The organism is Hirschia litorea (assembly GCF_042665075.1).
GTDB lineage: Bacteria > Pseudomonadota > Alphaproteobacteria > Caulobacterales > Hyphomonadaceae > Hirschia > Hirschia litorea.
The window spans coordinates 565,318-680,660 of record NZ_JBHTBR010000002.1 but is presented as its reverse complement, the minus strand read 5'-3'; the positions used below and the strand labels follow the sequence as shown (position 1 = coordinate 680,660).

At 44.1% G+C, this 115,343-nt stretch carries 94 protein-coding genes and 1 tRNA gene (2 of these 95 only partly in view); 54 read left to right on the top strand and 41 right to left on the bottom strand.

All coding sequences use genetic code 11. From position 1 onward, the window contains the following. Positions 1–1,792: the 3' portion of a TonB-dependent receptor gene (locus ACFQS8_RS03220; protein ID WP_382165650.1), read on the top strand. It extends 536 nt beyond the left edge of the window; only the last 1,792 of its 2,328 coding nucleotides appear in the window; its start codon lies beyond the left edge, outside the window; it ends in the stop codon at positions 1,790–1,792. A 44-nt stretch (positions 1,793–1,836) separates the two neighbouring features. Here the strand turns inward: ACFQS8_RS03220 and ACFQS8_RS03215 are convergent, their stop codons facing one another. Next, positions 1,837–2,535 (bottom strand): TetR/AcrR family transcriptional regulator, encoded by a 699-nt coding sequence (locus ACFQS8_RS03215; protein ID WP_382165648.1) that lies wholly within the window; start codon positions 2,533–2,535, stop codon positions 1,837–1,839. Between the two features lie 122 nt (positions 2,536–2,657). Between ACFQS8_RS03215 and ACFQS8_RS03210 the strand changes: the two genes are divergently transcribed. Both ACFQS8_RS03210 and ACFQS8_RS03205 read left to right on the top strand, forming a co-directional pair. Continuing rightward, positions 2,658–3,518 (top strand): alpha/beta fold hydrolase, encoded by an 861-nt coding sequence (locus ACFQS8_RS03210; RefSeq protein ID WP_382165646.1) that lies wholly within the window; start codon positions 2,658–2,660, stop codon positions 3,516–3,518. Between the two features lie 2 nt (positions 3,519–3,520). Then, entirely contained in the window at positions 3,521–4,822 is a 1,302-nt protein-coding gene (locus ACFQS8_RS03205; protein WP_382165644.1) for a spinster family MFS transporter, read from the top strand. A 53-nt stretch (positions 4,823–4,875) separates the two neighbouring features. Here the strand turns inward: ACFQS8_RS03205 and ACFQS8_RS03200 are convergent, their stop codons facing one another. The 5 genes from ACFQS8_RS03200 to ACFQS8_RS03180 are packed head-to-tail and all read right to left on the bottom strand — an operon-like array spanning position 4,876 to position 10,807. Next, the gene (locus ACFQS8_RS03200) at positions 4,876–5,718 is read right to left on the bottom strand and encodes an HpcH/HpaI aldolase/citrate lyase family protein (RefSeq protein WP_382165642.1); all 843 of its coding nucleotides are present in this window, start codon (positions 5,716–5,718) and stop codon (positions 4,876–4,878) included. Beyond that, complete coding sequence (locus ACFQS8_RS03195) at positions 5,715–6,167, bottom strand: MaoC family dehydratase (protein ID WP_382165640.1); 453 nt, start codon at positions 6,165–6,167, stop codon at positions 5,715–5,717. The genes ACFQS8_RS03200 and ACFQS8_RS03195 overlap by 4 nt, the downstream gene beginning before the upstream one ends. A 2-nt stretch (positions 6,168–6,169) precedes the next feature. Then, positions 6,170–8,053, bottom strand: a complete 1,884-nt coding sequence (locus tag ACFQS8_RS03190) for an acetyl/propionyl/methylcrotonyl-CoA carboxylase subunit alpha (protein WP_382165638.1) — start codon at positions 8,051–8,053, stop codon at positions 6,170–6,172. 4 nt (positions 8,054–8,057) lie between these two features. After that, complete coding sequence (locus ACFQS8_RS03185) at positions 8,058–9,659, bottom strand: carboxyl transferase domain-containing protein (RefSeq protein WP_382165636.1); 1,602 nt, start codon at positions 9,657–9,659, stop codon at positions 8,058–8,060. Next, positions 9,656–10,807, bottom strand: coding sequence for an isovaleryl-CoA dehydrogenase (locus ACFQS8_RS03180; RefSeq protein WP_382165634.1), 1,152 nt, complete (start codon positions 10,805–10,807; stop codon positions 9,656–9,658). The genes ACFQS8_RS03185 and ACFQS8_RS03180 overlap by 4 nt, the downstream gene beginning before the upstream one ends. A 116-nt stretch (positions 10,808–10,923) precedes the next feature. Here ACFQS8_RS03180 and ACFQS8_RS03175 point away from each other — a divergent pair, with 116 nt between their 5' ends. The 8 genes from ACFQS8_RS03175 to cobA all read left to right on the top strand — a co-directional run bounded on the left by ACFQS8_RS03175 (position 10,924) and on the right by cobA (position 22,911). Then, a complete protein-coding gene (locus tag ACFQS8_RS03175) occupies positions 10,924–11,820 on the top strand; it encodes a LysR family transcriptional regulator (protein WP_382165632.1) in 897 nt (298 codons plus the stop codon). A 505-nt stretch (positions 11,821–12,325) separates the two neighbouring features. After that, positions 12,326–13,624 carry a CmpA/NrtA family ABC transporter substrate-binding protein gene (locus ACFQS8_RS03170; protein WP_382166578.1) on the top strand — a complete coding sequence of 433 codons (1,299 nt, stop codon included), beginning with the start codon at positions 12,326–12,328 and terminating at the stop codon, positions 13,622–13,624. Positions 13,625–13,735: 111 nt separating this feature from the next. Further along, a complete protein-coding gene (locus tag ACFQS8_RS03165; protein ID WP_382165630.1) occupies positions 13,736–14,848 on the top strand; it encodes an ABC transporter permease in 1,113 nt (370 codons plus the stop codon). Positions 14,849–14,862: 14 nt separating this feature from the next. Next, on the top strand, positions 14,863–16,584 hold the full coding sequence (locus ACFQS8_RS03160; RefSeq protein ID WP_382165628.1) for an ABC transporter ATP-binding protein: 1,722 nt from the start codon (positions 14,863–14,865) through the stop codon (positions 16,582–16,584). 66 nt (positions 16,585–16,650) lie between these two features. Then, positions 16,651–19,092: a nitrite reductase large subunit NirB gene (gene nirB, locus ACFQS8_RS03155; protein ID WP_382165626.1), complete on the top strand. Its 2,442-nt coding sequence runs from the start codon at positions 16,651–16,653 to the stop codon at positions 19,090–19,092. A gap of 5 nt (positions 19,093–19,097) precedes the next feature. Beyond that, positions 19,098–19,430: a nitrite reductase small subunit NirD gene (gene nirD / locus ACFQS8_RS03150; protein WP_382165624.1), complete on the top strand. Its 333-nt coding sequence runs from the start codon at positions 19,098–19,100 to the stop codon at positions 19,428–19,430. Between the two features lie 8 nt (positions 19,431–19,438). After that, the gene (locus tag ACFQS8_RS03145) at positions 19,439–22,153 is read left to right on the top strand and encodes a nitrate reductase (protein ID WP_382165622.1); all 2,715 of its coding nucleotides are present in this window, start codon (positions 19,439–19,441) and stop codon (positions 22,151–22,153) included. Beyond that, complete coding sequence (cobA, locus tag ACFQS8_RS03140) at positions 22,150–22,911, top strand: uroporphyrinogen-III C-methyltransferase (protein WP_382165620.1); 762 nt, start codon at positions 22,150–22,152, stop codon at positions 22,909–22,911. Before ACFQS8_RS03145 ends, cobA begins: the two co-directional genes overlap by 4 nt. A gap of 112 nt (positions 22,912–23,023) precedes the next feature. Here cobA and ACFQS8_RS03135 read toward each other — a convergent pair whose 3' ends face one another. From ACFQS8_RS03135 to ACFQS8_RS03125, 3 genes are read right to left on the bottom strand one after another with little or no spacing between them, the layout of a single operon-like run. Next, positions 23,024–24,289, bottom strand: coding sequence for a CmpA/NrtA family ABC transporter substrate-binding protein (locus tag ACFQS8_RS03135; protein ID WP_382165618.1), 1,266 nt, complete (start codon positions 24,287–24,289; stop codon positions 23,024–23,026). 18 nt (positions 24,290–24,307) lie between these two features. Beyond that, a complete protein-coding gene (locus ACFQS8_RS03130) occupies positions 24,308–24,955 on the bottom strand; it encodes an ANTAR domain-containing response regulator (RefSeq protein ID WP_382165617.1) in 648 nt (215 codons plus the stop codon). After that, on the bottom strand, positions 24,939–26,177 hold the full coding sequence (locus tag ACFQS8_RS03125; protein WP_382165615.1) for a hypothetical protein: 1,239 nt from the start codon (positions 26,175–26,177) through the stop codon (positions 24,939–24,941). The genes ACFQS8_RS03130 and ACFQS8_RS03125 overlap by 17 nt, the downstream gene beginning before the upstream one ends. 511 nt (positions 26,178–26,688) lie before the next feature. On the opposite strand from ACFQS8_RS03125, the gene ACFQS8_RS03120 reads away from it, so the two are divergent. From ACFQS8_RS03120 to ACFQS8_RS03090, 7 genes are all read left to right on the top strand, one after another. Continuing rightward, positions 26,689–27,609 carry a hypothetical protein gene (locus ACFQS8_RS03120; protein WP_382165613.1) on the top strand — a complete coding sequence of 307 codons (921 nt, stop codon included), beginning with the start codon at positions 26,689–26,691 and terminating at the stop codon, positions 27,607–27,609. Next, positions 27,606–28,778, top strand: coding sequence for a GNAT family N-acetyltransferase (locus tag ACFQS8_RS03115; RefSeq protein WP_382165611.1), 1,173 nt, complete (start codon positions 27,606–27,608; stop codon positions 28,776–28,778). The genes ACFQS8_RS03120 and ACFQS8_RS03115 overlap by 4 nt, the downstream gene beginning before the upstream one ends. A 57-nt stretch (positions 28,779–28,835) precedes the next feature. Further along, on the top strand, positions 28,836–29,387 hold the full coding sequence (locus tag ACFQS8_RS03110; protein WP_382165609.1) for a pseudouridine synthase: 552 nt from the start codon (positions 28,836–28,838) through the stop codon (positions 29,385–29,387). 86 nt (positions 29,388–29,473) lie between these two features. Next, positions 29,474–30,166 carry a nitroreductase family protein gene (locus ACFQS8_RS03105; RefSeq protein ID WP_382165607.1) on the top strand — a complete coding sequence of 231 codons (693 nt, stop codon included), beginning with the start codon at positions 29,474–29,476 and terminating at the stop codon, positions 30,164–30,166. A gap of 223 nt (positions 30,167–30,389) precedes the next feature. After that, positions 30,390–32,834, top strand: a complete 2,445-nt coding sequence (locus ACFQS8_RS03100; protein ID WP_382165605.1) for a GAF domain-containing protein — start codon at positions 30,390–30,392, stop codon at positions 32,832–32,834. A 20-nt stretch (positions 32,835–32,854) separates the two neighbouring features. Continuing rightward, entirely contained in the window at positions 32,855–33,271 is a 417-nt protein-coding gene (locus ACFQS8_RS03095) for a response regulator (RefSeq protein WP_382165603.1), read from the top strand. 59 nt (positions 33,272–33,330) lie between these two features. Beyond that, positions 33,331–33,729, top strand: a complete 399-nt coding sequence (locus ACFQS8_RS03090) for a response regulator (protein WP_382165601.1) — start codon at positions 33,331–33,333, stop codon at positions 33,727–33,729. Between the two features lie 47 nt (positions 33,730–33,776). Here the strand turns inward: ACFQS8_RS03090 and ACFQS8_RS03085 are convergent, their stop codons facing one another. Both ACFQS8_RS03085 and ACFQS8_RS03080 read right to left on the bottom strand, forming a co-directional pair. Then, positions 33,777–35,987, bottom strand: coding sequence for a Tex family protein (locus ACFQS8_RS03085; RefSeq protein ID WP_382165599.1), 2,211 nt, complete (start codon positions 35,985–35,987; stop codon positions 33,777–33,779). A gap of 221 nt (positions 35,988–36,208) precedes the next feature. Next, the gene (locus ACFQS8_RS03080) at positions 36,209–38,083 is read right to left on the bottom strand and encodes a DUF885 domain-containing protein (protein WP_382165598.1); all 1,875 of its coding nucleotides are present in this window, start codon (positions 38,081–38,083) and stop codon (positions 36,209–36,211) included. A gap of 511 nt (positions 38,084–38,594) precedes the next feature. Between ACFQS8_RS03080 and ACFQS8_RS03075 the strand changes: the two genes are divergently transcribed. The 10 genes from ACFQS8_RS03075 (at position 38,595) to ACFQS8_RS03030 (ending at position 52,058) form a co-directional block, all read left to right on the top strand. Next, a complete protein-coding gene (locus ACFQS8_RS03075) occupies positions 38,595–40,088 on the top strand; it encodes a CoA-acylating methylmalonate-semialdehyde dehydrogenase (RefSeq protein ID WP_382166577.1) in 1,494 nt (497 codons plus the stop codon). A 6-nt stretch (positions 40,089–40,094) separates the two neighbouring features. Further along, the gene (locus ACFQS8_RS03070) at positions 40,095–40,871 is read left to right on the top strand and encodes an enoyl-CoA hydratase-related protein (RefSeq protein ID WP_382165596.1); all 777 of its coding nucleotides are present in this window, start codon (positions 40,095–40,097) and stop codon (positions 40,869–40,871) included. A gap of 21 nt (positions 40,872–40,892) precedes the next feature. Next, the gene (locus tag ACFQS8_RS03065) at positions 40,893–42,041 is read left to right on the top strand and encodes an isobutyryl-CoA dehydrogenase (RefSeq protein WP_382165594.1); all 1,149 of its coding nucleotides are present in this window, start codon (positions 40,893–40,895) and stop codon (positions 42,039–42,041) included. 43 nt (positions 42,042–42,084) lie between these two features. Beyond that, positions 42,085–42,978 (top strand): 3-hydroxyisobutyrate dehydrogenase, encoded by an 894-nt coding sequence (gene mmsB, locus ACFQS8_RS03060; protein WP_382165592.1) that lies wholly within the window; start codon positions 42,085–42,087, stop codon positions 42,976–42,978. 255 nt (positions 42,979–43,233) lie between these two features. Next, positions 43,234–44,466, top strand: a complete 1,233-nt coding sequence (locus ACFQS8_RS03055; protein ID WP_382165589.1) for a thiamine pyrophosphate-dependent enzyme — start codon at positions 43,234–43,236, stop codon at positions 44,464–44,466. 1 nt (position 44,467) lies between these two features. Then, on the top strand, positions 44,468–45,481 hold the full coding sequence (locus ACFQS8_RS03050; RefSeq protein ID WP_382165588.1) for an alpha-ketoacid dehydrogenase subunit beta: 1,014 nt from the start codon (positions 44,468–44,470) through the stop codon (positions 45,479–45,481). 1 nt (position 45,482) lies between these two features. After that, positions 45,483–46,766 (top strand): dihydrolipoamide acetyltransferase family protein, encoded by a 1,284-nt coding sequence (locus ACFQS8_RS03045; protein ID WP_382165586.1) that lies wholly within the window; start codon positions 45,483–45,485, stop codon positions 46,764–46,766. A gap of 3 nt (positions 46,767–46,769) precedes the next feature. After that, the gene (gene lpdA / locus ACFQS8_RS03040) at positions 46,770–48,161 is read left to right on the top strand and encodes a dihydrolipoyl dehydrogenase (RefSeq protein ID WP_382165584.1); all 1,392 of its coding nucleotides are present in this window, start codon (positions 46,770–46,772) and stop codon (positions 48,159–48,161) included. Positions 48,162–48,279: 118 nt separating this feature from the next. Next, complete coding sequence (locus ACFQS8_RS03035; RefSeq protein ID WP_382165582.1) at positions 48,280–50,460, top strand: FdhF/YdeP family oxidoreductase; 2,181 nt, start codon at positions 48,280–48,282, stop codon at positions 50,458–50,460. 80 nt (positions 50,461–50,540) lie between these two features. Continuing rightward, positions 50,541–52,058 (top strand): amidohydrolase family protein, encoded by a 1,518-nt coding sequence (locus ACFQS8_RS03030; RefSeq protein ID WP_382165580.1) that lies wholly within the window; start codon positions 50,541–50,543, stop codon positions 52,056–52,058. On the opposite strand, the gene ACFQS8_RS03025 is transcribed toward ACFQS8_RS03030, so the two are convergent. Further along, complete coding sequence (locus ACFQS8_RS03025; RefSeq protein ID WP_382165578.1) at positions 52,059–52,952, bottom strand: 3'-5' exonuclease; 894 nt, start codon at positions 52,950–52,952, stop codon at positions 52,059–52,061. Between the two features lie 78 nt (positions 52,953–53,030). Beyond that, positions 53,031–53,486: an Lrp/AsnC family transcriptional regulator gene (locus ACFQS8_RS03020; protein WP_382165576.1), complete on the bottom strand. Its 456-nt coding sequence runs from the start codon at positions 53,484–53,486 to the stop codon at positions 53,031–53,033. Between the two features lie 117 nt (positions 53,487–53,603). Between ACFQS8_RS03020 and ACFQS8_RS03015 the strand changes: the two genes are divergently transcribed. Genes ACFQS8_RS03015 through ACFQS8_RS03005 form a run of 3 tightly spaced genes read left to right on the top strand, consistent with a single transcriptional unit; the run spans position 53,604 to position 58,047 of the window. Further along, the gene (locus tag ACFQS8_RS03015) at positions 53,604–54,785 is read left to right on the top strand and encodes a methionine gamma-lyase (RefSeq protein WP_382165574.1); all 1,182 of its coding nucleotides are present in this window, start codon (positions 53,604–53,606) and stop codon (positions 54,783–54,785) included. 38 nt (positions 54,786–54,823) lie between these two features. After that, positions 54,824–57,190, top strand: coding sequence for a transketolase (locus tag ACFQS8_RS03010; protein WP_382165572.1), 2,367 nt, complete (start codon positions 54,824–54,826; stop codon positions 57,188–57,190). 53 nt (positions 57,191–57,243) lie between these two features. Then, on the top strand, positions 57,244–58,047 hold the full coding sequence (locus ACFQS8_RS03005) for a UDP-2,3-diacylglucosamine diphosphatase (RefSeq protein ID WP_382165570.1): 804 nt from the start codon (positions 57,244–57,246) through the stop codon (positions 58,045–58,047). A 14-nt stretch (positions 58,048–58,061) separates the two neighbouring features. On the opposite strand, the gene ACFQS8_RS03000 is transcribed toward ACFQS8_RS03005, so the two are convergent. Further along, a complete protein-coding gene (locus ACFQS8_RS03000; RefSeq protein ID WP_382165568.1) occupies positions 58,062–59,543 on the bottom strand; it encodes a cobyric acid synthase in 1,482 nt (493 codons plus the stop codon). A 454-nt stretch (positions 59,544–59,997) separates the two neighbouring features. On the opposite strand from ACFQS8_RS03000, the gene ACFQS8_RS02995 reads away from it, so the two are divergent. Continuing rightward, positions 59,998–61,098: a helix-turn-helix transcriptional regulator gene (locus ACFQS8_RS02995; protein WP_382165567.1), complete on the top strand. Its 1,101-nt coding sequence runs from the start codon at positions 59,998–60,000 to the stop codon at positions 61,096–61,098. A gap of 18 nt (positions 61,099–61,116) precedes the next feature. Here the strand turns inward: ACFQS8_RS02995 and ACFQS8_RS02990 are convergent, their stop codons facing one another. Further along, positions 61,117–61,551 (bottom strand): molybdenum cofactor biosynthesis protein MoaE, encoded by a 435-nt coding sequence (locus ACFQS8_RS02990; protein WP_382166576.1) that lies wholly within the window; start codon positions 61,549–61,551, stop codon positions 61,117–61,119. Between the two features lie 26 nt (positions 61,552–61,577). After that, positions 61,578–61,820 (bottom strand): MoaD/ThiS family protein, encoded by a 243-nt coding sequence (locus tag ACFQS8_RS02985; protein WP_382165565.1) that lies wholly within the window; start codon positions 61,818–61,820, stop codon positions 61,578–61,580. 176 nt (positions 61,821–61,996) lie between these two features. Between ACFQS8_RS02985 and ACFQS8_RS02980 the strand changes: the two genes are divergently transcribed. Both ACFQS8_RS02980 and ACFQS8_RS02975 read left to right on the top strand, forming a co-directional pair. Then, the gene (locus tag ACFQS8_RS02980) at positions 61,997–62,296 is read left to right on the top strand and encodes a hypothetical protein (protein ID WP_382165563.1); all 300 of its coding nucleotides are present in this window, start codon (positions 61,997–61,999) and stop codon (positions 62,294–62,296) included. A 54-nt stretch (positions 62,297–62,350) separates the two neighbouring features. Continuing rightward, complete coding sequence (locus ACFQS8_RS02975; protein ID WP_382165562.1) at positions 62,351–64,519, top strand: TonB-dependent receptor domain-containing protein; 2,169 nt, start codon at positions 62,351–62,353, stop codon at positions 64,517–64,519. Between the two features lie 53 nt (positions 64,520–64,572). Here ACFQS8_RS02975 and putA read toward each other — a convergent pair whose 3' ends face one another. Beyond that, complete coding sequence (gene putA, locus ACFQS8_RS02970) at positions 64,573–68,277, bottom strand: bifunctional proline dehydrogenase/L-glutamate gamma-semialdehyde dehydrogenase PutA (RefSeq protein ID WP_382165560.1); 3,705 nt, start codon at positions 68,275–68,277, stop codon at positions 64,573–64,575. 140 nt (positions 68,278–68,417) lie between these two features. Here putA and ACFQS8_RS02965 point away from each other — a divergent pair, with 140 nt between their 5' ends. Next, on the top strand, positions 68,418–68,903 hold the full coding sequence (locus ACFQS8_RS02965) for an Lrp/AsnC ligand binding domain-containing protein (RefSeq protein ID WP_382165558.1): 486 nt from the start codon (positions 68,418–68,420) through the stop codon (positions 68,901–68,903). A 13-nt stretch (positions 68,904–68,916) separates the two neighbouring features. Here the strand turns inward: ACFQS8_RS02965 and ACFQS8_RS02960 are convergent, their stop codons facing one another. Together ACFQS8_RS02960 and ACFQS8_RS02955 are read right to left on the bottom strand one after the other, a co-directional pair. After that, positions 68,917–69,762 carry a class II aldolase/adducin family protein gene (locus ACFQS8_RS02960; RefSeq protein WP_382165556.1) on the bottom strand — a complete coding sequence of 282 codons (846 nt, stop codon included), beginning with the start codon at positions 69,760–69,762 and terminating at the stop codon, positions 68,917–68,919. An 80-nt stretch (positions 69,763–69,842) separates the two neighbouring features. Then, a complete protein-coding gene (locus ACFQS8_RS02955; RefSeq protein ID WP_382165554.1) occupies positions 69,843–70,751 on the bottom strand; it encodes a LysR family transcriptional regulator in 909 nt (302 codons plus the stop codon). Between the two features lie 100 nt (positions 70,752–70,851). Between ACFQS8_RS02955 and ACFQS8_RS02950 the strand changes: the two genes are divergently transcribed. The 8 genes from ACFQS8_RS02950 to ACFQS8_RS02915 all read left to right on the top strand — a co-directional run bounded on the left by ACFQS8_RS02950 (position 70,852) and on the right by ACFQS8_RS02915 (position 80,127). Then, a complete protein-coding gene (locus ACFQS8_RS02950) occupies positions 70,852–71,442 on the top strand; it encodes an FMN-dependent NADH-azoreductase (RefSeq protein WP_382165553.1) in 591 nt (196 codons plus the stop codon). Positions 71,443–71,457: 15 nt separating this feature from the next. After that, positions 71,458–72,201 carry a pirin family protein gene (locus tag ACFQS8_RS02945; protein WP_382165551.1) on the top strand — a complete coding sequence of 248 codons (744 nt, stop codon included), beginning with the start codon at positions 71,458–71,460 and terminating at the stop codon, positions 72,199–72,201. 183 nt (positions 72,202–72,384) lie between these two features. Then, positions 72,385–73,875, top strand: coding sequence for a family 16 glycosylhydrolase (locus ACFQS8_RS02940; RefSeq protein ID WP_382166575.1), 1,491 nt, complete (start codon positions 72,385–72,387; stop codon positions 73,873–73,875). 184 nt (positions 73,876–74,059) lie between these two features. Next, positions 74,060–75,031 (top strand): formylglycine-generating enzyme family protein, encoded by a 972-nt coding sequence (locus ACFQS8_RS02935; protein WP_382165549.1) that lies wholly within the window; start codon positions 74,060–74,062, stop codon positions 75,029–75,031. Between the two features lie 417 nt (positions 75,032–75,448). Beyond that, on the top strand, positions 75,449–78,061 hold the full coding sequence (locus ACFQS8_RS02930; RefSeq protein ID WP_382165547.1) for an ATP-binding protein: 2,613 nt from the start codon (positions 75,449–75,451) through the stop codon (positions 78,059–78,061). Beyond that, entirely contained in the window at positions 78,058–78,513 is a 456-nt protein-coding gene (locus ACFQS8_RS02925; RefSeq protein WP_382165545.1) for a response regulator, read from the top strand. Before ACFQS8_RS02930 ends, ACFQS8_RS02925 begins: the two co-directional genes overlap by 4 nt. A 14-nt stretch (positions 78,514–78,527) precedes the next feature. Further along, on the top strand, positions 78,528–79,283 hold the full coding sequence (locus ACFQS8_RS02920) for a sensor histidine kinase (protein ID WP_382165543.1): 756 nt from the start codon (positions 78,528–78,530) through the stop codon (positions 79,281–79,283). 64 nt (positions 79,284–79,347) lie between these two features. Next, complete coding sequence (locus ACFQS8_RS02915; RefSeq protein WP_382165542.1) at positions 79,348–80,127, top strand: NAD-dependent epimerase/dehydratase family protein; 780 nt, start codon at positions 79,348–79,350, stop codon at positions 80,125–80,127. A 121-nt stretch (positions 80,128–80,248) separates the two neighbouring features. Here ACFQS8_RS02915 and ACFQS8_RS02910 read toward each other — a convergent pair whose 3' ends face one another. From ACFQS8_RS02910 to ACFQS8_RS02885, 6 genes are all read right to left on the bottom strand, one after another. Next, complete coding sequence (locus ACFQS8_RS02910; protein WP_382165540.1) at positions 80,249–81,067, bottom strand: MBL fold metallo-hydrolase; 819 nt, start codon at positions 81,065–81,067, stop codon at positions 80,249–80,251. After that, a complete protein-coding gene (locus ACFQS8_RS02905) occupies positions 81,064–81,846 on the bottom strand; it encodes a TatD family hydrolase (protein ID WP_382165538.1) in 783 nt (260 codons plus the stop codon). Before ACFQS8_RS02905 ends, ACFQS8_RS02910 begins: the two co-directional genes overlap by 4 nt. Beyond that, positions 81,843–82,820, bottom strand: coding sequence for a DNA polymerase III subunit delta' (locus tag ACFQS8_RS02900; protein ID WP_382165536.1), 978 nt, complete (start codon positions 82,818–82,820; stop codon positions 81,843–81,845). Before ACFQS8_RS02900 ends, ACFQS8_RS02905 begins: the two co-directional genes overlap by 4 nt. Beyond that, the gene (gene tmk, locus ACFQS8_RS02895; RefSeq protein WP_382165534.1) at positions 82,817–83,461 is read right to left on the bottom strand and encodes a dTMP kinase; all 645 of its coding nucleotides are present in this window, start codon (positions 83,459–83,461) and stop codon (positions 82,817–82,819) included. Before tmk ends, ACFQS8_RS02900 begins: the two co-directional genes overlap by 4 nt. A gap of 6 nt (positions 83,462–83,467) precedes the next feature. Next, positions 83,468–84,610 carry a D-alanyl-D-alanine carboxypeptidase family protein gene (locus ACFQS8_RS02890; protein ID WP_382165532.1) on the bottom strand — a complete coding sequence of 381 codons (1,143 nt, stop codon included), beginning with the start codon at positions 84,608–84,610 and terminating at the stop codon, positions 83,468–83,470. A 155-nt stretch (positions 84,611–84,765) separates the two neighbouring features. Then, a complete protein-coding gene (locus ACFQS8_RS02885; protein ID WP_382165530.1) occupies positions 84,766–86,055 on the bottom strand; it encodes a septal ring lytic transglycosylase RlpA family protein in 1,290 nt (429 codons plus the stop codon). Positions 86,056–86,397: 342 nt separating this feature from the next. Here ACFQS8_RS02885 and ACFQS8_RS02880 point away from each other — a divergent pair. Next, positions 86,398–86,487, top strand: a tRNA-Ser gene (locus ACFQS8_RS02880). 550 nt (positions 86,488–87,037) lie between these two features. Here the strand turns inward: ACFQS8_RS02880 and ACFQS8_RS02875 are convergent. The 5 genes from ACFQS8_RS02875 to ACFQS8_RS02855 form a co-directional block, all read right to left on the bottom strand. Then, positions 87,038–87,382 (bottom strand): response regulator, encoded by a 345-nt coding sequence (locus tag ACFQS8_RS02875; protein ID WP_382165528.1) that lies wholly within the window; start codon positions 87,380–87,382, stop codon positions 87,038–87,040. A 66-nt stretch (positions 87,383–87,448) separates the two neighbouring features. Beyond that, positions 87,449–88,477, bottom strand: coding sequence for a phytanoyl-CoA dioxygenase family protein (locus ACFQS8_RS02870; RefSeq protein WP_382165527.1), 1,029 nt, complete (start codon positions 88,475–88,477; stop codon positions 87,449–87,451). A 5-nt stretch (positions 88,478–88,482) separates the two neighbouring features. Beyond that, entirely contained in the window at positions 88,483–89,154 is a 672-nt protein-coding gene (locus tag ACFQS8_RS02865) for an acyl-homoserine-lactone synthase (RefSeq protein ID WP_382165525.1), read from the bottom strand. A 79-nt stretch (positions 89,155–89,233) separates the two neighbouring features. Next, positions 89,234–89,956, bottom strand: coding sequence for a helix-turn-helix transcriptional regulator (locus ACFQS8_RS02860; RefSeq protein WP_382165523.1), 723 nt, complete (start codon positions 89,954–89,956; stop codon positions 89,234–89,236). A 210-nt stretch (positions 89,957–90,166) separates the two neighbouring features. Further along, positions 90,167–91,714, bottom strand: coding sequence for an adenosine deaminase (locus tag ACFQS8_RS02855; RefSeq protein ID WP_382165521.1), 1,548 nt, complete (start codon positions 91,712–91,714; stop codon positions 90,167–90,169). A 278-nt stretch (positions 91,715–91,992) separates the two neighbouring features. Here ACFQS8_RS02855 and modA point away from each other — a divergent pair, with 278 nt between their 5' ends. From modA to mazG, 4 genes are all read left to right on the top strand, one after another. Beyond that, positions 91,993–92,751 carry a molybdate ABC transporter substrate-binding protein gene (modA, locus tag ACFQS8_RS02850; RefSeq protein ID WP_382165519.1) on the top strand — a complete coding sequence of 253 codons (759 nt, stop codon included), beginning with the start codon at positions 91,993–91,995 and terminating at the stop codon, positions 92,749–92,751. Positions 92,752–92,763: 12 nt separating this feature from the next. Next, positions 92,764–93,438: a molybdate ABC transporter permease subunit gene (modB, locus tag ACFQS8_RS02845; protein WP_382165517.1), complete on the top strand. Its 675-nt coding sequence runs from the start codon at positions 92,764–92,766 to the stop codon at positions 93,436–93,438. 4 nt (positions 93,439–93,442) lie between these two features. Further along, the gene (gene modC / locus ACFQS8_RS02840; RefSeq protein WP_382165515.1) at positions 93,443–94,546 is read left to right on the top strand and encodes a molybdenum ABC transporter ATP-binding protein; all 1,104 of its coding nucleotides are present in this window, start codon (positions 93,443–93,445) and stop codon (positions 94,544–94,546) included. Between the two features lie 65 nt (positions 94,547–94,611). Beyond that, positions 94,612–95,436: a nucleoside triphosphate pyrophosphohydrolase gene (mazG, locus tag ACFQS8_RS02835; protein WP_382165514.1), complete on the top strand. Its 825-nt coding sequence runs from the start codon at positions 94,612–94,614 to the stop codon at positions 95,434–95,436. Position 95,437: 1 nt separating this feature from the next. Here the strand turns inward: mazG and hflX are convergent, their stop codons facing one another. From hflX to dusB, 9 genes are all read right to left on the bottom strand, one after another. Beyond that, positions 95,438–96,790, bottom strand: coding sequence for a GTPase HflX (gene hflX / locus ACFQS8_RS02830; protein ID WP_382165512.1), 1,353 nt, complete (start codon positions 96,788–96,790; stop codon positions 95,438–95,440). Then, a complete protein-coding gene (gene hfq, locus ACFQS8_RS02825) occupies positions 96,787–97,044 on the bottom strand; it encodes an RNA chaperone Hfq (protein ID WP_382165510.1) in 258 nt (85 codons plus the stop codon). Before hfq ends, hflX begins: the two co-directional genes overlap by 4 nt. A gap of 118 nt (positions 97,045–97,162) precedes the next feature. After that, positions 97,163–98,575: a TrkH family potassium uptake protein gene (locus ACFQS8_RS02820; RefSeq protein ID WP_382165508.1), complete on the bottom strand. Its 1,413-nt coding sequence runs from the start codon at positions 98,573–98,575 to the stop codon at positions 97,163–97,165. A gap of 17 nt (positions 98,576–98,592) precedes the next feature. Beyond that, complete coding sequence (gene trkA / locus ACFQS8_RS02815) at positions 98,593–100,017, bottom strand: Trk system potassium transporter TrkA (protein ID WP_382165504.1); 1,425 nt, start codon at positions 100,015–100,017, stop codon at positions 98,593–98,595. 24 nt (positions 100,018–100,041) lie between these two features. Further along, positions 100,042–101,415 carry a nitrogen assimilation response regulator NtrX gene (gene ntrX, locus ACFQS8_RS02810; protein WP_382165502.1) on the bottom strand — a complete coding sequence of 458 codons (1,374 nt, stop codon included), beginning with the start codon at positions 101,413–101,415 and terminating at the stop codon, positions 100,042–100,044. After that, the gene (locus ACFQS8_RS02805; protein ID WP_382165500.1) at positions 101,415–103,637 is read right to left on the bottom strand and encodes a sensor histidine kinase NtrY-like; all 2,223 of its coding nucleotides are present in this window, start codon (positions 103,635–103,637) and stop codon (positions 101,415–101,417) included. Before ACFQS8_RS02805 ends, ntrX begins: the two co-directional genes overlap by 1 nt. Before the next feature lie 124 nt (positions 103,638–103,761). Beyond that, positions 103,762–105,180 (bottom strand): sigma 54-interacting transcriptional regulator, encoded by a 1,419-nt coding sequence (locus ACFQS8_RS02800; protein WP_382165498.1) that lies wholly within the window; start codon positions 105,178–105,180, stop codon positions 103,762–103,764. 13 nt (positions 105,181–105,193) lie between these two features. Continuing rightward, positions 105,194–106,270, bottom strand: coding sequence for a two-component system sensor histidine kinase NtrB (locus ACFQS8_RS02795; protein WP_382165496.1), 1,077 nt, complete (start codon positions 106,268–106,270; stop codon positions 105,194–105,196). Continuing rightward, positions 106,267–107,280, bottom strand: coding sequence for a tRNA dihydrouridine synthase DusB (gene dusB / locus ACFQS8_RS02790; protein ID WP_382165495.1), 1,014 nt, complete (start codon positions 107,278–107,280; stop codon positions 106,267–106,269). Before dusB ends, ACFQS8_RS02795 begins: the two co-directional genes overlap by 4 nt. Before the next feature lie 113 nt (positions 107,281–107,393). Between dusB and ACFQS8_RS02785 the strand changes: the two genes are divergently transcribed. Then, the gene (locus ACFQS8_RS02785; protein WP_382165493.1) at positions 107,394–108,560 is read left to right on the top strand and encodes a bifunctional 2-C-methyl-D-erythritol 4-phosphate cytidylyltransferase/2-C-methyl-D-erythritol 2,4-cyclodiphosphate synthase; all 1,167 of its coding nucleotides are present in this window, start codon (positions 107,394–107,396) and stop codon (positions 108,558–108,560) included. 34 nt (positions 108,561–108,594) lie between these two features. Next, entirely contained in the window at positions 108,595–109,086 is a 492-nt protein-coding gene (locus tag ACFQS8_RS02780) for a CinA family protein (RefSeq protein WP_382165492.1), read from the top strand. Between the two features lie 12 nt (positions 109,087–109,098). Here ACFQS8_RS02780 and ACFQS8_RS02775 read toward each other — a convergent pair whose 3' ends face one another. Then, positions 109,099–109,542 (bottom strand): type II toxin-antitoxin system RatA family toxin, encoded by a 444-nt coding sequence (locus ACFQS8_RS02775; RefSeq protein WP_382165490.1) that lies wholly within the window; start codon positions 109,540–109,542, stop codon positions 109,099–109,101. A gap of 6 nt (positions 109,543–109,548) precedes the next feature. Beyond that, on the bottom strand, positions 109,549–110,520 hold the full coding sequence (gene lipA / locus ACFQS8_RS02770) for a lipoyl synthase (RefSeq protein ID WP_382165488.1): 972 nt from the start codon (positions 110,518–110,520) through the stop codon (positions 109,549–109,551). A 137-nt stretch (positions 110,521–110,657) separates the two neighbouring features. Between lipA and ACFQS8_RS02765 the strand changes: the two genes are divergently transcribed. The 4 genes from ACFQS8_RS02765 to ACFQS8_RS02750 all read left to right on the top strand — a co-directional run. Further along, complete coding sequence (locus ACFQS8_RS02765; RefSeq protein WP_382165487.1) at positions 110,658–112,235, top strand: AMP-binding protein; 1,578 nt, start codon at positions 110,658–110,660, stop codon at positions 112,233–112,235. A 650-nt stretch (positions 112,236–112,885) separates the two neighbouring features. After that, positions 112,886–114,463 carry a cytochrome-c oxidase, cbb3-type subunit I gene (ccoN, locus tag ACFQS8_RS02760; protein ID WP_382166574.1) on the top strand — a complete coding sequence of 526 codons (1,578 nt, stop codon included), beginning with the start codon at positions 112,886–112,888 and terminating at the stop codon, positions 114,461–114,463. 11 nt (positions 114,464–114,474) lie between these two features. Further along, the gene (gene ccoO, locus ACFQS8_RS02755; protein ID WP_382165486.1) at positions 114,475–115,233 is read left to right on the top strand and encodes a cytochrome-c oxidase, cbb3-type subunit II; all 759 of its coding nucleotides are present in this window, start codon (positions 114,475–114,477) and stop codon (positions 115,231–115,233) included. Between the two features lie 5 nt (positions 115,234–115,238). Next, on the top strand, positions 115,239–115,343 hold the 5' portion of the coding sequence (locus ACFQS8_RS02750) for a cbb3-type cytochrome c oxidase subunit 3 (RefSeq protein WP_382165484.1). The gene runs 63 nt beyond the window's last position; 105 of the gene's 168 nt are visible here — the first part of the coding sequence; the start codon lies at positions 115,239–115,241; its stop codon lies beyond the right edge, outside the window.

Sequence of the window (115,343 nt, the reverse complement as noted above, 5' to 3'; positions counted from 1 at the left end):
GAGTGCAGCTATCGGAACATACGATCAAGTCGAAGGGCTTATAAAAGGATCCGTCCCCATTACCGACTCCTTTCGCTTGGGTGCAGCCGTTACAAGTTTGCAGCGAGGCGGATTTGGAAAAAACGTAGTCACGGGTGAGGAGAATTATAACAAAGATGTCTTAGCGGGCCGTGTGTCGATGGAGCTCGATGCAACCAATTCGCTATCTTTCAAGCTTTCAGGTGATTACACAAAAGATGATTCTAAAGCTCGCCAAGGACACCGTTTGATACCAGGGCAACTTTCAGGCGCGCCGGTGTTGGGAGATGTATTTGATACGCGAGCAGGCTTAAATATTGTTCAACAAGAGGTGGAGGCCTATGGCGGCTCCTTTGTTACGACTTTCGATGTTAATGATGCCATATCTATTAAAAACATCTTAGCTTATCGGGAAGATGAAACAGTTTCACCGATAGATTTTGATAGTTTACAATCTGCTGACCTAGATGTTCCTGCAATTTATAAAAACGATCAACTGTCGAATGAATTGCAATTATCCTACACAGGTAACCGCCTCAATGGACTGGTTGGTATCTATTACCTTGATGCCAACTCATCGACGGTGTTTGATGTTTTGCTAGGAACTACAGGAACATTGCTGAACCTTCCGGGATTGAACGCGCAAACCTTTGGAGATGTAAGCACTAAGACCTGGGCAGCCTATGCAGACTTTAGCTATGACTTTACCGATCAGCTAACATTGACTGTTGGAGGGCGTTTTACCCATGACGAGCGAGCATCAACGGTTTTGCGTCGGACTTATTTGGGCGGTTTTTCTGAATCTTTTAATGGCAATGGGTTTGTTATTGCAACAACGTCAGACTTCAACGGCCAGAATGAATGGGATGAGTTCACGCCACGTATAGCTTTAAGTTATAAGCCAACACCTGATCACAATCTCTACGGATCTATATCAAAAGGTTTCAAAGGAGGAGGCTTCGATCCGCGAGGACAAACTTCAGCAGCACCTGATTTAAACCAAGATAGCATTGTTTCTGATGAAGAAATCTATGAGTTCATGTCCTTTGATCCTGAGTCTGTTAATAGCTTTGAAGTGGGACTTAAATCTACTTTTGGCGAAGGACGCGTAAACACCAACCTTGCTGCCTTTGTTATGGATTACACTGATGTGCAAATTCCAGGTTCAATAGGTGTGGATACTGACAATGATGGCGTCAATGACACTTTTACAGGCGTTACAACAAATGCCGGACAGGCAACAGTTTCAGGTATCGAATTTGAAGCTTTAGCAAATGTGGCCGAAGACATTTTCACGAGTGGTGATTTCTTCAATACGTCTGTGACAGTCGGTTACATAAACGCAGAATATGACGAGTACTTTGTCAATGAAATAGATGTCTCAAATGAGCGAGTGTTTCAGAATACTCCTGAGTGGAGCGCGAGCGGAGTATTTACATATAACACGCCTTTGGGAGGCGGTGACCTGAATGTAGCAAGTACCGTATCCTACAAAAGTGACTCCAGTCAGTTTGAATCGCCAAACCCATATTTGGACCAAGAAGCATTCACGCTTTATGATCTTAGCCTCGTTTGGACCGCGCCAGGAGATAAGTGGACGCTTGGATTGCACGGTAAAAATTTAACCGACGAACGATACAAAGTTGCCGGATACAATTTTGTGAATGTGAACGCTGACGGTACGTTTACACCGACATTGGGACTAGAAGGAACGCTAACAGCTTTCTATGGGAATCCAAGAACTGTAACTATGTCGTTAGGTTTCAAATATTAGTGAAACAAGAAGTCCTGAGGATAGCGGCCATTCTAAGTCGGACGCTATCCTTTTGACTTTATGATTTGGTTTTGTTTGTTGCAAGTTGCTTCAAAGCCAGCGACACAAAATTCCAAAATGGTTTCATACCCCAATTGGAGGTCTGTGGACTTAAGTTTGTTATGTGAGAGCGTATCTAAGCGGCCTGTCTGCGCAAAAGCGAGGGTTAGCGCACCGGATAAGCAGTGATAACTCCACAACATGTCCGCTTCTGAAGCATTTGGAAAAGTTGCTTTAATTTGTTCAAGGAAACGTTCAACCATCGGGTCGAAAAACTCTGACATTAATTTTCCTCCCCACTCGGAGGAGTTGTTCACATAAGCCACGAGCGCGTAGTATTCCCGCCAACCGGGTTTAGGAATATGCTTACCGGTGAGTACCGGTTTTAAGTAGGCTTCCATAATAGCCCGTACAGATGGAGGCGATGGTGACGCCGCTTCTACGGCTTTATCAAGGGCATCAAGTCTCCAATCGTTAAGGAGCTTTGCGCGGCGTTTGAAAACAGCTTCAAATACTTTTGGTTTGCGCCCAAAATAGTAATTGGGCAAGGCGAGGTCTACTTCTGCAAGCTTTGCTATTTCTCTTAAAGTGACGGCATCAAAGCCATTTTTAGAGAATAATATTTCAGCTGCATCAAGAATACGTTTGCGTCGATCGATCCGATCGCCACCTTTAGTTGAGTTTGATTGAGTCGCATTTACCATCAGGTGACAATAGGGATGAAGAAAGAAAAGTCTAGATTTATAGATGTTGCAAATGAGTATTGTGTCTAGGGCGTTTTCATGTTCAACATTTGTTGAAAAATATAAAGGTGAGGAAACAAAACATGAGTGGTGAAATTCGCTTTCAATCACGTGATGGTTTGAATCTATACGCGAAATCTTATGGTCCAGTAGACGCCGAACTTACCGTGCTCTGTTTGCATGGCTTAACGCGCAATCATAAAGATTTCGAGCCGTTGATTGAAAAACTATCTCCTAATCACCGTTATATTGGTTTGGATGTAAGGGGGCGTGGACAATCTGAGAGAGACCCAAATTCCAGCAATTATCGTCTCGACATTTATACCCAAGATATACAAGAACTTCTAAAAGTCCTGACTTACAAAAAGTTAGTTTTAATCGGCACCTCCATGGGGGGGCTTTTGTCGCTTATTCTTAGTCAAATATTGTCGGAAGAATTAGTCGGTGTAGTCTTGAATGATGTTGGACCCAAGTTGGAGAAAATAGGGCTAGATCGAATAGCCGGATATGTTGGAAGCTTTATAGAGCATGATAGTTGGGAGGATGCGGCATTAGCTGTACAAAAATCCCAGATATCGGCGTTTCCCGACTTCAAATTCGAGGACTGGTTAGCTTTCGCGAAACGAACTCATAGGAAATTGGAAAATGGCAAGATTGTTTTAGATTACGATCCTGCCATTGCTGAGAGTTTGAAAAATATTCAAATCGACGTGTCAGCTGAAATGCAGACATGGGCACTGTTCGCAGCAACCTATAAACGACCATTATTGGTAATTCGCGGTGAGATTTCTGACCTTTTCTCCAGTGATACCGCAGCCAAAATGGTGCACAGACATGGGAGAGCGACGATTGTTACAGTGCCTAATACTGGTCATGCGCCCATATTGGACGAGCCAATCTGTGTGAAATCAATAGAAAAATTTCTTAGAAAGCTGGAGGACTAATAATGAGCTCTCATGAAACTTCAGATGTCTCACAATCGTCCGGTGAAAAAATACAAGGACGTGCTTATATTTTGGGTTTGCTGACTTTGGTTTATACATTTAACCATGTAGATCGTCAGATTTTGGTAACTCTGCTTGAACCAATTAAGCAGGAACTCAATCTCAAAGACAGTCAGTTAGGCTTGCTAACGGGTCTAGCTTTTGCAGCATTTTATGCGACTTTAGGCATTCCAGTTGCTATGTGGGCTGACAGAGGAAATCGCCGTAACATTATTGCACTTGCGCTCGCAGTGTGGTCTGGGATGACTGCTGTTTCTGGGTTCGCACAGAATTTTTTGCATTTACTTGTTGCGCGCATGGGCGTGGGTATTGGTGAGGCGGGGGGAACTCCACCAGCGACGAGTATCATTGCTGATCTCTACCCGCCCAAACAGCGTGCTATGGCGTTGGGCATTTATACCTCTGGAATTGGTATCGGTATCATGATCGGATACGTGCTGGCTGCAATGGTATATGCTCAATATGGATGGCGGGTAGCCTTTTTTGTTGCGGGTGTACCCGGACTTTTGTTGGCGTTACTGGTGCGCTTTACAATTAAAGAGCCTAAGCGTGGCTTATCTGAAAAACGCGAAGAGCATGCAGAAGCGCCGAGTCTCTCTGAAACATTAAAGTTTATTGGGACACAGAAATCTCTTATGTGGTTGCTTGGCGGTTGTCTTATGATTTGTATATCCGCCAACGCCTATGTTGCGTTTATATCAAGCCACCTCCAACGCACTTATAATCTGTCAGTAATGGATGTAGCACTTCCATTGGGAGTAATGATTGGTGTTATAGGAAGCCTAGGCGCAATATTTTTAGGAAGTGTGTGTGATAAGCTCTCGACTAAAGACCTGCGCTGGCGGCCTTGGATGATCGGGATTTGTGCTGTTGTCGCTTTACCCTTTTCTTGGATGTTTTTAGGAGCGGAAAACGTTAATTTAGCTTATGCTTGGAATATCGTACCTAGCTTCATAGGTCTCATTTATGCGAGCATTGCATATACCTCATCGCAGGAGTTAGTACCGCTTCAAATGCGTTCATTCGCATCGGCATTTACATTGTTTTGTTTGACCTTGATTGGTATAGGTGGCGGGCCTTTAATCGCTGGCGGGCTTAGTGACTACTTTGCTTCTCAAGGCATTGCTGCACCACTTACTCAAGCATTGCGTTGTATTCTAATTTTCAATGCATTGAGTATTTTATGTTTTGTGTTTTCAGGACTTACTTATCGCGCAGACGTTGCGCGTGCGAGTATCAGTTAGGCATTGCACATAAGAACCCTCACTCTTGAATACCTTTGAAAGGGTGAGGGAATTTAATTTGTAGGTGCAAAGCGTGCGAGTAATTTTTGAGCTTGTATGAGGTGGGGTGCATCAACCATTTTCCCATTGATCTGTAATGCGCCAGCTTCAGGATCGTTTGAGAATGCGTCAACTATCATATTGGCATGCTGAATTTCTTCGGCAGTGGGCGTAAATGCTGCGTTGATAATGTCTGTTTGACTTGGATGTATTGCAAGCATTCCTGTAAATCCATCGCGGCGACTACGCGCAGCGTATGCGGCTAGGCCGTCTAGATTTTTAATGTCTACATATACAGTATCTATTGCTGCCGCGTCTGCTGCATGTGCAGCAAACAAAGACACGCTACGAAGCATCTCATAGGGAGGCGTGTAGCTGCCATCTTCATGCCTAGAAGTAGATGCTCCTATTGAGGCAGGCATGTCCTCAGCTCCCCATGTTAAGCCAATAAGGTGTTCAGCTACATCCCTATATGTGCCTAATTCAAACACAGATGCTGCTGTCTCTGTCGCTATAGGAATAGTAGGGATGACGTTCCCATTCAGAAGCTTTAACAGGCTGCGAATAGATTTTGCGCCCTCTGCTTTAGGAAGTATTATTCCATCTGGCGGTGAAATAATAAGTGCGGATACATCCTTTGCAGCCCACTGTGTCGTAAGTGGATTAATTCGAACAAAGATTGGTTTAGGGGAAGTTTTTTCTAAAAAAGAAGCTACTGCAATACGTGCTTCTTCCTTACGCGACGGGACAACGGAGTCTTCCATATCAAGTATAATGGCATCCGCAGAAGAATTGAGCGCCTTATCAAAACGATCTGGACGGTCTGCAGGAACAAACAGGAGTGATCTTAAAATCATGTGTTTGCTTTCTTTAGCAGCGCGGTACGCAAGCATTGGCAAACAAGCTGATCACGTTGGTTATACATTCGATGCGTGAACGTCACAATGCCGGCAGTAGGGCGTGATTTACTCTCTCGTAACTCAGTTACCTCAGTTTCACCGCGTAGTGTGTCCCCAATGAAAACAGGGTTTGGCATAATGACTTTATCATAGCCAAGATTTGCGATCAGGGTTCCTAAAGTCGTGTCACCTACAGAAATTCCGACCATTAACCCAAACGTAAAAATGCCATTTACAACGACTTGTCCAAACTCAGTGCCTTCAGCGTATTCTCTATCTAAATGTAAAGGCTGAGGATTATGTGTAAGCGTGGTTGTCATAATATTGTCAGTATCTGTCACAGTGCGACGAAGATCGTGTTTTATAATGTCGCCAATATTCCATTCGTCAAAATGTTTACCAGCCATGGTTAAGCCTCTTCACTTGAGTGAGCTTCTATTTCCAACAAAATCACGCCCTGCATAACATTTTGCCCAGCTTCAATGTTCACTGAAATTATCTTACCGTCAAAAGGTGCGTTCATTCCGTGCTCCATTTTCATGGCCTCAAGTGTGACAAGGGGTTGTCCTTTTGTCACCTCATCACCTTGTGCGACAGAAAGTGATAGAATTTTTCCCGGCATCGGGGATGTAATCTGACCATCTGATAAATCACCAGCACTCGATTTAGCTTTACCGCGCGGCAGAGACACAAGGTAGGGCCACCCTTGATCAATACAAAGAAGACCGCTTGAGACTTGCTCCCAATAAGGGCAGTCATCACAATTGGGGTCTACACTTATAGTGTGGGTCTCGCCATCAACGCTTATACGTATGGAGATGTCAGCTTGCGATCCATTCCTGAAACCGAATAGTCCATTCCATGGTCCGGCTTTATCTTCGTCACTTAGAAGAAGTGATATAGCCGTTAGTTTATCAACCTCTAAGGGAGGTTTTGTTGTAAGAGCTTCTAAATGTGAATCAATGAATCCGGTGGTATAGTCTCCCGCTTCAAATGCTTCATGGTTCAAAAGATTGCAAAGAAATCCAGCATTGTTAATCACAGGGTAGGTCGAAACGTTTTCACATGCTTCCGCAAGACTATGCATAGCTAATTCGCGGTTTTCTTCATGTACAATAAGCTTGGCGACCATTGGATCATAAAAAGGAGTGATTTCAGCTCCATCTTGAATCCCAGTATCGACACGCACACCATAAGGCATGTTTAACAGGTCAATTTTACCTATAGATGGTAAGAAACCGTTCGTGGGGTTCTCGGAATAAAGTCTAGCCTCCATAGCCCAACCGTTGATGCTTAACTCTTCTTGTTTAACAGGAATTGGCTCACCTGCAGCTACACGTATCTGCCATTCGACAAGATCAATGCCAGTGATCGCCTCTGTAACGGGATGTTCCACTTGCAAACGTGTGTTCATTTCCATGAACCAGATGCTATCGGCGTTTAAGTCACCAGAAGCGTCAGCAATAAATTCAATCGTTCCTGCGCCCTCATAGTCAACGGCTTTGGCCGCGAGTACTGCCGTTTCACAGATGCGAGCACGGGTGATTTCGTCCATGCCAAATGCGGGGGCTTCTTCAATAACCTTTTGATGGCGGCGTTGAAGTGTACAATCTCTTTCAAATAAATGGACAACATTTCCGTGTTTGTCTCCAAATATTTGCACTTCAATATGACGCGGAGCTGTAATCCATTTTTCCAATAATACGCGATCATCACCAAAGGAAGAAGAGGCTTCGCGTTGACATGATTTGAGAGATTCAGCGAAGTCCTTAGCATTGTCTACTTTGCGCATACCTTTACCGCCGCCGCCAGCTACAGCTTTGATAAGGACAGGGTATCCAATTGCTTTGGCTTCTTTTTCCAGACGCTTTACGGACTGATCCTCACCAAGATAACCAGGCGTGCAAGGAACGCCCGCTTTTTCCATAAGTGTTTTAGCAGCATCCTTTAAGCCCATCGCGCGAATGGATGAGGATTTAGGACCGATCCAAGTAATTCCTGCTGCTACAACTGCATCTGCGAACGCTGCGTTTTCAGATAAAAAACCATAACCCGGATGGATTGCGTCCGCGCCGGTTTGCTTAGCGGCAGCTATAATTTTTTCACCAATAAGATAGCTCTCCACAGCAGGAGAAGGCCCAATATGGACTGCTTCATCTGCTGATTGAGTATGAAGCGCATTGGCATCGGCATCGGAATATACAGCAACTGTAGCGATACCCATCTCTTGCGCAGTGCGAATGATGCGACATGCAATTTCGCCGCGATTGGCTATAAGTATTTTTTTTATCATGGCGCTACATCCTAAACATGCCAAATTGGGCATGATCTTTAATTGGAGCATTAAGTGTGGAGGCTAGAGCTAGGCCTACTGCATCACGTGTTTGGGCAGGGTCAATAATTCCATCATCCCACAATCGAGCAGAAGCAAAGTATGGACTTCCTTCAGCTTCATACTTGTCGCGAATAGGCTGCTTGAAAGCTTCTGCCTGTTCTGGCGTCCAGCTTGCGGCGTCACGGTTTACAGTTGCCATAACGCTTGCAGCTTGTTCTCCCGCCATGACGCTGATGCGGCTGTTTGGCCACGTAAATAGGTAGCGGGGTGAATAGGCGCGGCCACACATCCCGTAATTTCCTGCGCCAAAGCTACCGCCGATTAACACTGTAATTTTTGGCACTTGCGCGGTCGCAACGGCTGTTACCATTTTGGCACCGTGTTTCGCGATCCCTTCCGCTTCATACTTGCCTCCAACCATGAAGCCAGAAATGTTCTGCAAGAACAATAAAGGGATCTTCCGTTGGCAGGCTAACTCAATGAAGTGCGCGCCTTTTTGAGCGCTCTCTGAAAACAGCACGCCGTTATTGGCTAAAATTGCAACAGGCATTCCCCAAATGTGCGCAAAGCCACAAACGAGCGTTTCACCAAAGGTTGCTTTAAATTCGTGAAACTCGCTTCCATCGACAAGGCGGGCAATAATTTCACGCACATCATAGGGAGTTTTTAAATCTTCAGGGATGAGACCATAGATTTCATCCGCATCATATAATGGCGCTTTAACCTGCTTGATGTTCAATTCAGGTAATGTCTGAGGAGGAAGCGTTGAGATAATATCACGCACAATAGTTAGTGCGTGATCGTCATCATCTGCCACATGATCTACCAATCCTGACTTTCGACCGTGCGTATCCGCACCGCCCAGCTCTTCGGCGGTAATTTCTTCACCAGTAGCGGCTTTCACCAAAGGTGGACCTGCTAGAAAGATAGTGCCTTGGCCGCGCACGATGATAGATTCATCGCACATGGCAGGAACATAAGCACCGCCCGCAGTGCAACTCCCCATCACACAAGCAATTTGCGGAATACCCTTTGCCGACATATTTGCTTGATTAAAGAACACACGACCAAAATGGTCGCGGTCAGGGAAGACCTCACTTTGGTGCGGTAGGTTTGCACCACCTGAATCCACCAGATAAATACATGGTAAGTGATTTTCTTCTGCTATTTCTTGAGCACGCAGATGCTTTTTAGCGGTAAGCGGGAAGTAAGTTCCACCTTTCACAGTCGCATCATTTGCGACGATCATGACTTGGCGCCCACTTACACGACCAACACCGCATATGATACCGCCGCCAGGCACTTCATTGTCGTAAATATCATATGCTGCAAGTTGACTGAGTTCCAGAAAAGGAGAGCCAGCATCAAGAAGCTGTGTCACACGATTACGCGGCAGAAGTTTACCCCGTGCAACATGTTTATCGCGAGATTTTTGCGAGCCGCCAAGAGCTATTTTTGATATACGCTCTCTTAGTTCAGCGCTTAATTGTTTATTCGTCGCATGACGTTTTTTGAAAGCTTCAGAACCGAGATCTATTTTTGATTCTAGTGTTGGTGCGCTCATTGATTTAAAAGCTCCCGTGCGATGAGGAAACGGCGTATTTCGTTTGTACCCGCACCAATGTCATAGAGTTTTGCATCACGAAGTAGGCGCTCAACAGGCCATTCCTTCAAATAACCAGCGCCGCCTAATGTTTGAATGGCTTCGAGTGAGCATTTTACCGCGTTCTCACTCGCTAAAAGGATCGCACCTGCTGCATCAAAGCGCGTTGTTTGTCCGGCATCACAGGCACGTGCTACAGCATACACATAAGCGCGTGAGGAGTTGAGAGCGACATACATGTCTGCGATTTTCGCTTGGACAAGTTGGAAACTACCGATTGGTTTTCCAAATTGTTTGCGTTCTTTTACATAGGGAACACACACATCAAGACAGGCTTGGATTATTCCAATAGGTCCAGCGGCGAGAACGGCACGTTCATAGTCAAGCCCGCTCATAAGCACTTTAGCACCGCCATTAAGTTCGCCCATTATATTTTCTTCGGGAATAAAGCAGTCTTCAAAGACAAGCTCCGCAGTATCAGATCCGCGCATACCCATTTTGTCTAATTTCTTTGAAACAGAAAAACCCTTAAAGCCTTTTTCTACAATGAAAGTGGTTACACCATGGTTTTTGTTGTTGGGGTCTGTGCGGGCATAGACGACAAGTGTGTCAGCTTCGGGGGCGTTTGTTATCCAAAATTTAGTGCCGTTCAAAAGGAAACCGCCATCGACTTTTTCAGCTTTTGTGGTCATTCCCAAAACATCTGACCCCGCACCTGCTTCAGACATAGCGAGTGATCCGACATGTTCACCAGATATAAGCTTTGGGAGATATTTCTTTTTTTGATCAGGTGTCGCCCAGCGACGTAGTTGATTGATGCAAAGGTTTGAGTGCGCGCCGTAGGATAGACCAACTGATGCGGAGGCGCGAGAAATCTCTTCCATAGCGACGACGTGTTCAAGATATCCAAGTCCTAAACCACCATCTTCTTCAGAGACAGTAATTCCGTGAAGACCTAATTCTCCCATTTCAGTCCACAAGTGACGGGGGAATTTATTGTTCGCATCGACATCAGCCGCGATCGGCGCGATTCTATCATTTGAAAAACGACGACAAGTTTCGCGGATCATGTCTGCTGTTTCGCCTAATGCGAAATCTAGATTCATCATGGTGATTTTACTCCCGAGCATGGATAGGGCTTAATTTGCCTCTTTAGCCCAACGTTAGCATTTTTAGATGAATAGATAAAATTGAAATTAAACTATGCATGGTATAGATAGTATCTATGATTGATCGTTATCTCCTTCGTTATTTTCTTGCTGTTGTTGATCATGGAAATTTCTCCCGTGCGGCCGCTCACTTGAATGTCGCTCAACCAACTCTGTCGGTTGGGATTGGCAAATTGGAGAAGTCGTTAGAAGCCAAGTTATTTCATCGTGCTAATCGTCGTATTCATATTACTGATGCGGGTACGCAATTACTTGAATATGCGCGTCGGATCGAAAGTGATTTCAATCAAGCTGAACGCGCTGTTCGAGGATTGGAGCCCAAGCCCGTTTTCCGTTTTGGTGTGCTGACTAGTATTTCAGCAGCTATCATTTCTGACGCGATCGGGAATGCTAATAAAATAAAAGATGATGGGAATTCTAATGCTGATTATGGAAGCCGAGTTGAACTGATAGAGGGAAGTGAAAGGGAGCTTACCAATCAGCTCGCAAGAGGGCGCGTTGATGCAGCATTGACGCTGGTTGACCGAGGAGGTGAACGTTTTTTCGAAGAAAAGCTCTTTGAGGAAGGCTACTCCATCGCGATGTCAGAGCATCACGACCTTGTTGATCAAACCTCAATTCCTGGAGAAGCACTAGCCGATAACGTAATGATCGTAAGGCGCCATTGTGAGGCTCTATCTGAAACGAGCCGTCATTTTACCGAGAGAGGGGTGCGACCGTTTTTTGCATATCGCTCATCAAATGATGAGCGCGTTTTGGAAATGGTTAGAGCAGGATTGGGCGTTACAATAATGCCGGACAGTTATAGATGGTCTGGAGTTAAAATGCGTAAGCTAGCAGGATTTGAAATTGTTCGGTCTATCGGGTTGATATGGGCACCGCATGCAGAACATCTCTCCCAATCTTCTCCTTCTCTCGTATCGGTGCTCCGCAAGGCACTAAGCAAACAGTAAATTATAACTTACCGTTGTGGCCTTCAGGGCGCACGGGTGGTTCCCGCTCAATTTCTAGGCATTACTTTTTAAAGGTTGTGCATTTTTAGGGCGCAAAGCTCATATTCTAATGCGCTTATCATCACTCGTATTGAGAAAAATAAATTTTTCAAGCTAACGTTCAACCAAGCAATGATGACGTTGCCACATATGTCGCTGTCCGCCGAGGGACGCGATTCGTATCTCAAATTACAATCTAAGTAATTGTAATTATGTAGATTATCTCGAATTTCTGTTCAAATTTAAAAACTGCGTATTTGCCGCAAGTTTTATACCCCGGTTAGGAATACCCATGACAATTGTGTCTATAGAAACTGCTAGTTTAAATCCGTCTAAGCAATTTGGCATTCGTCGACTATGTGTAGGCATAGCATCATTCACAACACTGATATTAGCAGCTTGTAGTGGCGAAAAACCTGCCACAACAACTGAAGCATCACAAAATGCATTGGTCTCCACAGATTCAATGCTTCAGTTGGAAAAAACTGATCTTAAGCTTGGGTTTATCAAGCTCACCGATATGGCTCCGTTAGCTATTGCGTATGAAAAAGGCTTTTTTGAAGATGAGGGGCTGTACGTAACCATTGAGCCTCAAGCGAATTGGAAAGTTCTTCTTGATCGTGTGATTGATGGTGAATTGGACGGAGCTCACATGCTTGCCGGCCAGCCGATAGCGGCGACCATTGGTTATGGTACGAAAGCGGAGATCATTACACCTTTTTCAATGGACCTAAATGGTAATGGCATCACAGTGTCAAATGAAGTTTGGGCAGAAATGAAACCTCATATTCCGAAAATGGATGATGGCCGCCCCGTACACCCAATTAAAGCTGACTATCTAAAGCCAGTCGTTGAGAAGTTTAAGCAAGAGGGTAAGCCATTCAACATGGGGATGGTGTTTCCGGTATCGACCCATAATTACGAGCTAAGATATTGGTTAGCTTCCGGTGGGATACACCCAGGATATTATTCTCCAGACGATACATCTGGTAAAATTCAAGCGGACGCTTTCTTGTCAGTAACACCACCGCCCCAGATGCCTGCCACGTTAGATGCAGGGACTATTCACGGCTATTGCGTCGGGGAACCATGGAACCAGCAGGCGGTGTTCAAGGGCATAGGGGTTCCGGTAATTACTGACTATGAAATCTGGAAAGATAATCCCGAAAAAGTCTTTGGAATAACTAAAGAATTTGCCGAAGCTAACCCAAACACAACTCTTGCGCTGACAAAAGCACTCATCCGTGCAGCAATGTGGTTGGATGAAAATGAAAATGCCAATCGTGCAGAAGCTGTAGAGATTCTTTCTCGCTCCGAATACGTGGGTGCAGATGCAGATGTCATTGCAGCTTCTATGACAGGTACTTTCGAATACGAAAAAGGTGATAAACGGGAAGTCCCTGATTTTAATGTCTTCTTTCGCTACAATGCGACCTACCCATATTATTCAGATGCTGTTTGGTATTTGTCACAAATGCGTCGGTGGGGTCAAATTTCTGAAAGCAAGTCAGACGAGTGGTATGACGAGACTGCTAAAAGTGTCTACCGACCTGATATTTATTTAGAGGCTGCAAAGTTACTTGTTGAGAATGGACAAGCAAATGAAGCAGATTTTCCTTGGGAAACAGATGGTTACCGTCCTCCAGTCAATGAATTTATTGATGGGGTAACTTACGACGGTCGTACGCCGAATGCTTACCTTGAAAGTTTCGATATCGGCCTGAAAGGTACGCAACGCATCGAAGCCTCCAAGGTCATCGAATAGTGAATGCAGACTAAGATTTAACATGCGGGTAAGGCAAATTCAGTTTTGCCATACCCGCAAATTCCAAAATTCACCAGTTCTGCTGAACGGTAATACAACGGATTTGACACTATGAGTCTTGCTCAACCTATTGAAAAGAAATTAGATATTTCTAATGAAGGTGCGCCAAGCGCGGCTGAATTAAAAGAGGCCCGCAAAGAACGTATATTCACTGGCATCAATAAAGCTTCGAAATTTCTTGACGCGATCGGCTTATCTTGGATTACGCCAATCCTTATGATTGCGGCTGGTGATAATCCAAGGGAGCAGGGAAAAGCGCTCTGGATGCGTTTGGGTATTCCAATTCTAGCGTTGCTGATTTTTATGTTTGCTTGGGCGCAGTTGGCACCCACAGTTAAAACGTCTTTGGGGGCTATTCCTGGGCCGTCTCAAGTATGGGAACAGGCGCAAGTTCTTCATAAAGATCATGTGGCAGAAAAACTAAAGGCAGATGCTTTCTACGCTCGTCAGGATACGCGCAACGAGGCTTTAGTAGCAGCTGGTCGAGGTTCAGAGGTACGAGATCGAATTTATACGGGAAAGCAGACCTATTATCAGCAGATATGGACAAGCTTAAAAACAGTATTTTTCGGATTTATTCTCGCGACTATTATAGCTGCACCTCTTGGAATTATTATGGGTATGTCTCCTGCGATGAGTGCTGCATTTAACCCAATAATTCAAATATTTAAACCTGTTTCTCCATTGGCGTGGCTACCTATTGTAACAATGGTTGTATCTGCGACAGTGGCGACAGACGGCAATATGTCCAAGTCATTTTTGACTTCAGCTATTACGGTAACCTTGTGTTCGTTATGGCCAACTTTGATCAATACAGCTGTGGGTGTTGCATCTATCGACAAAGACCTTGTGAACGTAGGTAAGGTTTTGAAATTGGATGCATGGACCAAAGTAACAAAGCTTGTGCTTCCATCTGCATTGCCGCTGATCTTTACAGGTATGCGCTTGTCTCTTGGTGTAGGCTGGATGGTGTTGATCGCCGCAGAAATGCTGGCTCAGAACCCTGGTCTTGGAAAATTCGTCTGGGATGAATTCCAAAATGGGTCATCTCAATCCCTAGCGAAGATCATGGTTGCAGTGCTGACGATCGGTATTATCGGGTTCATTCTCGACCGCTTCATGGCCGCGCTTCAAACGATGTTCACTCACTCAACTAACCGCTAATATTGGAGGCTGTTATGGCGATACTTTCGCTTAAAAATGTATCCAAATGGTATGGTGATGTACCTGATCGTGCAGAGATACTTAAAGATGTGAATCTAGAAGTGGCCGACTCTGAATTTGTTGCCATTCTAGGGTTTTCAGGATCGGGAAAAACTACACTGATCAATTTGATCGCTGGGCTCGAATTTCCTGATGCCGGCGAGGTTTTTAGTAAAGGCGAGAAAGTGGAAGGGCCAGCCCCTGATCGCGGGCTTGTTTTTCAAAGCTATTCATTAATGCCGTGGATGACAGTCAAAGAAAATGTCGCCTTGGCTGTGGATACTGTTTTTAAATCAGAATCCAAAAAACAACGTGAAGAACGCACTTTACGTTATGTTGAAATGGTAGGGCTTGGGCACGCCACTGACCGCAAACCATCCGAGCTTTCTGGTGGTATGCGCCAACGTGTGTCTGTGGCGCGTGCATTAGCAATGAGTCCAGACATTTTGCTGCTTGATGAGCCTTTATCTGCTTTGGATGCGCTAACGCGTTCAAAACTTCAGGACGAGATCACAGAGATTTGGGATCAGGAAAAAAAGACTGTTGTTCTCATCACCAATGATGTGGATGAGGCAATATTGCTAGCAGATCGGATAATTCCGCTAAACCCAGGACCGAATGCATCACTTGGACCTGATTTCCTCGTTGATATTCCGCGTCCGCGTGACCGCACCAAAATGAATGAAAGCGCAGAGTTTAAAAAGCTTCGCAAAGATGTCACAGCCTATCTTATGGGCGTGGGCGCAGCTTCCAAAACAGAAGGTGAAGAACCGCCTTTACCAAATGTTGTGCCGATAACTCAGAAACCACCAAAGGTATATGAAGACGCTTCCAAAACGTCTGGATTACATGAAGATAGATACCTAGAGTTTTCTCAAGTCTGTAAGGTGTATCCTACCCCTAAAGGACCGCTAACAGTTGTTGATGGATTTGATACTCTGGTGAAGAAGGGTGAGTTTATTTCCATTATAGGCCACTCAGGGTGTGGAAAATCAACAGTACTGACAATGGCAGCTGGTCTAAATGATGTATCCAAAGGCGGTATCATTCTTGACCATAAAGAGGTTGCATCTGCCGGACCAGATAGGGCGGTTGTGTTTCAATCTCCATCTTTATTTCCATGGCTGACTGCCAAACAGAATGTCGCTATCGGAGTTGATAAAGTTTACCCAGATGCAAGTCAGGCTGAACGTGAGCAGGTTGTCGAATATTATCTCTATAGAGTCGGACTAAAAGACTCGATGAACAAGCTGGCTCAGGACTTGTCAAACGGTATGAAGCAGCGCGTGGGTATTGCGCGAGCATTCGCACTTAGTCCCAAACTGCTCTTACTTGATGAGCCGTTTGGCATGCTCGACAGTTTGACTCGCTGGGAGCTTCAAGAAGTTCTGATGGATGTCTGGCAGAAGACCAAAGTGACCGCCATGTGTGTTACGCATGATGTGGATGAAGCCATTCTGCTTGGTGATCGTGTGATCATGATGACGAATGGTCCCAATGCCCGTATCGGTCTGGATATGCGTGTGGATATTGAACGTCCTCGTACACGTAAGGCGTTGCTTGAACACCCAGATTATTACGACTATCGCCAGCGCGTTCTCCAGTTCCTCGAAGATTATGAAGGCGGCGCAAACCCGACGCCCCCAGCTGATGAATCAGAGCCGGATGTTAAAAAGGAGAAAGAGGATGCAGCGTAAAATCATGTTCTCATATCTCGATAAAAAACATTCAGTTAACTCGAATATTGAGACAGGAGCGTTTCAATGAAACCTAGACTTGTCGTTATAGGGAATGGCATGGCCCCAGGCCGTGCACTTGAAACCCTTTTTGAAGCTGCGCCGGACGCATACGAAGTTATTATCTTCAATGCAGAACCGCGCGTGAATTATAACCGCATTATGCTCTCTCCAGTCCTCTCCGGTGAGCAGAGTTTTGATGATATCATTATTCATGGTGATGGCTGGTATGAAGAGCATAATATAACGCTTCATCGCGGTGCCCGTGTGACGCAAATTGACCGTGAAGCTAAAACCGTCACCTCAGCAGCTGGCATAACCGAAAGCTATGACAAACTGATAATTGCGACCGGATCTAACCCGTTCATTATTCCATGTCCGGGACATAAGCTTCACGGCGTTTTGGCGTATCGCGACCTTGATGATGTTGAGAAAATGATTGAGTTTTCCAACAAAGAAAATTCAAGCGCTGTTGTCATCGGGGGCGGGTTGCTCGGGCTAGAAGCTGCGGCAGGCCTTAGAATGCAAGGCATGGACGTGACTGTGTTGCACCTCATGCCAACATTGATGGAACGTCAGCTTGATCCGTCCGCAGGATATCTTCTTGAGAAAGAATTATCTTCTCGCGGCATCAAAATCATGACGAAAGCCAACACAAAAGAGATTGTTGGAACAGATTGTGTTGAAGCGGTGCTACTCGAAGATGGCACGAAACTAAAAGCCGATATGGTCGTCATGGCTGTAGGTATTCGTCCAAGTGTTGATTTGGCCAAAGAGGCAGGGCTAGATACTGGGCGCGGAATTCTAGTTTCTTCAAATATGCAGACTTCTGATCCAGACATCTATTCAGTTGGCGAGTGCGTCGAATTCGAAGGCAATGTGTATGGACTTGTCGCGCCGCTATATGAGCAAGCGCGTGTTTTAGGCATGCATTTGGCCGGTGAGGCTGATCATGCATTTTCCCACTCTGAAACTTCGACAAAACTGAAGGTAACAGGTGTTGACCTTTTCTCTGCAGGTGATTTTGCCGAAGGCGAAAATCGCGAAGAAATTGTTTTCCGCGATGCTGCTCGCGGTATTTATAAACGTTTAGTTCTTGAAGAAGATCGCCTTATCGGGGCCGTGCTTTACGGTGAAACCTCAGATGGTGCATGGTTCTTCCAGAAGATTAAAGAAAGTGCGGTTATAGCACCTGAAGAACGTGAAAATCTTATCTTTGGTCAAAGCTTTTCGGGAGCAGCACCGCTGGACCCCATGGAGGCCGTTGCAGCCTTGCCGGATGATGCAGAAATCTGTGGCTGTAACGGCGTATCAAAGGGAAAAATTATTTCTGCTATAGATAAGGAAGAACTTACTGATATTGCAGGTGTGCGAGCTTGCACAAAGGCATCTTCGTCTTGTGGAACTTGTACGGGTCTTGTTGAAAAATTACTTGCATGGAAACTAGGGGATGCGTTCGAAGCGAATGCGGTGCCTACAGTATGTAGCTGTACTGACTTAAGTAACGACGATGTGCGTCGTTTGATAATTTCAAAAGAACTGAAATCAATACCAGCTGTTATGCAAGAGCTGGGTTGGAAAACTTCTTGCGGATGTGCAAAATGTCGCCCTGCGCTGAATTATTACCTCGTCTCATCTTGGCCGGGTGAATATGTTGATGATGCGCAATCACGTTTCATTAATGAACGTGTACATGCCAATATTCAGAAAGACGGAACATATTCTGTTATTCCACGAATGTGGGGCGGCATGACTACATCCAATGAGCTACGCGCTATCGCAGATGTAGTCGATAAATTCCAAATCCCAGCAGTGAAAGTCACTGGGGGACAACGCATAGATATGCTGGGTGTCAAAAAGGATGATCTACCAGCGGTTTGGGATGATCTGAACAAAGCGGGAATGGTGTCTGGGCATGCATATGCCAAAGGCCTTAGAACTGTCAAAACGTGCGTGGGTACAGACTGGTGTCGTGTGGGCACTCAGGATTCGACAGGCTTGGGAATCAAGCTTGAACGCATGATGTGGGGATCATGGACACCTCATAAAATCAAAGTAGGTGTATCGGGTTGTCCGAGAAATTGCGCTGAGGCAACGTGTAAAGATATTGGCGTTATTTGTGTGGATTCTGGTTATGAGCTTCATTATGCCGGTGCCGCCGGTATGCATATTCAAGGCACTGTAATACTTGCAAAGCTACAAACTGAAGAAGAAGTTTTGGAGTATTCCGCTGCTCTACTGCAACTTTATAGAGAGCAGGCATGGTATCTGGATCGCATTTACAAATGGGCTGAGCGGGTTGGTCTCGAAAAAGTAAAAGAACAAATCGTAGATGACGAGGAAAACCGAAAAGCCCTCTACGCACGTTTCTTATATTCTCAAAAATTCGCTCAAATTGATCCATGGAAGGAGCGCGCCAGCGAAGGCGTATCGTCTCATGAATTTAAAGCGTTGGAACCAGCGGAGTAATGAAGATGGACGGCGATATTATTGCGACAAAGTGGATTGATGTATGCGCTCTTGAAGAAATACCAGTAAGAGGAGCACGGCGCATGAAATGGAAAGGGCTTGAATTGGGTCTTTTTCGAACATCAGCGCACGAAGTTTATGCCATAGACAATGAATGTCCTCATAAAAAAGGGCCTCTTAGTGAGGGCATAGTGCACGACACGGGCGTAACTTGTCCTCTTCACAATTTTGTAATTGATCTTCCAACAGGCTTGGCAAGAGGTGCTGATGAGGGGTGCGTTAAAACATTTGCAGTTGAAGTTAAAGATGGGCGCGTGCTTGTTGAAGTAGGAGCATAGAGAAAGGTATGCCCTTAGAAGAAAGCCTTGCCTCAAAACTAACTGGAACGCGTACAACTTGTCCTTATTGTGGGGTCGGTTGCGGCGTAATTGCAAATCCGTCAGATGATGGTCAAGCCGCTGACATTCAAGGCGATCCAGAACACCCCTCTAACTTTGGTAAACTTTGTTCAAAGGGAAGCGCGTTGGGGGAAACACTTACACTTGAAGAGAGGCTTTTAGAACCAGAATTAGAAGGCTCTAAAACAGATTGGAACTCAGCACTAGATAGAGTGGCAGGTAAGTTTCTTCAGACCATTGCAGAACATGGGCCAGACAGCGTCGCGTTTTATGTGTCGGGGCAATTGCTTACTGAAGATTATTACGTAGCGAACAAGCTTATGAAAGGCTTTATAGGCTCTTCAAATATAGACACCAATTCTCGCTTGTGCATGGCGTCTTCGGTTGCTGGTCATAAAAGAGCTTTTGGAACGGATACTGTTCCAGGGTGTTATGAAGATTTGGAATTGGCTGACCTAGTTGTACTTATCGGTTCTAACTTCGCTTGGTGCCATCCAGTTTTGCATCAGCGCTTATTGGCTGCAAAAATTGAACGGGGAACCAAGATTGTTGTTGTTGATCCACGAGATACGGCGACCACAGATGCAGCAGATCTTCATTTGAAAATTAAAGTTGGAGGAGATGTTGCCCTTTTTAATGCGCTATTTGCTTATCTCGCCAATTCCAACGCTTACAATGATACGTTTGTAACGGACCATACAAATGGACTTGGGAGTGCATTGGAAGTTGCTTCCAGTTTTTCAATGGATGAAGTCGTGGAAGCTACTGGTCTTACCATTGAAAATATAGAGACTTTTTTTGAATGGTATGAAGAAACATCGAGAACTTTAAGTATATATTCTCAAGGTGTAAATCAGTCTAGTTCAGGTACAAATAAAGTAAACGCAATTATCAATTGCCATTTGATTACTGGCCGCATTGGTCGACCGGGTATGGGCCCATTTTCTATTACTGGACAACCTAATGCAATGGGAGGAAGGGAAGTCGGTGGACTAGCTAATCAGCTTGCCGTGCATATGGATTTTGAACCAGAGAGTTTGGATAGGGTAAAGCGTTTTTGGAAAGCTCCAAACCTTACTCGAGGTCCAGGTTTGAAAGCCGTAGATATGTTTGATGCTGTCCATGAAGGTAAAATAAAAGCGCTCTGGATAATGGCTACAAACCCAGCTGTTTCGATGCCAAACGCTGCCAAAGTTAGGGATGCTATAGAGAAATGTCCATTTGTAGTAGTCTCTGACATTGTGGAGAATAGCGATACTTTGACATTGGCCGACGTGAAATTACCTGCAACAGGTTGGGGAGAAAAATCGGGAACGGTTACAAACTCAGAACGGCGAATATCGAGACAACGTAGTTTTTTGAAACCACCTGGCAACACCAAGCACGATTGGGAGATCATTTGTGAAGTAGCACAGCGAATGGGGTTTAATGGATTTAGTTTTCAGAACCCATCAGAAATATTTCGTGAATACGCGCAGATGTCGACGTTTGAGAACAACCAATCCCGAGATTTTGATATTGGAAAGTTTAGCGAAGTTTCGTCTTCCGAATATGATCAAATAAAACCTTTTCAATGGCCGAAGACTGGGAATGCGGAACAGGACACATCTGCCAAAAGGTTTTTTGCAAATGGACAGTTCTTTACGATTGATAAGAGGGCGAATTTTGTTCCGACCCCAGTACGTTCGGCTATAAACCTAATTGATACAGAATTTGACCTCGTTCTGAACACTGGCCGTATCAGAGATCAATGGCATACCATGACTCGAACAGGAAAAACTCAACGCTTGTCGACCCATATTGGTGAGCCTTACGTTGAAATCAACCCAAAGGATGCTCTGAGACTAAATCTCAAAGATGCAGATGTCGCTGTTGTCAGCAGTAAATGGGGGAAGGCTTACCTAAGGGCGATTGTTACTGATCGTGTATCTCAAGGAAATGTTTTTTCTCCGATACATTGGACACGCAGGTATGCATCTAGGGCTTGTATAGATGAAGTAACCAGTCCAGCTCATGATCCGACCTCTGGTCAACCCGAGCTTAAATACACACCTGTAAACATTCGTAAAATGGAGTTGGAATGGTGGGCCTATATTGGGACTATGAAGGAAATAGAGCCTTCACAATTATCTGGCGCTGTTTACTGGGCGATATCGCGCCGTGGTGACGGTTGGGCCGTTGAGTTAGCGGGAGATACTAGCACTGGTGATTTATCCCATTATTTGAAGTCTTTAACATCAAAATTTCCTGACAGCGAAATTATATCATTTGAAAATTCAGTGAGCAAAGAGTTTCGGTATTCTGAGTTTAATTCAAACCAACTGCAAGCAGCTGTTTTTGCTTCGTTTAATGGTCCAGTAGAAGCTGACCGTACATGGATTGGTCAAAATATAGGTAAAACACTCTCACAGGAAGAAAGACTGAGAGTGTTGGCTGGTCGACCTCCATCTGGCCAAGTTAGTGGTAAAATTGTGTGTTCCTGTATGGGGGTAGGATCAGGTGAAATACTACGGTCGATTCAAGCCGGCGCTAATACAGTAGCTAAAGTTGGTGAACAGACGTGCGCTGGGACGAACTGCGGTTCCTGTAAGCCGGAGATAGCGGCGATGATTAAAGTCCAATCCGAAGTTTCAACTAAAATGAATTTGGAAGCTGCAGAATGATGAAATCAAAAGGAAAATTAACCCTGATTGGGTGCGGTCCGGGGGCTGCAGATCTCCTCACGATGCGCGCAGTATCTCGTATACGGTCATCCGATATTGTATTGTATGATCGCTTAGTGAGTCAGGAAGTTTTGGAGCTAATACCAGAGAATATCGAGCGTGCTTATGTCGGTAAAAAGCCGGGTGATGGGGGCGTTCAACAAGGAGAATTAAATCAATTAATTCAAAGAAGTGTGCTTAAGGGATTGAAGGTCTCGCGTCTGAAGTCAGGTGACCCCATGATTTTCGGACGTGCTGCTGAAGAGATAGCAGCGGCAAGTATTGTAGGTGCTGAAGTGGAAATAGTGCCGGGAGTTACAGCAGCATTAGCTGCAGCTTCAGAAAGTGTTATCACAGTTACAGAACGTGCTGAATTACAGAGCTTTATTGTTACAACAGGTCGGGCTGCAGATGCTGATACTTCACCTGATTGGGCTAAGATTGTAAGACCGGGAGTGTGTGTGGCTTTTTACATGGGGGTAGCACAAGCATGGAAAATTCAATCAAATCTGATGATTGCGGGTGTACCAGCGGATGCGCCTGCTGATTGGATCGAGAATGCCGGTACAGATAAAATGCGGAATGTCAAAACTGTTCTGGGTCGGTTAGCGCATGATACAACGGAACAGAAGGTTCAAAATCCAGCGATTTTATTGATCCGATACCCTTATAGCCTTCAAAATGAAGCACGCCAAAAAGCAAGTATGGTATCCTTATGATATCAAGCATATAGTCGCCTGCTTTCGGAAAGGTTGAGGCGTTTAACACTTGAGATGGCTTCAAGGTTTCGGGGTTTTGCTATATTGCTTGGTGCCACCTTATGTAGACCTGTTATTCTACCTGAGCTGGCATTTTGGAAGTTTTGAACTCATCATCTGTTTGAAAATTAAGAATGTATTCTTCTGGCTGTTGAGGATCAAAAATACGTCCATCTATAAAATTATCTGCTCCCATCGCAATGGCTTGAGAAGCGCTATTTAATATCCATGCGTGGTGGTTTGAACCTTCAATTTTTTCATCAATTAAAGGGGTGGCTACGTTTAATTCCAATGCAGCTTGGCGATAAACATTTGGACGGAAAGCTAGACGTGCGATTTTATCAAAATCAATATTTGATGAAATTTGGTTCCAACGTACCATTTGCGTAAGAATCCATTTTGCTTGAGAGACCCATGGGAAATTAGCTGCATATCTGTGAAAGATATTGAAATCGGGCATATCTCTTCTTAAATTTCCACCCGTTTGACGGTTCTTTCCAGTAAGGGAGGAGAGAATATCTTGGAGTGGGGCATCTACATATTTTGAAGAGGATATTAATTGGGCGGCTTCCACTCTATTGTCTTGGTGGTCCAACCAGATGGATGCTTCCAGCAATGCTTTGATAAGGGATTGATGAATATCTTCATTGGCGTCCGCCCATTGGGATCTAACAGCGAGTACTTTTTCGATATGACCAGCCCAAATCTCTGAAGATGTGATTAGCGTATGACCAAGTCCTGCAAGAGCGGCGGCAGTGTTCCATGGTTCTCCTACACAGTAGCCGTCTATTTCTTTCGCACGCAAACTGTCCACCATTTGCGCTGGGGGCACAACAACAAGTTCGACATCTTCGTCTGGGTCAATCCCAGCAGCGGAAAGCCAATAGCGTAATTCATATGCATGCATTGAAAAGTGGTATACGTGAGCAAAGACAAGCTTTGGTTGGCCTGTAGCTTTCCGTATTTCGACGACGTGTTTAAGCCCCTTTGCTGATAATGGGCACTGCAGCATGGATTCGGGAGATATGCTTTGCATATGGCGCAGGAGGCTGTTGGATACAGTAATGGCATTGCCGTTTAAATTAAATGCAAAGCCAGTTGTGAATTGTCCAGGATAGGGACCTAGTCCGGCTGCAGATGCGACGACCATGGGCGACAACATATGTGCTGCATCGATCATTTTATGCGCTAAGCCATCTCGCATAGCAGCCCATGATTTGTAACGGATAAGATTTACATCCAAGCCATGCTTTTCAAAAAGACCATGTTCTTTGGCAACAGCGATCATTGCGCAATCGGAAAGGCGTGCAAACCCAATATTGATAGCTGGGGTGTTCATAACTGTTTTCCTTATAGCTCAATCATCAAGCAGGCTTAAAATAGCGATGATATTCTCAGCTACGTCTTTAAGCGGTGTGCCGCGTTCTTGAGACATGGTTCGCATGGCGGCATAGGCCTGATCTTCGGTCATGTCTCGCTTATGCATGAGCATGCCTTTGGCTTTTTCTATGACCTTCCGAGCGGCTAGGTCATCCTTTGTCTTTTTGAGTTCACACCTCAAATCGTTCATAACTTTGAAGCGAGCTATCGCGACATCAATAACAGGCTTTACACGTTTAGGCGTTAGGCCATCGACAACATAAGCACTTACGCCCGCATCAATGGCTTGTTGAAAACCCTGAGGATCTTCTTCTTCTACAAACATAACGATGGGTTTGGGGTTGTTCTGAACAACAGTTCTTAAACTCTCAATAGAATCCCTATCGGGTGAATAACAGTCCATGATTATAACGTCAGGTTTTATAACTGCGATCAGGTCTAAAAGCGCACGTCCATGAACTTTGCTCGCGGTATGTACGAGCGCAGATTCCGTTAATCCTTGTTCTACCAAGGTTGCACGCTTTGGATTGTCGTCGATGAGCAGTACCCGCAAGAGCGCAGGTGGCTGTTTAGCCATCTGCGCCTTTGCATTTTGAATTGCTGTATCTTTAGAATGCGAAGTCAATTGAGACCCATAATTTTGAAGTGTCAGTGGCAAAGTCATCTGCACTATAATTGGAGTATTTGAGTGTAAATTTGCTTTTGTTTACGCTGGCTGAGGCTACAATGTTAAATTCTGATCCATAGTCAGCGGCACCTGTGTCCGCAGAATAATCGTGGTAAAAACCAAGAATGTTGACACCCTTAAAAATGGCTAAATCACCAAATTTGTAACCGACTTTGGCATACAAATCTTCAATACCATTTGTTGGTGTTACTAAGAATTTATCGCTCCATCCTTGAAACTTGTGAAGCGTAGCGAATGGTGTGTTAAAAGCGCGTTGATCATCGCCGCCTAATACCTCATAGCCGCCGCCAAATACAAATCCGTTGACAGCATAAGCAGCGTCCACAAGATAATAATCGGCGGAATAGTCGAGGTTAGATGAACCGTAATCTTCCTGCTGTGCGTAGGATAAAGCGTAATTCACCTTACCTTTGCCTAACTCCTTTGAACCTGCCAAGCGAGCACCGATTGTTTGAGAAGATGCTACCGCCGCTTCATCAGCATCTATAAAATATGCGAAGCCTGTGAGTTGACCAATTGGAGAGGGGTGGGACAAATTGAATGCGTAGCTATCGCCCGTCCACTTACCTGCAGCGCTTTCTTCACCAAAAATACGGTTCACGCCTGTAATATAAGCTGCGTCTATTTTCAATTTTCCGAGGCTGGAGTTAGTCACACGAAGAGCGTCAAAAGTTTGCTCATTCTGACGCCATCCAACATTTCCGATAAAACGTGAATCATCCATAATTATGCGCTGGCGACCCAATACGATTTTGGTATCGGGGAGGGATGTGTTTGTTAATTGAATTCTGTTGAGTTCAGTTGTGTTGGGATCAACTACAACTGGGTAACCCGACTTACCGTTCGTGGTGGAGTTAAAATCATCAACAACGTCTTGGATATGATCGAAGTCTATTAAAAAGCTAGTGTTTTTGTATTCACCAGTCTCTAACCCGGCACGGATTCTGTAGGTTAAAGCATTCGCAGAATTATCAATTCCATCTTGATCTACACCTTCATACCTGACACGGAAATCTAGGTTGGCTTTAGTTGCTTCCAATGCTTGTGCAAATGTATTGGTCTGGGATGTCTCCGCTTGGTTTTCTTGTGCATAAGCGTGAGTTGTTAAGGTAGAAACAAGAAGGGTTGTTATGAGGCAATTTATACGTCGCGTTGTCATGAGAATATCTCGGAAAAGATGTACCGCTGAGTGTCAGAAAGACTTAACGGTAGAAGGGAAAACTGATTTCAAAGCCGAGGGCTTGAAACAAATGAGAGTTTGTTCAGCTTCTTCGCTCCATCTAATCCCGACATCGGGCTGATGCTTATGCATCGTCGTCTGCGACTTGCGTGATATAAGGGAGCCATTCATTTTGACTATCCGTCAAAACTATCTCTGTTCTTGAACAAAGAAAGTGTTTCGGTGACGCGTGAACGCGCAACAAATTGAGACTAACGCCCAAATTTAAAGCGCTAATTTGATTGCAGACTAAACAAAACGACGGAAATGGGTGCGATCAAACGTTTGATGGATATATGATATAGAAATGCAATTCCTACGTTGATAGATTTGGGTTCAAAATTGCGCTTTTGTTTGGCACAAAACTCGCATAATGGCGTATGCGAAAAAGTGTTGGGAAGAACTCTATTATCGTCTATGGCGTTCGCTGAATAGGAAACAGGATAGTATTATGCGTTTTGACTGGCCTGAAGATACACCAGAAAAATTCTCACACGAAATTATCAGTGCTAAACATGATTGGCACAAAGATGAAAAATTCTCTGATGACGGAATTGCAGATCTTTTAGATCGCTACCCTCGTGAGAATTTGGGGTTATATTCCTTTCCCGATCATGCCGAGGGTCGCGTGAAAGCCATGCATGGACGAGCGTTGGATTTATCAGGAGCGGAACTGATACGAGCAGTAAAAAAGGGACGCATTTGGTTAAATCTTCGGGCTGTGAATAAATATCTGCCAGAATATGAAGAGATAAAACAACGTCTATTTTCAAATCTGGACTCGGCAGCACATATCAAGACGTTAAAGCAAGACGTTGGCGTGCTGATTTCATCCCCTCATATTCATGTTCACTATCATTTAGATATACCGTTGGTTTGTTTGGTGCAGTTGCGCGGTGAAAAGACGGTCTATCTCTATCCTGCGAAAGCACCATTTGCGACAGCAGAACAAATTGAAGCTGTTGTGTTGCGAGAGCAAGAAGAAGAAATGCTCTATCAACATGGATTTGAAGACTATGTGGCTAAAATTGACATGAAGCCGGGGGATGCGATCACTTGGCCGCAAAACGCGCCTCACCGTGTTCAAAACAGCGACATGATGAACGTTTCATTGTCGTGTGAATATATGACTCCAACAGCCTTATTAAGGGCGAATGCGCTTTATACAAATGGCGTGTTGCGTCGATCCATGGGGATGGATGCAACCTTACCTAAAGGTGGCGGCGTTGATTTGCTTTCAAAAGCTATTTTAGCGCGTGGTATAAAGTTGTTTCGAAAAACGCCTGATAAACAAATCACACCTATTACTTTTGAAATAGATAAAAACACACTGGAAGTGACACCGTTGCAAGAAATTGTAGCTGCAGAATGAGCTCCCAAATATCTAGTGATTTAACTTATGTCGTAAAACGCGTTCCCGAACTGAGTGACAAAGAAATTCAAGATTGGGAAAACTTACGTCTAGCAGATCCTGTGTACTCGACAGCGTTATTAACGTTTGAATTTGCTAAAGCGATAGCTAGCAAACGTGATGATGTTCGTGTGGTGCTTATCAAGTCAGGAGCCTTACCGGTTGGCTTTTTTTGCGGTCATGTGCGACCTGGTGGATTGGTAAGACCAGTCGGAGCTCCGTTTGATGACTATTCAGGACCTATTGTTGCAGCTGGGTATAATCTTGAGCTTGCAAAAGTTTTGGAAGCGCTGGGATGCCATAGTTATCGTGCGAGTGCGAGCGTTACACCAATAGAGACAGTTGTGGATACTAAGGTGTCAAATCCAGGGCTTTCATATGTTGTACAATTAGCAGACCAAACTGCAGCGGACTATTTAGCGTCGAGATTTAAAGAGAACCCAAAACGTCACAAGAACTTTCGTCGTTTAAGTCGGAAGATGGAGAAAGATTTTACGCAAGTTGAACTTCGTTTTGGTGCACCCAGCAAGGAAAGTCTCAAACAATTATTTGATTGGAAAAGCGCTCAATTTCAGCGCAGCGGCTTAGTTGATATTTTGTCGACATCATTTAGTCGCGAGGCGTTGGATGCTTTCGTGGAGTTACCGTTTTCTGAGGCATCTCAATTTGGTGGATACTCTACGGAAATATGGGTCGATGGAAAATTTATAGCTGGTCATTTTGGTGTAAGGGCAAAATGTGACTTTCATCCTTGGATATCAGCTTATGATCCAGGTTTTAGCGAGTCGGCACCGGGTATTGTGCTGCTGTATCGTGCAATTGAAAAAATGGATGAAATGGGTTTGAAAACCTATGACTTGTCAGGTGGACACGACCATTACAAAAAGTATTTTGCACAACCAAAGAGAAAAATTGCAGACTTTCAAGTTTCTCGAAAAACGCTTATGGGAAACCTTCAAGCGACGAGTTTCAATTTTTGGAATATGTTTGGCACAACGGATGAAACGTCTATCGCCTTAAGGATGAAACGTCGTTTCGATCATATTGCGACATGTGAACCAAATTCTGCCAGGCGATTAAAAGAAGTTGGAATTGCTTTCCGAAAGCGCGGGAAAACCCATGTAGAATAGGTGTAATTCGACTAAAGCGCTCTTGTCGCGTTTGCATCGAATATGGCATGCAGAGATATGTCCAAAATAATACTATTCAATAAACCCTTTGATGTTTTATCTCAGTTTACCGATGCTGGGTTGTCGCAAACAACTCGCAAAACTTTATCCGAGTTTATCAATGTGCCGCAGGTGTATGCCGCTGGTCGCTTAGATAGGGATAGCGAAGGGCTTCTCGTCTTAACGGATGATGGGAAGCTCCAGCAGCGCATAAGTCACCCCAAACATAAGATGGAAAAATGCTATTGGGCGCAAGTCGAGGGAGAACCGAGTGAAACGGATCTTAATTTGCTCCGGCAGGGTATTGTTCTGAAAGATGGTCTGACAGCTCCATGCAAGGTCCGAAGAATTGAAGAACCAGCCCATTTGTGGCCGAGAAACCCGCCGGTCCGATATCGCAAAAGTGTTCCAGATTGTTGGATTGAGTTGACCATATCCGAGGGTAGAAACAGGCAGGTACGAAGAATGACGGCTGCGATAGGCTTCCCAACTTTGCGGTTAATTCGATACAGGGTTGGAAGCTGGACGATTGATGGGATTGAAACTGGAAAATGGATAGAGAGCCCATAAAATTGAATTTATGATTTTCTCGCTGAAATACTTCCAACTGAGGGCGTGGGTTTTATGTCGCCAAGTCTAAATGGGAATTATCTAAAATGATCAACAAACAAGATTTTAAATATCAGCCATTGGCACTGCCAGATAGGTTCGATTTTGCAGATACTGAAATGTTGGCTAGAACCCAAGCTTTTTACGACAATATGAAGCGGCGGCACACTGTTCGCGAATATAAAACGACGCCGGTACCTGTGAGCGTTATTGAAAATGCTATTCGAACAGCAGGGACGGCACCATCTGGCGCTAACCATCAACCCTGGCATTTCGTTGCGATAAGCAATCAAAAAATCAAAAAGAAGATTAGGCTGGCTGCTGAAGAAGAAGAAAAAGCGTTTTATGCAGGAGGTGGCGGAGATGAATGGATTAAAGCTTTAGAGCCCATCGGTACTGACGAATCTAAACCACACCTAGAAGACGCGCCTTGGTTGATAATTGTTTTTGCTCAACGATTTGGTCATTATGAAAATGGTTCAAAGTATAAAAATTATTATGTACCTGAAAGTGTTGGAATCGCCACTGGGCTACTCATTGCGTCCCTACACCAAGCTGGGTTGTCTATGCTCACGCATACACCCAACCCTATGAAATTCCTCAATGAATTATGCGGACGACCGGAACATGAAAAGCCAACTATGATCTTAACAGTTGGTCACCCCAGCGATGACGCTGTTGTTCCAGCAACGGCTAAAATAAAAAAATCGTTCAAAGAGATCGCTACTTTTTTAAGTTAGATAATTGATAGCAGTGGCATATTGGAATTCAGACTTTATCCCGCATGATAAGTTAATAAATTTGGTGAGAATGGTTTGCTCATGTATGGTTAAACTAATTTACTAACTCTATCTAAGGTTAGCAAATTTAGCTGAAAAAGTAATAAATGAAACAATGTTTACTAGATATGAATGTTGTAGTGTTTAGATTGCATGTACTTTCAGGAATACAAGGCCCAATTGGATGGATGAGATCACTAACGAATTTGCGAGATTGCAGGCGCTTCTTTCATTAGACATTCTCGATTCACCGCAAGAAGAACAGTACGACAACATAACCCAATTGGCCTCAGATTTATTTGATGTTCCAATTGCCCTTGTGTCGTTAGTTGATGAAAAACGACAATGGTTTAAGTCAAATTGCGGCCTTGAAGGCGTTAGTGAAACTTCTCGAGAAGTTGCATTTTGTCACCATGCCATTCAAGCATCAGATGTTATGGTGGTAGAGGACGCGACTAAAGACGTTCGGTTCGCTCAAAATCCTCTTGTTACAGGTAAGCCTCATATTCGGTTTTATGCCGGTGCGCCTTTGATAACCAAAGAGGGACATGCGCTGGGAACTTTGTGCGTTATAGGACATGAGCCTAAAGTATTTCGCCTAAAAGAGCGAAAACGCTTAGCGCAGTTAGCCGCGACTATTATGGGTATGATTCAAAGTCATGACCTAACGCGAAAAGTTTTTCAGTTGGCTGAATCTGCTCGCAAAGAAAGTGAAATTTCGCGTTCCATTTATAATGCGAGTGAGGCTTTAATTTTAAGACTTGAGGCTGTCCGAGATTCTGCTGGAATGGTGACCGATTTTGATGTTTTAGGTGCGAATAATACATTGAAATTAATTGCTGGAATCGCACCGGTTGAGATTGTAAATAAAAGACTCCTTGAGGTCTTTCCAGGGTTAAAAGACTCTGAATTTTACAAGTTTTACGTTGATGCCGTAGACACAGGGCAATCTTTTACGGTTGAATCTCCATATTCTTCCGAAGGTATAGAAGGGTGGTTCCGAGTCGTGGGTGCCCCGTGTGGCGAGGATGGTTTAACTATTACGTCCACACCAATTACTGATCGGAAAAATTTTGAAACGACCGTCCGTGAATTAAAGACAATATCTCCACTAGCAGGCAGTGATCCTACAAAATACATGGAAGGCTTGTTAGAGCTTGGCCGGAAAAATTTCGGAGCAACTGATGGCTTTATCTCTGAAATCAGAGGCGATGTTTATAATATTAGATCATATATCGGTAATATGGAGGGAGTGCATGCCGGTGGGCAAATGAAATTGACAGACACTATCTGTTCAATCATTGCCCAAGAGCAGCGTCCCATCGCGTTTGATGACATCCAAAATGCAGGAGCGATAACGCACCCTTGCATGCCCCAAAACGATTTTGGAAGTTATATTGGTGCTCCTATTTTTGTTCATGGTAAATTTAATGGGACGATAAGTTTCGTAAGTGATCGGCCAAGAATCAATCCTTTTCCTAATTCAGAACTTGAGTTGCTTACAATTATTGCGTCCCGCATTGGCCATGCAATGGAGTTAGAATCTGCGCTTGAGATGCTTGGCGATCTAAACCATGAACTAAGAACAGTATTGGATAATGTCCCAGCTCGAATTTGGTACAAGGACGATAATAACAAAATTCTCCGTGCAAACGTCGCAGCTGTTAGGTCAGTAGGTTTGGAAGATCCCCGAGATGTGGAGGGTGTCCAAACAGAAGAATTGTTTCCAGAATTAGCCGCTAAATATCTAGCAGATGATAAAGCAGTTGTTGATTCAGGTGTTGCAATAAGAAACATCATAGAATCCTACGCACCCACGCATGGCGAAGAAGGATGGATATCTACAGATAAGATTCCTATGACCGATCATAAGGGCAACAGGACCATTCTAGCGGTTTCGACAGACATAACTGAGATAAAACGCAAAGAGCAGCAATTGTCTCGTTTAAATGAAAGTCTATCTGATTTTGCTTTTGTGGCATCACACGATCTGCAAGCGCCTTTGCGGCAATCAGCTATGTTTGCGGAACTATTTGCAGACGAACTTCAGACCTTCGACATAGAATTGCCTGGAGATTCAGCTGAATATCTCGAAGAAATTCAATCTGGTCTGGGACGAATGCGTGGAATTGTCCGTAGTTTGTATGACTTGTTCAAGCTGGATAGCGAAAACATTGACATGCAAAAAATTGATTTAGCTGATGTCGTTAGCCAAGCACGCAAGCAAGTAACTTTGGAAGCAAACGGTACCACTGTAGAGATTAATGTAGGTGACTTGTTCGAATATAATGTCAATTTCGAATTGATGGTTCAGGTCATACAGAATTTAATCGTAAATGCATGCAAATATGGCAATAAAGAAAATTTGCATATCAATATCTATAGCGAAATGAACGCTATCGAGCGTCGTAAAATGATTATTGTTGAAGATAACGGTGTTGGCGTTCCTCTCGCTTTTGAGAAGAAAATATTTGAACCTTTTAAGCGACTCCATCATTCCAATGATATAGAAGGTGCAGGGATAGGATTAGCTCTATGTAAGAAGATTATGGCTTTGCATGAGGGTGATTTGTATCTAGACTCTAAATACCAAGATGGCGCACGATTTGTGTTGTCTTTTAATTATTAATCGGCGGGAGAATAGCATTCATGTTAAGGCAGGTGGGGATACTACTCGTTGAAGACGATCTTAAAGATCGTAAATTCATAATGCGAGCGCTTAAACAGGTTGATCCGGATCTCGATGTTGAAATTGCTAAGGACGCGGAGAGCGCGTTGGCATCTTTAAATAATGGCAGTGCCCCTAAAATCATCGTGACTGATCTCAACATGCCTGGCATGGGTGGTCGTGGTCTACTCGAGACATTAAAAACTGATGAGAAACTGAAAAATATTCCAGCTATTGTTCTTTCAACGTCTGATGATGAGTCGGATATAGCTGAGTCTTATAGACGACATGCCAACGCATACATGGTAAAACCAGATTCTATAGATGGTTATAAAAGAATTGCATCATTCTTGCGCGACTTTTGGTTACAAGAAGTAAAGCTTCCTAATATTGATTAGGTGTACCACTCTAAAGGTATAATCCGTTGTGTAATTTGGAAATGAAATAACGAGTAGTAATGTCTCAAACGTCAAAAAATCTGGATGTAAAGAGCGCGAGTATTCTCGTTGTTGATGACCACGCCAATGTTTCAAAGTTGGTCGAGGCTTATGTTTCTAAGGCTGGGCTTGATCACATAGAGATAGACCATGCAGCGAATATTGAAATTGCTTTAATTCGAATAAGTCAGAAGCGTCCGAATATTGTCTTATTGGACAATCTTTTACCGCCGCATTTTGACTTTAGGTATTCAGTGCAGGAATTGCGCGCTGCTTACGAAGGTCCGCTCGTGCTGTTTTCGGGTGAGATCCCCAATAACATCGGGACACATGAAATAGATAATTCTCTATCAGCGACTATGTCAAAGGATGATATTTCAACAGAGCGTTTCACGGCGTTGATAAAGAAATATATTTAACGTTTGTGATAAAGAAGCGGGGCTCAATTTGAACCCCGCTATTTTAATTAAGCGCGTCGTGATCGCTGGTTTTCTGCATTGCCTGACTTCATGCTGAGTGCGATGCGTTTGCGAGGAATGTCTACGTCGGTCACAATAACTTTTACGACATCTCCAGCTTTTACAATCTCGTGTGGGTCTTTTACGAAAGTATCTGCGAGTTGAGATATGTGCACTAATCCATCTTGGTGAACGCCTACGTCAACGAATGCTCCAAAGGCCGTTACGTTCGTTACTGTACCCTCAAGCTTCATTCCTGTTTTTAAGTCTGATATTTCTTCGACGCCGTCTTGTAGGGTTGCAGTCTTAAACTCGGGGCGAGGGTCGCGACCGGGTTTTTCCAACTCCGCCAATACATCCTTAACCGTAGGGACACCGAACGTTTCGTTAGCGAAATCCTTCGGATTCAACTTCGAGAGAAACGCTTTATCACCGATTAGACTTTGAACGCTTCGGCCAGTTTTTTCGGCAATCTGTTTCACGAGGGGGTATGCTTCAGGGTGAACAGCAGAAGCGTCGAGAGGGTTACTTCCATTGACTATTTTCAGGAAGCCAGCAGCCTGTTCAAATGCTTTTGGACCCATGCGAGGTACCTTTTTTAGAGCTGTACGCGCTTTAAAGGGACCGTTTTCATCACGAAAGGCAACAATATTATTGGCGAGAGCTGGTGTAAGCCCAGAAACACGTGCCAACAGTGGCGCTGATGCCATGTTAACATCCACGCCCACAGCGTTCACGCAATCTTCCACGACAGCGTCTAGTGAGCGAGCGAGTGCATTTTGATCTACGTCGTGTTGATACTGACCAACGCCAATAGCTTTAGGGTCAATCTTTACAAGTTCAGCGAGAGGATCCTGCAATCGGCGGGCAATGGAAACCGCGCCGCGTATGCTGACATCAAGATTTGGAAACTCTTTGGATGCTAATTCCGACGCTGAATAGATGGATGCGCCAGCCTCTGAAACAATAACACGAGTAAGTTTAAGCTCTGGCATCTTGCTTGAAAGTTCGGCGACAAGCTTATCAGTCTCACGGCTAGCTGTACCGTTTCCTACACTGACGAGTTCGACGTTGTGCTTCTTGCTTAGTTTGGCAAGAGTTGCGAGTGCTCCTTGCCAATCTTTGCGAGGTTCGTGAGGGTATATGGTGTCAGTATCAAGTAGTTTTCCTGTACCATCTATAACCGCAATTTTACATCCAGTGCGAATGCCCGGGTCAATTCCCATTACAACGCGAGCACCGGCAGGTGCAGCTAACAGTAAGTCACGTGCATTGCGGGAGAAAATACGAATAGCTTCCGTGTCAGCTTTCTCTTTAAGCCGAGAAATTGAATCATTGGCACTTGAAGTCGAGAGTTTGCTTTTCCAAGCTTGCTCAGCAGTATCTGACATCCATGAATCTGCTGGACGCCCTTTGTTGGCTATTCCAAACTCACGCATAACCATACCAACTACTGGGTGAGGCCGGTTAGCTTGGTGGGGAACGTCTAGATTGATTTTCAAGACGCCTTCTTTTTGTCCACGCAATAGAGCCAAAGCGCGATGAGACGGCATTTCATGGATCGGTTCATCGAAATCAAAATAGTCGGAAAATTTTGCACCTTCTTTTTCTTTGCCTTTGACTATTTTGGAAGCCAATTTTCCAGATGACCATACTTTCTCTCGTACAGGACCGACGACAGATGGAGTTTCGACGATACGTTCAATCAAGATATTGCGAGCACCTTCTAACGCAGCATTCAGGTCTGTAATCCCATTGTCGTTGGACACAAACGCAAGAGCTTCCGTCGTTGGGACTAGGGAGGGGTTGGCAAGTAGTTTATCCGCTAGCGGTTCTAAACCAGCTTCTCTCGCTATAGCAGCTTTCGTGCGGCGCTTGGGTTTGAATGGAGCATACAAGTCTTCAAGCTCAACCTTCGTTTCTGTCGCATGGATCTGCTTTTCGAGTTCTGGCGTAAGCTTGTCTTGCTCTTTTATCGATTTTAAGATTGTTGTACGTCGATCACCTAACTCAGTAAGATAGTTAAGACGTTCTGACAGGTTGCGTAACTGTATGTCATCCAGTCCGCCCGTTGCTTCTTTTCTATAGCGCGCAATAAATGGAACTGTAGAACCTTCTTCCAGAAGATTGATTGTAGCGACAACTTGAGTATCAGCAACTTTAAGCTCGCGAGCGATAATCTTTGCTATTTGAAGCGTGTTGGAAGAATTTTTCGTCATTTGAACATCCTATCAGGGCGATATTTATCGCTGATCTTTACGAGTGAAACTAACACTAAAATCATTAGTTCTCTAAAGAGGATTTGCGTACCAACTCGTTTATAGAAGGTTTAAATCCCTTCTTTCTGAGGATAAATTTAATTATCGCAATAAAGGTTTTGTAAACAAAAAGCCCCAGCGAGGAGGCCGGGGCTTTAAGGGATGTAAATATAGTGTTGAGTCTAACTTGCTTTTACAGTTTCAACCCAATCTTTCACGCGACGTTCAAGAATGGTAAGCGGTAGAGAACCTCCACCTAAGACCGTGTCATGGAAAGCGCGAATATCAAATTTGTCACCAAGCTCAGCTTCTGCATCTGCGCGCAATTCTTGGATTTTTAGCATTCCAATTTTGTAACTAGTTGCTTGTCCAGGTAGCACCAGATAGCGGCGCACTTCAGATCGTGCTTGCTCGTTCGTAATCGCAGAATTTTCCTGAAAATACTTTATAGCTTGGTCTTCCGTCCAACCTTTTGAGTGCAATCCAGTATCAACAACAAGACGAATAGCTCTCCAAATCTCTGAACCAAGACGCCCAAATTCAGACAATGGATCTTCATAAGTACCAGGCATTTGTTTAGCCAACCACTCAGAATATAACCCCCAACCTTCAGCATAAGCTGTAAAGCCGGCTTGCGTACGGAATGTCGGAATACCTTCTAATTCTTGTGCGATCGAAATTTGCATGTGGTGACCAGGTAGGCCCTCATGATAAGCGATCACTTCAAGTTCACGCTTTGGCATCGCCGACATGTCAGACAAGTGCGCATAATAAATACCAGGACGAGACCCGTCTGGCGTTCCTGAGAAGTAGTGCTGTGCAGCGCCGTCTTGTTCGCGGAACGGCTCTACGCGGCGTACTTCTAGATCAGCTTTGGGAAGTATACCGAAATAGTTAGGTAGTTCAGTTTTGATTTTGTTGATGGCTGCTGTGGCATCATCAATATATCCTTGACGTCCCTCATCGGTGTTAGGGTAATACAGGCGCTCATCGTCTTTTGTATCTCTTAGGAATGTGAAAAACTCTTGTAACGAACCTTCAAAGCCAAATTCAGTTTTAATTGCTTCCATTTCACTACGTAGGCGAGCAACTTCTTTTAAGCCTATTTCATGAATTTCATCAGCCGTTAAGTCTGTTGTTGTTTGGTTGGCGAGGCGCTCATTATAATAGTCTATACCATTGGGTAATGCGCTTATGCCTTGGGCGGTCTTTGGTGCATTGACTTGATCTTCTTTTTGCCAAGCGATCAAATTCTCGTAAGCTGGTTTCCATTTTCCAAGAAGGGCTGTCTTGATATCGGCAGTAAGCTGATCAGCTTTTTCTTGGTCAATCTTTCCGTCCTCGAGCAGTTTAGCAATTTTGGACTTAGCGTCTGCCCACAAAGCGTTGTCGTTTTCTACGTCTTCAAAAGGTGCCCCAGAAATAAGGCTTGTTGCTTCAGTGATTACAGCTTCAAAAGCAAAATAGGGTGGTCGTACGCCTGTTGCAGCATTATCTTTGGAGCGAACAATAAGTTGCTCCAAAGCGCGACTACCTTCTTTGATGCGGTTAAGGTAATTGTCCATGTCTTCGCCGTCTTCAACGACATGAAATGCGATAAGGAGCTGCGGAAGAAAACTTTGAACAGCGCGCATTTGTTCAAACACATAACCGTTAGAGCGGTACTTTGCGGATGCTTCTGCTTGTTCAAGTTGGTAAACGGCAATGTCCCAAGATGTTTTAGCTTCCGGAGTTAGCTTATCATAATCAAAAGATGACTTCATCTCGGCATCTTTAGCGCGCTGCCAAGCTAGTTTTTCTTCTTCTGCTTCAACAGACATATCGTCAATTTTGTCTTGATCCGTGTCGCGACCAAGAAATGTTTGAGACACAGGACTAAAAACGAGCTCTTCTTCAAATTTAGCGTCGAACCATGTGTTTAGGCGCTCAGTTTCTGCTTGAATCTCTTCCGCTGTCACAACTGTTTCAGTTGGTGTTGGTTCACTCGTAGTAGAACTTGGTTGGCAAGCCGCAAGCATCATGATGGTTGCAAGCGCCGTAAGTGTTGTAGTGCGCATCAGGCAATCCTTGTCTCAAATTTATCGATAAACGATTGATGGCAGGTCTTTTGACTATGAGCAAGGAACGTTCTGATCAAAGAAGGCCGATTTTTTACGCATAAGGCGGTATCGAGCAATCTGATTTGTATGTGATGGTATATTGAGCATCAGACCAGCGGTACATTCTTATATGCCTAGTATAATATTGTGATGTCCGGCTCATTCTTCATGCATAAATTTATCCGATTTTTCGTAAATTGATTAATGCAGAAACTTTCTCGAATATCCCAGCTGTATCAGATGCGTAAGAGTATCCGACAAAAGGAAATTTAAAGTAGGCAATAGTGTTGGTGCAGATATTGGATTTGCGTGAGGCAATATTTTTCTCGCAAAATGACCAGCGTAGGTATATAGTCTGAGAAAATGATTATATTTAGTTTTGATTACTACAATAAATTACTAATGAAGAAAATTTACCCTCATGCAATGGAAAAGTGCAGAGCGTATAGTTCAAGTGGAGGACGGGACGATGAGAACTTTAGGGCATTTCATAAATGGTGAAAGTAGGTCAGGGGATTCGGCTCGACGCCATGATGTCTTCAACCCGACATCGGGACAGGTGCAATCGCAAACAGTTCTCGCGAATAAATCTGATGTTACTTTAGCGATTGATGCAGCTGCTAAAGCATTTCCTGAGTGGTCTTCCGTTAATCCCCAACGGCGTGCGCGTGTGATGTTTAATTTCAAATCCTTGGTTGAAAAGGATATGGAAAATCTTGCGAAAATGCTCTCGTCTGAACATGGTAAAACCCTGCCAGACGCGCGCGGAGATGTTCAACGCGGGTTAGATGTAATTGAGTTCGCCTGTGGTATTCCGCACTTGCAAAAAGGTGAATATACAGAAGGTGCAGGCCCAGGCATTGATTTATATTCTATGCGCCAACCATTGGGTGTGTGTGCTGGTATTACTCCATTTAATTTTCCTGCGATGATTCCAATGTGGATGTTCGGAGTGGCGATTGCGTGTGGAAATACTTTCGTAAACAAACCGTCTGAAAGAGACCCCTCTGTTCCTTTGCGTTTAGCAGAGTTGATGATGGAAGCAGGGGCACCGGCTGGCGTTCTCAATGTCGTGAACGGGGATAAAGAAGCCGTCGATACTTTGATTGAGGACCCCCGTGTAGAGGCTCTAAGCTTTGTTGGTTCATCAGATATTGCTCAATACATTTATTCAAATGGAGCGGCTCACAATAAGCGTGTTCAATGTTTTGGCGGCGCAAAAAACCATATGATCGTAATGCCTGATGCAGACATGGATAATGTCGTAAACCAATTAATTGGTTCAGCCTATGGATCAGCTGGAGAACGCTGCATGGCAACACCAGTTGTTGTTCCTGTAGGTACTGAAACTGCTGATAAACTTATTGAGATGCTTATCCCGCGTGTGAAGGCATTAAATATTGGACCTTCACTGAGCGAAACTGCGGACCTTGGGCCGATGGTTACCGCCGCACATAAAAAGCGCGTTGCAGATTACATTCAAATGGCCATCGATGAAGGGCAAGACCTGATTGTTGATGGACGCGATTTTGTACTTGAAGGGCATGAAGATGGCTTCTTCATGGGAGGAACGCTGCTTGATAATGCGAAGCCATCTCACACATCCTATAAAGAAGAGATTTTCGGACCTGTTCTACAAATAGTACGTGCTGACAATTTGGATGAAGCTATCGCTCTACCGTCAGACCACCAATATGGAAATGGTGTATGTATCTTTACGCGAAATGGTGCAGCTGCACGTGATTTCGCGAGCCGCGTTCAGGTAGGTATGGTTGGTATTAATGTCCCAATTCCTGTACCATTAGCCTATCACACATTTGGTGGATGGAAGCGTTCATCCTTTGGTGACACAAACCAGCATGGGCCTGAAGGCGTTAAGTTCTGGACAAAAGTGAAAACTGTAACGCAGCGCTGGCCAGACGATGTCCTCAGTTCCGAATTTGTTATTCCAACAATGAAGTAGAGCATTATGACAGCTTTCAACACACTCCTTTTGAATAAAAAGAACCGCGTCGCCTACATAACCTTAAATCGTCCAGATAGCTTAAACGCACTGAACGCTGAAGTTATGACGGAGCTTGCTAGTTTAATTGCCGATTTAGATCGTGACCCTGATATTGCTGTTAGTGTAATCACTGGTGCTGGTCGGGCTTTTGCTGCAGGTGCAGATATTAAAGAGATGGAAAAACATAGCTTTGTTTCCATGTATCTTGATGATTATTTTGCAAAATGGGATCGCTTTGCCGCTGCTCGCAAACCTGTCATTGCAGCGGTAAACGGTTTCGCGCTGGGCGGCGGGTGTGAACTTGCTATGATGTGCGATATCATTATTGCATCTGATAAAGCTAAGTTCGGGCAGCCGGAAATCAAACTTGGCGTGACGCCGGGCATGGGCGGGTCTCAACGCTTGACCAAAGCAGTTGGCAAAGCAAAAGCAATGGACCTCGTGCTTACGGGGCGTATGATTGGCGCTGAAGAGGCAGACAGAATAGGGCTTGTTAGTCGTGTCGTGCCGGCGGACCAATTGGAAGCGATTGTTGCAGAAGCTGCTGAAGCTATCGCTTCTTACTCAATACCTTCAATTCTTGCATGTAAGGAAATGGTTGCTGCCTCATTGGAGCTTTCAACAACCGAAGGTGTTCGTTTTGAACGTCGATTATTCCAAGCATTGTTTAGTACAGAAGACCAGAAAGAGGGCATGAACGCGTTTGTAGAAAAACGCGCTGCCGATTTCAAAGATAGATAAAATAATACGGGGAAGTGCGAAATGGATTTTTCATTGAACGAAGATCAGAAAATGATCCAAGATATGGCGCGTCGATTTGCTGAAGAGCAATTGGCACCTCATGCAGAAGAATGGGATGAAAAGAAACACTTTCCTATCGATGTTATAAAATCGACGGCGGATTTAGGTCTTCTAGGGATTTATACCCGTGACGATGTTGGTGGTTCCGGATTGGGACGTTTAGACGCTGCATTGATATTTGAAGCACTATCTTCAGGATGTACATCAACCGCCGCCTTTATCTCTATTCACAACATGTGTTCATGGATGATTGATAGTTTCGGCTCAGAAGACCTGCGCCAAAAATACTGTCCTCAACTCACGAGTGGAACGAAAATAGCCAGTTACTGTCTCACAGAGCCAGGATCCGGATCTGACGCTGCTGCTCTACGTACAAGTGCAGTTCGAGACGGTGATTCCTACATTTTAAACGGGTCTAAAGCGTTTATATCTGGTGCCGGAGTGTCAGACCTTTATGTCGTCATGGTGCGAACAGGTGAGGCCGGCCCCAAAGGCATTTCCGCTATCGTTGTTGAGAAAGGGACTGACGGTCTTTCATTTGGTGCTAACGAGCGCAAAATGGGATGGAATTCTCAACCTACTGCTGTTGTATCGTTTGATAATTGTCGTGTACCGGCGGCGAACCTCTTGGGCGAAGAAGGTCAGGGGTTCACTTTTGCTATGAAGGGGCTTGATGGTGGGCGTCTCAATATATCAGCTTGCTCGTTGGGTACGGCTAGTGCGGCGCATAAAGCGGCTATGGATTATACAGCTGAGCGTAAAGCTTTCGGCAAAGCCCTGAATCAGCAGCAGACAATACAATTTAAGTTAGCTGATATGGCTATCGAATTGGAAGCCGCCCGCGCCATGTTGTACCAAGCTGCATGGAAACTTGATCAGAAAACCCCAGATGCCACAAAATTCTGTGCAATGGCGAAAAGGTTTGTCACCGATGCTGGGTTTGCAGTCGTAAACGATGCGCTTCAATTGCATGGTGGATATGGCTATTTGAGAGACTATCCACTTGAGCGCATGTTGCGGGATGTCCGGGTCAATCAAATCCTAGAAGGCACTAACGAGATCATGCGCTTGATCGTAGCACGTGAGTTGATGCGAGAGAGCCAAAACTAAGTTTAGTTAAAAATAAAATATAAAAAAATCGGGAGATCAAACCATGGCTGAAATATTATTTATTGGGCTTGGCAATATGGGTGGCCCCATGGCCAACAATCTTGTTGGAGCTGGACATAAGGTCCATGTGTTTGATTTATCCGAGGCGGCGGTTGAGAAACTTGTCAATGCTGGAGCTTATAGTGTACCGGACCTTCGCTCCTTTGATGGAAGTGATGTGGACGCCATTATCACCATGCTACCTTCGGGCAAGCACGTGCGTAGCGTGTACACATCAGAGCAGGGGCTGCCAGACTCATTTAAAGCGGGCGTACTGAATATCGATTGCTCTACGATAGATGTAGATTCAGCAAGAGAGGTCGGCAAAACCCTAGAAGCCAGAGGGCAGCTATTTGTAGACGCACCAGTTTCTGGCGGAACAGCGGCAGCTCAAGCAGGAACACTTACTTTTATGGTTGGCGGAACCGCTATAGCATATGAAAAAGCTAAGGTATTTCTGGACGTTATGGGGAAGAATATTTTTCATGCGGGTGCTACTGGAAATGGTCAAGTCGCGAAAATCTGCAATAATATGCTTCTAGGTATTCATATGATAGGAACGTGTGAAGCGTTCAACCTAGCAGAAAAGTTAGGCTTAGATGCGCAAACCTTCTTTGATATCTCTTCTACTGCCTCAGGACAAAACTGGTCGATGACATCCTATTGTCCAGCCCCTGGACCTGTAGAATCTGCGCCCTCAAACAGAGAGTATAAACCCGGTTTCGCCGCAGCTATGATGTTGAAAGATTTGCGTTTAGCTCAAGAGGCTGCTCATGCCGCCAAAGCTTCAACGCCGTTAGGGGCGCAAGCAGAAGCTTTATATGCGCTCATGGAAGCTGCTAAAAAGGATGATATGGATTTTTCTGGGATCATGAAGCTAATCCAAGGGCAAATGTAATGCTCCCTCGATGGAGTAGTGATAAATAATGCCTCGTATGTCTTTTTGAGAGGCGGTTTATCCTAAATATATTTATATACGAGCAATAATAGATTAGCATTACCTTATAAAGTGGTGTATGATGCCTCTGCAAGCGGTGCTGTGTGGAATAGTTTCAAAAAAGAAACATCGATCACGGCTGTAGCGGAGGAACGGGCGTGATAAAACACATTCACAAATTTCGTTTCCTGCTAATAGAAGGAGGAAACGTGCTAAATGACTATTAAATTGAATTTTCCGCAGCCATCTGCGCGACCGGGCGAAGCGCCTGATTTTTCTCAATTAAAAATACCTGAGCCTGGTTTACTGCCCGTACCACCACTGGATATGAGCGCTGAAGACTCACGGCCATATGCAAACGGACTTATCCGTGTTCTGGATGATGAAGGCAATGCTGTTGGCCCATGGGCTGAGTACCTTGGAGAAGAAGGCATAGATGATGCTCTCCTTCAAGGGTTGCGGGATATGCTGAAAATGCGCGCAATAGATAAACGCATGCTAAACGCTCAACGTCAGGGTAAAACTACGTTCTATCTTCAATGTACTGGAGAGGAAGCCATAGGATGTGCTTTCCAGCGTCAGCTTGTTAAGGGAGATATGAACTTTCCTACATACCGTCAGCAATCTTTGCTAATCGCAGCTGATTATCCGCTCGAAATGCTCTTTGGTCAGTTTTACCAAAATGAAAATGATCCCTTGAGCGGTCGCCAATTACCTACGCTTCATTCTGCACGTGACTATGGTTTTTTCACAATCTCAGGGAACCTCGGCACGCAATACGTGCAAGCAGTCGGCTGGGCGATGGCGTCAGCATTAACAGGCCATGATAACATTGCAGCTGCATGGATTGGCGATGGCGCAACCGCCGCAAGTGATTACCATTCAGCTATGGTAACAGCCGCTGTTTACAAGCCTCCTGTTGTTCTAAATGTGGTCAACAACCAATGGGCCATCTCTAGTTTTTCAGGTACGGCAGGTGGGTCAGCCTCAACGTTTGCCAGTCGTGGAGTAGGTTACGGCATCACATCTATTCGTGTCGATGGAAACGACTTTTTAGCAGTTATGGCAGCGACAAAGTGGGCAACTGCACGTGCGCGCTCTGGACACGGTCCGGTTGCTATTGAGTGGCTTACATACCGTGTTGCTGCTCACTCCACATCTGATGATGCATCAGTGTACAGACCTAAAGATGAAGCAGAAGCTTGGCCATTGGGTGATCCGGTGGAAAGGTTAAAGAAGCATCTCATCTTACGCGGGAAATGGTCTGAAGACCGCCATAAGCAAGGTGAAGCCGAAATTATGGACGAAGTCATCGGATATCAAAAAGCCAGTGAAGCATTAGGAACATTCCTATCCCCACAAATGCTCTCTCCAACAGCTATTTTCCAAGGCGTTTACGAAGAAATGCCTGAGCATTTGCGTCGTCAACGTCAAGAAATGGGAGCTTAATATGTCGCGTATGACAATGATTGAAGCTGTTCGTTCAGCAATGGATGTAATGCTTGATAAAGACCCCAATGTAATAGTGATGGGCGAAGATGTAGGATATTTTGGTGGTGTTTTTCGTTGCACAGCCGGTCTGCAAAAGAAATACGGCAATGAACGTGTGTTTGATACGCCCATCAATGAGAGCGCGATTGTTGGCATGGGTGTCGGCATGGCCGCGCAAGGCATGCGTCCATGTGTAGAAGTGCAGTTTGCTGATTATGTGTTTCCCGCATTTGACCAAATTTCGCAAGAAGCTGCGCGTCTACGTCATCGTTCAGCGGGGCAGTTTACGTGTCCAATGGTTATACGTATGCCGACAGGCGGCGGGATATTTGGTGGGCAGACGCATAGCCAAAGCCCAGAGGCTATATTTACGCACGTTTCCGGGCTGAAGGTCGTGCAACCTTCATCGCCTGTAGATGCAAAGGGGTTGTTGATTGCTGCGATAGAAGATCCTGACCCTGTGATATTTCTGGAACCAAAACGTATTTATAACGGTCCTTTTGACGGACATCATGAAGCCCAATCAATAGGTTGGGCATCACACCCGTTGGGGGAAGTGCCAGACGGCTATTACAAAACCCCTCTAGGGAAAGCATCCATCTATCGTGAAGGTGCAGATGTCACCATTCTAGCTTATGGAACGATGGTTTATGTAGCCGAAGCTGCCGTAAATGAGTCTGGAATAGATGCGGAAATTATTGATCTTCGTACTCTGCTGCCGCTTGATTTAGATACTATCGTAAAGTCGGTGCAGAAAACACGTCGGTGTGTTGTTGTTCATGAAGGCACGCGAACATCCGGTTTTGGGGCTGAACTTATCTCTGAAGTGCAAGAGGCCTGCTTTTATCACCTAGAATCACCAGTAACTCGGGTCACTGGGTGGGATGCTCCATATCCACACGCGCAAGAGTGGGATTACTTCCCTGGGCCCAAGCGTATCAAACGTGCACTCGAAAAAGCGATGGAGGAATAATATGAAAACGATAGCAATTAAACTTCCAGATGTCGGTGAGGGTGTTACCGAGGTTGAGATCGTTGAATGGCACGTTAAAATCGGTGATGAAGTACGTGAAGATGATGTCATTGCAGCCGTACTCACAGATAAAGCAACTGTTGAAATACCTTCTTTATGCCATGGCACCATTAGTTGGCTGGCCACCGAAGTTGGTGAAACATTAGCAGTTGGCGCTGATCTTGTTCGAATTGAAACAAGTGATGACGTTCAGATTGATGAAGCTAAGGATGCGCCAGTAGCAACAGCACCCGCCAAACCGAAAAAAATTGAGCCTGCACCCGCAGCTCAACCTGTTGAGAGTAAAGCGCCTTCAAATAGGGCACCAGCACCTTCAGCAAGCATTGGTACGCCGCGCGCAAAAGGACAAGCACCACTGGCATCACCAGCCGTGCGTCACCGCGCAATAGAAGCCGGCATTGATTTGCGTCAGGTTATTGGTTCTGGTCCGTCTGGCCGTATCACGCATGCAGACCTAGATAATGTGTTTGAAAACCCCGTGGGGCAAAAATCTCATAGTATAGGGCGTGTATCCGGTATAGCTCGCTCGGGTGAAACGGATATAAAAATCAATGGTCTTCGCAAGAAGATCGCAGAGAAAATGTCACTCGCAAATGAACGCATTCCGCATATTACTATTGTTGAAGAAGTCGATGTCTCAGCAGTAGAGGACTTGCGCGCTAAGCTGAATGACAATCGAGGCGACAAGCCAAAGCTTACTGTTCTACCTTTCATACTCGCGGCGGTTGTTAAGGCTGTGGAAGACCACCCTGAAATGAACGCGCACTATTATGATGATGATGGTTTTGTACGTCGTTTCAATGGCGTTCACGCAGGTATTGCAACGATGACCGACAACGGTTTGATTGTTCCTGTACTTAGGAATGCAGAAGCAATGACTGTTTGGGACAGTGCCAATGAGTTAGCACGCCTTTCTGGCGCTGCGCGGGACGGTACAGCAAAGCGCGAAGAGTTGAGTGGATCAACCATAACGATTACATCGCTTGGTCCTCTAGGCGCGATCGCTACAACGCCTATTATTAATCATCCAGAAGTCGCCATTGTTGGTGTGAACAAAATGGTGGTCCGTCCGCATTGGGATGGTTCTGAATTTGTGCCTCGAAAAATGATGAACCTGTCATCGAGCTTTGATCACCGTATCATTGATGGCTGGGATGCAGCTGTGTTTGTTCAACGCGTAAAAAATCTACTGGAAACTCCAGCACTAATTTTCATGGGGAGCTAAGGCATGGCTAAGAAAAACTGTAAATTGCTCGTCATAGGTGCGGGGCCGGGTGGATATGTCTGCGCAATACGCGCCGGTCAATTGGGTGTCGATACTATAATTGTCGAGGAAAAAGCTCCCGGAGGCACGTGTTTGAATGTTGGATGTATCCCATCAAAAGCAATCATTCATGCTGCAAATGAATTTGAAAAAGCTACGCATTTTACCCGCGAGAATGTTCTGGGAATATCGGTTAGTGAGCCATCACTGGATTTTTCTAAAACGATAGATTGGAAGGATGGAATTGTAAGTCGATTAACTGGCGGTGTTGCCGGACTTCTGAAGAAGGCAGGAGTACAGCACATCCAAGGGCGCGCTAATTTCGTTGACGGTAAAACGGTCGATGTAACAACGCCAGACGGTGTAGTGAGAATTTATGCTGAGAATGTAGTCGTCGCAACCGGATCGTCAGCTGTAGAACTACCATTTTTACCATTTGGTGGAAAAGTGTGTGGATCAACAGAAGCATTAGAACTACGTAAAGTCCCAAAACGTTTAGCTGTTGTTGGAGGCGGTTATATTGGTTTGGAGCTAGGTATGGCATTTGCCAAATTGGGTTCCAAAGTCACAATAGTAGAAGCCGCTGATCACATCCTACCGCAATATGATCGTGACTTAAGTAAGCCTGTTGAAAAACGTCTGAACGAATTGAGAATGACATTGCACGTAGGCGCAAAGGCGCTAGGAATGTCTAAAGATGGTAAATCTTTGCTTGCAGATGTGAATGGTGAAGAGCTTAAAATACCAGCGGATAAGGTCCTTGTAACTGTAGGACGCAAAGCTTCGGTGTCCGGCTTCGGATTAGAGAGTCTTTCTCTGGATATGGCAGGCCCTTTCTTGAAAATTGATAAAAGATGTCAGACATCGATGAGAGACCTTTATGCTATTGGTGATGTGACAGGTGAGCCAATGCTTGCTCACCGCGCGATGGCACAAGGAGAAATGGTTGCAGAGATAGTGGCAGGACACAAACGTATCTGGGACAAGAAGAGTATTCCGGCTGTCTGCTTTACGGATCCAGAAATAGTTTCGGTTGGGATGAGTTTGTCTGAAGCAAAAAATGCAGGAATAGAGGTTGTAAAAGGCAAGTTTCCATTCGCAGCCTCTGGCAGAGCAATGTCTACTGAGCGTGAAGATGGTTTTGTGCTTGTGATTGCACGCAAAGATAACCACGAAGTTTTAGGTATACATGGTGTGGGAGCTGAAATTTCTGAAATGGCAGCTTCCTTTTCAATAGCCATAGAAATGGCATCAACTCTAGAAGATCTTGCAATGATAATTCAGGCCCATCCAACGCGTGGAGAAGCATTGCAGGAGGCTGCACTGGGGGCACTCGGTCATGCCTTGCATATCTAAAACTATCTAAAAGTATATGCCCACACCTTTGATTATAAACTCGGTGTAGGCAATTGATCTTTTGCAACAGCGTCTCCACAGTCGATAATATATAAAAGATGATTGAGGCGGGTGCATTATGAGTCCACAACCTATTGGCGGCGGTGCAAAGAAAGTACTTTATACGTTAAATACAGTGCGTCGCATTGGTATTGCAAAGGCCGCCAAAGCGCTAAAGTCGAAAAACACCTGTAAAGCCTGTGCCTTTGGTATGGGCGGGCAGTTGGGCGGAATGACAAACGAAGCGGGGGAATTTCCTTCGGTTTGCAATAAAAGCGTTCAGGCACAATCAACAGACATCCAGCCGGCAATCCCCGTTGAAGTCTTCAGACATCTTCTTTGCGAACTAAAAGAACTCCCTCCAAAGAATATCGAAAAATTAGGACGTTTAGGTTTCCCAATTCACAAACTAGCTGGCGCCGATAAATACACGCCAATTAGCTGGGATGAAGCCATGCAAATCGCTGTTGATAGATTGGCTGCCATAAAGCCAGAACGCAGCTTTTTCTATGCTTCTGGTCGCTCTTCCAACGAAGCTGGTTTTATTTTTCAATTATTTGCACGTTTATACGGCACGAATAACGTTACAAATTGCTCTTACTACTGTCATCAGGCCACGGGAGTGGCATTGGCGGAAACAATAGGAACGGGCACAGCAACGGTTGAATTCGATGACTTGAAACTAGCTGATACCATTTTTGTAATTGGTGCCAATCCATCTTCTAATCATCCAAGGTATATTCATCAGCTAAAGGCCTGTCGGGAACGTGGTGGCCAAGTCATAGTTATTAACCCCGCAAAAGAACCTGGATTGGTAAAGTTTGCAGTTCCTAAAAGTGCAAAATCACTTCTGAGCGGTGGAAGTGAAATCGCATCAATCTACATACAGCTGAATATTGGTGAGGACATTTCACTATTTAAGGCGATAGCAAAATGTATTATAGAAAAGAATGCTCAAGATGATGCGTTTATAGAGCAATACACCAATAATTTTGAAGCATTTTTATTAGACATCAACAATAGCTCTTGGGATGAGTTGATTAGCAGATGTGGTGTACCAAAACAGCAGATAGATGCGCTAGCAGAAATATACATCTCGTCCCAAAATGCTGTTTTCTCATGGGGGATGGGAATGACTCACCACCTTCATGGGACTGAAAATATAGAGTATATTTCAAACTTAGCCCTACTTATGGGAATGGTCGGTCGTCGAGGTGCGGGTCTACTTCCCTTACGTGGACATTCAAATGTCCAAGGAATTGGAACAATTGGTGTAAAGCCTGTACTAGCCAAAGAAATTATAAGCAAAATTGAATCGGTGTTCGGAATTGAACTTCCAAGCCGGCAGGGTTTAGATACCATGGCTTGCATGGAAGCTGCCTATAATGGGCAAATGGATGCAGCAATCCTTATGGGTGGGAATCTATATGCCGCTAATCCTAATTCTATTTGGGCAGAACAGGCTTTAAATTCCATTGGGTTCAAGTTGAGTTTAACGACAACACTTAATCAAAGTCATTTCTACGGAGCGGACGACACGGAGATGTTAGTGCTTCCAGTAACCGCACGCGATGAGGAATGGGAACCAACTTCCCAAGAATCAATGTTTAATTTTGTGCGTTTGAGTGATGGCGGCATACATAGGATGGAGAATACACGCCCTGAATCTGTTATTTTATCTGATATAGCTTCAGATCTGCTTCAAGACTGTCCCATTGATTTTCAAACGTTCAAAAAACACAAAAATGTTCGCCATGCAATCGCTGAAATTATTCCAGGCATGGAAAAACTGAGTAGCCTAGATACGGCAAAAATCGAATTTCATATATCTAACAGATTGCTTCACAAGCCTCATTTTAAAACTCCAAATGGGAGAGCTAACTTTAAGGTAAGGTCATTTGGTGAAGGTCAGAAGAAATTTGATGGTTTCGTTCTTTCTACAGTAAGAAGTGAAGGGCAGTTCAACTCCATAATATACGAAGAAAAGGATAGCTATCGAGGAACGGATAGTCGTTGGTCTGTTCTGATGAACAAGGACGATATGGAGGATTTAAACCTTATTAAAGGTAGCAAGGTCTGTTTAAAATCAACGCAAGGCAAGATGGAAGGGGTAAGTGTTTATCCTTTTGATCTGCCTCGCAAGAACGTTATGGCATATTATCCAGAATCAAATGTTCTCACGAATACAGAAGTTGACCCGCTTAGCAAAACACCAGCGTTCAAATCAGTGCGCATTGAGGTTGAGGTTGAAAACCCTTGACCTAAGGCAATGATTGCTGAAAAGATATATCATTAATATACGTATGCTAAAATGATGCTCAATCTAGAGGCTGGCTGATTATGCGATTTATTGCGACGAGACCCATACGAAATATAGCCATTCTATCCATCAGCTTATTGTTAGCAGCCTGTTGGATTGACCGAAATACCTCAGAAGGCTCTCTTGAGACATCTCTTAAACCTAATGCTATTTTGATTGACAATATAACTACTATCGATGGAATACATGGCGCGAGGGAGCAGCAATACGTTGTTATAGCAGGCGACAAAATATTGTATTCCGGCGACGATTTTTCTTTAGCGCAGACCTATGCCGAAGAAAAAGAAACGTCTCACATTGATGGTACCAATAAATACCTTATTCCAGGTTTGTGGGATGCCCATGTTCATTTGAGCTACACTGAAGGGTTAGATTACCGAACGTTTTTCCCGCTTTCCATTGCTCATGGCGTTACGTCTCTACGTGATACAGGTGGTCACCTCGAATTATTAGCAGAAGCGAGGGCCGATTCTAAAAACAATCCGCTTTCACCATCGCTATATGTGTCCGGTCCACTAATAGACGGACCGAACGCAGTTTATAATGGCGAGACACCGTCATTCCCGGATATTGCCTTCTCTGCAGCAAGTCCAGAGGAGGGTAAAGCTTTGGTCGACAAACTCGCTGCCGATGGAGTTGATTTCATCAAAGCATATGAGATGTTGCCCAGTGACGTGTTCAAAGCTGTTGTTAAACGCGCTAAGTATCATCAATTACCAGTAGCCGCTCATGTTCCACTCTCTATGACAGTTCAAGAAGCGGCGGAAGCAGGTGCGTCGGACTTTCAACATCTACGAAATTTGGAATTTAGTTGTTCTGCTATGTCGGATGAATTGTGGCATGAACGTATGAAAATGCTTGATGCCGTTGATGCACCTCATGGCGGTACTTTAAGGGCTGCCATACACAAATCTCAACGTGCGAAAAGTGTTGCATCAATTGATGGTTCGGCTTGTGACGAAGTGATTCAATCACTTGCAGATAATCGTGTATTTCAAACACCTACATTAGCTATCACGCGTTTTTTTACACGCGCTTTATTTAAAGACAAAGAATGGAGGGAAACTTTTTCTCTCATACCTGCAGCTGTAGGTGATGGGTGGAAAGAGCGTTCAAGTAAGCTCTTAGGCTACGCTCCAAGTGAAGAAGAATGGGCTTATGATAATTGGATGCAGTCTATGATTGTCGAATTACATAATAATGGGGTTGAAATTATAGCCGGTACTGATGCGCCTATTGGTTTTCTGACGCCAGGAGCTAGCCTTCATCAAGAATTATTTATGTTAGTTGAGGCAGGTCTTTCCCCATTGGAAACCCTTAAAGCCGCGACCTATACGCCAGCAGCTTTCTTCGGAAAGGAAGATGAAATTGGAACTATTCGTCAAGGAATGATTGCAGACTTAGTGATTCTGAATTCGGATCCGTTAGATAATATACATGCGATTGCCGATATCGAATTCGTTATTAAGAGTGGCAAAGTGATAGACCGACATCTAATGGATGAGCTAAAATTGATGCCTTCATCTATAGGTCAGTAATTACAGATCTGCAGAAAAACGATTATAAGCATTAATTAAAACTGTTGGTAAATCGGGTAATCTACCATCATATATTTCTGACTTTAGATATTCAAGTTCAGCTTCTTTATCTGTTTCAACTACGTCTATATACCAAGATTTAGGTTTACCAGTTTCACCGCTTTCCCATCTGTAGCCTCTATCTTTAAGGAGATCTTTCTTAGAGAAATTGGTATTAACAGCCCATATACGCCAGTGTTGCTCACGAGCGCTTTCTAATAAATGTGCCATCGCCCTATCACCTGAGCTTTTTAGTCGTCCCGCTAGTAATTTTATAGTTGCCCAACAGTCTATATCGGCGCGGTGAGCTTTATAATAAAAACCATGTTCCATAGCTAAAAATGAAAGTTTAGGGGATTCATAACCTTCATTTTTCCAGTCAATATCTGTGAGGCTACACGCCCATGGTTTGGATTTGAAAGCAGGTGTCAATCGTTCTGCAAACGGGCGGTCAAAGTTTGCGTTGTGGGCAATAATAAGATCTGACTCTTCAATCAGCTTTTCCACTTCTTCGACGTTAATTGACTGCCCAGCGACCATCTCATTGGTAATACCAGTGAGCTTTGTGATTTCTGCGGAGATCGGAGTTTGAGGTTGTTGGAATTGATCAAGTGCTTTGCCAAAAGTAACGAGTTTACCATCTACTGAATATTCAAATGGAACTAGCGCAATTTCTATCAATTCTGATTCCTGGAAATCTAATCCAGTTGTTTCAGTGTCAATCATTAGGCCTCTTTTGAAGGGGGGGCCTATAAAATTCATAGGCAGTGGAGGGACTAGACGCTTTAGTACTCGATAGTCACCAGATTGCTCAAGCTCGTGCGCCCATTGCCGCAAACTATTATTCCCTGCCATCTCCTTAATCCTTTTTACTTAATCCTTCTGGATCAAAAGCTAGGCTACTAGGATTCGTAAGCAAGGTAATGAACGTTTTTATAGTAAGGGATACACGTGCGTATTCTTTACGGTTCCGTAGACAAAGCTAGAATCTATAGATGCTATATCACCTATGGGATGAATTTGTTTTCGGATGAAGGATTCATACTCTTCTAGTCCAGAAACCATAACTTTGAGAAAATAGTCTGTCGCTCCGGTAAGAACGTGGCACTCTAATACTTCATCCATACGTTTTACGCGTTCTTCAAATTGCTTAACGGCGGTCTCAGTGTGCTTGCCCAGCTTGATACCTATAAATGCAGTCACCGGCAGTCCGTAAGCTTTTGAATCTATATCTGCACTGTAGCCTTTGATAATACCGTTTTCTTCCAATGCCCTCAAACGCCTTAAGCAAGGTGACGGTGATAGATTGACTGATGCTGCTAATTCCAAATTGGTCATTCGACCGTCCTTTTGGAGTGCACGTATTATCTGTCTGTCAATATTGTCCATAATCGCCATCAGTCAGCTATATAATGCCAATATAGTGTAGCTAGTTGGAATAAATAGCAACTTAATGCTCTTATATGTGTTGTATTATGCCTTCATCCAATTGCTGAAGGTAATATAATGACGGATGTAAAAGGTTTTTCTACTCGAGCTATCCATTATGCTTACGAACCGATGGATAATGAAGGGGCTTTAACCCCTCCGCTGCACCTTACATCGACTTTTTCATTTGAAACAGCTGAGGCTGGTTCTGAAATTTTTGCTGGCGACCGCAAGGGTCATTTCTACTCTAGAATATCAAATCCAACTTTAGATCTTTTAGAGAAACGAATTGCTAGCCTGGAAGGTGCAGAAGCCGGCCTGGCTCTAGCCTCTGGTATGAGTGCTATCACGTCGGTTCTTTGGACATTGTTGGCCCCCAACGATGAGATCATTGTCGATAAGACGTTATATGGGTGTACCTTTTCATTTCTACAACATGGCCTTGCTAAGTTTGGAGTTAAAGTCACCTATTTAGATTTAACCAATCCCAGCAATTTAGAGGAGTCGATTGGGCCACAAACACGGGTCGTTTATTTTGAAACTCCCGCCAACCCAAATATGCGCATTGTAGACATTGAAAAATGTGCCAAGTTAGCAAAAAAATATGGTGCTAAAGTTGTCGTCGATAATACGTATTCGACTCCATATTTAACCCGTCCAATAGAATTAGGCGCTGATATTGTCGTTCATTCAGCAACGAAATATCTAGGTGGGCATGGTGATGTTGTCGCCGGGCTTGCCGTTGGTGAAGCTGAAACAATGCAGCAGATTCGGCTGTACGGAATGAAAGACATGACGGGTGGTGTAATGTCTCCCTTTAATGCCATGCTTGTGTTGCGTGGCCTTAAAACACTCACTCTTAGAATGGACCGCCATTGTTTGAATGCAGCCTCAATAGCTCGTAAGCTAGAGGCTTGTGGAGGGGTTTCTAAAGTTTGGTATCCAGGTTTAGAGAGTTTCGAACAACGACCACTGGCCGAAAAACAAATGTCCGGCTTTGGAGGTATGATTGCTTTTGAATTGGAAGGTGGTTTAGAGTCTGGCCGGCGCATTATGAATAAGCTTAAAATGATCCGCCGTGCCGTTTCGCTCGGCGACACTGAAACCCTTATTCAGCATCCAGCGAGCATGACACACTGCACTTATTCGCCGGAAGAACGACTATCGCATGGTATTAGTGATGGCTTGATAAGAATTTCAGTGGGATTGGAAGACCAAGATGATATTTGGTCCGATCTCAATCAAGCGATCAATGATTAAACACCCAATGTCCTCATTTTAGATAGGTTAGACTTATTATGAAGGTTGATCGTTCAAAGCACTTAAAAACCATTGAGCAACGCCTTTTATGGCTTTCCCACTGGATGATACATAACGCAAATCATCTACGAGAAAAAACTGATGGTATAAAGGTTGGCGGACACCAAGCATCTTCTGCTTCCATAGTGTCTATCATGACAGCCCTATATTTTTCTGTCTTAAGACCTGAAGATCGTGTAGCAGTTAAACCCCACGCATCACCTGTATTCCATGCAATTCAATATTTAATGGGAAACCAAACTCTAGAAAAAATGGAAAATTTTAGAGGCTTTGGCGGTGTGCAATCCTATCCAAGCCGTACTAAGGACATTGATGACGTAGATTTCTCAACTGGTTCTGTTGGACTCGGTGTTGCAATCACATCTTTCGCATCACTTATTCAAGACTATATTCAAGCAAAATCTTGGGGCAATCACTTAGAATTGGGCCGCATGGTCGCTCTCGTCGGAGATGCTGAATTAGATGAGGGCAACATTTATGAGACATTGCAGGAGGGGTGGAAAAATGGGTTACGAAACTGTTGGTGGATAATTGACTACAATCGTCAGTCATTAGATGGCGTAGTTCGTGAAGGGCTATGGAAACGTGTAGAACAGATTTTTAGCGCATTCGGCTGGGATGTTGTTCGTATAAAGTATGGCGTTTTACAAGAGGCAGCTTTCAAAGAAAGTGGCGGAGACAAGCTTAAGGCTTGGATAGATAATTGCCCCAACCAACTTTATTCAGCTCTGACTTTTATGGGCGGCGCGGTATGGCGTAGGAGACTGTTGGATGAGCTAGGAGATCAGGGTGACGTCACGGCCCTAATTGAAGCGCGTTCTGATGAGCAGTTAGCTGAATTAATGGAAAACCTTGGTGGTAATTGCGTTGAAACAATGGCCAATGCATTTGACCAGATCGATCACGATAGGCCTGTTTGTTTTTTAGCTTACACAATCAAAGGGTGGGGTACCCCTATCGCAGGACATAAGGACAATCATGGCGGGCTAATGAACCCTACTCAAATGCGAAGCTGGCAAAAGCATATGGGGGTATCTGAAGGACAGGAGTGGGATAGGTTCGCAAATGTAACAGACGTCGATGGACTTAAAAGATTTCTAGCAAACGTATCGTTTTTTTCTACTGGACCGAGGCGCTACAACGATGGTCTCGTTGAGATACCAGATATAGATATAAAATCAGAATCTTATATATCTACTCAAATGGGTTTTGGGAAAATTTTGGATGAACTTTCAAAAGGTGATAGCCTACTAGCAGAGCGCATAGTTACAACATCACCAGATGTTACGGGTACGACCAATCTTGGACCATGGGTAAATAGACGCAAACTATTCGCAAGAGAGCACCAAGAAGACACTTTTAAAAATGAAAAAATTCCATCAACTGCCAAGTGGGAATTTCTACCAGAAGGTCAGCATATAGAACTAGGTATAGCTGAAATGAACCTATTTTTGCTCTTAGGTGCTGCTGGCTTATCACATTCTCTTTTTGGCAAACGTTTGATTCCGATCGGTACTGTTTACGATCCCTTCGTCGCACGTGGTTTGGATGCATTAAACTACGCATGTTACCAAGATGCGCGGTTTATGATTGTAGGAACACCATCAGGCGTAACGCTCGCACCAGAGGGGGGGGCACATCAATCAATCGGGTCTCCACTTATAGGGATCAGTCAAGATGGTTTAGCTGCCTTTGAGCCTGCATTTGTTGATGAACTCATTGTCATTATGAAATGGGCTTTTGACTATATGCAGCGAGGCGGAAATCATGATCCCGATGAACGAACTTGGCTTAGAGATGAGACCGGTGGATCTGTTTACCTCCGACTTACTACTAATCCTTTAGAACAACCAACAAAGAGAGTTGATGATGAGTTTCGTCAGGGTACTATTGATGGTGGGTATTGGATGCGAAAGCCCGGTAGCAATTGCGAAATAGTGATCGCTTATCAAGGGGCTGTCGCGCAGGAAGCAATCTACGCTGCAGCCATTGTAGGTGAAGGAAGAAGGGACGTTGGTGTCCTAGCAATAACTTCTGCAGACCGCCTGCTAGCAGGATGGACCGCAGCACAGCGCGTTAGATCACGAGGAAACAAGAAAGCTAGAAGTCATATTGAATCCTTATTGGAAGGTTTGCCATCTTATTGCAAAATAATCACAGTTATGGATGGGCATCCAGCAACACTTTCATGGTTAGGCTCTGTTAAAGGCCATCAGTGCATATCACTGGGCGTGGAGCACTTTGGACAAACCGGTACAATTGCAGATTTATATCGACACTATGGAATTGATACTGAGGCTATTGTGAATAGGGTGAATGGCTTAACAGCTGGGAAGCCAGTTTGATTGTTTGCTTAACGTCATAAAAATTATACAGAAGCACATTATGGGTGCGTTTCATGGATAGTTTACAACCTAAATACAAAAGCATTTTCATATCTGATATACATCTAGGATCTGAAGGGTGCCAAGCTGAAGCATTGTGCGATTTTTTGAAATCCAACACATGTGAAAAATTGTACTTAGTTGGCGATATTATTGATGGGTGGCGTTTACGGAAGAAATGGTTCTGGCCTCAAGCGCATACGAATGTTATTCGTCGAATATTGACCGCTTCCAAAAGGGATACCGAAGTTGTATATATCGTTGGAAATCACGACGAGTTCTTGCGAGCTTTTCTAGGTTTTGGGATGAGTTTCGGTTATATTGATGTAAAAAATAGAATAACTCATCAAGGTGTTGATGGTAAACGGTATTTGGTCGTTCACGGAGACATGTTCGATGGAATGATGCGCTCAGACCGAAAATGGATCATGTTTCTCGGCGACAATGCTTACAACTTTATGTTAATGGTCAATACTAAGCTAAATCAAGTACGTAGGCGATTAGGTTTACCGTATTGGTCTCTTTCAAACGAGTTAAAAAAGAGAACGAAAAAAGCTTTGAATTATATTCATAGCTTTGAGGGGCATGTTGCTGATTATTGTAAACGTAAAGGCTTTGACGGTGCCATTTGCGGTCATATCCATGTAGCTGAAATGCGTGAAATTGATGGCATAACTTATATGAATGACGGTGATTGGGTAGAAAGCTGCTCAGCCCTAGTAGAGCACCATGACGGTAAGTGGGAATTGGTCGAACACAAGCCGGAGTTTATGCGGAGTTCTGTCAAGTCTGAGGAGTTGGTGGCAGCCCCATTATAAAGCTAGGTCAGTTGCTACACTTGTGCATTCCAACCAATAGGCTGTGCTGATTCAAACAAAGTATCAATGTCCAAGGAACGCTCAAGCTCATCTGCAAGTTCTTCCAACGCCGCATCGACTGATTCTCTATAATTAAACCCAGTCTGAATTTGTAAGAGGTGGTTTTTTATCCAGCCAATTCGGTAGTCGTCAGAGGCAAATATGCCGTGGATGTAACTTCCTTGGACATTTCCTGTGATATTCTTAGCGCCTTCAAGTCGGCCATTGATGGAGAAAAGTGGACGTTCACAATCCTTCCCAGTAGTTTTTCCAGCGTGAATTTCGTATCCTTGGAAGTGGGCGTTTGATTGAATACAAACACCGTCAACTTGGCAAACTCGTTTAGACTCAGCCATGGAAGTTTCTATATCCAGCAGTCCCAAACCTCTTCGCTCACCTGTTGGACCGTCAGAACCATTTAGATCAGCTACTGAATGTCCTAACATCTGATATCCGCCGCATATGCCAATCACATGCCCCTTGTGCCGAGCATGAGAGAGAATATCGTTATCCCAGCCTTGATTGCGGATGAAATCTATTTCTGCGATTGTTGATTTGGTACCAAATAAGATGATTACATCAACGTCTCTGGGTATGGCTTTTCCTGGTGGAACCCATTGGAAATCGACATTTGGATCTAAGCGAAGGGGGTCCGCATCATCAAAGTTAGCGATCCTTGAAAGTATGGGGGCCGCTATACGTATACGTTGATTACCTTTTGGCAGCGCTTTGTGTTCAGAAACAGAGTCTTCAGCGGGAAGCTTGGAAAGAGCTTTAATCCATGGAATAACACCTAAACAGGGCCAGTTTGTTTTTTCTTTAATGAATTCAACACCATCATTAAAAAGCGCCGGATCTCCCCGGAATTTATTAATGATGAAACTCGTTATCATTTGAGAATCATCTGGTGAAATTACGTTTTGTGTCCCAATCAAACTTGCTATGACGCCACCCTTGTCTATGTCACCAATAAGACAAACGGGTACTCCACACTTACGCGCAAACCCCATATTTGCGATATCCCGAGATCTCAAATTAACTTCAGCTGGACTTCCTGCGCCCTCAACTAAAATGAGATCATAAACTGACTTCAATCTTTGAAAACTCTCCACGACTGCGCCCATTAAATTATCACGCGTGTTAATGTAATCCGCAGCCTCAGAAGTTTGAACCGCCTTTCCGTGAACGATAACTTGGGCGCGTGTATCTGATTGTGGCTTTAATAGAACCGGATTAAAATCTGTGTGTGGTTCCAATCCAGCAGCAAGAGCCTGCAAGGCTTGTGCGCGGCCTATTTCACCGCCATTGGGGCAGGCTGCAGCATTATTAGACATGTTTTGAGGTTTGAAGGGTGCTACTATTTTTCCGCGGCGCTTCGCTACCCTACATAGGCCTGCCACGATTACGGACTTTCCTACATCCGAACCAGTACCTTGAAACATAAGGGCTTTGGTCATCGGGGTATTCCTCCAAAAGCGCTCCAACACATGGAATTAAGTTGTAGACTATTTTGCAGGCGTAATATGCAAATATCTCGAGAAAAGAGATATTTGAAGAAGTTACCCATTATCTGTAAATCTTTGAGCGAGTTGTCAATGTAAGGTTCCGGAACTAATTTAATTTCAGCTCCGGAACTTATTGGTACCAAGATAGGCGTCCACGTCCCCCCCAACCCAGAGGTAACGTGTGTTTTTCACATAGTTTAGTTCAATACTCCCCACCCATTTGGAGGGGTATGGTAACATATTTTTTGCGCAGACGTCGATTTAATTGGTAAAACCTACTAAAATTCAAATGGTAAAATGATGGCTAGTTCAGTCAAACCGGATCAAAAGGTCTTGCATAAACACTAGGGGTAGATAGGGTTGGTTATCTTTAGTTTAAATTTGATGGTGGTAAGTTGAGGAAGTAATGCAGTCATACGGTCCAATTGCAGATACAATTGCTTCTATCTATTCAGCTTTTTTACATCGAGAATTTATGCCTCAGATGTTGCATCGGATTGCTGAATTTACAGGAGGGCAGAAAGCTTTTCTTGTGACAATTCAAAATAAAGATGAGGGATTGTGCTTGTTTTCTCATGGGCATGACAAACAAATTTTGGATTTATATAACGATAGGTATTTTCATCAGGACCCTCGTATTCCGTATATTGAGCATCAGCGTTATGGGAGCGTTTCGTTAGCTCAGGACATCTTGCCCAATGAAAGATTCTCTTCGACAGAATATTATGATTACATGGTTCATAAAGCAGACGTTACTGACTGCATGTATGGCGTATTCGACGAAAACCCTATTTTCGGACAATTTGGTATCGCTATCCATAGGGACAAAAAATCAGAGTTTTTTAATCAACAAAATTCTTCTTTGTTGCAAGGCCTCCTTCCACATATAAATAATGCTCAGTCTGTTGCAGCAGTAACGCATGCGACTTTACTGGGAGAGGCTTTAAAGAGCTCACCAACAGAACAATTGGTGCTTTTGGTTGGGAGAGATATGAAATTTATACCCATTGGAGATCAATGGTACCAAATGTTTGCCAATTTAGGGTTTCTCCAATGTCAAGCCAATAAACTGATGGCTAAAACGATAATGTTGCAGTCCAAAATTCAAAAATTAGTGGATGATGCAATCGGAATGGGAATAGGTGGGCGTTTCATTCAGTTAGGGCAGGGCGAGCAACGTTACATGGTTAAGTCTGGTCGAGTTCCAGAGGGTTTTTCGACCCCTTATTCTTTAGGCAATGAAGACCTAGCTGTGATCCAGATTAGTAAAATTCAAATGGGGCTTTTAGATAATATCAAGTTGTTTTCTTATACTTTTGGGCTTACTGAGAAAGAAGCGATAGTTCTCAATTGCCTGTCTGAAACCTTTGATCTCAAGAAAGTCGCTTTGCGATTGGGTTTGAGTTACCAGACTGTTCGTTGGCATTTAAGGCATATTTTTGAAAAAACGCAAACGAACTCACAAAGCGAATTGTTAGTTATGTTATCGAATTTTGACCGCTCTTAAGGTCACAGATTTATCCTTTTACCAACGCTCTCTATCTAGTACATCCCGTTCTGTCGTATCTATCCATCGACTACCAAACGAGCCTTCTTCTCGTTTCCAAAATACAGCATCCGTTTTTAATCTATCCATTAGGTAGTCTGCTGCTTCAAATGCCTCGCGTCGATGAGCAGATGCCACTGCGACAAACACAATAGTTTCATGTGGCTTGATTCTTCCATATCGATGAATGACACGAATTCCACTAACGTTGAAGCGGTTGGAAGCTGTAGTCGATATATCCTGCATTGATTGTAGTGTTAGGGTGGGGTGCCTTTCTAAAACAAGGTAATCAATAGACTCTCCTACTTTAGTCTGGCTTCGAGTATTTCCGGTGAAAGTTACAATGGCACCGCTGTCGAGATCTACTTCGTTGAAGTTTTTAACCTCGCAAGATGGATCAATTCTACAATCCACAAGATCTACTGAAACTAACAATTTCTCTACCCTCCTGAAAAAGGGCTTAAAAATGAGACAACATCTGAGGATTGAAGCATTTCGGTTTCTAAGACGAATTCATCGTTTTTAGTTACCCGAACAGTCAAATCTAAAATTTCATTGAATTGATAATTTGCGGAAAGAAAATTCCTTAACTCTCCAACGCTTAGAGAGTTTTGAGGAAGATTCACATCTAGAGTATCTCCAAATCTATCAGATATTTTTCCATAAAAAAGAATTGACGTCATAGGGTGCTATCCAGATTATTTCTTAGAAGAATGTATACTTATTTTTCATCATCGCAACACATTGAACTAACAGCTATTAAGCTTCGTTGAGGAAATAAAAGTTGAAGATTGTAATTTAATTCAATAAGAAACATCCATTGTTACATAGTAACACCAAGTTTGCTCAGAAAATTTTAATGTCATCTTCTTTTGCCTATCGTTATTGGTTGATTATAGCCGCAATGTTTGTGTGTACACAAACATATGCGATTACTCATACTGCGGCTTATGGGGACGAAGCGCACCATCACGAGGGCGTAGATTGTCCAGTATCTAGTACACCAATAGTTGTTGCGGATTTAAATGGTCTTTCAGTGTATGAGTTTGTGAACTCATTGGAAGATATTCGACATAAGAGTTCCTTAACTCACTTTGCGGCTTGGTCTTGTTTACCTGGTTGGCCACCTCCACCACGAGGCCCACCAATATTCAGTTAAATTAGGAGAGCGCTGCTATGCAGTAAACTAAGACTGAATAAAAAGTACATTGATATGAAAAAGATAAAACCAACATACCTAGGGGCTGTGGCCCTTGTGGTGGGTATTAGCCCTCTAGCTAATGCTCAAGATCGACAAGACACAATCATTGTCTCTTCACCAGGTCCCGTGCGAACGGCTGACGAGCTTGTCGGCAATGCAACCTCGATGGACCGAGAATCGATTATTGATCATTTGTCGGGAACTTTGGGAGATACTTTGGATCGGCAACCGGGAGTATCGTCTACTTTCTTTGGCGCTGGAGCTAGTCGCCCTGTTTTGCGTGGCTTAGGCGCTGAGCGCGTACTTGTCCTAACGAATGGGATTGGTACAATTGACGTTTCAGCTACATCACCAGACCATCAAGTTATGGCAGATGGACTAGATGCCCAACGCATAGAAATTCTTCGTGGACCAGCAGCGCTGGCCTATGGAGGGCAAGCTATCGGCGGAATCGTGAATGTAATTGATGGTCTCATCGTTGAGACGATTCCATCAGACCCAGCAACACTAGATCTGTATGGTGCTTACAACAGTCAAAATGATGGAGAAGAACTTAGCGCACGAACTCAGTTTACTGCAGGTAATTTTGTTTTCACTGGTATCGCAACGACGCGTGAGTTTGAAGATTATGACATACCTACGTTTGCCGAGTCCGATGCCTTTCGTCGTTTAGAAGAACAAGAGCATCACGAAGAAGATGAAGATGATCATGACGAAGAACACGATCATGAAGACGAGCACGACCTCCATTCAGAAGCGATAGGGACGGTTGAAAACTCATTTTTAGATACTTCACAACTTTCAGCTGGTGTGAGCTGGATTGGCAGCAATACTTTTTGGGGCGTGGGTATCCGTCACCAAGACTCTAAATATGGGATCCCTGGGCATTCCCATGAAGAACATGGTGAAGAAGATCACGATCATGAAGAGGAAGATCATGACGATGAGCTACATGAAGATGAGCTACATGAAGAAGAAATGCCTTTCATCGACATGGAGCAAACTCGGTATGATTTTCGAGGCGGTATAAAATTTGAGTCGAACTTCCTAACGGAACTAATAGCAACTGCCTCATATGCTGATTACGAACATGTGGAGTTTGAAGCCCCAGGAATAGCTGGCACGTCATTCTCTAGCGAGGGTTTTGAAAGTCGCGTTGAACTTGGGCATGAGTGGAAAGGCATCAACGGAGCTTGGGGCTTACAGGTAATAGACAAAGAACTCGCTTCAAAAGGTGAGGAAGCCTTCATTACCCCCACTCGCCAGAACGCCATTGGTGTTTTTCTCTACGAAACAAAAGACTGGGAAAACGGTTTCGGTCTAGAAGGTGGGCTTCGTGTAGACGACATTGAGTACGACAACGACATTATGGGTTCCGCTAAGTTTGATTTAGCTAGCGGTTCTCTAGGATTGCATCAACATTGGGAAAGTGGCTGGTTCATAGGAACACAATTGTCCTATACCCAACGCGCACCAAACGAGAGCGAACTGTTTGCTAGAGGACCACACCTTGCAACAAGCCAATATGAAGTAGGGGATGCATCACTAGAAAAAGAAACTGGTTTAAATTTTGAAGGTACGGTGCGTTGGCAAAACGACATCTTTGAAATTGGGGTAAGTGCTTTTCATACAGACTTCACAGATTTTATTTTCCTCTCACCATCGACTATCGTGGTAGAGGGAGAAACAGTTAGTGAAGTAGATGAACTCGCCGTAAACGGATTTATGCAAGAAGATGCGACATTTTCCGGAGGAGAAATCTATACCAGTCTTGAAGTAGAAGATGGAATATTGGGCGCAAATTGGTCATTGAACGCTAATGTAGATTACGTAGACGGCCAATTAGATGAAGGAGGGAATGTCCCATATCTCCCCCCTTTAACTTTCAATGCCGGAAGTCATGCGCGTTGGGGAGGGCTCAAGTTAGGTGCAGAGCTTACCATTGCGGCCGAACAAAATAATCAGGGAGCTGCTCAGTTGCCTACAGAGGGTTATACGCTGGTTAATTTGAGTAGCAGTTATGACCTTCCAGTGTTCAATTCTGATTCTAAAAAAGCTGAAATATTCCTTAAGGTAAATAATGTTGGAGACGAAGAAATTCGCTATTCTACATCCGTCTTGAAGGATGTTATTCCAGCTCCAGGACGTAACATACGGGTTGGGTTTAGACTCTCTATGTAATTGATTTTAATGGGCTTACGGGAAATTGTGCCCCGTAAGCCCATTACTTCAAATTACATTGCCAACAATGATGCATTACCGCCGGCGGCTGTGGTGTTGATGGTAACGGTACGTTCTATAACAAAACGGTGGATTTCGTCTTGACTGGATAAGCAGGGAAGAATTGGGCCTTGCTTAGTACATAGATGTGATGCGGCGGCGTCTCTCATTTGTCCATCAATGACTGCGCCAGCGATATTTAATGCCAATGCAGGTTGAAGTAACTCTTCTTCAAATATTTGAAAAAACGCTTCAGGTAATCCTGACTTAACAAGTTGGACTCTAAGCGATGCTATTGTTTCTTTTGCTCTGTTTGATGCCAAGGCTATAACGGAATTACCTGCATATAGAGCTTTAAAAACCTGCATTTTCAATTCTTGCACATTCTCTGAATAGCAAACTAAAGTGCCTCGGGCATGAAATGTTAGTGTATTTGTTTCTCCAGTTGGGCTTGGAAGCTGTAGCGGTTTAGTGAGAGGTAAACTATCAATTTGGCTAAAAATCTCTTCTAAAACCTCTGGATATTCTTTCCTGCAATCATTCAGCACTCGCTGTGCTTTGGTTATTGTCCAAGTGTGTTCATGTTCAGCTGCGAGGGTGGTGGCCTTTTGCAATCTTTCTAACATTGGGCTGCTATGGGAGAGGTTTAAAGCTTGTGTTTTTATGTTCGAAACCAACGCCCGTTTAGAATTTTTTCTGGTTGATAATCGCCTCAAATATAGCGGACCACCTGCTTTAGGACCTGTACCCGAAAGACCTTCACCGCCGAATGGCTGCACTCCAACAACTGCTCCTATTTGGTTTCTATTAATGTAGGTATTTCCAACATTGGAAATTTTTGCGGTGCGAGTAACGCGAGAATCTATCCGAGAGTGTTGCCCCATAGTTAAACCATATCCAAGGGCGTTAATAGCGCGTATGGTTTGATCTAATTCAGAGGATTTGAACCTGATAACATGGAGTACTGGACCAAATTTTTCTTCATTCAGTTCAGATATCGAATGAATTTCAAAAGCTATAGGTGTTACGAAATGGCCTTGGTTTAAGCAGAGGGGGTTAGGATCGGTCAGAGCCTCTCCAATAACTTTCCATTTTGAGCGACCTTCAGCGATATACTTTTTAAGCATGTCTTCTGCAGGATGATCGATAACTGGTCCAACATCGGTTGTTAAAAGTGCAGGATTTCCAACTTTTAATTCATGCATTGCCCCAGCTAGCATGGATATGAATTCATCTGCGATACTATCTTGAACGCATACAATTCTACATGCTGAACATCTTTGTCCAGCGCTTTGAAATGAAGATGCCAATACATCCGTTACTGCTTGCTCAATTAAGGCTGTTGAATCAACGATCATAGCATTCATACCGCCAGTTTCAGCAATAAAAGGCGTAAGGGGTCGTTTCGTGCTGGCAAGTGTTGAAGCAATTCTTTTCGCCGTGTTTGTAGATCCCGTAAAACAAATGCCGTCAACCTCAGAAGATGCAACGAGTGCCGAACCAATAGTAGCGCCTTCGCCGAGAATAAGATGCAATGCGTTATGGGGAATACCTGCCCGGTATAGTAGCTGGACAGCTTTATAAGCTATTACTGGAGTTTGTTCAGCAGGTTTTGCTAAAACATTGTTTCCTGCCGCTAGTGATGCAACTACTTGTCCCAGAAAGATGGCTAATGGGAAATTCCATGGCGAAATACAAGCCACGTTACCAAGCGGTTCTCGGTCTTGCATGTCGGGCGTCGTAATCTGGTGACCATAATAGCGTAAGAAGTCCACTGCTTCTCTTACTTCTGCGATGGCATCAGGTAGCGTTTTTCCAGCCTCATGTACACAAAGGCTGAAGAAAGAATGAGCCTCAGCCTCCAATAAATCAGCCGCACGATTGAAAACCACATTTTTTTGTTCGGGCGTTGCATGTTTCCATTTGGATTGAGCGCAAGCGTCCAACGCATACGCTATACATTCTTCGGTTGCTAAATGAGCAGTTGCAATAGGTTTGCTGGTGTCAAAGGGAGATACGATTCTTAATGGTTTTCCGGTGACATCTCTGCCATCTATAAACGAAGCGACAGTAAGGGGCGCATCAAATTCCGACGCGGTTTCCAGCATATTTGAGGTTGCACGCTGCGTATGGTCCCATCCTCTTGCGATGCGCCTGTTGCCATCCAATATATCACGTGGATGAGGGATTTTAGGGTGGGTGGAGCTTTTATTGCTGCGAACTTGGTCACTTGGATCTACTGCCAGACTTTCAATCGGAACTTCTGGATCAAGCAGCTTATTTACAAAGGAGCTGTTTGCACCATTTTCCAGTAATCGCCTGACGAGATACGGCAATAAATCTTTGTATTCACCGACTGGAGCGTAGATGCGGCTTTTCACACCGCTAACTTTAATAAGATTTTCGTGAAGCTGAGGCCCCATGCCATGCAGTCTTTGAAACTCATAGTTTCTATTGTCGCCGGCAAGTTCCATAACAGCAGCAGCGGTTTGCGCATTATGGGTCGCAAACTGAGGAAAAATAACATCGCTTTCTACAAAGAGAGCCTGTGCGCAAACAAGGTATGCAAGGTCTGTATTTTCTTTGCGCGTGTAAACTGGATACCCTTCGAGTCCAAGAGTTTGTGCCCGCTTGATCTCCATATCCCAGTAAGCACCTTTAACGAGGCGAACGGCAATCTTCCGATTGTATGAACGTGCGGTGTGCGCCAGCCAAGCAATCGTGCAGGGCGCGCGCTTCTGGTATGCTTGCACAACAATTGTGAGGCCATCCCAATTTTCAAACTCTGGATCTTTTAGAATAGCTTCTACAATTTCAAGGGAGACCTCTAATCTGTCTGCTTCTTCGGCATCTATTGTGAGTCCGAAATTTCCTGCTTTAGCTATACGCGCTATTTGGGCGAGGCTAGCGTGTAAGGCTGGAACACATAGATTGCGTTTCGAAAATTCATACCTTGGATGAAGTGCGGAAAGTTTTACAGATATGCCCGGCGCATCTTTAATTGATGGGTAGTCGCGGGATTTTCGAGCGATAGCATTTGCCGCAGTAAGATAAGCTTTTAGATAGCGGTCGGCATCTTTTTGCGTATGTGCTGCCTCACCAAGCATGTCATATGAAAATGTGGAGCCTCGATTTTCGTACGCGATAGAATTATCAATTGCGTGCTCGATAGAGCGCCCCAATACAAAATGACTACTCATTATTCCCATGGCGCGCTTGACCGCTGATAAAAGAACTTTGTCGCCAAGTCGTGCAAGTAAATTGTTGGCTAGCGTACCACCAGTCAAACGGATCCAAGTTGAAGACAGCGTCAACCCAAAGCTGGCACCATTGACCGTCAAAGAGGGGGATTTGTTGACGTGTTTTTTCCAATCACCGGCTAATAGTTTGTCTCTGACAAGCGCAATAGCTGTTTCAGAGTCAGGTGTACGTATGAGAGCTTCAACCAAACGCATTAGCGTCACACCCTCTGAAGTCGAAAGACCATATTCTTGTAGGAATTGATCAAACAATGCTCCTTGGCCTGATTCTTTTCGGCATTTGGAGACTAGTGATATAGTGCGTTCTTTGATTGATATTTTTTCTGCGTCAGATAAATCCAATGCATTTTGAAGTGCTTGCACCACGTCTTGTTCGGGTGCGACGTAGGCCTCAGAGAGCTTGGCAAGTAAATGTTCAGAAGACGTTGCTTGGCTATTGGTGGGCATATCAAATGGCATGTCAGATCTCATCATAAAAGACACGAAGGGTTAGTCTTTTATTTTCTCACATTTTGTGAGGAAAAGAGTCTGATTATTAGAGGTTTTGAGGTAATTTAGACTTATTATATAGATATATTTGGAATATTGGGCGTGTTCTCATGGGTAAGCTTGAAGCACTAGATCAAAAAGATCGTGATATTTTACGGGTAATACAGGCGAAAGGTCGTATTCCCATTGTTGATTTAGCGGAGGCTGTAAATCTAACAAAAAGTCCTTGCTTGCAACGCCTCAGGCGGTTGGAGCGGCTGGGCTATATTACTGGATATCGCGCAGTATTAGATCCACACAAAATTGACCAAGGCTATCTAGTTTATGTGCAAATTAAATTGGACAATACTGGTAGAAAAGCGCTGGAAAGCTTTAACAAAGCCGTACAGCGCGTTCCTGAAATTTTAGCCTGTCATATGCTGTCTGGAGGATATGATTATCTGCTGAAAATTAGATGTGCAAATATGAAAGCATTTCGTGAATTGCTAGGAGACGCGATAGCCGACTTACCTCATGTGAACCAAACTATCAGCTTTCCTGTCATGGAAGAAGTAAAAGAAACAACGCTTATGGTGATCCAAGACGCCGACGACTAATGTCAATTTACTTTTACTGATCAAAGCCTGGATTGGTGCGCTTCAAATTTCGAATAAGACCCGGCCAGACTAAATTGTCTCCCATACCCGGTACAAATGCAGCAGCGCCTTGTTCTCCTACCTTGTGTGCCATTTCTAGTGGCTCTTCATGGAGAGCCTCGTCTTGTCCAGCAGCTTGGGCCAAAATTTGGGTCTTGCAGGCGTTCTCAAGGAAATACATTCGCAAAAAAGCGATCGCGCAATTTGCACCTACGGTAAGCGTGCCGTGGTTTTTGAGCATAAGAAGGCTCTTCTTCCCAAGGTCGCGTACAATGCGATCACGCTCTTCCAGTTCTAGCGCAATACCTTCATAATCATGGTAGGCAAGATCATCATAAACTTGCATTGCAAATTGAGTATAGCGTCGTAGTCCTGCTTTTTGGACGGAAACAGCCACCCCATAAGGCGTGTGTAGATGTATAACACAGCCAGCATCTTCGCGCGCAGCGTGGACTGCGCTATGAATCGTGAATCCTGCGGGGTTCACAAAATAGGGTGTTTCCTGACAAACTTTACCGTTGAGATCGATCTTAACCAGACTTGAAGCGGTTATTTCATTGAACAAGACGCCATAAGGGTTGATCAAAAAGCGCTCTTCTAATTCTCCGTTGGCGTTTTCCTCATCCGGCAATCGAACTGAGATGTGCGTGAATACAAGATCTGTCCAGCCATACATTGCGCATAATCGATAGGTCGCCGCTAATTGGCATCTTAGCGCCCATTCTGTCTCTGACACTGCATCTTTAATCGTTGGCAGATCTATCGGGTCAGGAATATTAAAACCGCCCACCACATTGTTCATAGCATTTGTTTGAGACATGGCTGTTTTCTCCCTCATTATTATGGTTGCATCATCATAAGCATGTTGACCTATCGTGATGTCAATCCGAGTAGGGGTTTCTAAAAATCATCCCAATACGGCTTTTGACCACCGCAATGCTTCGCGATGTGGTCAACTATTGCGCGAATACGGGCCGAGAGATGACGGATAGGGGGATAGACAGCATATGCTCCCAATTCGTCCCATGAATACTCAGGCAAGATCTGCACCAATTTACCGGCACGGATATCATCATAGAGCAAAAAACTTGGCTCAAGTAATACACCCATACCTGCGATGGCTGCGTCTCTTAGAAACTCACCATTGGATGCAGACAATTTAGGTGGAATTTCTAATTCACCCGGGACCCCATCGGGAGAAACATAGCTCCATCGGTGGGTATTTCTAAGGCTGTATCGAAGTTCGAATAATCCTTTAAGATCGTCGGGAGTTTGGGGCATGCCATGATGAGATATATAGTCAGGGCTGGCGACTGCTATTGTTCTAATGTTTGCAATCTTTCGGGCAATCAGTCCTGAATCGGGTAAATGTCCTATCCGGATAGCGACATCAATGCCTTCTGATATTAGATCAACGCGGCGGTCTGTAAAATCAACATCCAAATGAATAGCGGGATGCAATTGTTGGAACTCTATTAGGGCGGGACCTAGATGTGATACTCCAAAAGATAGAGGTGCAGATATACGTATTATACCAGATATGGATTTTTGATTTTGCGATACAATTGCTTCGGTTTCTTCCCAATCGCAAAGCAAAACACGGGCACGTTCGAAAAATGCTCGCCCTTGATCTGTCAATGTGAGTTTGCGGGTCGTTCTAACGATTAGTTGGGTATCAAGACGTGCTTCAAGATCCTGTATGCGGCGGCTTACAGCCGATTTTGCCACGCCCAATTGCTTGGCAGCTGCAGTAAAAGATCCTGCCTCTACAGTTCTTGCAAATGCTTCTAGCTCTTCATATTTACTCATTTGTTGCTGATTCCAGAACAATGTTATTCAAATAATGGATCTAATCTTTATTGCTGGAACGGTCCATCTTCTCAATATCAAATATTGAGAGGAATTTCTTATGAGCGATCCAACACACATACTTCGTATAGATGCCAGTGCGCGTCACACGGGTTCAGTTTCCAGAAACCTAGTAGACGCAGTATTGGACCGATTAGCATCCAAAAATAATGTGCATATACAAAGACGGGATGTAGCAAACGGCTTACCTTTGATCGATGAAGAATGGGTTGGGGCCAATTTCACGCCAGTCGAGGCACGCACACAAAATCAAAGGAATGCGTTAGCCTTATCTGATACCCTCGTGAGGGAACTACAAGATGCTGACGTTATAGTATTTGGGCTCCCAATTTACAATTTTAGCGTTCCAGCTTCTCTAAAAGCTTGGATTGATTTGGTGGCACGTGCTGGCGTCACATTCAAATACACAAATAATGGGCCGGAAGGATTATTGGAAAATAAGCAGGCAATCGTCGTTCTCGTTTCAGGTGGAACAATTTCAGGCAGCGAGATTGATTTTGCGACACCTTATATTCGCCATGTCCTAGGGTTTATGGGCATTTTCGATGTTAAAATCATCACAGCTGACGCGCTAGGTATAAGTGCAGACGAAAAAATATCTCAAGCAAAAGTTACAATATCAAAGCTGTAAAAGCGGGAGTTTCCTATGGCAATTTCAACTCAAAACAGGATACCAAAAGAAGCATTTACACTGCGCCCATCCAATGAACGCGGAATGGTAGATTTGGGCTGGTTAAAGTCTGCTCACTCATTCAGTTTTGGACAGTATTTCGATCCTGAACATATTCAATTTGAATCTCTACGCGTGATAAATGACGATTTCATCCAAAGCGGAAAAGGGTTCCCGCAGCATCCACACAAAAATGCAGAAATATTCTCATACGTGCTGAAGGGGCAACTTGAGCACAAAGATAGTATGGGCAATGGTTCTGTCGTTAAAAGCGGTGGAATACAATATATGAGTGCAGGTTCTGGCGTTACACACTCTGAGTTTAACCCGTCCCAAAGTGAAGATGTGCGCCTCCTCCAAATCTGGCTCTTACCGAACGTTGAAAATGAATCACCTTTATATGACACACTGGACCTAACTCCTGAAGACAAAGACGGTAAGCTAAAACTATTCCTTTCGAGAGATGGGCGAGAGGGTTCTATGCGTATTAAATCAGATGCCGATATATATGCTGCCACTTTGCAGGGAAATCAGAATATCGAATATAATATTTTTGATGGACATAAAGCGTGGATCCAAGTCGCACGCGGATCTCTTAGAGTTAATGGTCAAACACTGACAGCAGGTGATGGACTCGCAATAAATAAAGGCGGGGGCATTGTTCTTTCAAATGGCCAGGACAGTGAGTTCATTCTGTTTGACTTGGAAAGCAGACATTAAAAGAAAGTCTGGCTCTCGGTGAAATAAAATTAGAGAGCCAGATTTCTCTGGCATTCAATACCAACAATCAGAAAGCAGCAACACTGCAGATTTCCGCAAACATTATTTTACATCCTATATAGCCATTGATCATATGTTTCAGTAAGAACAGTATGTTAAAAAGGATAGAGGAGAGAAATAGTGATGCGTTTAAGTCTTTTAAGTTTGGTCTTTGTACCAAGCCTTGCGATCGCAGGATGTAATGGTCCCGTTTCAGAAACAAAACCAATCTCTGAAGACGTAAAGCCTGCCGTCGAAAAAGTGCTGCAAGTTTCAGGTAGCGAAATATCTCCTGCATCAGATCCGACAAACGAGGGTGGTTGGGTATTAAACCCTGACATAAGCGATGAGTTTAACGGCTCAGAGATCGATCATGATAAATGGTTGGTGCAGGGTAAGGATAACGATTTCTATATCTGGAAGGGACGTGCACCTTCTCAATTTGCTCCTCACAACGTAATCCTTGAAGATGGTCTTTTAAAATTGCGTTCCCAGTGGGAGCCTGACTATGCATTTGCCCAAGAAACATATGCAGACGGTGCGCATAATGACCCTTACGGAATGCTTGAAGGAAAGCCTGTTCCGGTTACTACGGCTGCTATTGTCAGCAAGAAACGTTTCTTAAATGGTTATATGGAGGTTCGATCAAAAGCTAACCCTTCATCCATGACAAGCGCATTTTGGGCAATCGGGTTTGAGCAAGAATTAGATATCTTTGAGCAAATGGGAAAACCACAAACTCAAGGGAGTATCTCCGGCAACAAAACAAAGCTCACCGTACATGACTGGAGTCCGCCCGCTATTCGACCGACACGCGCATTTGGCTATTCACACAAGTTGGACCACAATGTATCTGAGCAATTTCATACATATGGTGCGGAATGGGGTGTCGATTATCTCAAATTCTACATTGATGGCGAACTGCAATTTCACCAAACGCGAGAAAGCTTAGGTCTCGATTGGGTCCTCAACAATCCTATGGAACTTTGGTTGGATTCTGAGATATTCAAGTGGTTAGGCGTGCCAACTGAAGATGAGTTACCTAACGACTTTGAAATCGATTATGTACGCGTATGGCAAAAGCCATCGACCAATCTTTTACAGAAACATGAGGCTTTCTTCGGCTTTGAGGGACCGATGTTGTTTGAAGATGTTGAAAAACCCTTAGATCTTCTTCCTGAAGATGCCACGGACAATGAATATCAGAAATTCTGGGTTATTGATGAGGCTGCAAAAAACAATTTTCGTATTACAAAGAACCGCTGGTATAATGGTGTAAACAGCCTGAAATATGTATCGCGTAGCGGTCAGCCTGATCTTGAAATCAAGACACCTGAAGGCGGTATCCAATTGGCACCAGGTGAATACGAATTATCATTCAAGATTCTTCTAAAAAATGGAATTCAACCGAAAAAACTACGTGTAAGTTTGACTTCACCGGAAGTGGTTATCGAGCCTTTCCAGCTCGAACCACAAACGCGCGGAAAATGGATCACGCTAAAGCAACGGTTTACAAAAGATTCTGCATCTCATGAAAATGACCAATTGAAGTTGGAAATATTGAGTGACGATGTTCTGAATGGTGGAACGGATTTCTTCTTGGATGACATCCGAATTGAAGCCGTCAAATCGTAATAACATCGATTAAAGAATGATACTGCTTTGAGCGAAACAAGTTTGAAGTCAGTAAAAGCGGTATCATTCCCTTTTTGTAATATAATTCAGCCAAAGACGATTGCGAAGTCTTTGGATATTTGCGACAAAGATTTGTAGACACTTCGCACACTGTAAATCAGAGAAAATACTGAGTCCCTTATCTATGAAAAGCTCTATTCTATTTCCTGCCGTGATGGTTACCTGCGCTATTTTTCTGACAGGTTGTTCTAGAGAAATAGAAGAAGTAAAATCTGAAAGTAATGAGTCTGCGCAAGCAAAAACGAAAAAGCCGCAAAGAGTTTGTCCTGCGCCTCCGGATGACACTACTGTCCTAATCCCTGGTGGTGAATTTCAAATGGGGGCCGGCGCGGTGTACCCAGAAGAGAAATTAACAGCTGGTACAAAAACAGTAGCTCCTTTTAGGATAGATATTCACGAAGTTACGAATAGACAATTTAAAGCCTTTGTGGATGAAACTGGGTACAAGACGATAGTGGAGCAAGTTCCAAGCGCTGAGTTGCACCCAGATTTGCCCCAAGAGGCTTTAATTGCTGGGTCGGCGGTTTTTCGTGCGACAGGAAATGTTGAAGCTGGACAAACTTGGTGGGAGTTTGTTGAAGGGGCATATTGGGAACACCCCAACGGGCCCAGATCTGATATCGTCGATAGGATGGATTACCCTGTCGTTCATATTTCATATCATGACGCAAAAGCTTATGCCGAATGGGCAGGAGGCAGCTTACCTACCGAAGAGCAATGGGAATTTGCCGCCCGAGGAGGTTTGGACGGTGAAGTTTTTGCATGGGGAAAAGGCAGACCGTCGCAGAAAACTGACCATGCAAATACGTGGCAAGGGATATTTCCGATCTCAAACACCCAAGCAGATGGGTTTGAGGGGGCTGCTCCAGTAGGTTGCTATGAGCCAAACGGTTACGGCTTGTACGATATGATCGGCAACGCATGGGAATGGGTTGAAAGTGAATACGAGGGGGACAACCAAGGCCGTATAAAAGGTGGATCGTTTCTTTGTGCAGATAATTTCTGCCAAAGGTTTCGGCCGGCGGCTAGAGAATCTCAGGAGAAGGACTTTTCTGCATCTCACATAGGATTCCGAATCGTTTATCCAGCGTTGTAATGCGTCAGGTGAAGGTTTTTGTAGATATTCTATTTTTTTGCCGTTGTGGCGCTATATTATACTAGTCTCAAAGTGTGAGCTAAAGTTTTCTGCAAGAGTGTTCAAACCAATTCAGTATTCGTTAGCCGAAATGCTGATAGTTTTATAATATTCCTCATAAAAACATACTATTAATTGCATTCCAATTCAGTTTTTCAAGTGGTTTCCGCATTCCTATATCGGAAATGCATACAAAACGAATTTAGTTCAGATGCAAAGAAGAACAATAGCGCACTAAGTAATTTTGGAATTATTCAACGTATAATAGAGTTTTAGGCTTGATGGCTGTACGATCACAGTACAATTTAGGGCTGAACGAAATGGTGACGGTTGAGAACGGAGATAATTAGAAAGAGGTTAAGTACTGTGGGGGGGATCATGAACAATTTAGGATCAGCAAGACTTTTTTTATTGACAGCAAAATTGTCCGGCTGGTTATCACTGCTGATCGGAATCTTCGTGTTGGGCGGATGGTTCTTAAAATATACTCCTATAATTCAATTACCTCCTTCATTTGCAATAATGCAGTTCAACACAGCTTTGTGCTTTGTTTTGTCTGGTGTTGGCCTTCTTAGCCTGCACTATGAACGATATAAGATTGTGTTTTTTGCGAGTCTCTTTGTCTGGTGCATAGCTGCCACTACGATTTACCAATATCTGTCCAACACTAACGTTGGCATAGATCTACTTTTTATGAAGTACTACCCAATTCCGAATGCCGCTTTTCCAGGTAGAATGTCTCCCAATACGAGTATTTGTTTTTTACTTGTTGGAGGAGCTCTAATCTCACAGGTGTTCTTCAATACCTATCGCCATATTCAAACAATTTCCAGAGTATTGGGGTCCCTAATTTTGGCCTTCGGTGTGGTAGCATTCATTGGATCTATAGCTGCTCTAGAAACGACATACGCCTGGATCAATTTTCCCAAAATGGCTTTACACACCTCTTTTGCGTTTGCTGCAGTGGGACTGAGCATTGTTACCTTTACATGGTGGAAAGACCCAGCAAAATGGGAAATGCGCGCCCATCTTTGGTTTTGCGGTTTTACTATCTTTGTAGCACTCCTCCTTTCAGCAGCCTTGTGGCAGAAACTTCGCGAGCAAGAGCAGGAGATCGTAAGAGAAAGCATAGAAGAAGAAGTCAATTTCGTAGCTAGGCGAATTTCAGACCAATTAGACCATATTGAAAAAGCTCTTACGCGAATGTCCAAGCGTCTGGAGGGCAACATTCTAACTTCGCAGAAAGACTGGCTTAAAGATACAAGTTATTATCTTGAGGATTTTGTCGGACTCCAAAGAATAGCATGGGTGGATATCTCTAAAAACTTACGCTGGGTAGACACAGTGGAGCGTAGCGAAGGGCCAATAGGTGTTTTAGATTCCTCCAAAAACGATGCTTTAATGTCGTTTCAAAAAGCTGTGAAGTTTAAAAAACCGACATTATCTCCACCGTTGAATTTAGAAGGTGGAGCAGTTGGTTTCAGAGTCTATATACCCATAGAGAGGAACAATCTTTCTTCTGGAGTGCTGATCTCAACCTTTGAAATCTCCAGTTTTATGAAATCTGTTATTTTACCAGACCAAATTGATGGTTTTAGTTTGGACGTAACAGAAGGCACAAATGTCCTGTTCCACAATGGATTAGGAAACGCGGAAGTTTCTAAACTTAAAAACTTTCAATCATTTAAAACTATCAACGCATTTGATAGGCAGTGGGCTGTCACCCTTACTGCGAATTCTAGATTTGTACGAGATCATCAGACTTCTCTGCCGCAAGTTGTCTTATTTGGTGGCGTTCTTTTTTCCTTGCTGACTGGCTTTCTTGTTTACTCTACTATTCTTTCCAAATGGAAAAATAAGCTCCTCAGATCAAAAACGGAAGCGCTACAAGATAGCGAAGAGCGTTACCGAGTGGTGGTAGAAAACGCTGTGAACGGACTAATAACAATAGATACCGATGGTTTAATCGAAACCTTTAACCCTGCCTGTGAGAAGATCTTTGGATATGCTCGGGATGAGGTCATCGGAAAAAACATTAAACTGCTCATGCCCGCAGCTTATCGAGCCGAGCATGATAAACATTTATCCAAATCACAACCATCCAATAAAGTGATCGAATTTGGAAGAGAAGTTCACGGTTTACGGCGCGACCAAACTGAGTTTCCTATGGAACTGTCTGTCAGCCAAATTTCTATTTCAAATCGCATTTTATATAGTGGTATTATAAAAGACATTAGCGAGCGCGTGCAGGTGGAACGTGCGCGTGACAAGTTGTTTGATAAATTAAATGATTCGAATGAAGAGTTAGAGAGGTTCGCTTATGTGTGCTCGCATGACATGCAAGAACCACTGAGAATGATCAGAAGTTTTTCAACTAAACTTCAAAACCATCTAGAACACAAACTTGAGGGAGACGATAAAGGTCAAAGGTATTTTAAATACGTCATAGACGGGGCAACAAGAGCGCAAGATCTTATTGCAGACATATTGGCCTATTCAAGTTTGGATCGAGATACACAAAAACCTGTTCTCGTAGATTTGGAGAAACTTCATTCTGACATTCAAAATATCATGCAAACTAACTTAGATGAATGCGGTGGTGAACTTACCTATTTCAATTTGCCAAAGGTTATCGGCAATGAAACTCAACTTTACCAACTTTTTCAAAACCTAATAATTAATGGCTTAAAATACCAACCACTTGAGAATTGTCCGCGTGTTGAAGTTAAATGCAAAGACGTCGGCAGTCATTGGCGGTTCTCTGTAAAGGACAACGGAATTGGTATTGAAGAACGGCATCTAAAGAAAATTTTTGATGTTTTTCAGAGGCTTCATAGACAGGATGAATATTCAGGGACCGGTGTCGGGCTAGCTATTTGCAAGAAAATTGTGGCCCGTCACGGAGGAGAAATATGGGTGGAATCAACTAAGGGCAAGGGCACTGTATTTTACTTTACTTTGGCCAAACATAACAATGGAAACTACCAATGAATAGAACCTCAAAGCTCGCCGATATTCTTCTCATAGAAGATAATGACGGCGACATCGAACTAACACGCGAAGCTTTTGAAGAAGCCAAATTTCGCAATACGTTGCACATAACTAAAGATGGTGACGCTGCTATGGACTTTCTATTTCGTAGAAATGGATATGAGGACGCACCACGACCGGATATTGTATTGTTAGATTTAAACTTACCAAAAACAGATGGGCGGGAAATCTTGGAAGCAATTAAAAATTCTTCTGACTTAAAGCGTATACCCGTCATTGTTTTAACTAGCTCACAAGCTGATAAAGACATTATTTCAAGCTATGACCTTCACGCAAATTGTTACATAGTTAAGCCTGTAGATGCCTTGAAGTTTATGGAAGTTGTACAACAGGTTGAAAATTTTTGGGTTGATATTGTTTGCTTACCCCTGAGTACAGAAAAAGATAATTAGAAGGCACTTTTACAATGTCTAGTGCAGAGGATGATCTTACTAAGCTTCGTCAAGAACTCGCTGATTTGAAGGCTGAGTACCAAGAATACGCATACCTCGTTTCGCATGATCTAAGCGCACCATTTAGACAAATCGAAGGGTTCGCGCGAATAATTGCAAAACATAATGACGCAAATTTTGATGAGAAAACCTTACGCTATTTAAATTTTGTTATCGACGGTGCCGATAACGGAAAAGCTCTTTTAGCTAGCCTGCTAAAGTTCTCGAGATTGAATACCGAAACTCAACCGTATTCTGAGGTGGAATGCAATCTGCTAATCGATGAAATAAGATCAGAATTCAGTGCATTAATAATTGATACGAAGGCCATTTTTGAAGTCGGGGAACTTCCCATTGTTTGGGCGGATAAAGCACACATAAAAATAGTGTTTGCAGAGTTGATTAGAAACGCTTTGATTTATCATAAACAGAGTATGCCACCACTTGTTTCTATACAGGCAGAAGAATTACCTCACTTTTGGCAGTTGCATTTTGTTGACAATGGGATAGGAATCCCAGCTAAATTGTATCAACACGTTTTCAAAATCCTACGTAGGGGAGTTACCAACGAAGAATTTCCAGGCTCAGGAATGGGTCTAGCTTTAGCTGACAAAGTTATAAAAGCACACGGTGGAGAAATTTCTCTGAAATCAGAGGTGGGTAACGGGACTAAAATAAGTTTTACAATCCCTAAACCTAGTTTTGAACCGTCAATAAAAACAACGTTTTGAGTGTGAATTAGCGTCGAGAAACTGGCTACTACACATTCGCTTATTAGCCAATCTTGGAGTTATCATGCAGAATAAACTAAAACTTCTCGTTACAGGGCTAAACGGCGTTGTGGGGCGTACTTTACGCCCAGCGCTCGAAGAACGATACGAAATTAGCGCTCTGTCTAGGAGTGGCGTGGACGGAATTCCTTCCGAACGTGTTTTTAAAGCTGATATTGGAGACATCGAGTCTCTATACCCAGCAATGAAGGGCATTGATGTGGTCTTAAACCTCGCGGCTGGCGGCGGTCAGAGCAGTAGCGAGGGAATGGATGCAGGCTGGGATATTATGCTTCGCGATAATATCGTGGGCGCATACAATGTGTTAGAGGCCGCTAAGCAATCTGGTGTAAAACGTGTAATTCTCGCTAGCTCCGGTGCTGTTGCGAACGGTTATGAGTTGGAAGAACCTTATAAATCCCTCGTATCAACTGACAACATTCCAGTCCCTGAAACGTGGGAAATGATAAACGAGTATTCTGAGCCAAAGCCCATATCACTTTACGGAGTGACTAAGTTGTTTGGTGAAGATTTAGGTCGATATTATGCGGCTACGTCGGATATGTCAGTGATCAATCTGAGGATAAGTTATTGTCTTCAAGACGACGTAGCAGGACCTGGTCGAGGGCAGGCTAACTGGTCAAGTCATCGTGATCTGCAGCAACTAACAACGCTTTGCATTGACGCTCCACCAGAAATCAAATTCGATATCTTTTGGGCGACATCTGACAATCGCAAACTATTTCGAGACAACTCACATGCCAAAAAAGTTCTTGGGTATAAACCACAAGACGGGGTGAATTAAAGGTCTCATCCAAATCCGATTGGAAATACTGTGCACGGAAATAATCTATCATAGCTCACAATAATACCTGCATTTTACATGACGCATAATCAGCATTATGTGAAATGTAAAACCAATAACCCTAAAGATCACCTTCCAATGTCATTCCATCATAAGCGGGCATGACACCTACAGGTAATTCACGACACAAGGTTTGATAGTCCATATCTATATGTAAATTGGTAAGTATTGCGCGCTTGGGCTTTACACTGTCTATCCAACTTAATGCCAAATCAAGGTGTGCATGAGATGGATGTTCAGTATATCTCAAAGCATCTACTATGAGTGTATCTACGCCTTGTAAGGCATCCAAGGTAGGATCTGGAAGTCCTACCGTATCATTGCAATATGCAATTGAACCCACCCGAAATCCTAGCGAACGAATACGCCCATGGTCTTGATCCAAAGGAAGTATCGAAATGTTACCTCCACGACCGTCAATATTCAAACTTGTGCCTACTTCGACATCCAATTGAGGATCTAAAATTGAAGGGTATCCACCTCCACCATAAAAACAATATGCAAATCGCTTCATAAGGGATGCACCCGTAACCGCATCCATATGAACTGGAAGTCGAATTTTGTTTGTATATGCGATTGCTCTTAAATCATCGATTCCATGAGTTTGGTCCGCGTGATCATGAGTGTAGATGACTGCATCAAGGTATTTAACGTTTGCTGCTAATAGCTGTTCGCGCATATCTGGCGACGTATCAATTAGAATTTGTGTAGGATCACCGGACGGATCATCCCACTTTCTCACAAGCACAGAGCACCGTGAGCGGCGATTCCTCTTTTCTTCGGGGTCACATACCCCCCAATCGCCATTAATGCGCGGAACGCCACCGGAAGATCCACACCCAAGTATTCTAAACTGAATTCTACCTTGATTTTGGCTCATTTAACGCGCCCAAACAAACGTAAGCAGTTCTCTGTGGTTAGATTGGCCATTTCTTCAACAGTCATGCCTCTAAGTTCTGCAAACGATCTACAAACTTCTAAAAGATAGGCTGGTTCGTTACGGCGACCACGGTAAGGCATGGGTGCCAAATATGGACAATCAGTTTCAAGAATTACCCGATTCAAGGGCATTTCTAAAGCAACTGCACGAACATCATCGGCCTTTTTGAAAGAGATAATACCGGAGATTGAAAAGTATGCATCAAGCTTCATGGCGCGCTCGGCTAACTGCATTCCAGAAGTATAACAATGCATAAGTGGTTGAAAACGACCTTTAGTCATTTCATCTTCTAAAATGTTCCCCATTAATTCATCAGCTTCACGACTATGAATTATAATAGGTAAGCTTGATTGTCGTGCTGCTGATATGTGCTTCCGAAAGCTTTTTTCCTGTAGGTCGATATCGCTGTAACCATAATGCAAATCGAGGCCGCTTTCTCCTACTGCACATACTTTGGGATCTTGAGCTATTTTGATAAGTTCATTCTCATCAAGTTCTGAATAATCTTTAGCATAATGAGGATGCACACCTACTGAGCACCACATATCGTCGTGCTTTTCAGTAAGATCACGTATAACAGTGAAGTTTTCTAGTTTATCGCATATAGATATAAACCGAGAGACGCCAAGCTCGCGCGCTCTAGTTAAAACCTCTTCTCTATCGCTGTCATATTGTTCGCCATGTAAATTGATATGACTGTCAAATAAAACTGGTTTCATCGGCCTACTATGCGTCCCGTTCGTTGCAGCTGCATAATGGCGTTAGCTACAGCTTGTGACTTATCTTGATTGAGGTTTTTAGTTTCAGCAGAAAGCTGAACCAGACTTTCATGTGTTTCAGCCCAAGCACCTGCTTTTATTGGATTATCAGCGTTTTTTGCTGCATTGTAAGCAACCAAACATAATGAATTAAAGGCAGCATCAAAAGACTCTGGTGTTTTTGATGCATTTGACAAAACTTCAGACAAATCGCGAAAATCTAATGATCTGGGATGCAATGCAGCTGATTTAGCTGCTCTCGCGGCACTACGCGCTTCAGTTGACCTCAATAGCATCGCTTTACCAGGACGCCCTGGAGCGAAAGAAAGAGCATCTCTAGCGTCAACTTCTTTAAGTCCTGCCTTCTGCAAAGCTAGCAATGCTTTTTCTTCTTCTAACGAACCAAAACGTAAAGTTCTGCAACGGCTCTTAATTGTTGGCAAAATTGGAGTTTCGCCGTGTACAACTAGAATTATGAGCGACATAGGTGGTGGCTCTTCTAGCGTTTTTAATAGTGCATTTTCACCATTTCGGTTCATTTCATCCAATGAATCAATGATTGCTATTCTCCATCCCCCCATAGCCGGCCGTAGTGAGAAGAACTTAATGAGGTCACGGATTGATGAAACAGGTATCTCTGATTTTTGCTTACCTTTATCATCAAATGGACGTTGCACTGTTCGAAGATCAGGATGTGAGCTATTGAGTATCAAGTGAGATGTATGGTCGTCAGTTTCTAGATCTAGTTTATCGGTGAGACCGGACAAAAGCGATGCAGCAAATTGCAAGGCTAATCTATACTTTCCGACGCCTCGTGGCCCAGTAAACATCCATCCATGATGCATACGACCTGACTTCAATGCATATATTAGCTCGTTTTGAACCTCTTCATGTCCGTAAACTGGCCCAAAACTTCGATTAATGTCATCATTCATGATAGTTTCAATCGATTGCTTACTATTTCTAGCGCTTTTTGTGTGACTGCAGTTGCCTCCAATGACGCATCAACTAAGTAACAACGCTCTGGATGGACTTGTGAGATTTGAATAAAAGCGTGCCGCACTTTCTCGTGAAAACTTTGGGGTAGGCTCTCAAAAGCATCAATAGGCCCATTTCTTAAAACGCGCCTTTTAGCTGCGTCTTCAAGTGCCATATCAAGTATTAATGTTAAATCCGGCTGATTTTCACCGACGACCATAGTGTCAAATTGAGTTATAGTGTCTTGATCTACACCACCAGCGACCGCCTGATAGGCACGCGTTGAATCGGTGAAACGATCACAAATTACCCAATCTCCACGAGTTAATGCGGGTATGATGACGTGTTCAAGGTGATCTCTTCGCGCAGCGAAAAAGAGTAAGGTTTGCGTTAAAGGAGACCAGCTACCATCACTATGTGGTGGATTTAAAACAAGGGTTCTTATTGTTTCTCCACCTATTGAGCCACCGGGTTCACGCGTCAGGACTACATTTTGGCCCTTTTTTTCTAACTCCAGCTTTAAGTTGGCTGCTAACGTTGATTTACCAACGCCTTCTCCGCCTTCGAGAGTAATGAATCGTCCCTTATAGGTATGCACGTTATCTTACCCAGTTAATCCCAAGCCAACTAACGCACGTTCGAAAAGGTTTTTGCGTTCGACTGACTCGGCAATCACGGCTGGGGTTACAATTTCATTCATGCCAGGGGCTGTGACAACTATCTGTCCAACTATATCACCTGCTTTCAGGGGTGCCTTTAAGGGACCAGAGTAGACAAGTTCGACCTCAATATCTCTTATTGCGTCTGAATGAAGAGCAGCTTTGACCAATTCATTGGCTTTCAACTCGACCGTCTTTTTCGTACCTAAAAATACCTCTGCTTCACCAACAATTTGGTCGGGTTGGATAACTTCCACTACTTTAAAATCATTAAACGCTGCTCGCATGACACGGCGGGCCTCTGAGGCTCTATCAGCGATACTTTCTAAGCCATTTAAAACAATAATGCGTCGTTTTCCGTCTCTAACTGCGGACCCAACCAACCCATATCCAGAAATCTCTAAGTGTCCCGTTTTTAAGCCATCAGCGCCGTCAACTTCACCCAAAAGTGGATTTCTATTTGGTTGACGAATGCCATTCCACGTAAATTCTTTTTCCGCATAAATATCATAATACTCAGGGAATTCAGTAATGGTAAGGTATGCAAGCTTTGCTAAGTCTGCTGCACTTACACGATGGTTATCAGAATAAAGACCAGTTGGGTTTTCAAAATGTGCGCTTTTAAGTCCTAGCTCTTGAGCGCGTCGTGTCATTTCTTCTGCAAAAGCCTCTTGTGAACCACTGATTGCTTCAGCGATTACGATACAGGCATCATTGCCTGATTGAATAATGATCCCACGGAGTAGATCCTGTACTGATACCTTTGAACCTAAGTCTAAAAACATTGTCGAGCCACCTGATGCAGCTCCACCTTCGCGCCAAGCTGTTTCGGAGACAACAAACTCATCATCAAGTGATAAACGACCATCACGGAGTCGTTCAAAGACAACATAAGCCGTCATGATTTTTGTCATTGAGGCGGGAATAAAGGCTTCATCGCCATTCTTCGAATAAAGACTTAAGCCTGTATCTCCATCAAGAATATATGCGTAGTCTGCCTTTGTATTTAAGGCATCCGCGAGGGCAGGTAGAGACGTACCACTCAGAAGAAGTGAGGTAGCAGTAAAAAATGCAGGTAGAAAACGCATGTGAAACCTCTTATCGCAATCAAACTTCACCATAAAACGGATCAGAGTGTGGAACTAGCCGACCTTAGCCTGCTTTTATAGGGTCACAAAATCAGTTCGGCTAGAAACGTCAATGTTTCTAGCCGAAAGATGCGTATGTTTTGACAAAAATTCGTTTAGTTCGTCACAATTAAAGAGTCAAAGCCGCTTGCTTTAAGATTAGTTTTAATTTGTTCAGCTTTTGAACGGCTATTTCCACCATCAACATAGACCTTGAATATGTCTCGACCATTGATTCGTGCTTCTTTTAACGAAACATCTCCATAGCCATGCAGTTTGGCGCGCATCTTGTGTGCATTGGCAAGCTCACCAAATGCACCAACTTGCAATGCGAAACTAGCATTGGTTGTAGACGTTGGAAAAGTACGCCGTGGTGCGGGAGGCAAGGCTGCGATATTTTGTGACTGTGGGCGTTGCTCCATAAAACTCACCTTTGTAAGTTTAGGCTGCTGGTTCTGTTCGACTGCAGCAGCTTTGGCTAAGGTGCGCCGCGCTTCTTCGACATAGATAGCGGGAATAGTGTTTTCAGCTTCAGGTGCAAATCCCATATATTGAACCCGAACTTTAGCCGTTCCACCTTCGTGATATCCCAAGACAGAAGCAGCCTGTTTTGACATATCTATAATTCGATCATCAACAAATGGACCACGATCATTGATCCGGACAACGACACTTCGACCATTTTCAATGTTGGTGACGCGAGCCAAACTCGGGATCGGCAATGTTGGGTGCGCTGCTGTTAGCGCAAACTGATCAAACGTTTCACCTGTAGCAGACGGTTTCCCATGAAATTGTGGACCATACCAAGACCCGATGCCCACTTCGTCATAGTTTGGTTCTGCAAATGGAACATACCACCGACCAGAGATCTCATAAGGTGCCCCTATTTTCTGTTTTGCATAACCAGGAGGCGGTTCTGATGGAATAGTTGGTGCTGAGTGCATTGAAGCATGTTGAGCTGCTGCTCGGGCATCAAAAGCGCCGGCAGTCAAAGCCGGATCACGCGCTATCTGACGCGGAGGTATGTACTTTGAACCTGAAAGTTGCTGTGCTTGCTGTTGGGTCACAGCACTTGTAGAAGACGCGAAAGCAATTGGTTGAGCGCCAGCACTTAAATGACGCGGACCATTGGCTCCATACGCCATATTTGGTTGGTCAGGATAACGATATTCAATCCGCTTTGCCCCCCCCTGCACGCTTGCTGATTGCACAGGCGCTGACGCATATTGGCGGTAGTTTGCTTGTTTGGGTGAATTAGCGTTTGCGAAAGAAATTGGCGCTGCCGATTGCTTCTCAGCTATCGCATTAGGCACTATCACGAGGCTCAACATGCTAGCCGTACAAATTACGGCACTTCTTATGGATCCAAGACGCACTGCGTCTTTGTGTAGAGTGGCTATTGCCATGGGTCTGGTCTTCCCTTTGTTTTAAAAGGCAACTCGAGAATTTTTCTCAAGTCATCCGCTCTTGATGGCGGCGTGTGATTGTAAATTACCAGACGAGTTTGTATTAAAGGTTAATTTCAAAGCTAATTATCTTAAGGTTTATGGTTACTACGGCGTTTACCTTAACGCTAAAGCAAAAAATATTATGTTTCAGGTTTAACATTTAAAATAGCGATCCACCGCTGTAACAAGGCTTTTCTGCTATCCCATAGTTAACGCTATGTAGGTCTTTGAAAAAATTTCTAAAAAAAGTACACGATTGCCCTTTGCAAATAAATTTAGTTTATGTATGAACAGCGCCTCGGAGAAGTGGCAGAGTGGTCGAATGCGGCGGTCTTGAAAACCGTTGAGCCTTTACGGGTTCCGGGGGTTCGAATCCCTCCTTCTCCGCCATCATGGCTTTAAATGTCTGATGGCGGATACGGAAACATCCTTACATTGATGTAGAATAGACCAGCGCCTGCCATCGCTGCTTAGGGTGTCTTCTGGTACAGCTGAGCAGGTCGCCTGCTTGCGCCGTGCTGTTAGTCTGGCAAGACAGTGGTCATAAGCAGCTGAAGTTCTGTTGTAAGCGCGCTAAGTGACACCTTTAGCCTTGCGTTCATTGATCTTTAAACAGGCAAGCAAAGCATCATTGGAAGCAACTTTTGCTAGACCTAAATGCATGGATATCTCTAAATCTATCCTCACCCCACAACATAGATGATAAATTTCAAACTGAATTAGGCGGAAAGGCGATTTGATCTGAGTGATACGTCACTCATCGCTAGACCGCTCCACAGGTGCATTAATAGGGTGTTAGATGCGTGAGTTAAAACGATTTAGAGATAGAGAGGCCCAAAAATGAAATTTTAGGGGCGATTGTTTACGTTAATGCCGAAAAGTATAAATGCTCACTTATGCTCCAAGCTTGATGGAGATAAGTGAGCATTGAATTGGATACCTAAAGCGCAAGTAAGAGCTCTTTAGTATCTAAGGGCTTTTGTAGAAACGCATTGCACCCCAACTTTCGGAATTGTTTCTCTATCTTAGGGTCTTCGCTTGCAGTCATAATTATGACCTTCGGGCGTTCCTTTCCTAGACGGGTATTGAGTTGCTGCAAAACTTCCAGCCCAGAAAGATCGGGCATTTGATAATCTAGTATGACGAGGTCAAACTTTTTCGTTTCTACTAGATTCAAAGCTTCGAGTCCGCAGCATGCATAATCAATATCCCGACCTGCACCGGCCAGCATTCCACTGACAATTAATGTATTGTGGTAGTTATCATCAACAATTAGAATTTTCATTATCGTGATTTCATTCAATGCTAGCCGATGCAGCCCCCAGCCCGCTGGCAATCGGTAATTATAGATTTATGCGGCCGTTCGCGATGGAATTCCTGATGAGTTCAGAAGATCCATTGCGCCATATAGGTTGGATAGCTTCACTCCCGGCCATGGTCGCGGCCAAACGGTAGGGAAATCTCGGGAATACAAACGATCACCATTGTTCAATTTGTCTATTGTGTAAGCGCGAGGCGCTGCGCCGGGTCTTTCAAAATAGCGCACATCATCCCCGCAATATTGGAATGAAATCGCACGGCGCTGACGTGATGTCATATTGCCGCCTGCCCCATGCACGCACAAAACATGATGTGCAATAATATCACCAGGCTTCACATCGAAGTGCATAAGATCGTATGCGCCCTCATCTGCTTCTATATCTGGAACCTTGGGAGCTTGCGCACCCGGCATGGTGGTTTGGGCAACAAACATATTAGGCGCGTAAACTTGCCCCCATTTATGAGAACCTCTCACATAGCGCATACCGCCATTTTGTTGATCAACATCATCTAGAGCGATCCAAAAAACAATGCTCTGCTCGCCTTCAAAATGGTTATAGCCAAGGTCTTGGTGAAACGCTGTTTTTTGACGTGTATTTGGAGTTTTCACAAAAGTTGTGTCTTCCCAGAAATTCACACACTCAGACCCAAGCAATTCACTCGCGAGTTGAGGAAGCACAGAGTCTAAAGCCAATTCACGTATCCCATCATCATGACGCCATCCTGATGCATCATACACAAATGAACCTGTCGATTTTGTTGCAGCTTGTGGCTCTTGCAAAGGACGCGCAGTCGGGTCCGCCAGTATCATTTGTGCTAGAGCATTCACTTCAAAACGTGCAGCTTCACCCGCTGAAATACCATTGCTCGCCGCCCAAAGTTGAGCAGCAATGTTTTCAAAGTCATATGCTGTTGGTGACGACGATACAGCTTGTGTTTGACGATCAATACTTGAACGCAGTCTTTCAATCTCTTCTGGAGAGATTTGATTTCGCAAACAGACAACCCCGTCTGCTTCAAATGCTTGTTTTTGCTCTAATGAGGTAAGTGAAAATGTCATGATCTCTACGCAGCCTCTTGTGGAATAGTCTGAGTTTTTGGAGAAATTTGGTAAATTGGAGCCAATGCGAAAGTGATGCGCTCGTGCGGATTTGAAAGACGCTCACGCATAGCGATCAACGAGGCTTCGTTCACAGTAGAAAGAGCTGGGATATATGTTTCCTGATCGCCTTCGTGAAATCTAGGACGCCCAAGGGGTTCAATATCCATAACGCGGTTGATCGTGTTATAAAATGAAGGACCAGTGTACCATGCAATTTGTTTAATCCCTGCTGAGAGACCATACTCATTCACACCTACGCCAATACGCCACATGACGTCATAATATTGCTGACGTGATCGTAAGTCTGCGGAAACCACAAATCGTGAGGCTTCCCAAATAGTGTTTGAGGATGGAACGCCTTGAAGGTCGCATGCATCAGCATATAATTCAGACAACATGTTCGGTCCTGTTGTCTTATTTAGACGGCAGCAACCAGTCACAATTGTACGGGTAGGGTCAAGGTGAAGGATGTAGACAGTGTCGTCAGTATCGAACTGATCTTTGTCGCGCCCGACAGTTGCGCCTTCTACTTTCCAGCCCCACTTTTTAACAACGACATCATACCGCATCCGGTACATGTCTTCGATGAGTGAATAATAGATATGGCGATTTTCTGAAGTAACAATCTCGATCATTATGGCCTCCTTATGGGATGGCCTATCCTTGCAAGAGATCACAAATGATTGTTACTATCCGATAGATAGCTTGACGCGTTTAAGGCAATATTAAATCGCGGGAAATCGCTCTGGAAACAGCTTGTGTCGTGTTTACACAATCTAACTTCTGACGCGCACGGCGCATGGAATCTTTTGCCGCCGCTTCACTTATACCCATAATCACACTCATTTCCCAGAATGTCTTACCAACCGCTGCATACTGAAGCACATCACGCTCACGTGGTGCGAGTCTAATTTCTGGTTCCGCTGGTGGTGCTGGATGAAGAGCCTCAAGCCTGTAATAGCAATGCATACAAGCTAGCTCTAATTCTGCGCGCTTATCTGGTGATAAATCTAAGCGCTTTGTCGCTAGAGATATTCCACCATCGACACTTCCCGGACGACGCATTGGAAACATATAGCCGTCATTCATTTCATATTCGACGGCGGCATCTTTCATGCCCGAGCCATAGCGTTTTTCATAATTGAACGCCGTTTCCCATGTGAAGGGTGTACGCGACCTTAATCCATATATAATGACGGGGTCATTGAGCATTTGGCCCTTGCCTACGCGCTCTTCAACTAGATCATCCGGCCAATCAGTGAACATCATGGCTTTGCGAGCCATAGGACTTAAAGGATTTACTAGTTGGCTGACAAAAAAGCGATCAAATCCAAGCTGTTTAATATAGGATTTGAATACATTTAGCACGGACTCCGAGGTTTCGGCGCGATCTATACTTTTAAGCGTTTGAAGTATATCGAAATTTTGCAAGGTCACTATAAGCCTCAAGCACTGGTTTAAGCTCAATTTTTGCAGTGTTTCATTTATTTGCGAATATTTAAAGAGCTAGGGACTCAATTCTATCTGCAGTAGTTTTGGACGTGTATTTCGTTTTTTTGGATACGATATACTTGAACAAGTCTTTACTGAGAAAGTTTTACACTAATATCTGCAACTTGATTCCAGATGCGGTGAGTGGGTAATAGTTTAACGTTCAACGATATTGTCTTCGAAGACATCAAACTGTTTTTCTAATTTTAGCTGCAACCTCGCCTTTGGGCTTTTTTCAACAAAAGCTATACAAGCTTCCGAATTGTCTTTTTGACAGGCTGGAACCAGCTTTCCGCCAACAATTTGGTCCTCCCATATGCTGTCACCTGCAATGAAAGCATATTCTAAACTGTTACGCGAAATGTGTTTTAGCGCTCTATAGTCCAATTTATGCTCATAGGCAGCGCGAACGTATTCTTCTGTCAAATCGATACGAAGAACGCCTTGATCATCAGTCGATAGCACCACTGGCACTTTCGATTTCAAGTATAGATTTATTGGATGATCGGCACCTTGCACACCTAAGATTTTTTCATTGCTGGTCAAACTGACCTCTACAGCAATGTTTTTACGCGCCATTGTTTCCAAAGTTTCTAGAGCATTCGTTTCAAATGCTATATCCGTCCCATGCCCAATTCTTTGTGAGCCAGCGATCAAAACAGCATCTTCAATATTACCTGCTAAAGCGCTTGATGGCGTATCACCTAAAACGAGTTCGCCTGCATGCAGAGATATGGAAACATCCGGAAATTGCTTGGACAGAAACGCGACCATTTCCATGTGCAATTTATAATCTTTTAGAGCATTGGGGGCGTCTTCGGGCGCAACAAGCGTCACACCTTGAAAACGCTCATCAGCATGTGCGAGCGCAAAATTGAGCGCAAGCTGCCGGAAGACTTTGTCTGGCGTCAAAACTCTTAGGCTGTATCCATTATAACGTACTTCGACACGACATGCTTTTTCTGCTTTGGATGTCTCACACCGCAATAGGGATTTTGCTTCTTCTTCAGCTATATTCGTTTGCTCTATGCCCTCACTAACGAGATTTGCAATGAATGGCTCAAAGCGTGAGAATGCCCCTGCCAAATCATCGCCGTTAAACTGTGGATCATTCGTTTGGAAGGTGAAGTCATCTATGGCTTTTGGATTGTATATTATTTCAAGGTATAAAGCATTATCACGCGATGCAGCGCGGCGCACAGACGCTATGCTTTTACCCGGCTCAACCGCCGCGATTGGGTCAAAAAGCGCAAATGAGTTGAAAAACTTGTCGTGACCAGACACACCTTCAATATTGCCGGCAATGAAACCTTTCATTGAAATTGATTTTACTATGGCTGCATATATTTCAGGATTGGTGCGAGACAAGTTTTTAGCGGGCATAACACCGTCAAGCTCACATGGGGGTGCTTTAATCGCGCCTTCTTTTGTATCTATGCAGTATTCACGATCTGAGGCCCACTCTAAGTATTCTTCAGCATATGGAGAACCCGTTAAGTGGTTATGTAGGTCCCCGCCCTTTGGCATTTCTCGTAGGAAAACTCTAAGTTCGACTGGATCATCCATTATACGATCAAAAATAATACCTGCAGTTTTGCCGGATCGCGTCACCTCAGCGAAGCTAAGATTAAAACTGCTACAGCCTATACTCAGCGCAAGAAAAGCAAGAGAGTGCTTAACGTTGTGTCGGGTTATCTTGCGCATGGATTCGGCCTCTGGACTGCTTTGCGAGCTTAGATTGTTTCAAAGAATTAGCTTTAATATAAACCGCAATAAATGTATTTTAATTTTTTGAAATACACTTTCAGAATTACTAAAAGGCGTTTCTATGTGCGATGAACGGTAGTGCATTATCTACCAACTTATTTGCAATTATACTGCGATTTGGCATTGTATTTTTTTCAACCACTTTAATATGAATAAAGGCGGTTATACCTTATGTGTGTCCAGCACATAAAATAAAGCTTGGAGGCCGTTTGGGAATGAAGATATTTCGACGCTTTGTTCTTTGCGTTTTCAGCTTATTAGGCATTACCTCCTATCCACTTGCAGCCGCAGAGACTGCGAACATTGCTGTAGCGACCAATTTTCACAATACGATGAAAGAATTACAGCACTCGTTCGAGTCCAGTTATGAGCATAAACTCGTTGTGATTTCTGGCGCATCTGGCCAATTATACGCCCAAGCCCTAAATGGCTCACCAATAGATATTTATTTGTCAGCAGACCAGTCTCGCGCAGAAGCGCTAGAACACTCACATATCGGCGTTAATGGGTCGCGCTTTACCTATGCGATTGGTCAACTGGTATTATGGGCTCCGAAAGGCGATACTATTCAGGACTGGCAAGGCATTTTAAAAAACGCAGTTCCAGACCAGAAAATAGCAATCGCGAACCCAAAACTTGCGCCTTACGGTGTAGCTGCGGAGCAAGTACTAAATTCAATGGAGATATTAGGAAACCGCCGCCACCAAATAGTTATGGGTCAAAATGTTGGTCAAGCTTACGCAATGGTAACAACTGGAAATGCTGATTTTGGACTAATTTCACAATCCTATATCAAAGACCTAACACCCAATGTCTGGAAAATTCCCGATGACTATTATTCACCAATCAAGCAAGACGCTGTGTTGTTAAAACGAGCACAATCGAATTTGGCTGCTCAGTCGTTTTTTGATTTCATGAAATCTGACACGGCGCTGAAGATCATTGAAGAAAATGGCTATCAACGTGCAAAGTAAATTTGAGCATATATGATTATTGATCTCAGCTCTCTTTGGCTCACTATTAAATTAGCATTGATAGTGACTGCTTTATTGCTTTTTCTTGCTACCCCTTTTGCTCTATGGCTAGCTCACACTAAGTCTCGGCTGAAACCTCTTTTAGAGGCCGTCATTGCCCTTCCACTTGTTTTGCCGCCTACAGTTTTAGGCTTTTACCTACTTATAGCATTCAACCCGAATGCGGCTTTCGGCAAAACATGGATGAAAATCACAGGGGATACGCTAGCTTTTTCTTTCGAGGGTCTAGTGATTGCTTCACTTATTTATTCTCTCCCCTTTATGGTACAGCCAATTCAATCTTCTTTTGAAAGCTTGGGGCGCAAACCTTATGAAACCGCGCTGTCACTAGGTGCAAAACCTTTAGATGCATTTCTCACAGTCATCTTTCCTCTCTCTTTTCGAGGCTTCCTAACTGCCTGCGTTTTAACATTTGCCCATACCATTGGTGAATTTGGGGTCGTCCTTATGGTTGGAGGCAATATTCCTCAAGAAACAAAAGTAATTTCCATTGCGATATATGAGCATGTAGAAACACTAGAATATGCTCAAGCTCATATACTCTCGGGAATTTTACTCCTGATGTCATTCCTTATCTTGCTCAGTGTGTACGCCTACAACAAACGGTATCGAATAAATGTCGGATAATTGTTTGTCGTTAAATATAAAAAAGCAATTGGGTGATCTCAAACTTGACGTAAATCAAGAATTGCCGATTGAGAATGTCGTTGCACTGTTTGGACCAAGTGGTTGCGGTAAAAGCAGCCTTCTTCGACTAATCACAGGATTGGACACGCCCGATTCTGGAAGGTTGGAATACAAAAGTGCGTCTGGTGAAAGTCTTATTTTTTTTGACAGTAGTTCAGGTGTAAATATACCCGTCCATCAACGCCGTATCGGTTATATGTTTCAAGAAGACAGATTGTTTCCCCACTTAAGTGTCCTAGGCAATCTAGAATATGCCCATAAAAGAAACCAGGTTTCAACCGAGGCCCTTACTTTCGACGATGTTGTTGACGCCCTACAATTATCATCTCTGCTTAACCGAAAAACGGTTCAATTGTCTGGCGGAGAAAAGCAGCGAGTAGCTTTGGCCAGAACCCTACTTACGCGCCCCAGACTATTATTGTTAGATGAGCCTCTATCGGGTTTAGATTACGATAGGAAACGCGAAGTCCTACCTTTCTTGGAACAGCTTCCCACACTCTTTAAAATTCCTATTGTCTATGTCACGCACGACCTTGATGAAGTGTCGCGTTTGACCAAACAAATTTTAGTATTATCCGAAGGAAAGCGCGTTGCATTTGGTGCAACAGCCTCAATAATAAGCTCACTTACCAGCGAACAATTAGGTATTGAGAAACAAGAGGAGTCATCTCTACTAGATGGTGTGATATCTAAGATTGATGAAGTTTTCATGCTGGCGCACATACTGGTTCAAAACAGAGAATTTATTTTACCAACGGCCAGCACAGCTAAACCAGGACAATCTATATCATTGCTGATAAAGGCAAGAGACGTGGGGATATCTCTTTCTAAGCCAACAGATTCTAGCATAAGAAATAGTGTTGAATGTGTTGTTACAGAAATCCTTGAAGAGGAATCTACGCCTTTCGCTCAACTCAATTTGGACATGAATGGGGCGAGCTTAAAGTCCCGTATCACGCGTGCATCTCTGAAAGAGTTGAAATTGGCGTTAGGCCAGAAAGTTTTCGCGCTTATAAAGAGTGCAAGCTTTGAACCCCGTTTTCTTTGATCCAAGTGTTGAACAAATAAATAGACACTTTAAGCAGGTGATGAAATCAGTTTATGGAAACCAAAATGTCTAATTCAACCGACCGTTCCTTTGTTGCCACTGATAATGCTATCGCTGATCTTGTAAGATTAATGCAGAGATTGCGTGACAAAGAAACCGGATGTCCTTGGGACGTGGAGCAGACGTTTGAATCAATACTCCCCTATACGCTAGAGGAAGCTTATGAAGTTGCCGAAGCGATTGAACGCAAGGATATGGAGGAATTAAAAAGCGAGTTGGGCGACCTTTTCTTGCAGGTTGTTTTCCATAGCCAAATTGCAGAAGATGCTGGCATATTTACCATTCATGATGTCGCTCGCGCGATAGTTGATAAAATGGTAAACCGGCATCCGCATGTGTTTGGTTCCATCGATATTGAATCCGCCGAAGCTCAAACAACACATTGGGAAGCTCTTAAGGCCAAAGAGCGCGAAGCTGCCCAAACTGACAATACGCCGGTTAGCGCACTTGATGGTGTCGCTTCAGCTTTGCCCGCTTTGACGCGCTCGGAAAAACTATTGAAAAGAGCGGCTAGAACAGGGTTTGACTGGCCAAGCACTGAAGATATCCTCGAGAAATTGCACGAGGAACTTTCAGAGCTAGAAGAAGCTTCCAAGAGCGGTGATAAAACCCATATCGAAGAAGAAATGGGAGATGTTCTTCTCGTGGTGGCTAATCTCGCCCGCAAACACGGAGTTGATCCCGAGGCGGCTTTGCGCGGCGCAAATTCCAAATTCAAAAAGAGATTCGTAGAAATGGAATTAGCCGCACGCAATGATGGCAATGTCTTCAAAGAACTAGACTTAGATGCCCAAAAGGCGCTCTGGCAACGCGCCAAACAGGCAGATTAAGTTAGCTCTCAAAGTCGATGTTTCTTGATGATAGAATGATCTCATCAACGTTAATGTCTTCATGCTCATGCGCAAAATGGCTCAATTCTCTCGCTGACATTTGTGCGACCAAAATTATATTGCCACTTTCATCAACATTCTCACTTACTATCTCGCAATGGGTATGAAGCCACGCTCTAGCCTTCCCCATTCGAGGTTCAAGCTTCATCTCAAACTCTCTGCTCGTGGAGAAAATCTTTTCTTGGATGACTGCTAAAAGCGTATCTACACCTTGCCCACTTGTTGCTGATGTCATCACGACATCATCACGATTTTGAGCAGTAGCCTCCATCACGCCCCGCACATCTTCACTCAACGCGTCAGCTTTATTCCAAACTTCCAGAACGGGTGGTCGTTCTGTTTCAGTTTCTTTTTCAAGTTGACGCAACACATCCTCTACATCCCATGCCTGACGGTCCGTTTCTGGATGGCTTATGTCTCTTACATGTAAGAGTAAATCTGCCTCAATAGCTTCTTCGATTGTTGCTCGGAAACTCTCAATCAAATGGGTTGGAAGGTCAGTGATAAATCCAACTGTATCAATAAGGGAAATCTTCTTCCCACTAGAAAGTTCAACATCTCTCGCCGTAGGGTCGAGCGTAGCAAAGGGCATATCTGCCGCAAATACAGTTGCATTTGTAAGACGATTGAACAGTGTTGATTTACCTGCGTTCGTATATCCCGCGAGCGCAACAATAGGTGCGCCACGACGCTTTCGTCCCGCTCGCTGCAATCTACGTGTTCGGCGCACAGCTTCTAAGTCCGACTTTAATTTTGCTATCCTTAGATCAAGCATTCTGCGGTCAGCCTCAAGCTGGCTTTCACCAGGACCAGCTAAGAATCCTGTACCACCACGTTGACGCTCCAAGTGTGTCCAAGTTCGCACAAGTCGAGAACGTTCATAAAGTTGACGCGCCATCTCAACCTGCAGACGTCCTTCAGCTGAACGCGCACGTACACCAAAGATTTCAAGAATGAGACCGGTGCGGTCCATCACTTTGACATTGAGGTGTTTTTCCAGATTTCGTTGTTGGATTGGTGACAACACAGAATCCACAATTAGAAGACTAGCTTCATTATCTTCCAATTTGTCAGCAATAATGTCTAACTGCCCCGCACCAAATAGCTTACTCGCATTGGGCTTTCGGACACGTATGGCATCTGAGAAGCCAAGCTTAACGCCAAGAGCCTCTACAAGACCTTCTGTCTCTTCTATCCGGGCGGGCCCAAATATTGGTCTTTCAAAGAGAGAAGGAATGACGACACCGGCTGTCTGAACTTCCGGTGTCATCTCTATCATATCTGTATTTTTCACGCTTCGTCTGCGGTTCCATCTTCACCTGTGAATAGACGCACAGGACTGTTAGGTGCGATTGTAGAGATCGCGTGCTTATAAACTAGTTGAGGCGGTCTACCGTCGCCTTTGAGTAAAACACAAAAATTATCAAACCAAGTGACGACACCCTGAAGCTTTACGCCATTCATCAGGAATATTGTGAGCTGCACTTTGTCTTTACGAACTGCGTTTAGGAATGTGTCTTGAAGGTTTTGTTTTTTATCGGATGACATTTTTTATGAGCCTCTTCTCGGGACTTTGTTATAGGTTTCCGGTTTCTTGGTCTTCTGTTTACGTCGTCATTAAAGCTAAAACATAAGTAGTATGATTCGTCTCAGCCATAGTCAGTTTCTATTTGCGCCAAAAATCACGAGAAAACAATGGTGCTAAAGCTAAGACTTCAATTCTTCCCAGAATACAGCCTAAGCTTAATAGGACCAGAGTGATCGAACTAGGAGATTGATCAAGTACAGCGCTGTCAACAAGTGGGCCAGTATTGGAAATCGCACCAATTGCACTTCTAAAGGAAGTCTCTGCATCAACGCCTGACAATGCTAACAGCATACCTATGATGATGGTCGCCCCGATATAAGCAATCAGATAGACCCAAACTCCAACAACAATATTATCTTTTCGACCGCGACCTTGATATTTTAAAGTTGCGGTTGAGTTTTCAAAAGATAGGCGCCGAAATTCCGTAAGTGCGCGACTCATGAGAACGATTACGCGCGTGATTTTTAAACCACCGGCAGTCGATAAAGCCGAAGCCCCTACAAAAACGAAAAGATCTGGGACGGGCTGAGGAAGTGTGTCCAGCACACTTATAGAGCCAGTAACGTTTAATCCAGATGTTGAGATAAAGGACAAAGCTTCTACTAGGTAGCGAAGGTCCAATCTATTGTTCATGATAGAAAGCAATGCAGCAAAGATAATTATACCTAAAATCAAAGCGTGAATTTCTATATCTTTGACATAAACCTTCCAACTTTTTTGCCGCAATATATCAGTGTGGAGTGCAATATTTGTTGCGCCCACAAAAAGAAGGAAAGTAATAATCCCAGCAGCAAAGGGAGAATAAGCATATGCTCCCGCCACCCCTCTTAACGTAGAGCTGGTAGATATAGCGGCAACACTTCGTGTTACTGCATCTATAAGTTCTGCCCCAGATGCAGCTATTGAGATCGTACCAAAGAGCGCCATCACGCCGTAAACTGCTGCAACAGTCATTGTTATTCGACCAATACGGCCAAACATGTCATCCTTAGCCAAGGTAAGTAGATGTGATTTATGTACACCAGGCCCTGTTAGGTTTAGCGCTGCCAAGACTACGACAGCCATTATAACGCCTGCGACACCTCCGATAAATTGTAGAATAGATCGCCAATACCGAATGGATTCTGGTTGGGTCGCATCACCTGCTGTTGCCCCTGTCGTTGTGAGGTTTGACACAGCCTCAAAGCTAGCTTGAATCCAATCACTTGAAACACCCGATGACCAAAAAGGCGGTGCTGCTATAATTGGCATCAATACCCAAAACCCAATGACAAACAACAACCCTTCTCTCGCGCTTGTCCTAGAGGGCACGTCCCAAAGTAGGATTAGTATAGAGCCGCCAATAAGCGCACCAATCACTCCTGATAATAGGAAACCGCGAGCAGATGCTTCATCTCCCGTATAGTGAGAGAATAAAGCACATAACAACGCTAATCCCCCGATTATCGTGGCCATTAGGCTAAGTTGTTTGAGGACGCTTGAAGTATTCAAAATATGTCTTCTTTATCTTAGTAATAATCAAGCTTAACTCGAAATAGCAGATCAACTTTCCTAGACATATCTTTCTCGGAAAACAGCACTACTGTATCTTGGACTTTCACCCTTTCAGAAAGGTCGATTGGGACACCGTCGCGTATAAGCGCACCCGCTTTTATTCCCTCGGGTAACTCACCATCTACGAGGCTCATGCCAACCAATTGGGCTGTCTCTTTAACGACACCTTCAACTACTTCAGCAGCACCGTTTTCAAGAGTTTTTAGATTGCTTAAGCGTCCTTGACGTAACTTCAGAAGAATTTTCGAGACCGTAATGGAGCGTGGGTCGATTAATACATCAATACCGACATTACTTCTTATGTTTGCTAGGTCAGGTTCGTTTACCAGAGAAATAACTTTTTTGGCACCAATATTCTTAGATAGCGCACCAAGAAGAAGGTTTGTTTTGTCATCGTTAGTCAGTCCGACTACAAGATCGGCCTCCGAAACCCCTGCTTCCTCGAGAAGATTCGGGTTTAGACCGTCGCCATGTAATACGATGGCTCTTTCCAAAGCTTCAGCAGCGCGTTCTGCTGTTTTGGTATCTTTTTCAATTAAGCGAACGCGGACACTGCTTTTGACCCTATCGCCACTCCTTTTAGAGCCCTTCTTTAAGGGAAGCTCCAATTGTTTTGCGACATTCAAGCCTATATGCCCACCGCCTACAATAACGACGTGTCGGCTAAGGTCTTCAGTTAAATTGAGTATCTCAAAGAGATGATGAACACGATCGGTGGGAATGACCCAGTATACACGATCTCCAACCATCATCTTTAAATCTTCTTTGGGCGCAAACAGACGTTTGTCTCGACCAATCCCAACTATGCGGGCACCACTTTCAGGCACCAAAGCATGAACTTCTTCCAAACGTTGATCTGCCATCGCTGATGAGCGGTCTGTAATTTCAACACCGAGCAAACGAACAAGGCCTTCTTTTTGCCCTTCCATCATTCCAAGTTCCGCACTCAGAAAAGCACCTGGAGTCAACAACCCCTGAAGTATAGATTCGCTAACCTCAGCTTCAGGAGAGATGTACATATCTACTGGCAGGTTGTCTCGCGTGAAGAGGTTAGAATAAACTGGACTGGTATAGGCTTGGCTTCTAATGCGAGCGATTTTTGTCGTAACTTTAAACAAAGCATGAGCTACCTGACAGGTAACCATATTCACTTCATCCATCTGAGTTACGGCAATAATCATTTCCGTATTCTCAGCACCTGCTTCTGCGAGAATGGACGGATGGGCTGCATGCCCCGTAACAACCCTTACATCTAATCTGGTGCTAACACGTTCGAGAAGAGCTGCGTCTTCATCAATCATTGTCACATCATGCTCAAGCGAAAGACGTTCAGCAATTCCTTGCCCGACTCGTCCAGCTCCACAAATGATCACTCGCATCTCTTAGACTCCAAACACTTTTGCTTATGTCTTATCAGAGGATGTATCTACACCCAAAGCTTTAAGCTTACGATGCAAAGCTGATCTTTCCATGCCGATAAAACTAGCTGTTCTGGAAATATTTCCACCAAATCTAGTGATTTGAAGTGTTAAATACTCTCTCTCAAATTTTTCTCTAGCGTCTCGAAGTGGAAGAGATATTGTATCCATTGAGGCAGTGTTGTTTCCTTCGGAATCTCGCTCTAAAGGAAGGTGGTCGGGTAAGATTTTTTGCGATACATCACCGCTCGCAAGTATCAAAACACGTTCGACAACGTTTCTAAGTTGGCGAACATTTCCTGGCCAATCTGATGATTGCAATACAGCGAGAGCTTCTTCTGAAAACACACGTATAGGGAGACCGGAAGATTCACCAATCAGACGAGTAAAATACTTTGTTAGAGCAGCTATATCCTCGCGTCGACTTTCCAAAGCTGGAACGACGATTGGCACGACACTTAAACGGTAATAGAGATCTTCCCTAAAACGGCCTGAAGCAATCTCTTCCTGAAGGTTTCTTGCCGTGGACGAAATAACTCGAACATCCACATGAACATCTGAATTTCCATTTACGCGTTTGAAGCGCTGGTCGATTAAGACGCGAAGAATTTTTGATTGCGTACCAGATGGCATGTCTGCCACTTCATCCAGTAGCAAAGTTCCATTGTGCGCTTGCTCGAATAGGCCGATTTTTCTTGGTCGCCCATCAAGATCCTCCTCTCCAAACAATTCGGATTCCATACGCTCGGGAGCAATCGTTGCCGCACTGACAACGACGAAGGGACCATCATTCCTCGCTGAATGACTGTGTATCAATCGAGCAACAAGCTCTTTTCCAACGCCAGGAGGTCCTGAAATCAACACTCGGCTATTTGCCGGTGAAACTTTAGCAATCGCAGCGCGAAGTTGTTGAGTTGCATGGCTATCACCTATCAATTCATCGCTCGATGCTACTTGCATTTTCAGTCGAGAGTTCTCCCGACGTAGCTCGGATGCTTCTAATGCACGCTGAACAAGCACCAACAATTTATCGGAATTAAAAGGTTTTTCTAAGTAATCATAAGCACCATTCCGAATAGCAGTTACTGCTGTCTCGACAGTACCATGACCAGACATAATAATGACTGGCATATTCGGATCTAACTCCTTCAACATGGATAAGATTTCTAATCCATCAAATTCAGAGCCTTTAAGCCAAACGTCCAGAATGACGAGGTTTGGCGCACGTTCTCTCACAACATTCATCGCTTGTTTAGCATCGGCGGCGGTTCGTACCTTATAGCCTTCGTCCTCTAAGATTCCGCCTACAAGTTCGCGAATATCTGTTTCGTCATCTACGACCAAGATTTCATAAGCCATTATACTAATCCTTCATCAAAGGAACTTTGTTCCTTCTGATCTGTGTCTATTGTAAGCGGCAGGCTGATATCGACTCTAGCGCCTTTTTCTGCCTGATCATTATCCCCCAACGTAATTTCCCCACCGTGATCTTCAACAATACGAGAGACGATAGCTAACCCAAGTCCGACACCTGTTTCTCGTGTCGTCACATACGGCTCCAGCAATCGCGACCGTTCTTCCACAGGAAACCCCTGCCCTGTATCTCTTATTATTAGGAGCGCTTTGTCGTCCAAAACTTCGATAGTCAAAGTGACACTACCACTCTTAATTTCGCCTGTATTCATATGACGCTCAACTGATTCACGTGCATTTTTCACTACATTCGTTAGCGCTTGACCAAGTAATCGTTCGTCACCCGTTAGTGATATTGGCGTAGAGGGGGTTTTAGCAGTAATCGTTACTGTTGGCGCGGCCAGCCTCTGGTCGAAGGCAATTTTCTGAACAAGGTCACAAAGGTCAAATGGAGCCAAGGTTGGTTTAGGCATTCTTGCAAACGACGAAAATTCCTCGACCATTCTTCCAATATCACTCACTTGCCGCAAAATAGTATCGGTACAACTATCGAATGTATCTTTATCAACTGTAATTTGTTTCCCAAACCGCCGTCGAATACGTTCTGCTGAAAGTTGAATAGGCGTCAGAGGGTTTCTAATTTCATGTGCAATGCGCCTTGCAACATCTCTCCATGCAGCTTGTCTTTGGCCTGCCACAAGTCTTGTTGTGTCGTGAAAAGTAATTACGAAACCATCGAGTTCAGCCTCTGGAGAAATACGTACATGTATCTCTTGGACACCTTCTTCTGATGGGCGCTGTATATTAGCCCCTACTGCGTGATGCATCTCAACGGCTTTGCGAAGCGGTGATAAAAATTCAGGTGCAATTTGCTCGAGTGATACTGAATTCATGTCCTCTGGAGACAAACCTAACATTCTACTAGCAGATGCGTTTGCCAGCGTGATATTGAAAGATGAATCGACACGAACAACCCCAGCTTCCACCCCACTCAACACCGTTTCAATGAATTCAGACCTAGTTTCCGCTTCTATTCTAGCTGAATCAAGGTCGCGTCTTTGGCGCGACAATCTCATTGTCATTTGGTTGAAGGCTTGGGATAGGTCATCTATCTCATCCCGCCCTTTAGGACGCTCTAACCGAACTGAAAGATCCCCATCCCTGACAGCCCGGGCAGCAGCGGCTAAGTCACCAATTGGTTTTGCAATTAGTCCAGCAGCATACATCCCTAACCATGCTGTACCCAGAAGAATAAGCAATGCAGACTCAATATATGAAAGCACGAATACCGTTCTCAGCTCATTTTTTCGAGCATCTGCGCCCCGATACTCCATAAAAGCGGCTTGCGCTGCGCGTAACTGCTCTGAGATTTCCTTACGACCTTGGCTAGCACCGTACAGATAGACACCATCATACGCTGGAAGGCGCATCATGGCACGCACCAACAAGCTGTCAGAAACCTCAACCGAAACTTGACCATTTTGAGCAGCTAGCCAATTCATTTCTGACATCTGCGCAAATGGAGGTGAGTTTTCGCTATTGACCGCATATTTTATATTTCTATCTGAATCAAACACGTAAAGCGTTGGTAAGCTCCTAAGTCCTGACTCTAATTCTAAAAATTCCTGATATCGTTGTGGGTCGTCAGTGTAGGCCTGTACTTCTGCGGTACCATTCAAATCGGATGCTGCTTCTCTGAGGTTTTTGATAACCTCCTGCACAACAGCACTTTCAGCGGCTTTTGCTGCTTCTGATGATATTTCAATTACTGCGGAAACGCGCCCAGAAAACCAATTCTCAACACTCCGGTTAATCAATGTTCCCAATAGGGCTGCGATAATCGTTGGCACCATCGCAGCAAGACCAAATAGTGCGATAATCCGCAAACGAAGACGTGCCCCGCCCTGTGTGCTCTGGTTCTCTTTAAAAAGACGGTAAATACGGGCTGTCAGCGCCGCAGCGAGCACTAAGATAATGAGCAAATTACCAACAAGTAGCCATGTCATCATGGGGCTGCCTGCTGTGGACGTGTTGCCGACATCAGCTACTGACAAATATGTAGCAAACGTTGCCACGATAGCAGCGACAGCAAATAGCCCCCGTAACACTGCTGTCCCTATAGGACCAAAGTTGGTGGGCGGTTTTAGCTTTATAGTTGGTGTTCGCATGAAGCGTTCAGTACTCTACCTGTAGCAAAAGAGGCACACTGATACATAAACGCAACACGCGGTTTCGTAAATAGAAAAATGTAACGACAATGAAAGTACAGGTAGAGTGTGGAAGTTTGAGTTACTATTCTTCGTCTGATAGTCCTAAACTATTAATTTTAGATCTTAGCGTGTTTCTATTTAGGCCTAATAAAGCCGCTGCGCGTACCTTATTTCCATTCGTTGCCGCCAAAGCTAGTTTCAATAAAGGCCGCTCAACCTGCTCAATGACATTGGGGTACACAGTTCCGTCCGCATCTCCTGCCAAACTGAGCCTTGCCATAAAGTGACGCGCCAATAACGCTTCAACTTCAGCCTCAAATGCATCCGTCTCTTTAGCCTGCTTCACGCCTGAGCGCATTTCGCGTTCAATTTCTCTGGCCGAAATGACTGGTTCTGGGCTCAACGCAGCAAGTCTGCGAATTAGGTTCTCTAGCTCACGAACATTTCCTGGCCAGTCATAGGCTGTAAGCAAATCAAAAGCTGATTTATCCAACTGCTTTTCCGGCAAACCTTCACGTTTAGCTCTTACGAGGAAAGCAGAAGCTAGCTCCAACACATCTTCTTTACGCTCTCTCAGCGGCGGTAAAGATAATGATACGACATTCAAACGATAGTACAGGTCTTCTCTAAATAAGCCCTGCTCAACTAATGTTCTTAAATCGTGCTTAGTAGAGGCGACTATTCTCACATCAGATTGGCGAACCGGTCCGCCGCCGTGGGAAGAATACTGACCATCTTGAAGGAAACGCAAAAGTCTTGTTTGCGCCTCTAGCGGCATATCTCCCACTTCATCAAGGTACAAAGTTCCCCCATTTGCTTCACCTACGCGCCCCGAGGTAGATGCGCCATTTTCATTCGCTACGCCAAACAAATCCGCCTCGACCTGCTCCTTTTGTAGCGCAGCAAGACTTACAGCAACAAAGGGCCCATTCTTTCTTTTCCCCAAATCATGGACAGCACTTGCGCATAGATCTTTTCCAGTCCCGCTCTCCCCCTCAATAAGAACCGTCAAGTCTGTATTCATAACTCGCGCAATAACGCGATACACATTCTGCATTGGCGTTGAGCGACCTATTAGTGGTAAAGCTTCGTCTTTTTCAGCTTTACGACTTGCCGGCTCAATACCCTTAATCGATCGTTTTTGCAGCGCTCGTTTTACAGATACCGCTAAAGCATCAATATCAAATGGCTTGGGCATATAGTCATACACGCCATGATCTGCGGCCATTGTAGCAGTAAGAACGGTGCTTTGCCCACTTATAACAATGATGGGAAGTTCTGGGCGGGCTTGACGTATTTTGGGCATTAGATCGAATATCGATTCATCCGGCATATACACATCAGTGATGAGAAGGTCACCTTCCCCCGCCTCAATCCACTTCCACAAAGTTGAGGCTGTGTTTGTAGACCGCACATGGTAGCCCTCTTGGGCTAAAGTTTGGCTAATCACCAAACGTACACTTGAATCGTCATCTGCAACTAATATTGTAGGGCCACTCACGGGATCAATGCCTCTATATCTTTGTTTTTGAGATTGGAAGAAGAAGTTTAAAACAGGCACCTGCAGGTGAATTGTCTAGTTCTACAAATCCCCCGTGTGCTGAAATGATCTCCGCAACGACAGTGAGACCAATACCTTCTCCGGCTTGTTTTGTTGTAAAAAATGGCGTGAATATTTTATCTGCAACAGCTTTTGGTACACCTGGCCCATTATCTTTAATAGACACTTCAATTGCGCCTGAGCGTGTTGGCTTCACACCTTTAATATGACGCATGCTAACACCTGCACGGTATCTTGTTTCTATATGAATGTGCCCATCAGTTCGGCTATCTCCTATAGCTTCGGCGGCATTCTTCACAAGATTCAAGCAGGCTTCGTGAATGTGATCTGGGTCCGCATAAACATCCGGGAGAGAAGGATCAAACCGGAAACTTATTTTGATGTCAGAAGCAAAACTTGCGGAGGACATTTCTATTATTCGATCTAACACTTCATGCACATTTGACATCACAGGGCGCGGTTTGAAAAATGTTTCAAAAGCAGCGAAACGATCTACTAGGCGCCCAATTCGCGCACCCTCTTCACGAATAAGCGTTAACATTGCCTGCTGATCATCTCTCGCCTGACGCGCAAGCAATTGTGCCGCCCCAACAATTCCAGCCAATGGATTTTTAACTTCATGCCCAAGAATACGAGCAACTTCCGCCATAGCTGCAGATTGGCTCTTGGTATCATGATCAGCTTGGTTGCCTGATGGCATAAGGCTCACCACGATTAAATCTTCACCATGCGTTATAGCAGCTGTCGCATCTACATTTACTGGGCTTATATATGGCCCAGACAGCACTATATTTCTCGCGAAAACAGACCCACCTACACGCTTAGATCTATCGAGTAGATCAATTATCGGAGAATCAGGTGCTGTAAGCTGACTTAGAGCTGCCCCCTTTAAAAGCGCTAGACTCTGGCATAATAGCGTTTCGGCCATTGGGTTAGCGTATTCAATCGTATTCTCTTCAGTTACACTAAAAACGGCAACAGGTAGAGTATCAAGTATTTGGTCCGAGAGAGTATGTTTTGTCATCTTCATTGGGCAGATTTCAGCAATTCTTTTGATATTGGTGTTGCTTGTAGGAAAGAAATGTCTCGCTTTAATTCGACACCATCACTTATCCGGCACAATCTTCCTCGTAAGTCCTTCCTATCCATCGATGACATTTTTAGTTCTGGGGTCATGTCGATAAAAGCTGCTAAGTGTTTTCTAAACACTCGCACCCCTAAACGTTCACCGTACAACTCAATGCTATCGCTAAGTTGTTGAGATAAAGAATCTAACTTTTCCTGCCACGATGGAGCCGTATAAGGCTTATTTGCAATTTGAGCCGCAATCTCACCCAACAACCAAGGACGTCCCATGGCAGCGCGACCTATCATTACGCCATCCGCACCCGACTCCAATTTGGCCAATTGCGCAGATCTAGCGTCAATAATATCACCATTGACTATGACGGGCAGATTGCATGCTTCCTTTACGAAACGCACTTTGCTCCAATTAGCAATACCTTCGTAAAACTGGCAGCGTGTTCGCCCATGAACGGTAAGAAGTTGCACTCCCTCTTCTTCGCATATTTGTGCCAACTCCGGAGAATTTAAGCTGTCATCATCCCAGCCTAAACGCATTTTTACGCTAACAGGCTTTTGACCTCCTTCTCGTGTAGCCACTATCAACTTTCGCGCGAGGTCCAGATCTCTCATTAACGCAGAACCAGACTGCCCTCCAGTCACTTGCCGAGATGGGCATCCCATATTTATGTCAATGACATCCGCACCAGAATCAGCTGATATTTTAGCAGCCTCGAACATCCAATCAGGATCTCGTCCGGCCAATTGAACGACAAATGGGTATGTATCTTCCGGTTTTGATATTCTCCACATCATATCTTGGCGACCTGTCGCAAGTTCTGATCCAGCGATCATTTCTGTAACAACGACCGGAGCGCCATATTTAGAAGCTTGGCGACGAAAAGGCGCATCAGTTGCACCTGACATGGGTGCCAAAAACACAGGAACCTCTATATGTACATCACCAAGAGAAATCATTCTACACACCACACTGAGATGTTCGCCCAATTTTTGAGCACTTTATACATGATATGTAATGAATCAAGCGCACAAACATTGCTCTAGTGATTAAGAAAGAGGCAGTAGCAAAGATGACACAATACGCAGCAATCATTGTCGCTGCTGGCATAGGGCAGCGGGCTGGACTTTCCAGCCCCAAACAATTCGCCGAACTTAATGGGCAAGCAGTTATAGACTGGAGCCTTAAATCATTTGCAAAATCAGGCATTTTTGAAAAAACGATCGTTGTTTTATCCCCAACTCGCATGGAATATGGAGATCTACTGCTTGAGCGTTTTCCAAATATAATTATCGTTGAAGGCGGATCTGAGCGTGCTGATAGCGTTAGAAACGCCCTTGACTATTTAAACAAATCCGATCCACCGGATTTTGTGTTCATTCATGATGCGGCTAGACCCGGCCTTTCTCAAACAGTTATAAACCGATTGCTAACCGCTTTAGAAGATTGTGACGGCGCAGCCCCTTTTCTGCCTATTATCGATGCAGTGAAGGTCGTTGAAAGAGACAACGAATTAAGGAATGTAGATCGATCTACGCTTCATCGCATTCAAACGCCTCAAGCTTTTAGATTTTCAGCGATTTTCGATGCGAACAACGGTAAAAACATTAGTTTTGTTGATGATCTTGAAGCTGTTCAATCTATAGGTATGAAAATCAAATTGGTTGAGGGTGAAACTCAACTTATGAAGATCACTCTCCCAGAGGATTTTAAGATCGTATCCAGCCTCCTACCAAACGAAGAGGACACCCCCATCGCTTTCCCAAGAATTGGTTCCGGCTTTGACGTTCATGCCTTTGAAAATGGAAATGGCGTTACCTTATGCGGTGTATTTTTACCCCATCATCAAAAACTTAAAGGCCACTCAGATGCAGACGTCGCCTGGCACGCAATAACAGATGCTATTTATGGTGCGCTTGCGGCAGGAGACATCGGCACCCATTTTCCACCAACTGATCCACAATGGAAAGGGACAAATTCCGCTGTTTTTCTTGCACACGCTTCCCAGTTGGTTGCCAGTAAAGGGTTTCAAATAGCAAATGTAGACTTAACAATTATATGTGAGTCACCCAAAATAAAGCCACACGCCGATGCTATGCAAAAAATAACCGCCGACATTCTAAAAATTGACGTAGACCAAGTAAGTATCAAAGCAACCACGACAGAACTATTAGGTTTCACAGGCCGCAAGGAAGGTATCGCCGCACAAGCCAGTGTTTTACTAATGCCATTGGTATAGTTGCCTATATTAAAATCAATTTGAGGACAGCCTAATGTTTGACGATCAACTAATGGAGATTGCGCGACAATTATTGAACACCGCGCAAACGAATAGGTTAAAACTCGTAACAGCTGAAAGCTGTACAGGTGGTCTTTTAGCTGGACTGATCACAGAAATACCAGGATCTTCACAAACCCTAGACAGAGGGTTTGTAGTGTACACAAATCGCGCAAAGCAGGACATGCTTGGTGTTTCAGGGGATATTCTCGCCGATTTCGGAGCTGTATCCGAACCTACCGCAATTGCAATGGCCGAAGGTGCGCTCGCCCACTCTCGCGCCGATCTTGCAGTGTCCATCACTGGTATTGCCGGCCCCGGCGGACAAACCCCAATGAAGCCCGTCGGTTTAGTACATATTGCCGCCATCCGTCGTGATAGAGAAATCCTTCAGGAAGCATACAATTTCGGAAATATTGGACGCTCAAACGTTAGACGAAAATCAATAATTCATGCCATAGGCATGTTAATGCAGTTGATGAAATAATGGAAAAACTACCTATCCATATCTTCTTCTTGCTTCTTGGAGAAACACATCCATAAGTTTGGATACCGCGCGATCAAAGTTAGCCTTCATCAACGCATGAAGTACAAAATTGGAAAATTCAAAATTGATACTGAACTTTATTTCACAACCATCAGGATGGTCGTAAAAACTCCACGCATTTTGAAGGTATTTGAACGGCCCCTTAACTAATTCAACGTTCACGCTTTTATTTAAGGGACGCGATATTATATCTGTCGTGAATTTTTCTGAGAACCCTTTAAAACCCACAGCAGCAGTCGCACGCGCGCTCCAACTATCAGTGCTTTCTTCTTCGCTTTCAATCCGAAGTGACCTCATCCAAGGAATGAAATCAGGATAAGAGCGCACATCGGAAACAAGTTCTAGCATCTGCTCGGGCCTAAACGGCACGACAATTGATTTGTTGACTAAAGACATGAAAGTTTATCTAGCGTTCTTTGCTTCTCGTGCCGCCTTCAACTTAGCGAAATCTTCTCCTGCATGGTAGGAAGAGCGCGTTAGAGGACTAGCAGAAACCATCAAAAACCCCTTAGAACGTGCAATGGTCTCGTACATCTGGAATTCTTCAGGTGTTACATATCGATCTATAGCTGCGTGCTTACGGGTTGGTTGCAAGTATTGCCCAATGGTTAGGAAATCTATGCCGGCAGAACGCATATCATCCATCACCTGCATCACTTCTTCTTTGCTTTCTCCAAGCCCGACCATAATCCCTGACTTTGTAAACTGGTTGGGATCACGTTGCTTTACCTGATCAAGTAACTTTAATGAGTGATAATAGCGAGAACCTGGGCGAATGGTGAGGTATAAGCGCGGGACTGTCTCTAAATTGTGATTGAACACATCAGGTTTAGCGTCGATAACGATATCTGCGGCTTCCCCTTTTCTTAAGAAATCAGGGGTCAGTATCTCGATTGTAGCATTTGGTGCCTGCTCTCGAATGGATCGAATCGTTTGCGCAAAATGTTCAGCACCGCCATCTTTTAGATCGTCACGATCCACAGAAGTGATAACCACATGCTCCAGCCCCATTTGAGCAACGGCTTCTCCTACGCGGCGAGGCTCATCTGAATCTAGAGGATTAGGCATACCTGTTCTAACGTTACAAAAAGCACAGGCGCGGGTACAGGTGTCCCCCATAATCATCATGGTTGCGTGTTTTTTTGTCCAACACTCACCGATGTTAGGACATCCGGCCTCCTGACATACTGTCGTCAATTTGCCTTCAGTCATTATTTTTTGAGTTGCAGCAAATTGGGCTCCCATTGGAGCTTTAACTCGAATCCAGTCTGGCTTAGCCAACACAGGCGTATCCGGACGTTTCTGCTTTTCTGGGTGGCGCACGTCAGGTTTAGAAGCGCGACGACCTTCAAGTGTGTTGAATAATTCTGTCATAGTCCGAAAATGCTCCTGAAAGATTCAGATATCAAGGTTAAAAGCTGTAAAGGGGTTGATTACAAGAGGAAGTTTTTCCAATTTGTTTCGTCACAGCGTCATTTAGCTTATTAAATAGCGACCAACCGGAGTAGATTATGTCTGAATTCGAGACTTATTTTGATGTCGCTAAAGCTCAAAAAAATGTGTTCGGGGCTTTATTAGAAGCAAGAAAGAAAAGTGGCGGTAAGACCATTGCGTTGGAAGATGCAGATGGCCGCAAGCTTAGCTATGACGATTTAGTGCGCGCAAGTTTTGCACTTGGCAGCGCATTGACAAAAAACACTGACACTGAAGAAGCTATTGGGGTCATGCTACCCACAAGTGCTGGCGCGCTCATCAGTTTTTTTGCCGTAAATGCATTTGGCCGCGTGCCTGCAATGTTAAATTTCACTGCTGGGCTAAGCAATATTCAATCGGCCTGCAAGGCTGCGGGCATTAAAAAAATTGTAACCGCTACTCAGTTCATCGAGAAAGCAAATCTGGGCGATTTGCGAGATTCTTTGAATAAAGATGTAGAATTCCTTTACCTTGAAGATGTACGCGAAAATTTGTCCCTAACCGATAAAATCTACGGCGGTGCCGGCCCAATTCTTCCATCACTGTTTCGTTTTAAAGCGCATTGGGATTCCACAGCTGTTATTTTATTCACTTCCGGTACAGAGGGTGCTCCTAAAGGGGTTGCGCTCTCCCATCTTAATTTAGTTTCGAACGTGCAACAGATTCTTCAGCATGTTTCTGGGATGCTCACGAAGAACGATGTTATCTACAATCCCCTTCCTACATTCCACTGCTTTGGACTGACTGCTGGTGCGCTTATTGGGTTACTTAGTGGCATCAAAGTCGTACTTCACCCGTCCCCGCTACAGATTAAAGAAATTCCGAAAAGAATCAGCGAGACTAATGCGACTATTCTTTTTGCGACTGATACTTTTCTTAGCCAATACGCTCGCGCTTCACACAATGATGAACTGTCAAAATTGCGTTACGTTGTCTGCGGAGCGGAAAGCGTAAAGGACGAAACCCGTCAACTGGTTAAGAAAAAATTCAACATCGAAATACTTGAAGGATATGGTGCAACTGAAGCCGCCCCTGTATTAGCTGTAAACCAGCCAAATTTGAACCGATCTGGAACGGTTGGCCGACCTCTTCCAGGTGTTAAACTTCATTTTGAAGAAGTAGAAGGAATATCCGGCGCCGGCAGAATGAAGGCCAGTGGTCCAAACGTGATGAAAGGATACATCTTTGTAGACGACCCCAAAGTTATTCAACCAGTAGAAGATATGTGGCATGATACTGGAGATGTTGTCAGCCAAGATGAAGATGGATCACTCACCATAAGAGGAAGGCTGAAACGTTTTGCTAAAATTGGTGGTGAGATGGTGTCACTAGCTGTCGTTGAAAATTGCGCCAAATCCATTTGGCCGGATTTTGAGCATGCGGCTGCGGTATTGCCAGATGATCGCAAAGGCGAGCAAATCATTTTACTGACAACCACACCACAAGCTGAACGTATGGATATGTTGCATTGGCTCCAAAACCATGGGGTCAGCGAGTTATCAATGCCACGTAAATTATATTATGTAGAAGAGATCCCCCTGCTTGGCTCAGGAAAAATGGATATAGGAAAAGTTCAGGCTATTGCTGAACAAAAAGTATCAGAAAAAGAAAACTAGAAACAAAACCTCAGATACACTCACCAACAACAGAGTGTACTCACCTCTTAGTAGTGTTGTAGACTGTTCGCGCCTTTCGTGGTGCCGAAGCGTACAATAATGAGCTTCCGATTGTGCCAATTAATAATACCGCTCCAGAGAAAAACATTACGCATCCCACGCAGTGAATCTCATTTGAAGACAGGAAAAAAGTGTTTGATATTTCGTTTCCTGACGAACGACACCAAGATGATTCGAATACACTTTTAACATTTCCCATGACACAATTTTGAACTACTCGTCCAATTGTTAATAGCAAACTGCCCAAAGCAATTCCTAATAAGTGCTTTTTATTCAACATACTATCATCCAAACCATTTCTAACAGATCGACTCCACCCTTTATTCCATAAAATAAATCTGGTTTTTTGTCGTTGCGACACATTGTGCCGTTGTAATAACCTTATTTTTAGTACAAGTACTTAATAGTCGGATTAATAATGTGGTTTTTCTGATCCTAAAGCTCACTCATTTTCAAGGGGCAAATCAGTGGCGAATAAACAAACAACAGCTACCAGTACGCCAGACTTTAGTGTCGTAAGTGTTGGTATATTTCTGGCCATTTTAGCCTTCATATCTTTGTTCGTAACATCAAGAGCAGTGGATTCTGGGATGGCCACCCATGCCAGCATATTTGCCTTTGCATTTATTCTTGGAGCGGTTGCACTCATCTTTTGGTATGCTGGACTAGAAAATAAAACAGCTTTTGATCCAGAAAGATATGAAGACGGCATCATTAAAGCTGGAGTAGCAGCTTCTATGTTTTGGGGCATTGCGGGCCTCTTAGTAGGCGTAATTATTGCCCTCCAACTCACATGGCCAAATCTATTTTACTTTGATGACTTTGGTTTTCTAAATTTCGGTCGACTGCGTCCCCTTCATACATCAGCGGTTATTTTTGCTTTCGGCGGAAATGTCCTTATTTCTAGTTCATTTTACGTCGTTCAACGCACTTGCCGCACGCGCCTTGCCGGCGGCGCGTGGCCTTGGTTTGTATTTTGGGGCTATCAACTTTTCATAGTTATTGCAGCAACTGGTTATCTAATGGGGATAACTCAGTCTAAGGAATACGCCGAACCTGAATGGTACGCAGACTTATGGCTAACAATCGTATGGGTTGGTTATCTATTTGTGTTTCTAGGAACGCTTTGGAAGCGCAAAGAACCGCACATCTATGTCGCCAATTGGTTTTATCTATCATTCATAGTCACAATTGCGATGCTCCATATCGTCAACAACTTGACTATACCTGTAAGCCTCTTCGGATCAAAAAGTCACATTGCGATGGCGGGAGTCCAAGATGCGTTAACCCAGTGGTGGTATGGGCACAATGCTGTTGGTTTCTTTCTGACCACAGGCTTCCTTGCCATAATGTACTACTTCATACCAAAGCGCGTAAATCGCCCTGTCTACTCTTATAGATTATCGATTGTACATTTTTGGTCATTGATATTCATCTATATCTGGGCTGGCCCACACCATTTACATTACACAGCATTACCACAATGGGCGCAGACATTAGGCATGACCTTTTCTCTAATGCTCTGGATGCCCTCCTGGGGAGGTATGATTAATGGGTTGATGACGCTTTCTGGTGCCTGGGACAAGCTAAGAACAGATCCAGTCGTTCGAATGATGGTGCTCTCATTGGCCTTTTACGGGATGTCCACATTTGAAGGTCCATTAATGTCTATTCGATCAGTGAACTCGCTATCTCACTATACAGAATGGGGAATTGGTCATGTTCATTCTGGCGCACTGGGTTGGGTCGGTTTCATATCTTTCGGTGCACTATATTGCATGACTCAATATCTATGGAAACGTGAGCGTTTATATTCCTTGGCTCTCGTGGAATGGCACTTCTGGGCCGCTACACTCGGCATAGTTTTATATATCACTTCAATGTGGGTCGCAGGCATTATGGAAGGCCTAATGTGGCGTTCATATAACGAGTTTGGATTCTTAGAGTATTCTTTCGTAGAAACCGTCGAAGCCAAACACATTGCCTACATAATACGTTCGATCGGCGGCATGCTTTATCTCGCTGGTGCAGTGATAATGTCTTATAATTTGTGGCGTACAGCCCGCGGCGATACACGAATGTCCGAGTTAGATGAATCAGAACTTGAACGTCTTCGCGCAAACCCATCCTCAACAGCCAACAGCGCTACTGCGCAACTCGCAGAATAGGAGCTGGCAATATGGCACTTTTCGACAAACACTCATTCATCGAAAAAAACTCAATTGTTTTAACTGTTGGAATCCTAGTTGTCGTCGCTATTGGCGGATTAATAGAGATTGCACCATTATTTTATCTTAAAAATACAATTGAAAAAGTTGAAGGCATGCGTCCCTACACTCCTTTGGAGTTAGCTGGCCGTAATATTTACATTAGAGAGGGATGCTATGTATGTCACTCCCAAATGATCCGACCCTTACGTGATGAAGTTGAACGTTATGGGCATTACTCATTGGCTGCGGAAAGCATGTACGACCACCCTCACCAATGGGGTTCTAAACGCACAGGCCCAGATTTAGCTAGATTAGGTGGGAAATATGCGGATTCTTGGCACATGGACCACATGAAAGACCCACGCTCCGTTGTTCCAGAATCAGTGATGCCGCCCTACGCCTTTATGATTGGTCGGCCGTTAGATTTCAAAAATATCGATGCGGATATGAAGGCACTAAAAGTCGTTGGAGTTCCCTACACGGAGGACATGATAGCCAACGCCAAAGAAGACCTGATCTCACAAACTGACCCAGACTCTGATTGGGAAGATATGGTTGCTCGCTACGAAGGGCTGGCTGGCCGGGAAGGATCTGTCACCATTCGCGCATTTGATGGTGATGTTAAAAACGTAACTGAAATGGATGCTCTCATAGCTTACATGCAAATGCTTGGTTCATTGGTAGATTTCGATACCTATGAAGCAGAAGATCTGCACAATCGGAGATAGGAACCATGAATTACAATACCCTATCCAGCTTCGCTCAAACATGGGGACTGCTTTACTTTGTTTTGATGTTTGTCATAGCGCTGGTTTATGCCCTTTGGCCCTCGAACAAG

Coding starts and splice junctions, on each gene's coding strand:
- ACFQS8_RS03065 (WP_382165594.1), top strand. CDS start 40,893: ATGGATTTTTCATTGAACGAAGATCAGAAAATGATCCAAGATATGGCG.
- ACFQS8_RS03005 (WP_382165570.1), top strand. CDS start 57,244: ATGGATAGTTTACAACCTAAATACAAAAGCATTTTCATATCTGATATA.
- ACFQS8_RS02945 (WP_382165551.1), top strand. CDS start 71,458: ATGGCAATTTCAACTCAAAACAGGATACCAAAAGAAGCATTTACACTG.
- ACFQS8_RS02930 (WP_382165547.1), top strand. CDS start 75,449: ATGAACAATTTAGGATCAGCAAGACTTTTTTTATTGACAGCAAAATTG.
- ACFQS8_RS03090 (WP_382165601.1), top strand. CDS start 33,331: ATGTCTCAAACGTCAAAAAATCTGGATGTAAAGAGCGCGAGTATTCTC.
- ACFQS8_RS02975 (WP_382165562.1), top strand. CDS start 62,351: ATGAAAAAGATAAAACCAACATACCTAGGGGCTGTGGCCCTTGTGGTG.
- ACFQS8_RS02775 (WP_382165490.1), bottom strand. CDS start 109,542: ATGTCTTTAGTCAACAAATCAATTGTCGTGCCGTTTAGGCCCGAGCAG.
- ACFQS8_RS02885 (WP_382165530.1), bottom strand. CDS start 86,055: ATGGCAATAGCCACTCTACACAAAGACGCAGTGCGTCTTGGATCCATA.
- ACFQS8_RS02940 (WP_382166575.1), top strand. CDS start 72,385: ATGCGTTTAAGTCTTTTAAGTTTGGTCTTTGTACCAAGCCTTGCGATC.
- ACFQS8_RS03015 (WP_382165574.1), top strand. CDS start 53,604: ATGACGGATGTAAAAGGTTTTTCTACTCGAGCTATCCATTATGCTTAC.
- mazG (WP_382165514.1), top strand. CDS start 94,612: ATGTCTAATTCAACCGACCGTTCCTTTGTTGCCACTGATAATGCTATC.
- ACFQS8_RS03110 (WP_382165609.1), top strand. CDS start 28,836: ATGTCCAAAATAATACTATTCAATAAACCCTTTGATGTTTTATCTCAG.
- ACFQS8_RS03020 (WP_382165576.1), bottom strand. CDS start 53,486: ATGGACAATATTGACAGACAGATAATACGTGCACTCCAAAAGGACGGT.
- ccoO (WP_382165486.1), top strand. CDS start 114,475: ATGGCACTTTTCGACAAACACTCATTCATCGAAAAAAACTCAATTGTT.
- ACFQS8_RS02915 (WP_382165542.1), top strand. CDS start 79,348: ATGCAGAATAAACTAAAACTTCTCGTTACAGGGCTAAACGGCGTTGTG.
- ACFQS8_RS02925 (WP_382165545.1), top strand. CDS start 78,058: ATGAATAGAACCTCAAAGCTCGCCGATATTCTTCTCATAGAAGATAAT.
- mmsB (WP_382165592.1), top strand. CDS start 42,085: ATGGCTGAAATATTATTTATTGGGCTTGGCAATATGGGTGGCCCCATG.
- ACFQS8_RS02795 (WP_382165496.1), bottom strand. CDS start 106,270: ATGAAGATGACAAAACATACTCTCTCGGACCAAATACTTGATACTCTA.
- ACFQS8_RS02855 (WP_382165521.1), bottom strand. CDS start 91,714: ATGCGCAAGATAACCCGACACAACGTTAAGCACTCTCTTGCTTTTCTT.
- ACFQS8_RS03200 (WP_382165642.1), bottom strand. CDS start 5,718: ATGATTTTAAGATCACTCCTGTTTGTTCCTGCAGACCGTCCAGATCGT.
- ACFQS8_RS03095 (WP_382165603.1), top strand. CDS start 32,855: ATGTTAAGGCAGGTGGGGATACTACTCGTTGAAGACGATCTTAAAGAT.
- hfq (WP_382165510.1), bottom strand. CDS start 97,044: ATGTCATCCGATAAAAAACAAAACCTTCAAGACACATTCCTAAACGCA.
- ACFQS8_RS03215 (WP_382165648.1), bottom strand. CDS start 2,535: ATGGTAAATGCGACTCAATCAAACTCAACTAAAGGTGGCGATCGGATC.
- ACFQS8_RS03180 (WP_382165634.1), bottom strand. CDS start 10,807: ATGATGAATCTAGATTTCGCATTAGGCGAAACAGCAGACATGATCCGC.
- ACFQS8_RS03000 (WP_382165568.1), bottom strand. CDS start 59,543: ATGACCAAAGCCCTTATGTTTCAAGGTACTGGTTCGGATGTAGGAAAG.
- ACFQS8_RS03210 (WP_382165646.1), top strand. CDS start 2,658: ATGAGTGGTGAAATTCGCTTTCAATCACGTGATGGTTTGAATCTATAC.
- modB (WP_382165517.1), top strand. CDS start 92,764: ATGATTATTGATCTCAGCTCTCTTTGGCTCACTATTAAATTAGCATTG.
- ACFQS8_RS03080 (WP_382165598.1), bottom strand. CDS start 38,083: ATGCGCACTACAACACTTACGGCGCTTGCAACCATCATGATGCTTGCG.
- nirB (WP_382165626.1), top strand. CDS start 16,651: ATGAAACCTAGACTTGTCGTTATAGGGAATGGCATGGCCCCAGGCCGT.
- dusB (WP_382165495.1), bottom strand. CDS start 107,280: ATGATTTCTCTTGGTGATGTACATATAGAGGTTCCTGTGTTTTTGGCA.
- ACFQS8_RS02865 (WP_382165525.1), bottom strand. CDS start 89,154: ATGATCGAGATTGTTACTTCAGAAAATCGCCATATCTATTATTCACTC.
- ACFQS8_RS03115 (WP_382165611.1), top strand. CDS start 27,606: ATGAGCTCCCAAATATCTAGTGATTTAACTTATGTCGTAAAACGCGTT.
- ACFQS8_RS02910 (WP_382165540.1), bottom strand. CDS start 81,067: ATGAGCCAAAATCAAGGTAGAATTCAGTTTAGAATACTTGGGTGTGGA.
- ACFQS8_RS03045 (WP_382165586.1), top strand. CDS start 45,483: ATGAAAACGATAGCAATTAAACTTCCAGATGTCGGTGAGGGTGTTACC.
- ntrX (WP_382165502.1), bottom strand. CDS start 101,415: ATGGCTTATGAAATCTTGGTCGTAGATGACGAAACAGATATTCGCGAA.
- ACFQS8_RS03070 (WP_382165596.1), top strand. CDS start 40,095: ATGACAGCTTTCAACACACTCCTTTTGAATAAAAAGAACCGCGTCGCC.
- ACFQS8_RS03085 (WP_382165599.1), bottom strand. CDS start 35,987: ATGACGAAAAATTCTTCCAACACGCTTCAAATAGCAAAGATTATCGCT.
- ACFQS8_RS03035 (WP_382165582.1), top strand. CDS start 48,280: ATGAGTCCACAACCTATTGGCGGCGGTGCAAAGAAAGTACTTTATACG.
- modA (WP_382165519.1), top strand. CDS start 91,993: ATGAAGATATTTCGACGCTTTGTTCTTTGCGTTTTCAGCTTATTAGGC.
- trkA (WP_382165504.1), bottom strand. CDS start 100,017: ATGCGAGTGATCATTTGTGGAGCTGGACGAGTCGGGCAAGGAATTGCT.
- ACFQS8_RS03145 (WP_382165622.1), top strand. CDS start 19,439: ATGCCCTTAGAAGAAAGCCTTGCCTCAAAACTAACTGGAACGCGTACA.
- ACFQS8_RS02995 (WP_382165567.1), top strand. CDS start 59,998: ATGCAGTCATACGGTCCAATTGCAGATACAATTGCTTCTATCTATTCA.
- ACFQS8_RS03125 (WP_382165615.1), bottom strand. CDS start 26,177: ATGACAACGCGACGTATAAATTGCCTCATAACAACCCTTCTTGTTTCT.
- ACFQS8_RS03050 (WP_382165588.1), top strand. CDS start 44,468: ATGTCGCGTATGACAATGATTGAAGCTGTTCGTTCAGCAATGGATGTA.
- ACFQS8_RS02965 (WP_382165558.1), top strand. CDS start 68,418: ATGGGTAAGCTTGAAGCACTAGATCAAAAAGATCGTGATATTTTACGG.
- ACFQS8_RS02765 (WP_382165487.1), top strand. CDS start 110,658: ATGTCTGAATTCGAGACTTATTTTGATGTCGCTAAAGCTCAAAAAAAT.
- ACFQS8_RS03170 (WP_382166578.1), top strand. CDS start 12,326: ATGCTTCAGTTGGAAAAAACTGATCTTAAGCTTGGGTTTATCAAGCTC.
- ACFQS8_RS03185 (WP_382165636.1), bottom strand. CDS start 9,659: ATGAGCGCACCAACACTAGAATCAAAAATAGATCTCGGTTCTGAAGCT.
- cobA (WP_382165620.1), top strand. CDS start 22,150: ATGATGAAATCAAAAGGAAAATTAACCCTGATTGGGTGCGGTCCGGGG.
- ACFQS8_RS02955 (WP_382165554.1), bottom strand. CDS start 70,751: ATGAGTAAATATGAAGAGCTAGAAGCATTTGCAAGAACTGTAGAGGCA.
- ACFQS8_RS02980 (WP_382165563.1), top strand. CDS start 61,997: ATGTCATCTTCTTTTGCCTATCGTTATTGGTTGATTATAGCCGCAATG.
- ACFQS8_RS03160 (WP_382165628.1), top strand. CDS start 14,863: ATGGCGATACTTTCGCTTAAAAATGTATCCAAATGGTATGGTGATGTA.
- ACFQS8_RS02890 (WP_382165532.1), bottom strand. CDS start 84,610: ATGCGTTTTCTACCTGCATTTTTTACTGCTACCTCACTTCTTCTGAGT.
- ACFQS8_RS03205 (WP_382165644.1), top strand. CDS start 3,521: ATGAGCTCTCATGAAACTTCAGATGTCTCACAATCGTCCGGTGAAAAA.
- ACFQS8_RS03025 (WP_382165578.1), bottom strand. CDS start 52,952: ATGGCAGGGAATAATAGTTTGCGGCAATGGGCGCACGAGCTTGAGCAA.
- ACFQS8_RS02935 (WP_382165549.1), top strand. CDS start 74,060: ATGAAAAGCTCTATTCTATTTCCTGCCGTGATGGTTACCTGCGCTATT.
- ACFQS8_RS02805 (WP_382165500.1), bottom strand. CDS start 103,637: ATGCGAACACCAACTATAAAGCTAAAACCGCCCACCAACTTTGGTCCT.
- putA (WP_382165560.1), bottom strand. CDS start 68,277: ATGCCATTTGATATGCCCACCAATAGCCAAGCAACGTCTTCTGAACAT.
- ACFQS8_RS02780 (WP_382165492.1), top strand. CDS start 108,595: ATGTTTGACGATCAACTAATGGAGATTGCGCGACAATTATTGAACACC.
- ACFQS8_RS02905 (WP_382165538.1), bottom strand. CDS start 81,846: ATGAAACCAGTTTTATTTGACAGTCATATCAATTTACATGGCGAACAA.
- ACFQS8_RS02920 (WP_382165543.1), top strand. CDS start 78,528: ATGTCTAGTGCAGAGGATGATCTTACTAAGCTTCGTCAAGAACTCGCT.
- ACFQS8_RS02900 (WP_382165536.1), bottom strand. CDS start 82,820: ATGAATGATGACATTAATCGAAGTTTTGGGCCAGTTTACGGACATGAA.
- ACFQS8_RS02875 (WP_382165528.1), bottom strand. CDS start 87,382: ATGAAAATTCTAATTGTTGATGATAACTACCACAATACATTAATTGTC.
- ACFQS8_RS03175 (WP_382165632.1), top strand. CDS start 10,924: ATGATTGATCGTTATCTCCTTCGTTATTTTCTTGCTGTTGTTGATCAT.
- ACFQS8_RS03030 (WP_382165580.1), top strand. CDS start 50,541: ATGCGATTTATTGCGACGAGACCCATACGAAATATAGCCATTCTATCC.
- ACFQS8_RS03165 (WP_382165630.1), top strand. CDS start 13,736: ATGAGTCTTGCTCAACCTATTGAAAAGAAATTAGATATTTCTAATGAA.
- ACFQS8_RS02950 (WP_382165553.1), top strand. CDS start 70,852: ATGAGCGATCCAACACACATACTTCGTATAGATGCCAGTGCGCGTCAC.
- ACFQS8_RS03120 (WP_382165613.1), top strand. CDS start 26,689: ATGCGTTTTGACTGGCCTGAAGATACACCAGAAAAATTCTCACACGAA.
- ACFQS8_RS03010 (WP_382165572.1), top strand. CDS start 54,824: ATGAAGGTTGATCGTTCAAAGCACTTAAAAACCATTGAGCAACGCCTT.
- ACFQS8_RS03100 (WP_382165605.1), top strand. CDS start 30,390: ATGGATGAGATCACTAACGAATTTGCGAGATTGCAGGCGCTTCTTTCA.
- lpdA (WP_382165584.1), top strand. CDS start 46,770: ATGGCTAAGAAAAACTGTAAATTGCTCGTCATAGGTGCGGGGCCGGGT.
- ACFQS8_RS02960 (WP_382165556.1), bottom strand. CDS start 69,762: ATGTCTCAAACAAATGCTATGAACAATGTGGTGGGCGGTTTTAATATT.
- ACFQS8_RS03135 (WP_382165618.1), bottom strand. CDS start 24,289: ATGAACACCCCAGCTATCAATATTGGGTTTGCACGCCTTTCCGATTGC.
- ACFQS8_RS03190 (WP_382165638.1), bottom strand. CDS start 8,053: ATGATAAAAAAAATACTTATAGCCAATCGCGGCGAAATTGCATGTCGC.
- ACFQS8_RS02870 (WP_382165527.1), bottom strand. CDS start 88,477: ATGACATTTTCACTTACCTCATTAGAGCAAAAACAAGCATTTGAAGCA.
- ccoN (WP_382166574.1), top strand. CDS start 112,886: ATGGCCACCCATGCCAGCATATTTGCCTTTGCATTTATTCTTGGAGCG.
- ACFQS8_RS03105 (WP_382165607.1), top strand. CDS start 29,474: ATGATCAACAAACAAGATTTTAAATATCAGCCATTGGCACTGCCAGAT.
- lipA (WP_382165488.1), bottom strand. CDS start 110,520: ATGACAGAATTATTCAACACACTTGAAGGTCGTCGCGCTTCTAAACCT.
- ACFQS8_RS03075 (WP_382166577.1), top strand. CDS start 38,595: ATGAGAACTTTAGGGCATTTCATAAATGGTGAAAGTAGGTCAGGGGAT.
- ACFQS8_RS03195 (WP_382165640.1), bottom strand. CDS start 6,167: ATGGCTGGTAAACATTTTGACGAATGGAATATTGGCGACATTATAAAA.
- ACFQS8_RS02785 (WP_382165493.1), top strand. CDS start 107,394: ATGACACAATACGCAGCAATCATTGTCGCTGCTGGCATAGGGCAGCGG.
- ACFQS8_RS03055 (WP_382165589.1), top strand. CDS start 43,234: ATGACTATTAAATTGAATTTTCCGCAGCCATCTGCGCGACCGGGCGAA.
- ACFQS8_RS02985 (WP_382165565.1), bottom strand. CDS start 61,820: ATGACGTCAATTCTTTTTTATGGAAAAATATCTGATAGATTTGGAGAT.
- nirD (WP_382165624.1), top strand. CDS start 19,098: ATGGACGGCGATATTATTGCGACAAAGTGGATTGATGTATGCGCTCTT.